Source organism: Wolbachia endosymbiont (group A) of Epistrophe grossularia, assembly GCF_947251435.1.
Lineage (GTDB): Bacteria > Pseudomonadota > Alphaproteobacteria > Rickettsiales > Anaplasmataceae > Wolbachia > Wolbachia pipientis.
In genome coordinates, this window is sequence record NZ_OX366363.1 from 230,685 (window position 1) to 346,027 (window position 115,343).

Genomic DNA, 115,343 nt, shown 5'->3' on the forward strand with positions numbered 1-115,343 from the left:
TTGAGGAGCTGGAAGTTTTGCTACTATTGCTTCCAGTACATCTTTTATTCCAAGTCCAGTTTTTGCTGATATTAAAACTGACTCACTTGCGTCAATACCAATTATTTCCTCAACCTGGAGTTTTACTCCTTCTGGATCTGCAGCAGGAAGATCAACTTTATTGAGCACAACTATTATTTCATGGTTGTTGTCAATAGCTTTATATACATTTGCAAGGGTTTGTGCTTCAACGCCTTGACTGCTATCTACTATTAAAAGTGAACCTTCGCACGCTGCTAAGCTTCGACTCACTTCATATGAAAAATCAACATGACCTGGAGTGTCCATGAGATTTAGGCAATATTGATTACCGTCGTTTGCCGTATAATTGAGTTTTACGGTCTGTGCTTTAATTGTAATGCCACGTTCACGCTCTATATCCATTGAATCGAGTATTTGATTGGTCATTTCTCTTGCTTCAAGGCCGTTACATTCCTCTATTAAACGGTCAGCAAGCGTTGACTTACCGTGGTCTATATGCGCTATTATTGCAAAATTTCTTATGTTGTTCATTTATGGCTATTTTACTTAAGTAGAACCATTTTACATTTTAAGTGTTGTGAGGGCAATCCTTTATTAAGAGACTATTTACTCCTTCAACATAGACAACACTTTTTTCGAGCAGGAAATCACTTTATTAACCATATAGTTTTCATGATTATTATCTATTTTAGGCAACTCATATAGATAATTTACCATCATCCCGGCTGACTGACTAATACCCTTTTCAGAAGTATCCGCCATCCAGTTTAATTGTTTTATTGATGCGCCATTGCTTAAATGAAAATGCGCCACCGGGTCATAAGTATTTCCATTACTATTATTCACTTTTAGTAAATAATATGCACATAGTTTAAGCATGTATTGTTTAGTTTCATTTGTACATTCAACATTAGTTTTTAATTGCTCTGCACTTTCTAAAATTTCTGCACTAGATTGTTTTATATTTAGTTTGCCCAATAAAGTGACATCTTGGTTTAGATTGTTTTTTAGCCATTTCGTAAAGCCAGGTATTGGAGAAAGAGTTGCATATGTTTTTATACTTTTAAACTCCTGTGATAGCTTTTCTACAACCCTTTTGATCAAAAAATTACCAAGGCTGATTCCAGATAACCCTGCTTGAGTGTTTGATATTGAATAGAATATAGCAGTGCTTGCATTACTCGGATCATTTGAAGGTACTGACTCATCTAAAAGGTGTTGAATGCTATCTGCAATCTTATCCACCAATGCAACCTCTACAAAAATTAGAGGTTCGTTTGGTATCTTGTAATGAAAAAAAGCAAAACAGAGACGATCAGAATCTAGTCTGTTTTTTAGGTCGCCCCAAGAGGAAATTTTATGCACAGCTTCATATTTTATAAGTTTTTCTAGCAATGATGCAGGTGAATCCCAAGTGATTTGACGAAGATCGAGTAGATCAACATCAACCCAAGTATAGAGTATATTTTTTAATTCGCTCTCTAGTGGATTCAAGCTTCTATATTGGTTCTTTAGCTTAAGCACATCAGAACGCATATCAACAATAAACTTAAGGCCTTCTGGTAAAGAAATAAATTGCTTCAATATTTTAGAACGTGGTGATTCAAGAATTTTTATTAAATCCTGTTCAAATTTATAGTTTAACTCGGGATCTTGGTTTTTCTTATACTCTCTAATTTTCTCATCTATTTCCGCTTTATTCGGATTAAATTTTTCTGCCAGGGTTTGTAGAAATTTTATTTTACCTTTCTCTGATAAGCTTAAGTACAAGTTACCAAGAGATACAGCGTTTTTACGTGCTGAAACCTCCCCTCCCTTTGGATTTAAGCACTCGTTCATCTTCAAGACTAAACTATCGATATCGCGACTGTTGCTTAAATCAGGACTGATGTTACCAATCCACGATCTTACAGCATCTGCCACTCCACCTAGTATTTTAAAAAAGCTTCTTACCGCCTTTTTGTCTTCAACTTTCACTATATCAGTTTTTACCAATGATTCTTTTGTCATAGATTCCCTTTATTATACATAGCTAATGCAAGTCAGGGTCATACCGCCGCGTTATCCCGCTAACAAGCAGCGGGATGACGGTTGTCGGTAAACCCAAGTTATTTTAGCTACATATAGCTTAAGTTAAAGGAAAATTTTAGCTACATAGCAGGCACTATTACTGAATTATTAATAATTCAGTAATACAATAGACTTCTTGCACTACCTCCCAAGCCACAACTGTCATTCAGTAGAAACAAAAACTTCCTTGACAAACTCCGCCAGCTCCCCTATCATGAAACTGAAGCTATTGTATTTGCTTTCGCCAATCTGCAGATTAAAAGGTAAGGATTACTTAATGTATCGGCGTCTTATGTTCAATTTTTTGCAGTATATAGATACTGTATGTCTTTACAAAACTTCATCTACATCTAGATTTTTATCTAAATAAGCTGAACGCGCTTATAAAGCGTTACAAGACATCAAAAAATGCCAATACTCGACAGAGATAGTAAAAGACTAGCTAACTCGGGGATTCTTTGTCTTTTTTTCTGCTTAGTAAATTTCTTAAACGTTTGCAGCGTAAGTTAGTTGCAATTAAAAGCAGCTGAATTTCGCTTGTCAAGCGTTTAAAACATAAAAAACGCCAATATTTTAAAGCGGATAATAACCACGGGGCTTCTTTTGCCTTTTTTTTCATTTGGTAAATTTCTTAATGTTTGTGGCTGAACGACAACCGTCATCCCGCTACTTGTTAGCGGGATCTCTTGTTAGCGGCTGAGATACCGCGAATGAATCGCGGTATGACGTAGGACTGCTGTCATTCCAGCGCGTGACGCTGGAATCCAGCCTTTCACGCAATCCCATCAAGAACGTTGTATTTTACATAACACTTTTATGCTTACCAACTTAATAAAATTCCTGGATCCCAGTGTCTGGGCACTGGGATGACAGGCTAGCCTGACAACCGTCATCCCTGTAAAGATCAAGTATCCCACTACGTGTTAGCAGCTAAGAGATACCGCGAATGAATCGCGGTATGACGGTCTGCGGCGGTATGACGGTTCGTGGCGGTATGACGGTTAAGCAATTCGTCATCCCGCTGCTTGTTAGCGGCTAAGAGATACCGCGGCGGTATGACGTAGGACTGCTGTCATTCAAGTAGCTGAAACTGGAATGACACGTCATAAAGGAACCAGTGTCAGCTACTTGGATGATACCTTTTTTCTACTTAGTTTGGGTTATGCAAGAAGTCTATTTACTTCTTAACTTGACGCACATGATGTCTTGCAGCATCATCTACTGTCTCTAAATAAATCATTGCTAGACATATACCACTGTGTACTTCTACGGATACCTTATTGCCTAAACTTCGATTAAAGCAAGAATTTTTTCCCGGAAAAGCAAGATTACTAAGGTGCAGTTCCCATTTTAATCCTTTGGTTGATATTTGAGCTCTCGGTATACCAAGTAAAGATATTTTAGTATTTTTTGGCAAAGAAAAAAAATGGGTAATACCTTTTTGTAAAGTGTAACCTACCATGGGAGGTGAAGGTGTGTAAAAGATACTGCCCGTACTTAGAAAAATGTTAATATTCTGTAGTATGTGATCAATTGCTCCTCCAGTAATACCCGTTACTATTGATGGCAATAACTTTACTGTTTTTAAGTGAGCCATTGCTTTAGAAAAGTCGCAATAATCTTGATCAGGTAGATATATCGTATTCAAATTAGCACGTAAATCCAGATTTACGCTATCCAAATCTCCTACTACAAGATCAGGTTTTACGCCAATTGATAGAAGCTTGTTTGCTCCTCCATCTACAGCAATAATAGGTATATCTCGTTTAAAAAACGATGAGCTCGGTATTTTTCCATTTAGCACTACAATAGAACGATATTGTTGTTGTGTACTGCAGTGCAGCACATGATCATGGTGCAGGTTTTGCATCGTAGTAACATTTTTGAATAATTGATATTATGCTAATCACTAATCCAGCAATATTGCTAAGCACCACAAAAATTGAGCTCTGGTAAAGACCATAGCCAATCCAAGACAATGAACAAATAAGATAGTTTACTAACATTAACATCGATACATCACGAGTAACTTTAGTGATATATGCTTTATATACTTGAGGTGATAATCCAATTAGAGATGCAATTAACGCAATGAAGCCGAAGCATTCTTCAATATTTATATACATACATTTTCCTACGCTTGCTTTAACAATATCAGGTTCAAAGGGTTGTACTTTATGTACTCTCAGCTTTTCTAGAGCACCCCTAATGCGTGTAATTTATAACATCATTTAGTCTATTAATCAAGAAATTAATAGTGACTTGCATTTATGAAACCCAATCGGCTTCTATGCTAATTATTATCTAAACTAATCGTCGGTTGTGCATCTTGCTCAGAGATTAGGGCAACCAACAAATTATTTATCAATTGAACCTTTTGCTTGCCATCTAATTGTAAGCTTTTGTTTTTTTCAAAATGAGCTATTACTTCCTCGACAATTCCTATTGCATTTTGCACTATATGCCTTCTTGCCGAAGTGATAGCATGTGCTTGTTGACGCCTTAACATTGCTTGTGCAATCTCGGACGAATACGCCAAATGCGATATTCTTGCTTCTGTAATCTCAATTCCTGCAATATCTAATCTTTGTTGTAACATTGACCGCAATTCATCTGAAATTTTATCAGAATTTTTACGTAAAGATTCCTCATTGCTCTCGCTGTCATACGGATAGTTACTAGCTAATTCTCTTATTACTGAGTCACTTTGTACAAAAACAAATTCGTGATAATTGTTAACATTATAATACGCCTTTGCAGGGCTATTTACTCTCCAAACAATCACTGCTGAAATCTCTATTGGACTTCCATTGGCATCATTCACTTTTATTTTTTCTGTGTTGATATTTTGAAATTTTAGGGAAACTATATATTTGCTTGAAAAGGGAAGCGTTACACATATTCCAGACTTAAAATAAGTTCCAATATAATGACCAAAAAATTCTATCACTCTTGCTTCATTAGGGTCATTAATAAAAAATCCTTGAAGAAAAGTCAAAATTGAAACGGCAGCAACTCCAAGTGCAATTGTGCTGTCATATGCCAAAAAAAGCAGCGATAAAATTAATCCTAGCGCTATTAGTACAGGAAAAGCCCGAATTTGACTCAAATTTCTATCGTTTATCGTATTCTTATCCATATTGTCTTTAAACTTCTTTTTCACTTGAACTCTCTCTGTTGATCGTTTTGTTTATCTTATTTACAAATAGTTTAAACTCTCTTAATTCATGATCAGGCAATTTTACTTCAGTTTTATGTGCTATCGTAAGCGGATCGATGTGTTTGCCGTTATATATAACTTCGTAATGTAAATGGGGTCCTGTTGCAACACCAGTGCTACCAACATAAGCGATGATCTGCCCCTGCTTTACTTTAGAGCCTAACTTTATATCGCCACTAAATCTACTTATATGCGCGTAACAGGTTGAATATTCATTTTTGTGTTTTATTTTGATGTAATTTCCATAGCCACCATTCTTTCCTATATATTCTATCACACCCTCTGCAGCAGCGTATATGGGAGTGCCAAGTTTAGCTGCATAATCCACTCCTTTGTGAAAAGCAATTTTACCGCGAACAGGATGCTTTCTATTGCCAAATTTTGAGGATATGCGATAATCTCCATTTAAAGGATTTGCAAAAATTTCGCCATTTTTTAAGCTTATTCCTTCTTTATTAAAATACCTTTCTTTGCCGTCTTGCGATTTATAATGATATAAACTAATAGCTTTCTTGTTTATTGTCAGTGAAGCATATAAAATTTTTTCTTCAGTCTTCTGATTATTAGGCAATCTCTCAAAAAGAACTTCCAATTTACTCTTCGGCACAATGTCTTTTTTAAAATCAACACCGAAATCTTTATATATGTTGATCAATTTCACCACTGTATTTGGCGCCAACCCTTCCGTGGCAAAAAAGGAAGATTTTATGGTACTGGATATGAATAACAACTTTCTATCACTTTCTGTCGTCAAAGTAGCTTTTTTTTTTCTGATTCCATGCTGGAATGGCTGTGCAAGATCTGTTGATGTTTCAGCGGTATATAACGGTAAGATAAAGAGCAGCATAAATACAATCAGCTTCATCATTTAAACAGCATCAACAAAAGTAAAATTACCTTCCACATACTGTACATCATCATTATCTTCTAATTCTTCAACCAATGCAGATAATTTATCAATCAACTCTTTATCGCTAATTTCAATCAGATCTTTTGGCTGCCATGAAAGACGAGCAAGTTCTGGTTCTCCGAATTTTGCATAAAAGGCATCGCGTACTTTACCAAAATCTTTTATTTCACAAGTTATAACGTGTAATCCTTCTTTGTCATTTTCCTCAACATTCAATACTTCTAATTCGATTCCATGACTGAATAAATCATCAAAATTCACACCCTCTGCTTTATAGACGATTAAGCCTACATGATCGAAAAGGTAACTAACACTTCCTGTTTCTCCTAAATTTCCACCTTTACGAGAAAAGATATAACGTACCTCAGAAGCAGTACGGTTGCGGTTATTAGTCAAGGCATGGACAATGAGTGCAGTGCCAGAAGGCCCATGACCTTCATATTGTATTTCCTCGTAATTTTCTCCAGCAACGTTACCAGTTGCATTTTTTATTGCTGTTTCTATTTTATCTTTTGGTAGATTTTCCTTGCGTGCAGCAAATATAGCAGAGCGAAGGCGCGGGTTGAGTTCGGGATCGGGCAGCCCTTGCTTTGCAGCAACTGTTATTTCTCTAATCATCTTCGTAAATTTTTGAGAGCGCTTTGCATCCTGAGCGCCTTTCCGATGCTTTATATTTGAAAATTGTGAATGACCAGCCATATTCAAATAGTTAAAAACCTAATTATATATCAAAGCATAGAAAAAGCTAAAGCAAATTTTCAAGCCTCCGGCTTGGCATCTTGCAGGTTTTCTGCTAATAACATACTTTCATACTGCTCAGCTTCTAAGTCAAGGCCAATAGCTGAATGGGCTGCTATTAAATAGTTAATAGACTTAGAAAAATATTTAGAATCCTTATAGCTTGCCATATTCTGGAAACGCTTAATTGCTGCTAAATATTCACCACGCCTCAGGTAAAATTTACCGATAGAATACTCTTTTGTTGATATATGTTCTGTGATTAATTTTGCTCTTTCCTTTATCTCGTCTACATATTCGCTGCCTGGAAAGAGATTAATGTACTCAGTGGCTAGCTCTAAAGTTTTATATGCAGTTTGCTGTCCAAGTTGCACTTTATTAATTTGCATGTAATAAGATAATACTCTTAAGTAGTATACATATGGTAAATCTTCACCATTTGAATAAACATATATATAATCATCCATATCACTTGCAGCACTGCTATAGTTACCCATATTATAGTGAGAGACCCCAGATAATAATTTTGCTTTCATTGCCCAATAAGAAAAAGGATACAAATCCTCTATCTTATGAAATGCCCTAATAGCTTGTTTATATTTTTTCTGGTCAAAAAGTTCAACTGCTTCTTCATATAGTTCAGTTTCAGTTTTTTCAAGATCATCCGCATACGATTGTGTAAAGGAGCAAATTAGGAAAATAAAGCACGTGATTAAAGTCTTATACATAAGATTTTTTTCGATCAAAATAAAGTATAGACCTAAATATTACTTAAATAAATAAATTTCTTAGGCAATAGCCGGTCCTTCTTCTTTATAACTACGGTCAGAACTACCTGCATTTCTTGATTCACCTCGTCCTTCCACTTTTGGATCTTTCAGCGTCTTACTGTAGGAATGTATAGTTAAGACCTGTACAGCCATAAAAATTGCAATACCTATCAAGCCTAAAGTAGGTCCAACAGCAGGATTTAAGGACGATGCTAATGCTATTAACATTATCCTTCTTATTAAAAATACAGAAGAACCAGCAAGCGCCAATCCGGCTACAGATATATTGCTAGTTTTCTTGCTAGATTTCTCATCAAGATCAGACTTTTCTGTTTCCTTTTTCTTATTTTTTTCATGCTTATCAATATAAGAAACAAGAGTTGCAAGAAAAGCAATTGCATTGGCAAGAAATAAAATTGCATCCTCTGCTGCTTCAAGTGAAGATGTTTCACCCATTATCATACCTACAATAACCAGTGCAGTTGTTATAGCCTCAATATAGATCAAACACTGACCTATATCAGAAATATTGTGCTCTTTTTCCTTTACTTCCTCTCCATTTTCAATAATCTCCAACTCTCGTTCTTTTTGTGCTATCTTCCTATTATTGTAAATTAAATATAGCGTACAAATAAGAGATAAGACTGTAAAAGGTAATATAGTGTGGCTTAGCGCGCCACTTATCACGCCAAGTAATACCTGATCGCTATATGTTTTTTCCAGTTCAATCGCCATCAGCAATGTAAATGGGACCATTGTTGCCAATGATGCACATTTTCTATATAGCTCTCTTTTTTTTAGTGCTAATAGTTCTTGTTCTAGCCTTTCTCTTTTGACTTCTTTATCAACTGTTGGCCAAAAATCCCAAAAAAACTCTTCTAATGGTTCAAAATCTCTTTTTTTCTTATTCTTTCCTGGAACCTTTTTAGTAGAAGAAAATTTGCCACTAGGTATTTTCATAATATTAACCTAATTAGTTGTAAGTTAATATAATTATACACCTTTTTGCTTTCTGAGTCAATATCACTAAGATATTAACTACTCTTGTCTATTAACTATTTCCTAGGAGATTTAATCAATCTGTTTGATGCCGGCTAGGATATAATTATAGCCTGACCACATAGTTATAATAGCTGCAACCCATAAACAAATCGCACCTGTATATTGAATCATATAATAATCGTTCATTATTAGCGCTACTACAGCAACCATCTGCAAAAATGTTTTAATTTTTCCAGCTTTGCTTACAGGTAGACTAACATTTGTAGCTATCAGAAACTCCCGTAAACCCGAGACTAATATCTCCCGACAGATGATGATAATCGATGGTACTATTGTAAAATCATTTATCTTATGCTTATAAACTAGCATAATTATCGTTGAAACCATTATTAATTTGTCAGCAATTGGATCAAATAGCTTGCCAAACTTTGATTGGACTTTCCACGCACGCGCCAGGTAACCATCAAAAAAATCCGTAATGCACGCAAACACAAAGATTGATATTGTTATCAGGCCTGCATATTTATTTTCTATATAAAAACTTAATATTATTGCTGGTATTGCAAGTGCACGAGAAATTGTAAGCAAATTAGGCACGTTTTTTTTAAGCATGTAATATCATCTTACGTAATAGGTAAACTTATACAGAAGTACAACAGAGTTCACAAGTTAATAGTTTACAATTGAACATTTATAAAAACTCCATATACTTAAAAAATACAAGCTTAAAATATAAGGATGTAATGATGAACGATGATTTAGATAGTACCACAAAACAAGAAGCGCTTAAGTATCACAGCAGAGGTGGTAACCCTGGTAAAATTTCAATCATGCCAACAAAACCTTTATCTACCCAGTATGATTTGTCACTTGCTTATTCCCCTGGTGTTGCAGCTCCGTGCCTTGAAATAGCTAAAAATCCTGAGGTTGTTTATGATTATACAGCAAAAAGCAACTGTGTTGCTGTCATTTCAAATGGCACTGCAGTGCTTGGACTTGGTAATATCGGTCCTCTTGCTGCAAAACCTGTCATGGAAGGCAAAGCTGTTTTATTTAAGCGTTTTGCTGATATTGATGCAGTTGATATAGAAGTTGGTACAGAAAATATAGAAGATTTCATCAATGCAGTAAGGTATCTTGGGCCAAGTTGGGGGGGGATAAATTTAGAAGATATAAGATCTCCCGATTGTTTTATAATAGAGAAACGCCTGAATGAACTGATGGATATTCCAGTGTTCCATGATGACCAGCATGGAACTGCGGTGGTTGTTGCAGCTGGCATAGAAAATGCTCTTGATATTGTTGAAAAGAAATTAGAGGACGTTAAGATCATTATGAATGGTGCTGGAGCAGCCGGTATTGCATGTTTAGAAATACTAAAGTCCATGGGCGCTAAAAATATAGTGCTGTGTGATAAGCAAGGAGTAATATACAAAGGTAGAAACGAGGATATGAATGAGTGGAAGGAAAAGTATGCAATTGATACTTCCGAACGTTCTCTACTTGATACAATAAAAGGCGCTGATGTATTCATCGGACTATCTGCAAAAGATGTGTTAAATGAAGAGATGTTAAAGAGTATGGGCAAAGACCCAATTATTTTTGCTCTTGCCAATCCCGATCCAGAAGTAAGGCCTGAGTTTGCAAAATCTGTGAGGCCAGATGCAATAATTGCAACTGGTAGGTCAGATTACAACAACCAAGTCAACAACGTAATGGGTTTTCCTTATATATTTAGAGGGGCACTTGATGTACATGCAACAACAATAAATGATGAAATGAAAATTGCAGCTGCAGATGCAATAGCAAAGCTTGCCCGTGAGCCAGTACCAGGTGAGATATCTGCAGTCTATGGCGGTCGTAAAATGGGCTATGGACGTGAATATATAATACCTACTCCATTTGACCCAAGATTAATTTCTATAGTAGCTCCTGCTGTTGCAAAAGCCGCAGTTGATTCAGGTGTTGCAAGAAAGGCAATACAAGATTGGAGTAAATATGAAAATCAATTAAAATCTCGTCTTTCTAATGTTCTCAGCACGCTGAATTTACTATCTTCACATATGTAATTTATTGGATAAAGTTAAAAGTGATAAACCAACCCAAACTCTAAGCCATATATGCCAAACCTATTGGTAATGGTTGCAGTTGTTGATTCAACACGTGCAGTTTCATCAACTTTACTTCCTCCACCGGCAGGAATATATCCTTCACCAGCTAGTATCTTTATTCCTGGTATAATATCTTTAAATTGGTTATCAAGGATACCAAAATAGCGTAAACCAGCAAATGCTTGAGTTTGTGCTGTAAGTTGGTGATTGATACCAAGTTTTGCTTGGTAAGCCAAGGCATATCTGGTTTTTCCTAGAAATTTAACCCTAGTTACACCTGCACCAATACCAACATATGGGGTGAATGGCATTTTTGCTATATTAAAATCACGATATACATTGACCATTCCAGCTAAGTTATTAAAACCTTCATTTTTCATCTTAAATGCAGCTCTGAACTCTGCTTCAACACTACAATTTTCTTGAATGTGAATATCAACCTTTCCACTTCTCCAAGATGAATTGCATTCCGCTCCAGTAGACGCATCATTGTGACGACGAAGTTCAATATATCTTGCTTTTTTCTTATCTGAATAATCTTCATCATATAAGTTAGTCTGAGAATATAAGCCTTCAAACTCAACTCTCATATTTTTGAATAAATACCCTATTGCAGCACTACCGGCAAACCCTGGAACATATTTAGGACTGTATCCAGCTTCAATTCGCTCCTTCTTATTAAAACTAAAAACCCCCTCTGTCATATTGTCACCTGCATCTTCTTTTCCTTCTAGAGAACCTATTGCATTGAAGAATGCTCCAAAATAGTTAGCTTTGATGTAAACATTCTCTAAGTTATTTATTTTATCATCGTAAGATAAGCACCTAAATGAAAAAGTTAGCAAAACCAATAGATATGTGAATTTAAATCTTTCGCCCACCACAAAGCCTCCCTGCATAACTTGTCATTCCATTATTATAGTATGCTTCTATTTTTTATGATAGCAACTTTTTATTGCGCTCAATCGTTTTAGATTTATAATGAAAGTATTGTAATTTAAAGCAAATCAATGACTATTGCAATTCACGAATTAGAGAGGATCATCAAACAATCGTTCCCCGACGCTGATATAAAGATTCATGATCTTGCTGGAGATGATGACCATTATCATTTAAAAATAAACTCCAAGTGTTTTCTTGGAAAGACAAAAATAGAACAGCATAAAATGGTATATAAAGCTCTGGAAGGTCAGTCTATACACGCCTTGCAACTGGAAACTAATACTTAAAAATAAGGTGAATTTATGAGCAATTTTGAACAAATAAAAAAAGATATAACAGAAAATGATGTGGTATTGTATATGAAAGGCACTTCTGATTTTCCTCAATGCGGATTCTCTGGACTCGTCGTGTCAATCCTAAAAAAATTGAACGTGAAGTTTAAGTATATTAACGTGTTGGAGAATGATGAAATACGTGAATCTATAAAAAAGTTTTCTGATTGGCCAACAATTCCACAATTATATATAAAGGAAGAGTTTATTGGTGGTTGCGACATCACTCGCGAGATGTACGAAAAAGGCGAACTGCAAAGTTTATTGAAGGAAAAAAAAATTATTGCGGAATAAGTACCAAGAAACCAGTGCCCAGACGCTGGATAACGTAGTATAGCTATGAAAAAGGATCTTATGTCTTAAACCGTATCCGTTCAGGCAATGGCGTCAACTTAAGAGCCTCCATTAGCAAACTCTCCTAAAGACATGATGGCGTTTGGGCTTATCTACCTTATCGCGGCTATACAATCGTCCTGGTCGGATTTTAACTTTAGCGCGTATACTTAAAAAGGGCTTGAAAGTTTTTTGGCGCAATAAGTACCTGATAGAGTTTCTGCCTCATTACACCAAATAAAACTGAAAAATTTAAACGATACTCAGCAATTTGATCTGGATTCCAAGGCCCTTGTGCATCACACATATGAAGCGACAATATATTACACATGACTAAGTTTGCCCAAAATTCTTGTAATACAGCCTCTAAATTTACGCCAGAAAAATTCTCTAATTCTGCACCTATTTTGAGTCGTTTATAGCACTCCTCTATATGCCACCTTAACACATAAGCTTTGCTGATATCTTCCAAAGTAAATTTTACTCGGTCAAAAAGTGAAGTAATCAATACCTCTGTTTCTCCGTTGGCTAATGTCAGCACTATAACTCTTACTTTCTGTCCTTTCATTTTATTTTTTAGCTTTTCATTTTCTAATATAAAATCGAAATCTAATTCTCCAGCGTTCCCATAGCTTGCTATAATTTCTTTTTTGCAAGCGAAAAATAAAATCTACTTCCAAATCATAATGCTGCTGAATGAATTTTACTGAAGGATAACCACGATCATAGATAAATAATAATTTCTTTTGATTTAATGAACGCATTTGAGTGATAACTTCGGGTAATTGCTCTTCCGCCAACGTTTGTTCACCTATATTCCAAGCCGCAAGACGAGCACTACAAATCAGCGAAGTACACAAATCAACAAACAAATTGCCAATGGTGCCTGTTGTTCCATTTGGTTTAAAGCGGCCAAACTCGGATACAATTTCCTCAGAGCTGGGTAATCTCATACCAGAACCATCTGCTGCAATAAGTCTATAGCCTCTCCAACTCAGGTTCATCCTGATAGGCTGTTTGGATGCTTAAATTCTTGAAAGCCTGTATGGCAAATCTTATACCTTGCTTTAGAAAAAGCTTGCTTTGAGGGTACATGTCAATGGCTCCATAAGTTCACATTCTATTCCCAAACTTTTTTTAACTAACTTTAAAATCATAGAAAATACTGTCGAAAAAGGAAGTTTTCTTGTTCGTGTAAAACTCAACACAATGGATTCTCTGAAAAGCTTTCGAGTATATTATATTTTTAATTTGTAGAATAAAATTTTTTCCTTTTTGCATGTTTCACCTAAAAAGGACACATTTTAAACTTCTTTGTTGAAATAAAATAGAAACAAAAGTGCTGTTTCCTGCGGCTTCTGGATAATTTAATGGTAAAAGTTTTAGAGAGAAATTTTATACACTATCGCTGATATTTTTCCTTAAGTTGACGCCATTGTCCGTTCAGGGGAGCGGCAAAATAAGGTAGACAAAGCAAGATAATAATGTTGATGTTAACACTATTGTCAAGTTTACTGGCCTTTCTATTAGTGAGATTGAAGAATTAAGTGTGAGCGGTTACAAATAATTTACCATTTCTTCTGGTTTCACTATCCTTTCAAACTCTTCCTCAGTGAGCAGTTGAAGTTTTGCTGCTGCTTCTTTTAGAGTGATATTTTCTTTATAAGCAAGCTTCGCTATTTTTGCTGCATTGTCGTACCCTATATGCGTATTTAATATAGTGACCAACATCAACGACTGATTCAGTAAATCTTTTATCCTCTCTTCATTTGCTTTAATACCAACTACACATTTTTCTGTAAAATTTAAACTTGCGTCAGCTAAAAGTCTTATAGACTGCAAAACATTGTAAATTATCACTGGCTTAAACACATTCAATTCAAAATGACCGTTTGAACCACTAATGGTTACAGCAACATGATTTCCCATAACTTGAGTGCATACCATAGTCACCGCTTCACACTGAGTTGGATTCACTTTACCTGGCATAATTGAAGAACCAGGCTCATTTTCCGGTAACATTATTTCCCCAATTCCGCATCTTGGACCAGAACCAAGCAACCTTATATCATTTGCAATTTTCATTAAACTGACTGCTACTGTATTGAGTGTTCCACTGAGCTCAACTAAAGCATCATTTGCTGCTAGCGCTTCAAATTTATTGCCTGCTGAAGTAAATGGAAGGTTAGTAATTTCTGCAACTTGGCTTGAAAAATCTTCAGCAAAACCCTTTTTAGTATTGAGTCCCGTGCCAACTGCAGTGCCACCTTGTGCAAGCTCATATATATCACTTAAAGTTGATTTTACTCTCTCTATCCCCTTTTTAATCTGGACTGCATAGCCAGAGAACTCCTGTCCTAGTGTTAGGGGCGTTGCATCTTGCAGATGAGTACGTCCTACTTTTATTATATCTTTAAATTCCTGAACCTTATTATCCAGCACCTTATGCAATTTTTCAAGATTTGGAATAAGCAAGCAGTTTATTTGCTCTGCTGCTGCTATATGCATTGCTGTTGGAAAGGTGTCATTTGACGACTGACCATAATTCACATGATCATTTGGATGTATTGGAGATTTACTACCCAAATTACCACCTAAAATCTCTATTGCACGATTGCTGATCACTTCATTCATATTCATATTAGTCTGCGTTCCGGATCCGGTTTGCCAAACAACAAGCGGAAATTCATTATTAAATTTGCCATCTATTACTTCCCTCGCGGCTGTGCAAATTGCGTCCCCTACCCTATCATCTATAACACCATGTTTCATATTAACACGCGCTGCTGCAAGTTTTACTATTGCTAATGCTTTAATCAGAGGCTCTGGCATTTTTTCTGTGCCAATCTTAAAATTTTCTAAAGAACGCTGAGTCTGCGCTCCCCAGTAATGTTCACTTGGTACTTTTACTTCCCCTAAGCTGTCTGATTCTATTCTCGTCTTTCTATCCATATTTTCCTCCTGGTGTTATGCAAACTGGTTCACTACATAATTTTTTCATGCCTACTTCTTGGTTAATTAAATCATACTAGATCCAAGTAGTCAAGTGTACGAACATTGCAATTTTCAGGTAACTTGCATGGTAAATGTACAACTGTACGAACATTGTCTAGCAGGAGGGTGTCATCCCAGCGCCCCATAAGTGTTGAAAGTAACACAAAAAAGACATAAAGAACTATTATTGCAAGAAAATGGAGGCAATAATGGATCAAATAGAAAGAGTACTAAATTTAATAAAAGATGAGGATTTAGAAAGGCTAGGAAAATTAAGTGAAGTAGATAAATGTAATACTAAATTGTTGGGCAAGATTATATTTAAAGGTCTAATGAAGTTAATATTAATGGGGCAAAAAACAAGCCTAAGAGCGCTAGAAATGGTAATAAACAGGTGTATAATGGATAAGAATAGCGATAAAAGTACAGTAACATACAGTGGTTTGTCAAAAAGGTTAAAAGTTATAAATCCAGAATATTTTAAGGGAGTATATATTGATTTGATGAGCAAGATTAAAAAGCTATTACCCCAAAAAACATCAAATAACTTACATAAGTTTGATTCGACGATCATAAATTTATCGGGATATCTCATAAAAGATGGGCTAAAAATAGGCGGTAAAAGTAACGACAGTCAAGTTAAAGTGAGTGTAGGATTAAAGGATCAATTGCCGACAAGTATAAGATTTTGTAAAGGACAAGAAGAAAGTAGTGAAGATATAGCATTAGTGAGAGCAATTAATGAAGCTAAAGTTGAAAAAGAGGATATTTTATTATTTGATAGAGGAATCAGAAAAGTTGGAACTTTTGCCGAATTTGATGAAAAGGAGTACAAATTTATCACAAGAGTTAAAGTAGGAAGAAAACATGATGTTATAAGCAGGAACAAAGTTATAAGAGAACAAAAATCGGATGGATCAGAGATTTTAGAAGATATAATAGTTAATCTTTATCGTGCACGAGGTAAAGTGGCAGAAAAGCATGATCTACGGCTAATAAAAATCAGAAATAAAATTGGAGATGAAATATGGTTTTTGACAAACTTGTTTGAAATGCCAGCTTATGAAGTAACAGAGCTATATAGGCGCAGATGGGATATAGAAGTGTTCTTTAAATTTATAAAGCAAAATCTTGGATATAAGCACTTTTTAAGCCATACTATGAATGGCATGAAGGTGTATATTTACATGATCGGCTTTGTTATTTCTTGTTTATAAAATCAAAAATAATCTACATGGGTTCAAAATAGCATTACTGCAATTCACATTGGATCTAAATGACTCTTTTATACGTTCGATTGTTTTACTGTCGGGAGGTAATTTACATGCCGTTGATCATCTCATATCACGTTATTTTTGATACTTTCAACACTTATGGGCAGCGCCCCTATGATGTCATCCCAGTGCTTGACACTGGGATGGCTTTGTTGCATCGCTACTTATGAAAGGCTAACTATAGTTAGGATTATAAGCAACCTATTGAAAATCTTGTTTTTTTGCAATCAATCTGATCAAATTTAAGAATAGTAATTTGTTATTTATATTAATAAATTTAATTCTATTGAAAATAGCTAAAGCATTGAAATTCTTGAATTTTAGCCAGATTGGTGAGTGGTAGTGAAATTTCTTTTACTCAAATTTAGGTATTCACTGACCGTTCTTGTTATAAATACCAGAATAATAAGCTACTGATATTCCCTATCTTTTTTATCTTTAATCCATCATAGCTAGCGATGCAACAAAGCCCACTGGGATCCAGAAATTTTATTAAGTTGGTAAGCATAAAAGTAGCCGTTTTATGTTAAAATACAACATTTTGATGATTATGAAAAGGCTGGATCCCAGTGTCTGGGCACTGGGATGACACCATCTGCCACGCAAATTGCCTGCAAATTGCAATGTTCGTACAGTTGTGTGGTAGATGCAAGTAGCTGACACTGGGATTTGTTGTGTTCAACAAAAACAAATGTTCGTACAAATATATTCTAGTTATATGATAAAATAAATGAAATTCACATCTTAAAAGGATCATATACATCGATTTTCTTAGGATTACTCTTTTTCAATTTTTCACTTAATAATCTCAAAATGGGCTGTAAATCATCATTAATTGATAAGCACAGCACTTCTTTATTAAGATAATTAGCTAGGTGATTCTTCTTTTCCAGAATTTCTGCTTCCCTCAATAAGTCGCATTTGTTCAGTACTACAATCTCTTCTTTTTCAACAAGATCACTATTGTAAAGTTCCAATTCATTATGGATACAATTATAAGCCGAAATAACATCATCATGAGTTACATCGATTAAATGAAGTAAAATTTTACACCTTTCTATGTGCTTTAAAAATTTATGTCCGAGCCCAACTCCAAGGTGAGCATCAGTAATTATTCCAGGAATATCTGCTATTACAACTTCGCTATCATCCACTTTTACCATGCCTAAATGAGGTCTTACGGTGGTAAATGGATAATCGCCTACTTTTGTATCGGAATTTGAGCAGCGAGTCAAAAATTTTGATTTACCTGCGTTTGGCATGCCAATAATTCCAACATCTGATAAAACTTTTAGTTTTAATAATACATGTTTTTCTTCGCCAGGCTGACCGTAAGTAAAATGTCTTGGTGCCTTATTAGTAGAAGATTTAAAATTAGTATTTCCAAGTCCACCTTTTCCACCCTGTGCTACTTGAAATTCCATACCAGGCTTGTCAAGGTCTACTATTATCTCTTCACTTTCTTCATCAATTATTTGTGCACCGACTGGAACTTTAAGTATAACGTCTTTCCCTGCTGTGCCAGATCTATCCCTGCCTGCACCATTTTTTCCACTATCTGCTTTAATGTGTCTTCTATAACGAAAATGAAGCAAAGTGTTGAGATTAGCGTCGCTGATGAAAACTATGTTTCCACCCTTTCCTCCATTACCACCATTTGGACCACCAAATTCAACGAACTTTTCTCGACGAAAACTTGCACAGCCATCACCACCGTCACCGGCTTTTAAACACAATTTTACTTCGTCTATAAAACCCATGCTAACCCACGATAATATTTAGCATCCTTTCCTAACGTGCTTTCTATTCTCATTAGCTCATTATACTTCGCGAGTCTATCAGAACGCGATAGCGACCCGGTTTTTATTTGCCCGCAATTTGACGCAACTGCTATATGAGATATTGTTGTGTCTTCTGTTTCACCTGAGCGATGAGAAACAACAGCTTTATAGCCATTTGATTTTGCCATTTCAATAGCAGCAAAAGTTTCTGTTAACGTCCCTATTTGATTTGGCTTGATCAGTACAGCATTTGCCATTTTTTCCTCTATTCCTTTGCATATCAGTTCACAATTTGTAACAAACAAATCATCCCCAACCAATTGAATTTTACTCCCCAATTTTGCAGTAAGTAATTTCCAACCTTCATAGTCGTCTTCACTCATTGCATCTTCTATAGAAATTATTGGATATCTTTCCACAAGATTACAATAATATTCAGTCAACTCTTCTGAAGTAAGATCTCTGTGTTCAAATTTGTAAATTCCATCTTCATAAAAAGTAGATGAAGCAACATCAAGGCCTAGTGCAAAATCACTTTGCGCTGAATAACCTGCTGATTCTATAGCGTATATGATCAAATCAAGTGCTTCTTCAGTACTTTCAATATTTGGTGCAAAACCACCTTCATCCCCTACATTTGTGCTATAACCTTTTTTCTTAAGAATGCTACGTAAGTTGTGGAATACCTCCGCAGATATTCTAATCGCTTCGCTGAAAGTCTCAGCACCGACCGGAAGAATCATGAATTCTTGGAAATCGAGCTTATTGTCTGCATGTACTCCACCATTAATTATGTTAATGAGTGGAACCGGCACAACACTCGTCTGCTTTCCTCCCAAATATCTATATAGCGGCATTTTGAAACTGTTTGCTGCTGCTTTTGCAACTGCAAGAGACACACCCAAAGTTGCATTTGCTCCAAGTTTTGATTTGTTTTTTGTTCCATCTAGTTCAATTAATGCTTTATCAATTGCATTTTGGTCCGCTGCATTCATTCCAATGATTTTATCTGTTATCATTCCATTTACAACTTGAACAGCTTTCAGCACTCCCTTACCACAATACCTTTTCTCATCTTGGTCTCTGAGTTCCAAGGCTTCCAGTTTACCGGTTGAAGCTCCAGAAGGTACAGATGCTCTGCCTACTGCTCCATCACAGAGCCCAATCTCTACCTCAACGGTTGGGTAACCCCTGCTATCTAAAATTTCTCTTGCAAATACGTTATTGATTATCTTATTCATTACATTAAACCTTAACTTCCGCAATAAGTGCTGCAGTTTCCTTTGCCAATTTAGCTATATTACTACCAGCACCAATAAATAATACTATATCACCTGGACTTGTCGAATCACTAATAAAATGTGAAATGAGCAAAGCATCATTCATAATTTTTGTGTTATTAAATCCATTACTGATTAAAGCTTTTTGTATATCATCAATTCCACAACCAGAAATGGGCTTATCTTCTGGAGGATGAACAGGAGTAAGGATGACATAATCAAACATCATGAAAATTCGTATGAATTCATCAAAAAAATTACGAATGCGAGCAAAACGAAGTGGTTCGATAATTCCTATTACTTTTCCTTTAGTAATTGAACGTGCAGCCGTTAAAGTTGCATATATTTCATTTGGATGATGGGCATAATCCTCAATTAACTTAACACCTTTAATATTGGCAATCAAAGAGAATCTTCTTGCTACTCCTTGAAATTCCAAAAGGCCTTTTTTAATATCTGCATCGCTAATTCCGAGCTTTATCGCAACTGATATTGCAGCTAGGGCGTTGCTTACTTTGTGAATTCCAATTGCATTTGATAGTACTATGTTTTTTAAAGGGCTGGATCCCAGTGTCACGCACTGGGATGACATCTCTGTACACTTTCCTTTTGTCATTCCAGCACGTAATGCTGGAATCCAGTTGTTCAACACATCAAATTCTATGCTGTTAGCATGCTGTTTAATGTTGCTGGCTCTTATGCTACCATTCTCAAACCCAAACGTTATAGAATTACCCGCATCATAATCGATGTCTACAGAATCAGGTAAAACTGCAGAACCTGCATTATTCACGAATTGGGAAAATGCATTTTTGATATTATCAAATGTGCCGTAATAATCTATGTGGTCATTGTTGATACTCGTTATAACAGCAATATTTGCAGGAATTTTTAGCATGGTTCCATCAGACTCATCAGCCTCGATCAGAAAAGTGTCACTCTTTCCAAGTTTTGAATTACTCTGATACGAATTTAGTATTCCTCCTACAATTACAGTTGCATCAATATTAGAATGATCAAAAATGGAAGCAATCATAGCTGTTGTTGTTGTCTTTCCGCTTGAACCTGAAACCGCTATCACATATTTACCTTTCATAATTTCAGCAAGTATGTCTGATCTATGCAAAACGGTTTTATTGTTATTTTTTGCCGCAATTAACTCCACATTATCAGATTCTATTGCAGAAGAATGTACAACTATTTGAGCTTGGCTTATATTATTAGCATTGTGACCAATATAAACCTCTATACCTAGCTTTTGTAACTTATTTATATTGTCGTTTGATTGTGCATCACTGCCTTGAACTTTGTAATTGGAATTGTGAAGAATTTCAGCAATAGCGCTCATTCCGATTCCACCTATACCAATAATATGTATTATTCCTTTTTGAGTTTTGTTAATATTTAGCAGTAGATGTTTACTCATTACTAAATTTATTATAGTATAATTTAAAATCCTCATAGTATCGAACCCTCTTACCGAATACAATGATAAAAAACCTAACCTTTCTATGTCTAATATTTGGTTTGATAAGTAGCTGCAGTTTTAGCAACAGGTTTAACTGCACTGCAGGTCATTATAAAATTGGCAGCAGCTACACAATAAATGGTATAACTTATTATCCAAAAAACTGTAAACACTATGAAGAGATAGGGACAGCGTCGTGGTATGGAATAGAAGATCATGGCACGCTTACAGCAAATGGTGAAGTGTTTAACCGTCACTTGATCTCTGCAGCGCATAAGACTTTGCCCCTACCCTGCTTTGTTCTTGTCACTAATTTAGAAAATGGAAGAAAGCTTGTTACAAGGGTTAACGATAGAGGACCATTTATTGAAGGTAGAATAATAGACTTATCAGAAAAAGCAGCTCAAGTCTTAGGATTTCATAAATCTGGGCTTGCAAAAGTAAAAGTCCAATACCTAAGAAAGATGTCAGAACAATTGATACAAAATACTCCTTATTACAGAAAGCAGTATGAAAAAGAAATACAGAAACGTCACCCAAAACAAGACAATGCAGAAAGTAAGGGATATGTTGCATTTTTTAAAAGTGCTCAGGCTGCTAAATCAGCTGCATCAAAGCTTCGCAATCAAGGAATAAAAAATGTTAGATTGCTTTTTAAGAACGATCAATATTGCGTGAAAGTGAGTTATAGGTAGTGGTGAGTGCAGAATTTGAAAGATTTGGTTAATGTAAGGAACGCTGGCTAACTATTGTAAGTTAAAAATGTGATATAAAAAAGATATCAACAATTTATAGCTATACCACCGCGATATCTCTTAGCCGCTAACACGTAGCGGAATGACGAGCTTATCGTCACGCCACCGCTAACCGTCATACCGCGATTTATTCGCGGTATCTCAGCCGGCTAACAAGTAGCGAAATGACAGCAATCCTACGTCATGCCGCCGCTAACCGTCATACCGCGATTCATTCGCGGTATCTCAGCCGCTAACAAGTAACGGGATGACGAGCTTATCGTCATGCCACCGCGAACCGTCATGCCGCGATTCATTCGCGGTATCTCAGCCGCTAACAAGTAGCAGAATGACAGCAATCCTACGTCATACCGTCACGGTATCTCTAGATCCCGCTAACAAGTAGCGGGATACTTGACCTTTACAGGGATGACAGTTGTCGTTTAGCTATAAATGTTAAGAAATTTACCAAATAAAAAAAAAGGCAAAGAAACCCTAGGGTAGCTAGTATTCAAATTCTCCCTTGTCTATTTGACGTCTTTTACTGTCTTAAACACTTTATAAGCGCGTTTCGGCTTGTATAGGTAGAAACCTAAAAGTTTTATAAAGACATGAGGTGCACATAGTGCAAAAAATTAAGCATGATTTACGCCAAATACATTAAGTTTTTTGTCATTAATCCACTGCAGAGATTGCGAAGATAAATAAATAGCTTCAGTTTCATGATAAGAGGGCTGGCGGAGTTTGTCAAGTAAGTTTTTCGTTTCATCCAATGCGCTGCCAAAAGTTTGTTATGCAAGAATGCACTAGCCATTTCTCACAGATTCATTTAAACTTAATCAAGTAGGAGTATTATTAACGCGAAAAGAGTTTAATTAGAGATTTAAGTGATATGGCGCGTGAGGAAGATATAAACCAATTAGTAGAAAATGGATTTGATATTAACTCAAAAGATGCAAGTGGAATCACTCTCTTGCATAAGTTCACAAAAGAAGGCGATTTAGTTGGAGTAAAGTCATTACTAGAGCACGAAGCTGATTTCAATGTCGTAGACAACGAAAATAGAAACCCTCTGCATTACGCCATTATGCATGGACACAAGAAAGTTGCTAAACTTTTTGTTAACCAACTGACAATTAATTCCAAGGATAAAAATGGATTCACTCCACTGCACCTTGCTGCACTACAAGATGACACGGAATTAATAGATTTTTTGATAACAAAAGGCGCAAAAATTAATGAAAAAGATGCCAAAGAGGGCTATACTCCTCTTCATATAGCTTCACTATACGGTTCTAAAAAAAGCGTCCAAATTTTAATTGATAGCGGAGCAAATCTCGAATGTGAAGATAACAATTTTCGTACTCCTTTGTTTTTAACCATTTATCAATGCACCGCACATTATGACAGCAGAGCAGAAATTATAGAATATCTGATAAAGAAAGGTGCAAATATAGAAGCCAAAGATGCAGAAAATAACACTACGCTTTTCCTAGCAGCGTATAACAACAAAATGCAAATAGTAAAACTTATTGCAAAAAAACAGCAAGCAAGTAACGATAAAATTAAACTTAAAGAGTTTTTTTGCACAAAAAACAACCATGGTTTTGATGCGTTAGATTGCGCTATTGAGCATAATAATAGAAAAATGGTAACATTTCTTGTTTCAAAGGGAATAGAAGCAAACGATCAAGATTTTAATGGTAACGCTAGGCTGCATAAAGCTAGCCATAATGGTAACACTAAAACAGTTAAGCTCTTATTGAAGCTTAAGGTAAACGTTAATGCTGTTACTAAATGTAACAGAACTCCCTTGCTACTCGCAGTTAAAAAAGGCCATACACAAATTGTGAAAATGTTATTGGAAGTTAGAGCCAATATGAACATTTGTGAGCAACAAGGTTTTGCACCTCTACATCTTGCTGTTCAAAAGGATTATTTTGATATAGCTCAGTTGTTAACAGAAAAAGGTGCAGACCTTAACATTAAGTGCAATAACGGTCATACCGCAATAGATATGTTCATTAGCAAGGCTCATAGCAAAAAAAACATCGAAGAAAATTACAAAAAATTTTGTAGATTTTTGATGCTTTACCTGAAAGAGCTACATAGTAAACACAAAGCCTGTTGTATACTTTCAACCCTAGCTCTAAGCTTAACAATTATAGGCTTACCATTTATTTTCAAGCCTATTATTAAATACAGAGAAAGAAGTAAAATATATAAAAAAATTAGGGCTATGCTGGTCTACATTTAAGTACAAGAAGAGTATACAAAAAATACATAGCCAAAGCTAATACACGACAATTATCTGCTCGATGAAAATGAGATTAAATACATTTTTAATATTTTTATAGAAATCTATTAGTATAGATTTTGTATGCTGTTCTAATGGCTATTTTTAAATGCTTAATACTCCTCTTCATTATTTCTTGCACACATCTACCTACCAAGCAATATCCTATTAACATAGACAATTATAAGCACGATTATCCGTTGCAACAATATAACACCTCTTTGGAGATTAATGAACCGGCAATACCAGAAATTATGCCTTTACCAATAGAGTTTCCCGATCTCACAATCAGTAATCAGCTTATTTCTATTAATGTTAGTGAAGAAGTATCAGTAAAGGATTTGCTGATTGAGATAGGAAAACTTTCTGACGTTAACTTGGATATGGACCCAAAAATATCAGGTAATATTATTTTAAAGCTAAAAGATAAGGATATAAACGAAGTAATTCAGAGTATAGCAAATAGCGCCAAACTGCGTTACTCAACAAGTAATGGTGTAATTAGAATTGAGCAGGACTTGCCATACGCACAAAATTATTACGTAGACTTCATCAATATTCAACATTCTGCTCAAAGCAGTTTCGTCATTAATAACAATATTACTAACAGTGATGGAAGTAACGTTGATAGGGACTATAACAATGTTATGAAGTCTCAATACAGTAGTGACTTATGGAATTCATTAGAAAAAGGCTTGAATGCAATAATGGATGTTAACGGGGTGGATGATGGCGAATTCCTTTCATCCAACAGAGAAGCTGGTGTTATTATTTTGAATGCTAGAAAAGATATCCACAAAGCTGTTGAAGAATATATTAATAAGGTTAAGAAGTTAGCGTCTTCTCAAGTAATGATAGAGGCAAAAATAGTTGAAGTTGTGCTAGATGACAAATACCTTTCTGGTATGAACTTAAATGACTTACAAGATGGAACTAAGTCTATAATAAATCAAGATAACTCCATTATTAACCTAGCAATGAACTTTGGTGCAAATGATCTAGGAGATTTAGTAAAAAATTTAGACAAATTTGGCACTTCAACTGTAATTTCAAGCCCCAGAGTACATGCTATAAATAATCAGCAAGCGATGATTTCATTTACTAAAAACCATATTTATTTTACCTCCGATATACAAAAAGATACTAGAAACTCTAATCAGACCTTAATTACCAAGATGAATAGCGTCCCAATAGGTGTTGTGCTAATAATCCACCCAAGCATTAACATTGATACTAGTGAAATATTCATGGATATACATCCAACTTTATCAAGAATTAACGGCTACACTAAAGATCCAGATATAGAGTACGTCGCACAGCAGAGTAAAATGAAATTAAATAGCGACATTCCAATTGTTGAAATCAGAGAAATGAACTCTATGTTAAAAATTAAGAGCGGTGAAATTATGGTAATCGGCGGGCTTATAGAACATAGAGAAGATAAGCAAAGCTTATTGCATCAGAAATCAAAAAGGCTAGCGAATAATATTAGAACAGTAGAAACTGTCATTTTTTTAAAAGCAACAATTGTACCAACATTTGGTTTGTTAGATAGAAAAGATAAGAATTTATATATATATTAAATTATCACTAAAAATTAAATATCAAACCAACTTCAATATTGTGAGTAGATATGTCATCTGCAACAGGTATCGGAACGCTAAAGTAACGATAGCCGAGAAAGGTTTTGATTTCTGGGATTATTGAATAATCAACACCAAGTTTTATTTGATAAGCAAACCAAGGAACATTCAGTGGCATTGAATTTTGGGGTGACCCATTAATCCTTTTTAATCTAAAAACTGTTGGTCCTATACCAAGACCGATGTACGGAGCAAATTGTGTATCCTGAACGCTGGGATTATAATAGAAGTTTAACAAAAACGCAAATATACTTGCTGATTTATCAAATACCGGAGGAGAATTACTATCTTCAATATTGGCTATAGAATACGCGGCTTCAAAATCAATTTTACCATTTTCTCCAGCATAGTAACCTAAAGACATGCTGCTAAACCACTGGAAATCAATTTTACCATCAAATTGCTGTATACTTTTAATTTCATCTGCCACTATATTTTTTATTATAAAACCATAATGACTTTCAACTAAAGTTAGGACTCTTTTTCCTATTTCTTGTATACCCTTTACAAATGTTTCTGAATTATCATGGTATACCTTACCACCGTTAGCGCTAACATAAAAATCAAGTTTTTTTGATTTTTCTTTTGTAGGCTCAGCTTGATCTGCAATACGTGACCACATATTTTTCTGATCAGCTACTTGGAGAATAGAAGGTTGTTCAATAGGACTATTTTCAGGTTCTTGATATTTTAAATCCTCTGTTAGTACTTCTTTTTCAGTAACCTCTTTAGAATGCATTACATCTTCATTATTGTCCGTTTCTAGTTTTAAGAGTTGTGTTCCAATAACTTGTTCAACGTGTACATAATTACCGATATAAGTAATAAAAAAATAGACACATGAAATTAAAATCAAAAATAAAGTAATAGATCTTTTAGTTATCACAAATGAACCCATAATTATCATTTATAGTATAACCATCATATCATATATTTCTTTAATGTACAAAAATTAAGAAAGAGTATTTCCAATTAAATAATTATTCTCTACGCCTGTAACATTAACTTTCACAATACTTTTAGCTTGCGCTCTTGATTCAAGCTTTATTAATGCAAAATTTTCTGCTCTACCGACATTATTTTGCTCAACCAGAACACTTTGCTTAGTGTTGATCAAGGATTGACAAAAACTGCTCATAATTTCTTTATTTACTTCTCTTAAATTTTTTACTCGTTCTTTACGCACATTCTCTGGTACTTGTGGCATTCGTGCAGCAGGTGTATTTTTCCGCTCTGAATATGGAAAAGCATGTAGGTAAACTATATTTGTTTTTTTCAGTAAATCAACTGTATCCTGAAACATTTCATCAGTTTCTGTTGGAAATCCAGCAATAATATCAGCGCCAAATGCTATATTAGGCCTCAAGCTCTTCATTTTATGACAAAATTCTATCACTTGTTCTCTGTTGTGACGACGCTTCATTCTCTTTAGTATTAAATTATTACCAGATTGTAGACTCAAATGTAAATGAGGCATAAGTCTTGACTCATTAGCTATTAAATCCATTAATTCGTCGTCAACTTCAGCAACATCGATAGAGGAAAGTCTTAGCCTCTTCAACTCTGGTATATCCTTTAAAACTCTCCTAATCATTGAACCAAGTGATGGCTTACCCAACAAATCTGTACCAAAGTCAGTAATATCAACCCCTGTAAACACTACTTCTTGATATCCATTTTCTACAAAGATCCTGATTTGCTCTATAATACTGTTTATTGGCACAGATCGATTATTCCCTCTTGCCTCAGTAATTGAACAAAATGTGCAGCTATGATTACAACCATTTTGAATTTCAATAAATGCCCTTGACTTATCTTCAAATCCATTAATTAGAACAGGTTCTACTTGGTTATCACTGACCAAGATTTTATCGTCATTTAGTAAGTAATTTTCAGCTTTTAGCTTATCTTGATTACCGAGCACTTTACTTACACCAGGAATGCTACTGTAAACTTCTGGATCCAACTGAACAGCACAACCAACTACGATAATTTCTTTATTTGGATCATTTTTGTAAATCTTACGTATCTTTTGCTTTACCTGACGTTCTGCTTCGTTTGTCACTGCACAGCTATGCACCACAACAACATTTTCTCTCTTTGCTTTTTTTAATGCTTCTTTGATTAACTCGCTCTCGTAAAAATTTAGACGACAACCAAATGTTATCACTTCATTCATGTTAGTATTTTTTGCTTTAATAGACCTAAATTATATCAAATATCCAAGCAAAGTCTCTTGCATGACTATTTTTTTGTAAATAAATGCTATGCAAGCAGCAGACACTGGGATCTCAACGATTTTCACTCAGACACAGTATCACTCCTTTGCTTATTATAGTCTTTTGACCTTTGACCTTTTTAAGATACAATCCGGATTGGATACTGAGTTGGTGAGTATAAAAGTATAGCTTCTACGTCATACCGCTGCGGTATCTCTTAGCCGCTAACAAGTAGCGGGATGACGATTGTCGGTGAATCTAAGTTACCTTAGCTACATTTCTAGCTGTAACTATAAATGTATGGATTTTTTATCGTGCCATGTTATAATTAACGTCTTGCTAAAAATTAAATATTGATGAATGAACTAAGAAAGTTAAGTATTACACAAATGCATGACGGGCTCAAAAAAAAGAGTTTTTCTGCCGTTGAACTCGTAGAGGCGCACATCAGTGCGGTTGAAAATGAGAAATTAAATGCATTTATAACAAAAACCCCAGAGATAGCAATGAAAGCTGCTAAAGCTGCAGATGAACATTTCTCTAGGCAAAAGGATGATTTAATCTCGCCGCTCATGGGTGTACCAGTTGGCATCAAAGATCTATTCTGTACAAAAGGAATAAAAACAACAGCATGCTCAAAAATGCTGGAAAATTTCGTTCCGACTTACGAATCTACGGTGTCTGACTTGCTTTTAAAAAGTGGAGCAGCCATGCTCGGTAAGCTTAATATGGATGAATTTGCTATGGGTTCTGCGAACACAAATAGCTATTTTGGCCCTGTTGAAAATGTGTGGATTAGAAAAAGTGATGGGGAAAAAGTTGTTCCTGGTGGATCATCTGGTGGATCTGCAGCATCGGTTGCTGGATTTTTATGCGCTGGAGCGTTAGGGAGCGACACCGGTGGATCTGTACGCCAACCAGCAGCTTATTGTGGAGTAGTTGGAATAAAGCCAACTTATGGAAGATGCTCGCGTTTTGGTATGATTGCATTTGCGAGTTCTCTGGATCAAGCAGGAGTCATTACTCGTTCTGTCTCTGATTCAGCATTAATGCTGGAAGCAATTTGTGGCTATGATACAAAAGATTCAATATCGAGCGAAAAGCCAGTGCCTAAATTTTCTAGCTTTATAAATGGTGATGTCAAGGGTAAGTGTATTGGTATACCAAAAGAATATAGGATGGATGGAATTTCAGAGGAAATAGTTCATAATTGGGAAAGAGTTGCTTCCTATTTAAAAGAAAATGGCGCTGAAGTTGTTGACATTACTCTGCCACATACTAAATATGCAATACCAGTCTATTATTTAATCTGTTCTGCTGAAACTTCATCCAATCTTGCTTGTTACGATGGTGTGCGTTATGGATTAAGGGTTGATGCTGATACCCTTGAAGAAATGTATTCACTAACAAGAGCAGAAGGTTTTGGTAAAGAGGTGAAAAGAAGAATTTTAATTGGCGCTTATGCGCTTTCTTCAGGTCATTATAATGAATATTACGAAAAAGCGCAGTGCATTAGGGCATTAATCAGAAATGATTTTATAAAAGCGTTTGAAAAAATAGATTACATACTTGTGCCATCTGCTCCAACAGAAGCTTTTGGCTTAAATGAAAAGCCAGATCCGTTAATTATGTGCATCAATGATGTGTTTACTGTGCCGGCAAGTCTGGCAGGATTGCCTGCTATTTCTGTTCCTGTTGGGCTCTCCAATGAGGGTTTACCACTTGCCTTGCAAGTGATTGGAAATTATTATGATGAAGCTGGAATATTAAATGTGGCAAGTGTGATAGAGCAAAATTGCGGCAGAATAATTAGACCTCTTGCATAATCTATTTTTTGATAGTAATTTTTGCATTAAAATTTGCTTACGCTCCTCAACGTACTCTATGGTTCCATTTTTAGATGAATAGCAAAAACAGGGTATATTAATCTGTTTACAAAATTTTCGTGTAACAGTTCACACTTAATTAAACAGACTGAATTCTGTAATTTTGGGATGTTGAAAAATTTACCTCACGTTGTCATTCCAGCGCATAACGCTGAAATCCAGATTTATAGAAACGAAAAAACTTGCTTGACACATTTTGCCAACCCCCTTATTATGATGTGTAGTACAATGATACAAATTAAGAATTCCCCCATCCTATGCTGGTTCTTCGATCTGAAATCCTACTTCTACCTGATCACAACCAATGTTAATTTGTCCTATTAATGCTTTAATAATGCCGCGCTTAGTTTGCCAATCTAGCTGTTCCAGGTTCGATTTTACACTAGAATAAAAATTCTTTATGCTATTTATAATAAGACTTATTCCTTTTTCTACTGCCTTCTGATCAACTACCTTTTTTTTCTCTTCTTCTATCCCTTGTAAGCGTTCTTTCATTTTTCTCATTGTCTGTTTAAATTCTTCCTCGCTTATATATCCTTTCTCTCCTGCATTTTCTTGACTATAATAATCTTCCATTAATTTTTCGATACCTTCTTTTATTTGATTTTCTCTTCTTGCAAACTTTTTCTCTGATGATTCATCATTTTTATTTTCTAATACTCTACGTTGGTATTCCTTTTTTATCATCTCTGGGTTTTTTAGTACATCTTTCACCTTTTCCCATACTGACCTTACCCAGAAAAAGTGGAGAGAAAGAAAGGAGTTTTTTCGGGTAAAATAAAATTTTGGAGGATTAGAAATGGCAAGAGAATATACGGCAGAATTCAAATTGGAAGCTGTTAAGCTGGCAAATGAACAAAGAAAGGCAGGTCAAACAATTACAAAAATAGCAAAGGATTTAGGAATAAAGGGTGGTTTATTAGGAAAATGGATAAAGAAACACAACGAAAAAAAGTCAGCAGCAGATGCATTTCCAGGTAGAGGTAACATGGCTCCTTACGACAAAGAGAGGTTTGATTTACAAAGAGAGTTAGCAAGAGTAACAAGGGAAAGAGACATTTTAAAAAAAGCCCTGGCCAGTCAAAAAGAGTAAAATATTTTTTTATATAGTAACTGCTATAAAGTACAGGAATTATGTAGGATTTTCTGCTAGTGGCTACTATAAGTGGACCACAAGAAAAATAAGCAGTAGAGAATCAGCAAATAAAGAGTTATTAGCAGATATTCAAAAAATATATCAAGCTTCTAAATGTAGATATGGAGCTCCTAAAATTCATGCTGAATTAAAGGCTTTGGGTAAAAGTTGCAACTTAAAAACAGTGCAAAGTATTATGCAGAAAAATGGTATTCAGGCTATATTGAGAAGAAAATTTAAAATTAAGAAACAACAAACGGACAGTAGCTCCCAATATATTAGACCAAAACTTTATTGTCGATCAACCAAATAAAGTATGGGATTACTTATATAAAAACCAAAGAAGGATGGCTATATTTGGCAACAATAATCGATCTATATTCACGCATGGTAGTTAATGAGCAGTTCAATAAATAAACAATAGGTTATGGACTCTTTATTAATGGCCGTTAACAAGCGTAAACCTGCCAAAAATCTACTATTACATAGTGATCAAGGTTCACAATATACTTTGCAAGGTTATCAATATCTCTTATCCATAAAAAACATAGATGAGTCATAAAGGTTGTTGTTACGACAATTCTGTTGTGGAAAGCTTCTTCAGTTCTCTAAAAAGGGAGTTACCAATAGACACCTCTCGGCACTCTAAACAGCATATCAAAACTGCTATATTTGAATATATAGAAATTTTTTATAACAAACAACGTCACTATTAACTATTGCATTCCTGAGCATTTTGATTCATCATTCTCTTTGTGAAAAACATTCCAAACTTTCTCTCCACTTTTTCTGGGTAAGGTCAGTTTCCATTTGGTTCAAACTCGGATACAATTTCCCCAGAGCTGGGTAATCTCATACCAGAACCATCTGCTGCAATAAGTCTATAGCCTCTCCAACTCAGGTTCATCCTGATAGGCTGTTTGGATGCTTAAATTCTTGAAAGCCTGTATGGCAAATCTTATACCTTGCTTTAGAAAAAGCTTGCTTTGAGGGTACATGTCAATGGCTCCATAAGTTCACATTCTATTCCCAAACTTTTTTTAACTAACTTTAAAATCATAGAAAATACTGTCGAAAAAGGAAGTTTTCTTGTTCGTGTAAAACTCAACACAATGGATTTTCTGAAAAGTTTTCGAGTATATTGCATTTTTAATTTGTAAGATAAGATCTTTTCCTTTTTGCATGCCTCACCTAAAAAAGACACATTTTAAACTTTTTTGTTGCAATAAAATAGAAACAAAAGTGCTGTCCCTTGCACTCTTTGGATAATTTAATGATAAAAAATTTGGAGAGAAATTTTATACACTATCGCTGATATTTTTCCTTAAGTTGACGCCATTGCCTGAACGGATACATGACAAATCTATCGTTTATCAAATCGTCGGTAAGCCTAAAGCTATAGCCATTAAGCACGATAAAGAAAATCATTCATAATCGCTATAGCAACTAGTGTAGACACTTGACGTTCCTTGTGATTTGATAAATAGAGGTTTTTATCTGACTTCACAACAAGGGCTTCTGGATGACTTTGAAAGTGAACATTACCATGCTTATCTTCAATAGCCTCTATTACCCCCTCACTGGAAAATGCTGCAACTTTATATCCAAGTGACTCCAATTTTCTTCTATTTTCTGGTGTATTACTTACTGCTCCTGAATGAGCATCTGGAAAATATGTTGAAAACCAACCATTTTCATCAGGTATTAGGAATTTGGCTACTACTTCTGCTAAACGACTATTTGGAACAATCTTTATCTGTTGTAAAGGCACATCTTCCTGCTTTGGATTAAGCGCTGACATTAAATGGGTCTTTTGCTGTCTTTCATAACCCGCTACTTCAATTCCTTTTGCACGCATAATGTCTTGTAACCCACCACATATGCCAAGTAAATGAATTGCAGGATTGTCATCTACTATTTTTACAATTGCTTTAGTAGCAAGATCGTTGTAAAAATCAGCAATGCGAGTTTTTGGCTGATGAAGATCATTTAGAATAAATATTCTATTTATCTTTTGCTCTTTAATGAATCGTGCAACTTCAATTTTTATTCGGTCTAGTGCTAGCGCCAACACTTCATCTTGTTTTGCAAAGATAAGCGACTTTTCTTGGATTCCTGTTAGGTTAATTATTTTATTGTAATCAATGAGTACGGTTTTAACTCCAAAATTATTGAATATCTCATAAATTTGAGATACCTCACGCCCAAATGCTCCTTCCTTTTTCAACAAACCAACAACTATGTCATTATTTACTGTATTTTCTGCCGTCAAGACAGTTGACGCTGGTTCTTCTTTTCTGGTTACATGTTGAGATGCCGGTTTTTCACTAACGCCAGCATAAGTAATATTGCTTAATAATAGAACTATAATTAATAAGATATTAAATATTCTGCTATAATATCTATACATATAGTTTACCCTCTCAACACTTATATCAATATCATAACATATTATAGAACGTTTTACAACAAAAAGGTAAATTTGGTAAGAAAGAGAAGGTGGCCTGAGCAGGAATCGAACCAGCGACACAAGGATTTTCAGTCCTTTGCTCTACCAACTGAGCTATCAGGCCAACTGTATACTTTTATTTTTAGATAAAAAATGTTATTATGTCTATCAAAAGTTTTTAAAGTAGTTTATAAAAATAAAGGATGAACATTAATGACAAAATAGGAATCTACCCTGGCACATTTGACCCTATAACTTTTGGGCATATTGACATAATCAAAAGAGCGTGTAAACTAGTCGATAAATTAATAATAGGAGTTGCAGAAAACGTTAATAAGCATACTGCCTTTGACACAAAGCTACGCACAAGCATGGCTGAAAATGAAATCAAAGGACTAGGAATTGATGCAGATGTTATATCTTTTAATGGGTTGCTAGTGAAGTTTGCCAAAGAGCAGAATGCTTCTGTTATTATTAGAGGATTAAGAGCAGTGTCGGATTTTGATTACGAGTTTCAAATGAGTTGGGTAAATTATAAACTTCTTCCTGAAATCGAAACCATATTTCTTCCCGCTTCTGAAGATACTCAATTTATCTCATCAAGCTTTGTAAAGGAAATAGCAAGATTAGGAGAAGATGTTAGCAAATTTGTATCAAAAGGTGTTCAAAACGAATTGATTAACCTGAATAGGATAAAAAATGGAGAATAGTGCTTGTTGTTTTTTATTTCTGAATGGGTATATTCAATATATAAAATGTTATAAGCTAAAGGAGCAGCATGTCAAAAGTGAGGGTTAATAATAGAAAAGTTTGTTGTCATGGTGATGAGAATGATGAGGGTTCCGGCCATCCATTAATATATTTAGATATGGGAGAAGAAGAGGAAATAGCCTGCCCTTATTGTGAAAAGACGTTTGTCCATGACTGCACTGTAGAAGCGGTTGGGGAGCTGACTAGGGATGAGCTCTAATGGCACTTCTGCAGACTTAGCTTATGTAAATAGCAATAAGAGGGGCAGTAAAAATGAAACTGTCCATACGGTCGAGCACTCCCCCATGGCCAGGTATCATATTTCCACTATCTTTAACACCGTAAGCTCTTTTAACAAGCGACTCAGTGAAATCGCCAAGTTGCGCTAGAATAGCAATTGCAAGGCCAATGATTGGAGAATAAAAAATTGAAAATAGACCAAAAAATATTGATCCAAAAATTGTGCACACTACTCCAGCTAAAATCGCACCAAGAAGTCCTGTCCAAGTTTTTCCAGGGCTAAGAATTGGGCAAATTTTAGCTCCACCAAAATTCTTGCCAAATAGGTAGGCAGTAACGTCAATTCCCCAAATGGTTAAGACGAACCATACTAATGCGTATTTTCCCTGTGGTAGATTATATAAATATATTAATGAGGCGCTTGGTAGTGCAATCAATAATAATGCAAAAACGTATAAAATTTTATTTCCTTGGGTTAGATTATACCATTCAAAAGAAGATAAAACTGCTATTGAAAAAATCAATAGGTAAAACGATAAATCACTAAAATATGTAGCAAAGGAAAATATGAATAATATTACTATTGAGGACAACATTCTAATTATAAAATTATTATCTACCATATTTTTTCTCTCTTTTTGTATAATCTTCTAATGCTTTACTCAAATCTTGACAAGAAAAATCAGGCCATAAAGTATCACAAAAATACAATTCAGCATAAGCTGCTTGCCATAATAAAAAGTTGCTTAACCTTTTTTCGCCGCCAGTGCGAATTAATAAATCCAATTTTGGCAAATCTTTAGTATACAGAAATTTTTCAAATTCCTCTTCTGATACATAAGCAATATTTTCTTTTATAATATTGCTTATAGCTTGTGTAATTTCTTGCTTTGCTCCGTAACTGACTGCCACAGTGAGTAATAAACCATCGTTCTTATGTGTCATTTCTTCTGCTTTTTTAATTTGATCCAATATTTTACTGGATAACAGACTTAAATTGCCAATAAAATTCAACTTAATGTTACAGTTGCAAATGAAATTGACTTTATCTTCATTAGTTAAAACGGAGTAAAATAAATCAAATAGACAGTCAATTTCGTTTTTGGGTCTAAGCCAATTCTCCATAGAGAATGCATACAAAGTTAAGTAGGGTATGGTTAGGTCCGTACAATACTTGGCAATATCGTATGCAACTTCACTGCCCTTTTTATAACCATCAATTTTTACTCTTCCTTGATTGTTTGCCCATCTACCATTACCATCCATAATAATTGCTAAATGTTTCGGTAAAGATTCTTGATTCAACATTTAAATTTAACCTAATTTTGACTTGAGTGAAATTTTTTGGATTTCAATGGACACCTGGAAGGTGTCAGCTACTTGCATGACAGGAAGAGAGTTACTGTAGTGACACCAATAGTTGATACTTGAATGCAAAATTGGTGTCATCCCGGTGCTCCGACACTGGGATCCAGGAAATTTGATTTCAAACAAGTGCATCAGATAGTTGTATAGTAAAGACTGGATTCCAGTGTCAAGCACTGGAATGACATCATTTGCTATGTAAGCTTTCTCCATATCATTTAGTGATTCAGTATATCCTTTTCTTTGATGGACAATTCACCATCAATTTTTTTTATATTATTATCAGTAATATTTTGTATTTCCTTTTTAGCACCATGAAAATCATCTTCTGAGATTTCTTTATTTTCCTTCATTTTTTCTGTTTCTTCCATAATATCTCTACGTATATTTCTAATGGCAATCCGTGCATTTTCAGCAAACTGATGCAATAATTTCACTAATTTTTCACGGGTTTCTTGTGTTAAGTCCGGAAGAGCTATACGTATGGTATTGCCCTCAACAACAGGATTTAAATTCAAGTTGGCATTTAATATAGCATTTTTCACTTCACCGACAACATTAATATCCCAAATTTTAATTGATAGAGTTTTGTTATCTATAACCGAAACACCTGCAACCTGATTTAACTTTTGATGTCCACCATAGATATTTACAACTATACCATCAAGCAACGATGCGCTAGCTCTACCAGTGCGTACGCCTTTAATATCATCATGAAAGGACTGAATAGTTTTTAGCATTCTTTCTTTTGTTTTAGCTTTTATTTCATTTAACATAAATTACCTAATGTTTACAATCTGAAACTATAGTATAAGTACCTTGACCCTTAATAATATTGACTATTTTTTCTCCCTTCAAAGAAAAAACTATAATTGGAATAGAATTCTCACGAGCAAGTGAAATTGCTGATGCATCCATAACTTTTAAATCACGAGTCAATAAATCCGTGTAAGAAAGCCTATCATACATTACAGCATCCTCATTTTTTTTCGGATCAGCGGAGTATACACCATTTACTTGCGTACCCTTTAGAATAACATCACAATTCATTTCAACAGCACGTAAGGCTGCAGCTGTATCTGTAGTAAAAAATGGGTTGCCTGTGCCTGCTGCAAAAATTACCACTCTACCTTTTTCTAAATGACGAATAGCTTTCCTTCTTATGTAAGGTTCACATACAGTGGCCATGGGTATTGCAGATAATACCCTAGAAGCTATTAAATTTTTTTCTAAAAAGTTTTGTAAAATTAAAGCATTGATTATAGTTGCAAGCATTCCAATATAATCACTACTTGCTCTTTCACAGCCACTTAAAGACGCAGATGTGCCACGAAAGATATTACCACCACCAACAACAATACATACCTGAACTCCAAGCCTGTTAATATCAGCTATATCTTTGCACAATTGGCTTATTATTCCCATATCATAGCCAAAAGACTGTGACCCCATTAAAGCTTCACCAGAAATTTTAAATAACACTCTGGAATATTTTATTTCGCTTTTTTCATTTATTGAGGGAAACATTTTTTACCATTTAGTTTGCACCACCCAAAACAAGTAACTTGTAATTAGATAATTTAATAGCACTCATCTCGCTTGATTTTATAAAATCAGAAACCTTCATTTTATCATCCTTTATGAACTTTTGTTCTAGTAAAACAACTTCTTCATAGTACTTAGCCATTCGTCCATCTACTATTTTTTTTGCTACTTCTTCAGGTTTATTTAAGCTCCTCACTTGCTCTTCAATTATAGAACGTTCGTTGTTCAACTTCATTTGATCTAAATCATCTATAGACAAAGCTTCAGGCTTCATAGCAACTACATGCATAGCTATTTGTTTCCCAATCTCTTGTAGCTTCGCCTTATCACCAGATGATTGCAATGCAATTAAAGCACCAATCTTACCTAAGCCACACACATCACCATGTACGTAGCCAGCAATAACTCCATCCTTAGCTTCTAAGTAACAAAGCTTGCTTAACTCTAGCTTCTCACCAAGAACTGACGTACCATTCATAATAGCTTCCTGCACTGTGCCAATGCTTTCATACTTGGCATTTTTTAACTCATCAACGCTAGTACAGCGTTCTTGATGAGCAATTGATGCTAAATTTAAAACTAACTCTATAAATTTCTCATTCCTTGCGACAAAATCGGTTTCGCAATTGAGTTCAATCAATACACCACAATTTTCAGTCAAACACATAGCAACGAGCCCATCTGAAGCTACTCTATCAGATTTTTTGTCAGCTTTAGCAAGACCTATTGTACGTAACTTATCAACGGCTTTCTTAATGTCACCATCACATTCTTCTAATGCTTTTTTACAGTCACTTAAGCCAAGCCCTGTTCTATCACGTAATTCTCTTATATCATCTGGATTCATCTTCATTTGTTACTACCTCCCTTTCTTCTTCTTTGTAAACTTTACTACGTCTCCTTTTAGTTTGCACAATAACATCTTCTTTTTCTTGAATAAACTCATCACCCCTTATATCATCAATCTTAACTCCAGATTTTGCTAGACTAGACTCTATTCCAGCTAATATAGAGTCGGTAACTAATTTACAATAGAGCTCTATTGATTTTCTTGAGTCATCATTTCCAGGTATTAGATAAGTAATACCATCTGGATCAGAATTAGTATCAAGTATTGCAACTATTGGAATTCCTAACTTCTTAGCCTCCTTAACCGCTATATGCTCTTTATTAGTATCAATGATGAATAAGATATCAGGAATTGCTCCCATTTCTCTAATACCGCCAAGCGCCTTATCAAGCTTTTGCTTTTTCTTTTCAATGTTTCCCAATTCTTTCTTTGTTAAAATGCTATCCTCGTCATTTAATATTTTCTCATATTGCATCAAGGTTTTTATCGAAGAAGAAACAGTGCCCCAATTAGTAAGCATACCACCAAGCCAACGATGATTCACATAATATTGACCACAACGAATCGCTTCACTTGCAATAATATCAAAAGCTTGAAACTTTGTACCAACAAATAGAATGCGACCACCTTGAAATGCAACGTCATATAAAGCCTTCATGGCCACCTGTAGCAATGGTAGTGTTTTTCGCAAATCAATTATATGTATACGATTTTCTTGATGCACTCCATATATGTATGGAGCCATTTTTGCGTTCCAGCGACTAATTTTGTGACCAAAATGTACACCAGATTCAGCTAAATCACGCACAGTGACTTTAGGCAAATTTGTCATATATCATTCCTCCAAATAGTTTATCTTCCATGGCATAACCCTAATGGGACTACTTGTACAAGCCATGTGTGAAATTAAATTATTTACATAGTAATAGAAAAGACAGCAAAGCGCAAACAAAAAATATTGACAAAGGGCAACATGTTTATTAGCTTTAAAGTTGAAGCCCGAAAACGCTAAAAAGAAATTAGGGGGGTGTAGCTCAGTTGGTTAGAGCGCATGCCTGTCACGCATGAGGTCGTGAGTTCAAGTCTCATCACTCCCGCCATATTAGTTTTAGCATAACTTAGAATTCGCAGTATTATTGCCGGTATTGAGAAACGCCTTCACCAAACTTGACATGGCATGGTATTGTAATTAATACTTAAATAGGTTTGTTTTTATCATTAACAATTAGGATTAAATATGCTCATTTCTGAAGTTTTTGCAGCAGATGCAACTAGCAATACATCAAGTATCGGCGCATCTTTTGCTAGTTTTACTCCATTGATTTTAATATTTGTGGTATTTTATTTTCTCATTATTCGCCCGCAACAAAAAAAACTAAAAGAACATAGAAAGATGATAGATCAAATAAAACGTGGTGATACAGTCATTACTTCTGGTGGAATAATAGGTGAAGTTAACAAGGTTGATGGAGCAAATGCACAATTTATAATAGAAATAGCACCAAAAGTTGAGATAAAAGTTCTAAAGTCCGCTATATCTGAGGTTTTAAGCAAAGAAACTCAAAAAGTAGCAGCTAAACCAATTAAAAAGGTAAAATCGAAAGAATGATAAAAAGAATATAAATCAACCAGTAATAAAGGCAAAAATGCTTAACATGTTTAGAAAAAAGTTTGTTTGGTGATCCATTTGTGTGCGGAATATTTGGTGTAGTAAGTAGCGGTGATTCAGTAATACCAACCTTACTAACTGGGTTACAAAAATTGGAATATAGGGGATATGATTCCTCAGGTATAGCAATCATAAATAACGAAGGTAAGATAGAAGTCAAAAAATCAGAAGGTAAAGTCGAAAGGTTATGTGAAGTTGTTGATGACAGCAAGATGTCTCACAGTACAGTTGGTATAGCACATACTCGCTGGGCTACACATGGAGTCCCAGGCCTTAAAAATGCTCACCCCATTCGTACAAATAACGTTGTTGTTGCTCATAACGGCATAATTGAGAATTACAATCTGCTAAAAAAGGGCCTAGAAGAAAGGGGCATGTCATTCCATACTGACACTGACACAGAGATCATACCAAACATGCTAACCTTATATCTCGATGAAGGATTGTCGCCAGTTGATTCTCTATTTAAGTGTTTAAACAACTTACATGGCTCATTTGCCTTGGTCTTATTATTTGCAGAATATCCAGACGCCTTATTTGTTGCGAAGAGAAATTTGCCTTTAGCAATAGGCTATAACTGTAACACAGTGTTTGCTGCATCTGACTCTAATGCTTTAAGTGCATTTGTGGAAAAAATATCGCATTTGGAAGATGATGACATTGCAGTGATAAAATCTAGTGGAGTTAGTATATACAACAATGGTACACAAGTTAAACGCAGTATAGAAAATAGTAGTCCAAGTGATTTTCTAATTAGCAAAAATGGTTACCCTAGCTTCATGTTAAAAGAGATTTTTGAGCAACCGCGTGCATTAAACAAAACAATAAATCAATTTTACAAGCAATATAAAGAGGTAATATTTGCTAACAAAAAATTGTTTTCTGAGCTGAGTTACATTACTATAGTTGGATGCGGGTCATCTTATTTTGCTGGGCTAATAGCAAAGTATTGGCTGGAAAATGTCGCTCAAGTTCGAGTATATCTAGAAATCTCATCAGAATTTAGGTATAGCAACGTCAAGCTGGAAGAAGGCAGCATTGGGTTATTTATCTCTCAATCTGGCGAAACTGCAGATACCATAGAAGCGCTGCGTTATGCGAAATCACAGAAGCAAACAATCATAAGTATAACTAATACATTTAGCAGCAGCATTGAAAAGATCTCAGATATTGTGTTACATACTCTTGCTGGGCAAGAAATTGGTGTTGCTTCAACAAAAACCTTTTCTGCGCAACTTGCAACTTTAGCATGCTTTGCCGTGGAGCTTGGAAAAATAAAAGGTATACTGGGTGGAGAGAGAATAAAACAGCTAAGCAGTGCTATCAATTCTATTCCCGAGTATGTTGAGCACGTTTTGAATGTGATGAAAATACAACATATATCGGGCAGTATATTAGAACACAATAACGTTATTTTAATCGGCAGAGGAAGTTCATACGGAGTTGCAATGGAAGGCGCATTGAAAATAAAAGAGCTTTCATATATCAATACAACTGGTATTGCAGCGGGAGAAATGAAGCATGGTTCTATTGCTTTAATAGACTCTACTGTGCTTGTTATAGCAATTATCCCTTATGATGATTTATTCTTTAAAACGCTATCTAATATACAAGAGATTATTGCAAGAAAAGGCAAAGTAATTGCCTTCAGTGATAAACAAGGAGCGCCATTCCTAAGGGGAGTTTGCGCAGATGTGGTGCAACTTCCAGACACTGATAATTTTATCTCTCCAATCATCTACAGTGTTGCTATGCAATTCCTTGCTTACTTTACTACAGCAAAAAAAGGGTTAGATGCAGATTGTCCAAGAAATTTAGCTAAGTCTGTCACGGTTGAGTAGTCCATTTAAAGTTAAAGCTAAACTTCTAATTAAGGTAACCAGACTGCATTCTGTGATTTTTAGCAAAACACGATACACAATCGTCATTCCGCTACTAATTAGCGGAATCTATGCCGAGATACCGCGAATGAATCGCGGTATGACGGTTAAGTAATGCGTCATTCCGCTACCTGTTAGCGCCGCGGCGGCATAGCTATCTTCAAAAATATGGTTGAATAATTGTTAATAATAGTGTATAATTATTAATATTTTTAAGCACTTTGGCTATGGCTTTATCTAAGTTTCTCGACCCTAAGCTGGATTTAACCTTCAAAAAAATATTTGGCACTGAAAAAAATAAGAATATTCTCATACATTTTTTGAATGACATTTTAGGGTTTACTGAGATAAATACTATACAAGAAGTGGAATTCCTCAGTACTATAATGGATCCTGAAATTGCATCTGATAAACAAAGTATAGTTGATGTTCTTTGCAGGGATTCTAGTGGGGCCAGGTATGTGATTGAAATGCAGCTTACTCGCGATAAAGGCTTCGAAAAACGAGCTCAATTATATGCTGCTAAGGCTTACTCAAGGCAAGCTGATAAATCTGGTAAGTACATTGATTTAAAGAAGGTTTTCTTTATTGCTATCTCTAATTGTAATTTATTTCCTGATAAGCTTGATTATATATCCAGCCACACTATAAGAGATGAGAAAACCAATGAGCATGACTTAAAAGATTTTCAATTTGTATTTATTGAACTACCTAAATTTCCTAAGAATAAGGAAGAACAGCTAGAAAGCATAGTGGATCGTTGGTTATTTTTCTTCAAATATGCAGATGAAACTACGGAAGAAGACTTAAGGAAAATAGCAGAAAAAGCACCAATAATAAAGTTAGCCTACGATGAATTAGACAGGTTTAGCTGGAATGAAAAAGATTTAGTAGCTTATGAAGAAAGAATAATGGATCTACGGAAAGAAGAAGCCATTCTTGAATACAGACTTGACCTTGCTACTGAAAAAGGCATCCAAATTGGCGAAGAAAGAGGCATCAAAATCGGTAAAGAGGAAGGGAAAATTGAAGGGAAAATTGAAGGAAAAATCGAAGGAAAAATCGAAGGAAAAATCGAAGGAAAAATCGAAGTCGCAAAAGCAATGCTGGCTAACAATGTTGATGTCAACACTATTGTCAAATTTACTGGCCTTTCTATTAGTGAGATTGAAGAATTAAGTGTGAACGGTTACTAATTAAGAACTTTAATTATCAATCATAAATCACTGAATTTCGCTAGTAAATTTGTTGCCATTGTCCATATTGCACAATTGTATATAAGATATAGTATAACAATAGTGTCCGTTCAGCTAATACCAATTCCCACTGCACAATAAACGGATAGATAACAATGGAAAAAAAGCCATACTATTGCCTTTCTTTCTCACTCCACAATTAAATAACTCTACAATATCGCTTATTTGATTCACTAATAATGAGAATTGGTATAACTTTGCTATTTTTCTCTCTAGATTCTTGCAAAGTTCTACAAGATTAACCACATTACCTCACGGTTTCTCTATGATTATTTTTTTAGATTACTTGTTTACCTTATTTGCCGTTCTCCTGAACGAATATACATAAGCTATAAAAACTATCTAATAGCTACCCAAAACCCTTATTTCCCACTCAAGTTCAACATTAAATTTATCCTTTACTGCATCTTTTACTTTGTTGCCAAGGTTTTCCAAGTCAGATGCAGTTGCATTATCGTAATTGAGCAAGAAGTTACAATGTTTCTTAGAGATTCTAGCTCCACCAATATTTAACCCTAGGCAGCCAGATTTATCAATTAACTCCCATGCTCGGTAGTTTTTTGGATTTTTGAATATGCACCCAGCAGTTTTTCCTCTTATTGGCTGGCTTTTATTTTTCCTCTCAATAACTTCCTTTAACCTTTGCAGTATAAGCTCATACTCTGAGTTTACTCCTTTAAACTCAGCTTCAACAAAAATCCAATTTCCTTTTAGGCTATGTCCACGGTAAAAATACCCCATTTCTTCGCTGGAGAACTCATATAGGTTTCTATCCTCTAGATTCACTGCTTTTATGGATTGTACAACACTTGCGATATCACTACCATATGCACCTGCATTCATTTCTATTCCGCCACCAACTGTTCCTGGAATTCCAACTAGAAACTCCAACCCACTAATCTGCTGATTTCCCGCAAAGTGAGCAAGGTTGCTGAGCAGCACAGCTCCCCCAACTACAATAGAGTTGTTACCCTTACTTTTAATATATGCAAACTCCTTACCTAATTTTACTGTTATTCCTCGAATGCCACTATCTCGCACTATTATGTTGGATGTTGCACCAATAACGCTAACTGGCAGTTCAGTATTTTTAATCAAGTATGTTAAATCTTCAATATCACATGGTTTAAATAATACATCAGCTCGTCCACCAACATTTAACCACGTCGCTTTAGACATTAAGACATCATAACGATAGATTCCACGTACTTTAGGTAAGCTTATAAGCATTTTGATTTCAACTCTAATCCTGCATCCATACCCATTTTCTCCGCATCTTCTATAAATGAAGTGCGCTCAGTGAAGTATATATTTTTTCCACTTGCTAACATACAACGAAGGTGTAGCATATTTTCGCTCACATATTCAGCCAAAGCTGCAAGTGGTGTAAAACATGAACCATTCACTGTCTTCATAAAACTGCGCTCTGATTTCACTCCTATAAAAGACATATTATTATTAATTTTCTCTAAAAGATCGATAATTTTTACATCATTCCTTCTACATTGAATACAAACCGCCCCCTGCCCCACTGCACTTAACATAACTTTTGGTGGCAATACCTCTGTAATCAAGTGATGTTTTTCTAATCTTATGAGTCCTGCTTCAGCTAGAATTATTCCATCAAAACTTTGATTTTGCAATCTGGTTGTTACATTTCCACGTAGCGGTACTATATTTAAATCTGGTCTAACATTTAACAACTGAACTTTTCTTCTTATTGAAGAAGTGGCAATAGTAGCCTGCTGTGGCAAAGACTCAAGGCTATTGTGTTTATGAGAAATAAACGCATCGCATGAACTTAGCCTTTCTAAAACACAAGGAATTGTTAAACCCCCTGAGAAAAACGCAGGCATATCTTTTAGCGAATGAACTGCCATGTCTATATTATTTTCGAGCAATTCAGTCTCAATTTCTTTAATGAATAATCCTTTGCCTCCTATTTCAGCAAGATTTGCGTTTGCATACTTATCTCCAGAAGTTTTTATTTTAATAATTTCAATAGATAAGTTAGGAAAAGAATCCAGCAACTTTTGTTTTGCTTCCAAAGCCTGGGCAACTGCAAGCTTGCTTCCTCTGGTGCCTATTTTGACTAGCATGTGTACGATTGTTTGTCTGATGTCATTCAAGTAGCTAACTACTTGGATCCAGTTTATATAAACCTTTGCATTTATTGTACTTTAACTTAAAACCAAAAGCAACTTTGACTTTACAAAATAATAACCTTTTATATGCATAAATAAGCTTACTGGATTCTAGTACTTGCATGACAAGGTATAAACCTTATCGTCATACCACCGCGAACCGTCATACCGTCACGGTATCTCTAGATCCCGCTAACAAGCAGCGGGATGACGATTGTCGTTTAGCTATAAATATTAAAAAATTTACCAAGCGAAAAAAAAGGCAAAAGAAGCCCCGTGGTGGTTAGCTATTCACTATGTACTAAAATATCGGCGTTTTTTTTATTCTAAAACGCTTGATTAAGAGCGATTTAGCTGCTTTTAACTTGCAACTAACCTACACCGCAAGTGTTTAAGAAATTTACTAAGCAGGAAAAAAGGCAAAGAAACCCCGTAGTAGCTAGCATTCAAATTCTCCCTTGTCAATTTGACGTTTTTTGCTGTCTTAAACGCTTTGTAAGCGCGTTTCGGCTTATATAGGTAAAAACCTAAAAATTTTTAAAGACATGCGATGCACGTAGTGCGAAAAATTAAACATGAGACGCCAAATACCCTAAGTTTTTTGTCATTAACCTGCACAGATTGCGAAGATAAATAAATAGCTTCAGTTTCATGATAGGGGGGATGGCAAAGCTTGTCAAGGAATTTTTATGGCCTAGCGTCACGTGCTGGAATGACATTTGGGAATATGTTATCCGTTTGTCACTTCTAAATGATAAGAGCCTCAATGAATTTATTAGTTTATTACATGTCTCTTTTCATGTATAAATCTATAGAAAGTTTTATACGGAAGTTGTTTTATGAGCAAAATTATAGAAATCAGAGCACCAAAAACTCTTGGTGGTGAATCAGTTACGGAAGGTATAGTAAAAATAAAGAAAAATATTGGCGAGGCAGTAAAAGTAGATGATCTGATTTTTGAAATTGAGACTGATAAAACAGCACTCGAATTAACTGCAGAAGCTTCAGGGCAAATAACTGAATTTCTTATAAAAGAAGATGATGTAATAAGTCCTGATCAATTGTTAGCGAAGCTTTCCGTGGGAGAAGTAAAAGAGGAAGCGAAAAAAGAAGATAAAAGCGAAAGTTCTGCCAAAAAAGATGCTCCATCAGCTCGCAAAATTATGGAAGAAAATGCAATTAATGCAGAAAGTGTCAAAGGAACTGGCATGGGAGGCAGAATAACAAAAGCAGATGTGATAGGCCATATGAACAAAGCAGAACAGCCTGCAATAAAACAATATGAATTGCCAAAAAGTGTAGTAAATGGAGAGCAAAGAGAGGAACGAGTAAAAATGAGCAAAATAAGGCAAGTAATTGCCGCTCGTTTGAAAGCATCGCAAAATACTGCTGCAATACTGACCACGTTCAATGAAATTGACATGAAAAATGTCATGGATCTAAGAGCAAAATATAAGGATGCCTTTGAAAAAAAATATGGAATAAAACTTGGTTTCATGTCGTTTTTTATAAAGGCAGCAGTGCAAGCACTGAAAGAGATCCCTGAAATTAACGCTGAAATCTCAGGCGATGAAATCATATATAAACATTACTATGACATAGGTGTTGCTGTTGGCACTGACAAAGGCCTTGTTGTACCTGTTATTCGGAGTGCTGATCAGATGTCATTTGCAGAAATTGAGTTGACTTTAGTTGCTCTTGGCAAAAAAGCTCGCGAAGGTAAATTACAAGTATCAGAAATGGAAGGTGCAACATTCACTATCTCAAACGGCGGAGTATACGGTTCGCTTCTTTCTACTCCGATAATAAACCCTCCGCAATCTGGAATACTTGGAATGCATTCAATACAAAACAGGCCAGTTGCTGTTGGTAATGCAGTAGAAATCAGACCTATGATGTACATTGCTCTCTCTTACGATCACAGAATAGTTGACGGCAAAGGAGCAGTAACTTTCCTCGTTAAAATAAAAAATTATATAGAAGATCCAAATAGATTAGTTTTGGAAGTGTAGCTCAAATGAATTGTTGTTAATCCAGTATTGCTAAAAACCTAAATGTCATCTAGTTCTGCCAGCAGTTTAGCAACTTCCGGATGATCAGGGCCATAATGTTTCTCAAAAATAGGCAAGGCCTGTTCAAGCAATTCCTCTTGTTTCTTGTGATCGCCCAAAGCGCCATAGGCAATACCAAGATTTGCCAGTAGTTTGGCAACTTGAACATGACCAGAGCCATAATGTTTCTCAAAAATAGGTAAAGCTCGTTCAAACAACTCTTTTGCTTTCTGATGATCGCCAAAAGTGCCATAAACGATACCGAGGGTTGCCAGTAATTTAACAACTTCAAAATGGTCGAGGCCGTAATGTTTCTTTCGAATTGCTAGAGCCTGTTCAAGCAACTCTTTTGCTCTCCGAGGGTTACCTAAATCCCCATGGGCAATGCCGAGGTTTGCCAGTACTACAGCAACCATAAAATGATGGGAGCCATAATGTTTCTCAAAAATAGGTAAAGCTCGTTCAAACAACTCTTTTGCTTTCTGAAGATCACTCAGAGCCCCATAAACAATGCCGAGGTTTGTAAGTGTTTCAGCAACTTCAAAATGATCAGTTCCATAACGTTTTTCTTTAGCTGCTAAAACCAGTTCAAGCAACTCTTTTGCCTTCTGAGAATCGCCTAAATCTCTGTAAGCAATACCAAGGTTTGTAAGTGTTTCAGCAACTTCAGAATGGTCAGGTTTATAATGCTTCTCTTTAATTGCTAAAGCCCGTTCAAGCAACTCCTTTTTTTTCTTGCGATCACCTAAATCTCCATAAGCGTTACCTAAGTTTTCCAGTATTGTAGCAACTTGAAAATGATCAGAGCCATGTTGCTAAAGCCTGTTCGAGCAACTTTTTTGCTTTCTGAGGATTACCTAACTTCCCATAAGCGATACCGAGATTTTCCAGTAGTTTAGCAACTTCAGAATGGTCAGGTTTATAATGCTTCTCTTTAATTGCTAAAGCCCGTTCAAGCAACTCCTTTTTTTTCTTGCGATCACCTAAATCTCCATAAGCGTTACCTAAGTTTTCCAGTATTGTAGCAACTTGAAAATGATCAGAGCCATAATGTTTCTTGTCAATCGCTAAAGCCCGTTCAAGCAACTCTTTTGTTTTCTGAGGATTGCCTAAATCCCCATGGGCAATACCGAGGTTTTCTAGTGTTCCAGCAACTGTACAATGATCAGGTCCATAGAGTTTCTCTTTAATTGCTAAAGCCCATTCAGACAACTCCTTTCGTCTTTTAGGATTACCTAAATCAGAATATCCATTATCCATCCACGTTAACAAATCTACAAGATAATCCTTTTCTATTGCTTGTTTTTCATCTATGTGTGATAAGAACGCTTCTAAATGTGGTAACAACTGTCGTTTCTTAGCATAATCTTCTAATTTGTCACTGCCATAAGGGAAGCTTTCTTCCAGTAACTCAAAAGTCTTTTTCACAACTTTGTTTTTGCCTTGTTTTTCTAACTCTATCCTTATTACTTGCTGTACTAACCTGTGAATATTGACTAAATTTTGCTCTTCTCCTGAGTTGATCATTGAATATTGCTTAAGTAGTTGGATAGCATCACCTAACTTTTCTTCATTGCGTTCTACCCCTAAAAACATTTTTGCAGGAATATTGTCAGAGGCAATATAGGCGATAATATCTAAAATTTCTTTGGCTTGCTGACCATACTCTGGGGTATCTTTGATTTTATCAATAGTAATTCTCCAGGTTATAAAAGTTGTCTTGGTGTAGCTATTGTCGCTGTCTTTAGGAAACTTGAAATCAAGTAATTTTTCTGCTTCCTCTTTATACCTTTTTAAATAATCACTGATTTCAAACTTCAAGCCTACATTCTTTAATGCTATATCCCTTTCTTTTATGTATACAACTGCCTGCTGCAGAGCTAAAGGAAAATGCTGTAATGTTTCTGCTAGATTCTCTATTTCATTTTCTTGTGATTCATCTTTTATACCTAGTGCTTTTCTAATGAAGTCCATTGATTCTGGTTTAGTAAATGCACCCAACGTTAATGGTTTTATATCTCCCCATTTCTGATTACGAGAGGTAATCAAAACACTAGGTTTATTATCATCAGATAATAAAAAGTGGGACGGTAAAAATTGACTAATACCAGCATCTTGACCTTCACTTCTATACTCTTCTGCGTTATCAAAAACAAAAAGACTTTTTCTCTTTGCGAAAAAAACGTATATATCTCTTACAATAGATTCAATATCCCTATCTTTTGTAGGAATGCCTAAAAGACCTTTAGCTAATCTGAGAAAAGACTGCACCATGGTTTCATGGGTTTCAGCTTTTATCCATATAATATTGTTGTCATAATCTTTACTGTGTTTTTCAATATATTTTTTGGCCAGCTCAGTTTTACCTATTCCTCCCAACCCACTGATAGAAACCAGTTGCGATATTACTGTGGCTACACCTTGACTCTCTTGTATTGACTCATGCAGTTTTTCTAGCTCTGTTTTTCTTCCAGTAAACGATCCTACCGGGTTTCTTACCTCAAATCGAAAGCCTCCTAAGATTTCTTCTTTCATCTTGCGAAAGAATTCTCTTCCGTCTTCATGTGTAAGAAAACGTCTCCCTTTTTCTTTCAGCCAATCTAGCATTTTTTCTTGGAAGCGAGCATAAACATTTTTTCTGTCAATATCATTAAATTGCTCGCCCAGCTCATTCTTAATGATCTCTGCTAGTTTTATCTCGTTAGGCTGATTTACTGCAAATACTAACTTATCAAAAAATTCTTTTATATTGTCTTCCAACCTACCTTCATTCATCATTCGTCCAAATTCACGTTGCCACGTCTGATTTCTTTCCAATTTCCTTTTTGAGTTCTGATCTGGCTTGTTTTGGAGTTTTTTTATCTCCTCTTCTAATTCTTCCATCGCTTCTTCTACAGCACTTTCAAATGCTGGTTGCACTACTGAAATCATGTTATTGTGAATATAAGAGAACTTATATCTAGTGCCACCATCTTTAAAAAAGACATCACTAGTGTCGATTACTTCAACTAAAATTTCTATTTCCTCGTTTGGTCCTAAAGTTTTTACCCTCAACTTCTTCACTGTGTTTCGTGCTGTGCTTTGATCCAGATCAAAATCGATATTAGTACAGATAATAAAATCTTTCAGGTTACCATCTGCAAAATCTTGATTATTTTTGATCTTTAGGTAAGAAACAAAATACTTTGCTAATCCAAACTCACCACTTTTATCTTTTGTAAGTAAGTTCCCTACTCCAATTTTCTTGTTATCTTCATCTTGTGTGTGTTTAGCCTGCAAAAAACGGTATACTTTCTTACTACCTTGGGTACATTCAAATACTAAATCATCGAACTTTCTGGCCTCTTCTATTTCTGTACCTAAGCGAAAAGAGTGCTGATAGAGCACTCCTCGATGCAAAAATAGCATCAATACCTTTAGCTGGTAGATATTACCGTGCATAACTAGTTACCTCATACAGGCTGCTATAAATTTGTTTGATCTAGAATTAAAGATTACCAAACACCTAAAATAATGCAATAGAGTCTTTATGTGTTGATAGAAAGGCCTTCGAGGGTAGGAATTGCCTGGCAAACTCTTAATTCTTGATTTAAAAAAGACTTTCCAAAGACTCCCCGAATCTAATATGTAATTGCTGTAGGCTGCATTTAGTAATATAATCTCATATTAAATAAGACTTTACTTAAGTTTATGCTAGATTCTCCGCTAATTTTGACAGCCATTCTTATATTTTTCATTTTTACGTTGTCATTCTTTTTTATAAGAAAGATATTTGGGTCAACAAACAAGAAGATAATAAAATCCTTTAGGAAAATTGTTCAGCAAATAAATGCATTAGAAACAGAAATGCAGAGCTTATCTGATGAGGAGCTTGCTGGTAAAACTCAAGAATTCAAACGAGAATTGAAAAATGGGAAAACGTTAAATGATCTTCTCGTACCTGCATTTGCAGTTGTGCGTGAAGCCTCTCGAAGGTTTCTTAACATGAGGCACTTTGATGTTCAACTGATTGGTGGAATGGTGCTCCACAATGGCATGATATCAGAAATGAAAACAGGAGAGGGAAAGACACTCGTTGCAACTTTAGCAGCATATCTAAATTCCTTAGAAGGGAAAGGCGTACACGTCGTAACTGTTAACGACTACCTTGCAAAACGAGACACAGAGTGGATGAGCAAATTATATAATTCTCTTGGGGTTTCTGTTGCGTTTATTACGAATAACTTGACAGACGAAGAGAGGAAAGAGGCTTACAGTGCAGATATCGTGTATTCCACAAATAACGAGCTTGCCTTTGATTACCTGCGAGACAATATGAAATTTTCTCAAGAAGACATGGTTCAGAGAGGCTTTCACTACGGAATAGTTGATGAAGTGGACTCAATACTCATTGATGAAGCTCGCACTCCGCTTATTATTTCTGGCCCGGTTGAGGAAAACAATCAGATATATAAGCATATCAATAAAATAGTAACCAAATTAGTTGACTATGATTATGAAGTAGATGAAAAAGGTAGAACGGTATTCTTGACTGAAGATGGTATTTCACGAGTGGAGGAACTACTTAGGTCATACAATCTCATTCCTGAAAATTCCTCGCTCTATGATACTGACAGCATGATAATGACTCATTATATAGACCAGGCATTGCGCGCGCATAAGCTGTTCACTGCTGACAAGGATTATATAGTGAAAGATGGAAAGGTAGTGATTATTGATGAATTTACTGGGCGTATGATGGAGGGCAGGAGATATTCCGATGGTCTTCATCAGGCACTTGAAGCGAAGGAGAATCTTGAAATTCAGCATGAAAACCAAACTTTAGCATCGGTCACATTTCAGAATTACTTTCGTATGTACAATAAACTTTCCGGAATGACGGGAACAGCAGCAACAGAGGCAGAAGAGTTTCGTGATATATACAGATTAAATGTAGTAAAAATTCCAACCAATGTACCTGTAAAAAGAGTTGATATTGATGATGAAATTTACGGTACAGAAAAGGAAAAATTTAATGCTGTGTTGAAGTTTATAGAAGAATGCCACAAGCGCCTTCAACCGGTACTTGTTGGCACGGTGAGCATCGAAAACTCTGAGAAGCTTTCTGCGCTTTTGCAAAGCCATTCTCTTAAGCATTCAGTATTGAATGCTCGTTATCATGAACAAGAGGCGTACATAATAGCGCAAGCTGGGGTGCCAGGTAGTATCACTATAGCAACTAACATGGCAGGGCGTGGAACTGATATTCAACTCGGTGGAAATGCTGAAATGATCGCAAAGGTAGAGCTAAAGAAGATAAAAAATGCTGATGAAAAAGAAAAAAAATACCAAGAAATAGTCAAAAGAGTAAAAAAAGATAAGGAAATTGCTATAAAAGCTGGTGGTTTATGCGTGGTTGGAACCGAAAGACATGAAAGCAGGAGAATAGATGATCAATTACGCGGCCGTTCTGGCCGTCAGGGTGATCCTGGACTTTCTAAGTTCTTTTTATCACTTGAAGATGACCTAATGAGAATATTTGGTTCTGATAGAATGAGAAGCTTTTTACAAAAAGTAGGGTTAAAGAATAACGAAGCTATTCATCATCCATGGATCAATAAGGCACTTGAGAAGGCGCAAAAGAAAGTTGAAGCTAGAAACTATGATGTGCGGAAGTCTTTGCTTAAGTTTGATGACGTAATCAACAACCAACGTAAAGTTATTTTTAAGCAGAGAAACAATATCTTAGGCAATGAAATCAATGATTTGTTTGAAGTATATAGCGAAGTAAATGAGAGCGTAGTAGAAGGTATAATCCAAAGTGGCTATTACGAAGATTATGTTGAAGATATAGCCAAAGAATTCCATACAAGGTATGGAATAACGCTTGATAAAGAAGATTTAGCAAAGTTTTTGAATAAACAAGAAGCTTTGAATTATATAAATGATAAGATACAAGAATTTTTTACTGAGAAAGAAAAATATTTCAACAGTCAGCACACTACAGATTTGTGGAATACGATCGTGAAGCAAATGATGATAATGACACTTGATCATTTATGGAGGGAACACCTTTCAGTTCTAGAGAGCCTAAGACAAAGCATAAGCTTACGTGCCATGGGGCAGAAAGATCCACTGAATGAATTTAAACGCGAAGCTTTCTTGATGTTTGAGTCAATGCTTGAAAAATGGAAGGAACTCACCATTCATCGCTTAGCACACTTTAAGTTGGCAGACAACCAAGAGATAGGCAATAGGTTACATTCTGCGAGAAATAGCAGACTTCCCAAAGTCTCAAGAAACGACAAATGTCCTTGCAACTCCGGAAAGAAATACAAACACTGCCATGGTGCGGTTACTGTGGTGAATTAGGAGCTGTAGTCTGTCCACCTATGTTACTGCATCTAACCTCACTTAGCTTACTGTTTAATGAATGCTCTGATGACTTATATGCAACCCCATAGGAAATTCCACCAACGATCAGTGCAGATGCCACAGTAATTCCAACTATTGCTAGTGCAGGTAATGCAGTAGCATAAATGAGTGCTAATGGAGCAACAATGGCAGCTAATATACCTACAGTAATTCCTGCTGTTATAGCTTTAGGTCTATGAATAAATGATGGATCTGCACCATAATTTAGCAGAAGTTTCGCTACTTTTGGATGTTGATAATTTAGTCTTGGATGTTCACCATGAGTGTAATAAACAGCATAATATAAAGGAGTTCTTCCGTCTTTATCTTGTGCATTAACGTCTGCTCCCTCTTCTAGCAAAACTTCTACTACTTGTGTGTATCCATTCTCAGCAGCATAATGTAAAGGACTTCTTCCATATCTGTCCACTACATTAACATCTGCCTCTTTTTTTATAAGATGTTTTACTACTTCTATATGACCACTATAAGCAGCATAATGCAAAGGAGTCCCTTTATCTTCATTTTGTGCATTAACGTCTGCTCCTTCTTCTAGCAAAACTTCTACTACTTGTGCATGCCCATGCTGAGCAGAATAATGTAAGGAGGTTTTTTCCCATTCATCTTGTACATTAACATTAGCTCCGTTTTTTGTTAAGTATCTTACTACTTTTTCATAGCCATTTTCAGCTGCTATAAGTAATAAATTGCACTTGAGCACTATAAACGTGTAATTTATATCAAATTCGTTTTTTTTCCACTCATCATATATAAGTTGATTTTCCTGCTGCAGCTTATCTTTAATTCTATCAATTAAATTTTCCTTACTCAGATCTGGACTACTGTTGACTTCTTGTAGTATTAACCTTAATGTCATTTCCTTCTCCAAGATATAAAATTTTATTATGGCATATGGAGTGGATTATGTCAATGAAAAACTAAGAAACTGGTTCTTCTTTTTTTCTATAGCTTTAGGTTTACCTACAATTTGAAAAACAACAAATTCGTCATTCCGCTACTCGTTAGCGCCTCGGCGGTATGATGTAGGGAAACCTTTCTTGGGTTAGCTATAAAGTTAAAATTCGACCAGGGCAGCCGCAATAAGGTAGCAAACGCCATCATGTCTTTAGGAGAGTTTGCTAATGAAGGCTCTTAAGTTGACGCCATTGCCTGAACGGACAATGGCGTCAACTTAAGGAAAAATATCAGCGATAGTGTATAAAATTTCTCTCTAAAACTTTTACCATTAAATTATCCAGAAGCCGCAGGAAACAGCACTTTTGTTTCTATTTTATTTCAACAAAGAAGTTTAAAATGTGTCCTTTTTAGGTGAAACATGCAAAAAGGAAAAAATTTTATTCTACAAATTAAAAATATAATATACTCGAAAGCTTTTCAGAGAATCCATTGTGTTGAGTTTTACACGAACAAGAAAACTTCCTTTTTCGACAGTATTTTCTATGATTTTAAAGTTAGTTAAAAAAAGTTTGGGAATAGAATGTGAACTTATGGAGCCATTGACATGTACCCTCAAAGCAAGCTTTTTCTAAAGCAAGGTATAAGATTTGCCATACAGGCTTTCAAGAATTTAAGCATCCAAACAGCCTATCAGGATGAACCTGAGTTGGAGAGGCTATAGACTTATTGCAGCAGATGGTTCTGGTATGAGATTACCCAGCTCTGAGGAAATTGTATCCGAGTTTGGCCGCTTTAAACCAAATGGAACAACAGGCACCATTGGCAATTTGTTTGTTGATTTGTGTACTTCGCTGATTTGTAGTGCTCGTCTTGCGGCTTGGAATATAGGTGAACAAACGTTGGCGGAAGAGCAATTACCCGAAGTTATCACTCAAATGCGTTCATTAAATCAAAAGAAATTATTATTTATCTATGATCGTGGTTATCCTTCAGTAAAATTCATTCAGCAGCATTATGATTTGGAAGTAGATTTTATTTTTCGCTTGCAAAAAAGAAATTATAGCAAGCTATGGGAACGCTGGAGAATTAGATTTCGATTTTATATTAGAAAATGAAAAGCTAAAAAATAAAATGAAAGGACAGAAAGTAAGAGTTATAGTGCTGACATTAGCCAACGGAGAAACAGAGGTATTGATTACTTCACTTTTTGACCGAGTAAAATTTACTTTGGAAGATATCAGCAAAGCTTATGTGTTAAGGTGGCATATAGAGGAGTGCTATAAACGACTCAAAATAGGTGCAGAATTAGAGAATTTTTCTGGCGTAAATTTAGAGGCTGTATTACAAGAATTTTGGGCAAACTTAGTCATGTGTAATATATTGTCGCTTCATATGTGTGATGCACAAGGGCCTTGGAATCCAGATCAAATTGCTGAGTATCGTTTAAATTTTTCAGTTTTATTTGGTGTAATGAGGCAGAAACTCTATCAGGTACTTATTGCGCCAAAAAACTTTCAAGCCCTTTTTAAGTATACGCGCTAAAGTTAAAATCCGACCAGGACGATTGTATAGCCGCGATAAGGTAGATAAGCCCAAACGCCATCATGTCTTTAGGAGAGTTTGCTAATGGAGGCTCTTAAGTTGACGCCATTGCCTGAACGGATACGCCAATTTTTATGTTCATTTGTAACCGTTTATTATTTTACACCCCAGTCTTTTTCAAATATTGCTAGCCCTTGGTCAGTAAGTGGGTGATTAATTAATTGTCTAAGTACTTTTGCTGGCACAGTAATTGAATCAGCACCAAGCCTTGCAGCTTCTATTACATGCGCTGGGCTTCTCACTGATGCAACAAGAACTTTAGTATCAAAACCGTAATTAGAATATATAGTACATATATCTTCTATTAGCGATAAGCCATCATAGCTTATATCATCAAGGCGACCAACAAAGGGGGAAATAAAACAAGCACCGACCTTAGCGGCAAGCAGTGCTTGTCCAGGAGAAAAACATAATGTGATGTTAACAGGTATTTTATGCTCTGTCCATAACTTTTTACAAGAAATTAATCCTTCATGTATAAGAGGTAATTTGATCACAACATTATCAGCAATTTTTGCTAAATTCAGACCTTCTGTGATCATCTCTTCATGGCTATCTGCAACAACTTCAACACTAACAGGCCCTTTTATAATAGAGCATATTTCACGCACTAAATCCTCGTATTTATCTTTACGCCCGGACTTTGCTATTAAAGAAGGATTAGTTGTTATGCCGTCAATGAACTCCTTTAGTTCTTTAATTTCATTTAAATCAACGCTATCAAGAAAAATTTCCATATTAATCTCCTATAAAAAAAATACCCTTGCAAAATCTTGTCATCCTACCGCTTGACTTACAACCGTATGAACTTCCTGCGTTGTAAACATCAAACGGCCGATAACACAACTGTACAAATATTGAGACATAAGAGTAATTTGTACCAAGAAAAAAGATGTCATCCCAGTGCCCAGACCCCTTAGACAATGTACCATCTTTTGATTTTGTCCATTCTGGGCGGGGTTTTCAAGTTCTTTGATCTTAAATACTACATCTACTTTATCAAGATCAATGTTGACTTCTTTTACTAATGTCCTAATAAGACTACGTTTGGCTTGCCAATCTAGGTCCGATTTAACACTAGAATAAAAGCCCTTTATGCTATTTGTAATAAGATTCATTTTCTGCCGTATTCCCTTTTACCTTTTTCTTCTCTCCTTTAATCTCTTTTAAACGTTCCTTCATTTTTTTTATTGCCTGCTTAAAGTCTTCCTTACTTATAGTTAGTGCATACTTTGTTGCCGTAAAAACTTCTGGTACCCAAACAATTGTAATAAGTATACACAATCTTTGTCAACTATTTTCGGCACTGGTATATAAATCCAATTCTCTTCATCTGTACTATAAATAGAGTGACCTTACCCAGAAAAAGTGGAGAGAAAGAAAGGAGTTTTTTCGGGTAAAATAAAATTTTGGAGGATTAGAAATGGTAAGAGAATATACAGCAGAATTCAAATTGGAAGCTGTTAAACTGGCAAATGAACAAAGAAAGGTAGGTCAACCAGTTGCAAAAGTAGCAAGAGATCTAGGAATAAGGGATAGTGTATTAGGAAAATGGATGAAGAAATATAACGAAAAAAAGTCAGCGGCAAATGCATTTCCAGATGTAGCACCTTATGACAAAGAGAGATTTGATTTACAGAAAGAGTTAGCAAAAGTAACAAGAGAAAGAGACATTTTAAAAAAAGCCCTGGCCAGTCAAAAAGAGTAAAATATTTTTTTATATAGTAACTGCTATAAAGTACAGGAATTATGTAGGATTTTCTGCTAGTGGCTACTATAAGTGGACCACAAGAAAAATAAGCAGTAGAGAATCAGCAAATAAAGAGCTACTCGAAGCTATTCAAAAAATATATCAAGTTTCTAAATGTAGATATGGAGCTCCTAAAATTCATGCTGAATTGAAGGCTTTGGGTAAAAGTTGCAATTTGAAAACGGTGCAAAGTATTATGCAGAAAAATGACATCAGGGCTATACTGAGAAGAAAGTTTAAAATTAAAAAACAACAAACAGATAATAGAGCTGTAGCTCCCAATATACTAGATCAAAACTTTATTGTTGATCAACCAAATAAAGTATGGGATTACTTACATCAAAACCAAGGAGGGATGGCTATATTTGGCAGCAATAATTCTCACGTATGGTAGTTAATGAGTAGTGCAATAAATAAACAATTGGTTATGAACTCTTTATTAATGGCCATTAATAGGCGTAAACCTGTTAAAAATCTACTGCTGCACAGTGACCAAGGTTCACAATATACTGCGCAAGGGTATCAATATCTCTTAGCTGTAAAGAATATAGATGAGTAATAAAGGCTGTTGTTACGACAATTCTGTTGTGGAAAGCTTCTTCAGTTCTCTAAAAAGGGAGTTACCAATAGACACCTCTCGGCACTCTAAACAGCATATCAAAACTGCTATATTTGAATATATAGAAATTTTTTATAACAAACAACGTCACTATTAACTATTGCATTCCTGAGCATTTTGATTCATCATTCTCTTTGTGAAAAACATTCCAAACTTTCTCTCCACTTTTTCTGGGTAAGGTCAGATACTATAAACTATAAAAAAATTTCTCCGATAGTTCATATAGCAAGTAAATTCACAAAATGAAGACTATTATTTTTATTACAGGTGTATCTACGGTTGGAAAATCAAGTTTGGCTCATATATTAGGTTCAAAGCTTTTTATGCCTAGAAACTTTGCAATTCCACTAACTATAGCTAACCCAAGAAAGGTTTCCCTACGTCATACCGCCGCGGTATCTCAGCATAGATTCCGCTAACGAGTAGCGGAATGACGAATTTGTTGTTTTTCAAATTGTAGGTAAACCTAAGCCACTTTAGCTATACTTGTAGAGAAAAAAGAATAGATGATGATCCTAAATATTTAATAAATTTGACTACTGAGGAATTTCAAAAATCTCAATTTTTTATTAATTGTGATATGGTACATTCTATCTTCATATAGCTTTCCTCTTCATACCTCAACTAATGAAATCAGAAGCATCAACTCCCTTTTGCAAGCAAGCAGCAATAACAGTGTTCATCATTAGAAATGCAATGGTCATTGGGCCAACGCCCCCGGGTACTGGGGTCATAGCTTTGGCTTTCCATTTTATTCCCTCAAAGTCAACATCACCTACAAGCTTTCCTACGTTAACGCTATTTATGCCAACATCGATCACTATTGCACCTTTCTTTATCCAGTCTGCTTGAACAAAATTTGGCTTTCCGACTGCTGCAACTACTATATCCGCTTTAGAGCAATATTCAGCTAAATCCTTGCTTTGTGAATGCAAGATGGTGACAGTGCAGTTTTCTTGCAATAGCAGGTAAAACATTGGCTTGCCCACGATATTTGACCTACCAATTACCACTGCGTTTTTACCGGAAAGGTTCTCTTCAATTGACTTAATTAAATGCAAAGAACCTTTAGGAGTGCAAGGTATAAGGCAGTTTTTTTCACCTTTAACTAATTTGCCAACGTTTTCATCATGAAAGCCATCTACATCTTTTTCAACACTTACTGTGTTAATTACTCTGCTTGCACTAATATGATTTGGTAAAGGCAATTGCACTAAAATGCCATGCACAGATGGATCTTCATTTAATTCATTGATTTTTTCAATTAATTCATCTTCTGAAATATTATCAGGCAAAACAATGGTCTCAGAACTTATGCCTATTGATTCTGCTTTTTTCTGTTTGTTGCGAACATAAACCTGACTTGCTGGATTGCTGCCCACGAGAATTACTTTCAGGCAAGGAAAAATGTTATACTCTCTCTTTAAAATATCAATTTTTTGTGATAGCCTCTCACATAGGTCGTTTGCTATTTTTTTACCATCAATAATAATTGTCACTTCCTTGCCACTCCTTAAAGTCGGGTAATTTGATATCAAATAAATCCAATACTTTGCCAACAGAATGATTAATAATATCATCCAACGATTTCGGTTTAATATAAAAAGCAGGCACTGGTGGAGCAATAATTGCTCCCATCTCCGTTAATTTTAACATATTTTGTAAATGCCCAAGATGCAGTGGTGACTCTCGCACCATAAGAACTAACTTTCTTCTTTCTTTTAGCGTTACATCTGCAGTCCTTGTCAATAGATTGGAAGTAACACCTGATGCGATTTCAGACATTGTCTTCATAGAGCATGGTGCTACAATCATCCCTGAGGTTTTAAATGAGCCACTTGCTATTTTTTCTCCAATCTTTTCTTCAGAATAGTAAAAATCTGCAAGCGATGTAATATCTTCAAGTTTTTCTTTAATCTCGTGAGCTAAAGTTATTTTCCCAGCACGACTTATCACTAAATGAGTTTCATAATCGACGTCTTTCAACGCTTCTAAAATACGCACACCGTAAATAGAACCAGATGCTCCACTTATTCCAATTACAATTCTGCTATTCACTTAACTCTTCTTCGTAGCTCATTCCCAATGCACGTTTATAGGTATCAAGCAATATTTCTTGTTCCTCTCTGTCATCATCATCCATCTTCCTCAGCCTAATAATTTGTTTCATCACTTTTATATCCCAACCTTCATCTGCGGCTTTTGCATATACATCACGAATGTGATCTTGCACATCCCTCTTTTCTTGTTCAAGTTTTTCGATTCTCTCTATGTAACCCTTCAACTCTTCAGCCGTTATTTTTACTGTATCTTCCATGAAACTCCACTAATTAATTGCTGCCACTAATATTACCAGTTTTTACTTGCACTTCAACAACAGTAATAATATTTTTATCTTTTTTTAAAATCTTAAAGCGAAAACCATACATGGAAAACTCCTCGCCTTCGTCAGGAATGCGCTCTATTTCATTTACAATCATACCTGCTAGAGTTGTAGCTTCTTCATCAGGGAGATTCCAGTATAACTGCCTGTTAATGTCCCTAATAGTAGATTTTCCTTCTATGTGATACATATTATCAGATATTTTCTTTATAAAATTCTCCGTAATCAAATCATGTTCATCCGAAATTTCTCCAACTATTTCTTCCAGTATATCCTCAAGAGTTACAATTCCCTGCAGTGCTCCATACTCATCAATAACAAATGCAAGGTGTTTCCTGTTCTTACGGAAGTTGTGAAGTTGCACGCTGAGCGGTGTACTTTCTGGTATGAACCAAGGCCTTGACATAACTTGGGTAATGTCAACTTCTTCCGCTTTATTATTCTTTTCACGCAAAGCATTTATTAGAGCTTTCACGTGAATTACACCTACAATGTTATCTGGTTCCTTCTGCCATAAAGGTACTCTACTGTGACTGCTGGTTAAAATCTCTCTTATTAACTCTTCTTTATTCCGATCTATATCAAGAGAAAATAGGTTTCTTCTATGGGTCATAATTTGTGATATCTCTGTCTCAGCCAAATCAAGTATGCTGCTTAGCATATCTAAATCCTGTTGCAACATAGTTCCTTCACTGCGGTGAAGAGTAATCATATTACGCATTGCATCCGCTGCAGATATCACTTCCTTATCTTTATGCAGCCCACATAATTTTAGGATGAGGTTAACAATAAATTGAATACCTAGTGTCAATGGAGAAAAAATCTTTACAAAAAACAATACAAAATAAGCAGAAAATGATGCAAATTTTTCAGGATTTTGAATAGCATAAGTTTTTGGTAGAACTTCGCAGAACAATAAAATACAAAATGTCATTATAATTGTTGATAGGAGAATGCCCTCATTTCCAAAAAGATTGATAAATATTGCTGTAAATAAAGCAGAGCAAGTAATATTAATAATTGTATTGCCGAGCAATACCGTTCCTATTGTCAATTCTTTCCTATTTAATAAGCGATCTATTACCCTGGCTTTTTTGTTACCGTCTAGCTTTAGCTTATTAACTCGAGAACGGCTAATTGAGGTTAAGCCTATTTCTGCTCCTGAGAACAAAAACGATAAAACTAACAAAACAAAAATTGCTGATGATACTAAGACCAATAACCAATCCATTAAAGTACGATGTTATTGTGATAAAAAATAAAATTAATTTTACATGTTATGAGAGGCATTTGCAAGCCTGAATTTATATTGCCGAATTTTATATACCTTTAATCTTAAAAAACAAATCATAAAGCATATTACACGCTGCGTTCACATGCTCATCCTCAATGATAAGTGGTGGGGTTACCCTTACTACTTTGTTGTTTAAAACCCTAGTTATTATTAAACCTTTATCAAGAGATCGACTAATAATTTTATCAGCTACAGGAGTTGCTAGTTCTATTCCCATTAGTAACCCTTCTCCACGAACTTCTAAAATCATCTCAGGAAATTCTTTAGCTAAAAGCAACAGCTTTTCTTTTAAATCTTTACTAATTTTTTTAACATGATCAAAAAAGCCTTCTTTTAGCATTATATCGAGCACTGCATTACCAACAGTCATGGCAAGTGGATTGCCACCATAGGTTGATCCATGAGTTCCTGGAGTGATTGCTTCTGCTATATAATCTTTCACTAAACATGCAGCTAAAGGAAAACCGTTACCCATAGCTTTTGCACAGGTTAGCATATCAGGTTCAATGCCGACATTTTGATAATGAAATAAAGAACCGATGCGTCCATATCCGCACTGCACTTCATCAAAGCACAAAATTATTCCTTGAGCTTTTGTTATTTCCCTTACTTTTTGAAGATATTCTACGTCTAGTGGATATACTCCACCTTCGCTTTGTATGGGCTCTAAAAATACAGCAGCTATTTCATTGTTGATTTTTTCTTCTAATGCTTTAATGTCATTTCTTGGCACTTTATCAAAACCAGAAAGGAGCGGAGCAAAACCTTCGCGTGATTTTTCATTGCCTCCAGCAGAAATTGCAGCAATACTGCGGCCATGAAAGCCTCCTTCAATTGTAATAATACGATTACGTTTTGCTTGCCCTTTTGAATAAAAGTAACGACGAATAAACTTAATTGCAGCTTCTGTTGCTTCAAGCCCACTTGAGCAGAAAAAAACTTTATCTGCAAAAGTAAGGGTTGTTAAACGCTCGGCAAGCCTTTCTTGCTCGGGAATAGTGAAAATGTTAGAGCAGTGCCATAATGAGCTCGATTGCTCTTTCAGCTTATCTGTAATGTATGGATGACAATGCCCTAAAGAAGTTGTAGAAATACCTGCAGCAAAATCTAAATATTTTTTACCATCTTTATCAAAAAGATATGCCCCTTCTCCCCTGACTATAGGAGTGTCAAGTCTATTATACGCATTAACAACATGATCCATTTTATAAGTATTGTGGTATTATCTATACTATACCTGAAATGAATCCATTAACACAAAGCTTTTCCTTTAACCTCTTATGCTACTTCAACTAAAAATTTGGCTAATGCAAACCTTTTTTGTCATTCTATAGCTAAAGTGACTTGGTTTTACCAACACTTATTAGCCATTGTAAAAGTTTTTGTTTCTATTGAATGATAGTTGTAGCCTATGCAAGAAGTTTATTGACTTTGAGCGCACTTTAGCCTATACAATTTTAATATCTTAAACTACTGGACATGCCCGATCTAAAGACAATGATGTTAAATTTTGGACCTCAGCACCCAGCTGCACATGGAGTGTTGCGTCTTGTTTTAGAGATGGATGGTGAAGTGATCGAGAGGGCAGATCCCCATATTGGGCTTTTGCACCGCGGTACTGAAAAATTAATAGAACATAAAACGTATCTTCAAGCTTTGCCTTATTTTGATCGCCTTGATTACGTATCACCAATGTCACAAGAGCATGCATATTCACTTTGTGTGGAGAAATTGTTGCAATGTGAAGTGCCAATTAGGGCAAAGTATTTACGTGTCTTGTTTTGTGAACTGACGAGAATACTAAATCATTTACTGAACGTTTCTTCTCAAGCACTTGATGTTGGAGCAATGACCCCTCTTTTATGGCTCTTTGAAGAAAGAGAAAAAATACTGGAATTTTACGAAAGAGCTTCAGGTGCAAGGTTTCACGCAGCTTACATCAGGCCAGGTGGAATTGCAGCAGATGTTCCAGAAGATTTGATTGAGGATATTGCAAAGTTTATAGAGCAATTTCCAAAATATATAGACGATGTTGATGAACTTTTAACAGAAAATAGGATATGGAAGCAACGCACTGTAGGAATTAGTGAAATATCAATTAAACAGGCACTTGATTGGGGCTTTAGTGGCCCAATGTTGCGCGCTGCTGGGCTTGCTTGGGATTTGCGAAAAAGCCAGCCATATGAGATATATGATCAACTAGATTTTGATATACCGATCGGCCAAAATGGCGACTGTTATGACCGTTATCTAGTTAGAATGGCAGAGATTAGGCAATCTATCAGTTTGGTGAAGCAGTGCATAGAGAAAATGCCTGAAGGGCAAATAAAAACTGAAGATAGAAAAATTTCTCCACCGTCAAGAGCAGAGATGAAAAAATCTATGGAAGCTCTGATTCACCATTTTAAGCTCTATTCAGAAGGATATCACGTACCAGAAGGTGAGGCTTACGCAGTTGTTGAGGCACCAAAAGGTGAGTTTGGAGTGTATATAGTTTCAGATGGTACCAATAGACCTTATAGGTGCCGAATAAGAGCACCTGGCTTTGCGCATTTACAAGCCTTAGACTTTATGGCAAAAGGACACATGCTTGCTGACGTTGCAGCAATTATTGGCTCACTCGATATAGTTTTTGGTGAGATTGATAGGTAATCATTGGTACCCGTTCAGGCAATGGCGTCATGCAAGTAGCTGACACATAACTGTACGAACATTTGTTTGCAAAGGCAGTATGTTAAGTGTTATAGCCGATTTTGCCTCAAACACAAAGGCAGTGCCTTGACTACTTGGATCCAGAAAAATTGATTGTGTACTATACAACATTTTTGATCAAAAGCGTAACCGTTCACTGTTAGACTGCATTCTGTGATTTTTAGCAAAACATGATCTTTCATTTGAGCTTCCTTCAATTTAAAATAAATACAGAAAATTGCTGCCTATAGCTAAACTGACTTAGATTTACCAACAATCGTCATCCCGCTACTTGTTAGCGGCTAAGAGATACCGCGGCGGCATAGCTATCTTCAAAAATATGGTTGAATAATTGTGTGTATAATTATTAATATTTTTAAACACTTTGGCTATGGCTTTATCTAAGTTTCTCGACCCTAAGCTGGATTTAACCTTCAAAAAAATATGTAGGGTCAAGAACTGGCGCGCCTACTTTAGGGTTTGGTGGCTGATCCATTGTTTTCACAATAGGCCTCAATCCAAATTCCCATGTTAACGTTTCCAGCTCCCGCCTCGTCAAACGCAGCATCCGCACTACGCTTTCCTAGCAGATTCTTTACCAAAGTTTATAACATATTGTGCTGGTGATGCTTTCGGTTTGTAATACCTTATTCTGTAGTCTGAATATAGACCCAGCGTTTTGTATATCCATTCGCTACTCCACTTCTTCCAACCAAACCCTCTCTTCACTTTCAGCTAATAAGTGATTTTCTATTTCACCTTCCAAACTTGCCTCCAGCAGCTTTTTTATAAATGGTGTAAATGCTCCATCCCTTCCTGTTAATGGTCTGCCTTCCCTTATTGATGACAGTATATTTGCTTCCAGTTCTTTGTAATCTACCAAACCGGTAGTTCTGTTTACTACTTTCTGACTCATTGTCAAACCTCCATTTTTTTTATATCAATTTATTACTTTTTTTTTGGTTTGACACACTTTTTTGAACCATACGCGTCAAGTTAAGAGATTGTGAGCAAATTTAGAGAGGTTAAAGTGGATACTCTAGCCCTTCTACGTTTGTCTTTTAATGAAAATCGCGACCAAGTTATAGTGAGTTTTTTAAGAAATGCTTTTAAACTATTAATTTTGGTTAATACTAAAAATAACTCTCTAACCCGCCTTTTTAGCTCAATAAATGCCTTTGTTAAGCTAAGTTCTGTATTCTTTTTCACTTCTGTGCAACCAACTATGCCGTGAAATATAAGAATTGCGCACAATTTAGCATATAGTTCACATAATACTCTGCATGGCTTTCCTTTTAGCTTATCAAGCCTGATATGGCTTTTATACAATTTAAATAATAACTCAATTTGCCACCTTACTCTGTAAATCGTTAATACTTGCTCAGCACTAATTTTATTTTCTGGAACATTAGTTATAAATATTGACCAGTTCAACAATTTTTGATTTCTTTTAGAGGATGTATATCCCTGCGATCTTGCTAATCTATTAGCTTTCCTTCTTCTGGCCATAGACTGTTCTTCAGTTAGTTTCTGACATATAATTCTTACTCTAATTTTTGCTTCTTTTCCTAACAATACCTCGTTTTCTAAAAATCTCTAAACATTCTAATAATTCCATTTTTTGATTTGTTTCTACATCATATACGTTGGTATCGACGACTTATGAAATAAGCTCCTATTTCATTGATTTGTTTAAAAGAACTTGGCACAAAATAACCGAGATCAGATATTAGCAAATCATTGCTTGATATATTACTTAAATGTTTCCTATATCCCTGGTCTGATCTTATTCCCTCCGTTAAATTAAGTTGGTCTATTATCTGATTCATGTAATCGAAAACTAATTGTAACTTTATTCCAGACTTAGTATTGCTTTCATAGCCACTGTAGCTAGTACCATAACCTTTATACATCTCTTCCATACTGTTAGGTAGAGTAATATAGCTACTGTCCAATAATTTAACACTATTAAATTGCTGTAAGATTTTGCAATCAACTTGCAAGATATTTTTAAAGAGAATCACAGATTCATTATACATCCTTTTCATAAATTCCACTGCTTCTTCAGTAAATCTAAAATCCAAACCTTGTTTTGTTATATCTATCGAGTCCTCGTTTAGTAATTGACACATTGTTTCTACGCTACAATTATCAACTCCTATATTACCCAAGACCATGGCTTTTACGAATGATGAACCTTTTAGCTTTCTCTTTCTTTTTATAAACCTTGTTGTAATTGAGATTTTCTCTGCTTTTTCATTAAAAAATTCTTTGAGCTTTTTTGATAAGCAAGTTATTTTATTCATTGGTTCTCTCACTAAAAGTATATCTGGGAGAACTTATACCTTATTATTCTATCTCTTTCATACCTTTATTTCCTTAACTTGACGCGTATGGGTACATCAACAGGCTCGGCTACTAATATGTTAACATTGCTACACACAAAGCGTTTTAAACTTATATTTTTTTCTAGATAATTTTTCATATCCTGCGATAATTTTTCCTTTAATTCTTCATATGCTCCTGACAGCAACATCTCTAATTCCTTAAAAAACTCAATCTCTATATCACCCGCCACAAGAATCATTAGCAGATGTTTTACTAACTCTCTATCATTTGATTTGATTGCCTGATAAAGTGCTTTTCTCTATTCTCTTCCAAATCATACAGTTCTGATGAATCACTAAGGCTAAATAAATAGTTTGTAGCTTCTCCAGAAGCATAGGCAATATTAATTTCTCTTAATGGATGACCATCATTAAACTTTTCTAGTAACTTACTATCAGTAGTTTCTTCTATCGCAACAGCCACTTTACTCAATTTCTTTAGCTGGTCTATACCTTCTCTTGAATCTCTAGGTGTATTTTTAACTTCATTTAGCACCTTGCTATAAAGACTTTGCTTTTCCTCACTACTTAATAATGTACAATGCTCCTTCAGTTGTTCAGAAGTTTTAGATAGAAGTTGTATTAACATATCCTGCCTACGTTTTGTTGAAAATGCTCACGCTATATTATAGAATTTTTAATTGAAAATCATGCAAAAATTTATATTGCCATGGTCTTCAATTTATGTCTCTTTTTTAGTGGTTTCTGAATCTCATGATTCCTATATTTCAGCTTTTTAGTTTCCTTTCTGGCAAGCTTATCCGCCTCCTCGTTTGCCAGTGTACATTACTACTTTTTTTGTATTCATACTTACTCAGATATAACTTCAATTGTAAAATTTTCCACTAAAAATTATTGAATACTATTTTTGAGTTATTTATAACAAGGGTGTGGGAGGTTAATCTCACGGTGTTAGGTAATTGAGTTTTTACGCTCGTATTTTTATTAGGCTCCCACACCAAAAAGCGTATCTTTGATGTCTCCTACAGCTCCAAATTCATGACATCCATTTGCTGGCCTTTTTAGGCACTTTACAGAAGGGTTGATAAAAGATGTATAAAAGGACATTTAAGGTGCGTAGTAGCATTCTAGGGTCATCTATGGGAGACATTTTTTTCATCAACACTCTTGAATCTTACCTAAAAATAAAAACGTTGAATATTTCTTCAGAATTGTGTATAATTATTAATGCTTTTTAGGTACTCTTATTATGGCTCTTTCTAAGTTCCTCGATCCAAAAAATGATGTCGCCTTTCGCCGTATCTTTGGTACTGAAAAGAATAAAGATATCCTCATTCACTTCCTCAATGATATTCTGGGTTTTACTGGCAAAAATGCAATACAGGATATAGAGTTTTTAAGTACTATTCAAGACCCTGATATTGCCTCTAAAAAGCAAAGTATTGTTGATGTCCTCTGTAGAGATTCTTCAGGTATTCAGTACGTTTGCGAGATGCAGGTCGCTAAAACAAAAGGATTTGAAAAACGTGCCCAATACTATGCTGCTAAAGCTTACTCAAGGCAAGCTGATAAAGGTGATCAATACCAAGACCTTAAGGAAATTATCTTTATTGCTATAGCAGATTGTATACTGTTTCCGGACAAGTCTGAGTATAAATCAAAGCATACTATTCGGGATGAAGATACTAATGAACACGATCTAAAAGATTTTTACTTCATATTTATTGAATTGCCAAAATTTCCAAAAACCAAAGAGGATCAGCTTTCAAATATAGTTGAAAAATGGATCTACTTCTTTAAATATGCAGATGAGACTAGTGAAGAAGAGCTGGAAAAAATAATAGGTAGTGATGTAATAATTAAAAAGGCCTATGAAGAGCTAAATAGATTTAACTGGTCAGAAAAAGAATTTATTGCCTATGAACAGGAAATAAAACGTATTCTTGATGAACAGGCTGTCCTCGCTCAAAAACTTGATGATGCTACTGAAAAAGGCATCCTTATCGGACATGAAAAAGGCAGAAAAGCAGAGAAAATTGAGGTCGCAAAGAATCTACTAAAAGCAGGTGTTTCTATTGATATTATAGCTCAAACTACTGGTCTTACAGTTAACGAAGTCAAAGACTTAAGCTAATTCTATCTTTGGGTGTGATGAACATCTTTGTACTAGATGAAAACCCAGCAATTGCGGCGCAAATGTTATGTGATAAGCATATAGTAAAAATGCCATTAGAAACTGCTCAATTATTAAGTAATGTTTTTTCAATAGCATTAAAAGCGCCAAATCCTTTTGTCAGTACCACAGATCAGAATATAGCAGTTCCATATAAACTCACTCACAGCAATCATCCTTGTTCTTTATGGGCTAGGCAATCGAAAGGGAACTTTTGTTGGTTGATAGAGTACGGAAGAGAATTATGTAAAGAGTACACTTGGCGATACAAAAGGAAGCATAAATCAGAGGAAATAATAAATTGGTGTGATAGTAATAAGGATTTACTCATTTTTCGATCAACTGATATGCAAGCTTTTATACAAGCACTGCCGGATCAGTATAAATGCAGCAGTGCTGTGGAAGCTTATAGGAGATATTATCTCAAGGAAAAGATGAGATTTGCTAAGTGGGAAAATGGCAGAGAAGCACCAGATTGGATAATCTGCTACACAATACCACAGCTAATACAGCTCATAAATAGAGAAGCCATCCTAATCGGACATGAAAAAGGCAGAGAAGAGGGTGAACAACAGGCTAAAATAGCAGTGGCTAAAAATTCACTTAAGGCCGGTGTCTCTATTGATGTTATCGCTCAAATTACCGGCCTTTCGATAGATGAAATTCAGAAGTTAAGAAATTAATATTTCACCTCAGTCTTAAATCTCTAACTTTGTTTATCTCCGTAAGAGGCATATTAACTATTTACCTCCTACACATCCCAGTCTTATTACCACTAATTTTCACTTCATCCATCTTAGTATCAGGATCTCCAAATTCTTCACTCTGCTGCATAGCTCTTATAATCATGTCCTCATCTATGTTATTTAACCTCATCGATTGCTCTCTTGGTGACAAAAGGTTTTCATGAATTGGTTGCTTATGTTGTGTTTTGTTAAACAGACCAGCAGCTAAAATGCCTAATATTATTGTGTTATTTACTAGAGCAGCGTTTACTTCCGGTACACCTAAAGCTGGAGATTCCGTAGAACCCTTAATCTTTGATTCAAGATTTAGTGAAGGTAATGCTCTTGTTATATTAGGAGCTAAAGCCTGATTATCAGAATTAGTTGAGAAAGGTGGTTCTATGTGGGATTGATCCATAGAGCGACGGCGGCGAACGAGTTCTGCGCACCACCCCGGAGACCAAAATTTATCCCAACCGTTGCAATTTCTTCTGCGAAGAGGGCGAGTAGTAGTGGGAGGAGTAGTAGTGGGCATTAACGGCCTTAAAAAGCCTGCCACTTGTGATTTGCCATCTTGATTTGCTACATCTAAAGGGTTTTTACCATCCTTATTTTTAGCTCCAATGTTAGCCCCCTTCTCTACAAGCGTTTTAACTGCATCTAATTTACCTGCGCTAGCAGCATAATGTAGTGATGTCCAACCATTTCCAGTGGCAACATCGTTAACATTTATACCCTTACTGATGAAGAACTCTATAACATTTTCATGACCTGACACAGCAGCAACGTGGATAGGTTTTCTGCGATTGGTATGACAGACAGCATTAATGTTAGCTCCGTTATCAACTAGAAACCTAGCATTTTCTAATTGACCTCCCCATGCAGCATAGTGCAAAGGTGTACAATCGTTTATGTCCTTGGCTTCAATATTAGCACCTTTACCAATGATGAGCTCAACTCCCTTACCAAAATAAGCAGCGTGATGTAAAGGTGTTCCTTGATCTTCGTCTTGAACGTTAACATTAGCACCTCTATTAAGAAGAAGTTGGAGTGTATCCAATCTACTTGCACGAGAGGCTACACCTAAAGGCGTTTCATTTTTTGCACCTCTAGCTTCAATATTAGCCCCCTTCTCTATAAGAAATTCAACTATCTCTAAATGACCTTCTCCAGTAGCCCTGTGCAAAGATGTGTAACCATCACTATCTCTAGCTTCAATGTTAGCCCCCTTCTCTATAAGAAATTTAACTATCTCTAAATGACCTCCTTCAGCAGCCCTATGCAAAGATGTGTAACCATCGCTATCTCTAGCTTCAATATTAGCCTCTTTCTCAAGAAGTTCTTTAACTTCACTAAGGCGTCCTACTCTTGCAGCACTAATTAATAAATCATCATTGTTTAAAGTCATTTGTCCCTCCAAATTTACAAAAACTTACCTAACTCAACTAAGCAATTACACCATAGCAAGCTACTCTTACCCTGAGCTTTTTTCTTTCCTCAAGCAACACAGAAAAAACCATCTTCCCTCAAATAAGAATTCTGGAATGCCTTCACATAACATAGCTCGCTAACAAACGTAAAACTACCTTAGCTATTACACACTTACATACCATAAAAATTTAATGTATTTCAGGAATAGTACTCCATCTTTAAAACTTGTCAACCCCTAATTTAAATTTTTTTTGAAATAATTTTTGATGGAAGTCTTTAATAAGTTATTGTTAATTTAACAACATATATTATTAATAACTTAAATAATATAACCACTTTCAGCAACCCAAAACAACGTGCGTGAGAAATGTTTTTTTTGGAATCAGTTGGTCTACCAAGTGTACCATACGAACTTTTTAATATAGTGATTTTGCTATACGCTAAAACTACCCATATTAGCCCATTTCATCAATATCTACATACGAACTGTTTTGCCTAAGTTTATGGAAACAATTTAAATCTTCTATTTTTATAACCTTATTTTTACGCGGCTTGTTCTTACAAATATACGATCTATTTTCTTTTTAAACAAAGTAAACATTTAAAATTTTTATGATGCTGAGAAATTAAGGTATTGTCTGTAAATTCCAATAGAATTTTTGTATCTGCTCAATATAGAAAATGTTTTTCATAAAGTTTTTATCCTTGGTAATTATAGGTAGCTATTTAATTCTAACTTTTATATAATACCATAAATATTTTTATATGGAGAGTGCAATGCCAAGAACGACAGAACGTCATGCTACAGTACTTAATAAGTTACAAAGTGTTATTGAACATATAGATTCCAAAACTGCTGCTGAAAGGCGTTTAGCTATTGAAAGATGGGTGAAAACTTACATTAGACAGGTAGAATACCTAGAAGATGATAAGCTACAATTCTTGTACAAAATGTTTCGTGATGAGAGTTGTTGGTCAGATACAAAATTAAATAATGCAATCTTAGGACAGAAGCTCACTGAAGAAAAGATAGAAGCAATAGATAACCCATTCTGTAGGTATAACATGGCTTGCAGGTATTGTGTAGTAGATAAAATTCATCCGCTCTTTCAAGAGCAATTTGAGTCTTATAAAGGTAGAGTTTCTCCTGATGCAGTAGACATGGAGGGTAATCCTGTGAATGACAAGTACATAAGAAATGATTTGCTAGACTCCATGGAAAGTTATGATCCTGTGTTCAGCTTTTGGATTGATAGAGAGTCTGAAGAATTAAAATTAAAAGAATACAGTAATATAGGTGGCTTCAGAAAAGCTGTAGATTTTAAATGGAGTCAGGGAGTGGAATATTTCTATAATCTCTTGAGTGAGCAACAGAGAAAAGAGGAAGTTACTAATGCAGTTATAACCTTATCCTCTATTCAATCTAACTTTAATCGTGCTACTGTTTTGGATTTTTGTTTGCATAAAATGGATGACTCAACAAAACGTGAGCTGTTAGTTAAATTATCAGAAAAAGATCAGGGAGTATATTCGCTTCTTAATGGGTTAATCAAGTGGAGTTTTCTTGATACAGTCCAAGATATGATAAAGCGCTTGTGCTATGAAGAAGTTTCGGTGCCTACAGATAAAATACTTTCAGGTCGTGATTATGGACTCCTACTTTCCTCTCTTTCAAATGTGATATTGGAAAATCCTGAGTTAAGTGCTCAAGCTAGGTCAACCATTATGGGTATTTGGAGGTGCAATCGCTTTAGTGAGCATAAAAAGCTAGTTCTTTTTTCCGATGATAAAGCTCTAGTTACACCTGTATTCGCTGCATTCATTACAGATTGGAATAGAAATAAAGCTGGAGGTGATGTTGGAATAAAAGATCAGATATTAGAAATTTTACGGTTTGCAGAAGAGAATTGTTCATCAGAAGATCTTGCAAGTTTTAAAGATTACGTAGTTAATGACTTAAAAATGGTTAGTATGCCTGGTATGGTAAGGAATATTTCCTATAGTAAGCTAATGGGGGAGTTGTTTTATGAAGTAAGTGTTTCTAGTGATCTCCGTACCGAACTAGCATCTCCTGGTGTTAGTGGTTTGTCTAGTCATAGTAAGTAGAGGTGTTTTATGCATAACAATGGTGAAAATATAGGGTTAGTTAGAAGTTTGCTAGATGGAGAATATCAGAAATTTGAAGAAAGGTTCGAGTCTTTTTTAGATCAATGTCCATCTTTTCTGCATTCAGTTGGTAAGGATCGCTTTTTCCCTGCATTCTTTTTCGGTATGTTTGCTACTGCATTTGATTCTGATATTGCAAAGGACAGTGAAAGAATTTTCTTTCGTTTTGACAATGATCCAGATAACCCTAGAAAAGGAAATTTAAAGGTTGCTATTTTAACTGAAGACAGAAACGGCAGGCAAATAGTAAGGTGCTACACTATTGCTGACAGGACAAACAGCATTGGTTCAAGATTCAGTGAAGAAGAGAAACAGTGGGTAGAACGTAAACTGCAGGGGGATGGTACTAAAAGAAGAAAACTAGAATTAGAATGGGAAGAGTATAAAATATTTGTATGGGCAGAAAATCTAGGAGAAGACGAAAAAGAGGAAGCAATAAGATGTAAGCAATTTTCTGAAGATGAAGCATTTACTCAAGATTCAGCATCTCTGTGCGATGGTTTTGAAGAGGTTGTCAGAACTATGCAGCAAGGTAACTTATCAAATTTGTTAGGAAGATTGGCAAGTAATAACGCAGATTATGTTTTTGCTACCATTAGGAACGTTTTCAATTACATAATTGACATCTACAATAGATATAATCATGTACTAGATTTCAATGGCAAGGAGTCAGACTATCATGGCTTTCTGTCAGGGTTTTTGATGAACTTTAGGTATCGCCACACGGCTGGCATTTATCTTGAGTTATTTGTAGGAGGTGGATATACAGATATTACTTTCCTTATACGTGGAGTGGATAGGCTAAGGGATTCTGTTCCTATTATAATCGAGCTCAAAGCTGGAGGAGAGAGTGCTGATCAAGCATTGGAACAAGCTGAAAATTACGTCATAAGATGTCCTGTCTCATCTATATCAATTCATACTTCATCAGGTAGTGCTGTCTGTGTTGGATTAAATTTTGATTTAGATGAGGATCAGCGTTTGCGGCTTAGCACTCAAGACTTTCTGGATAAAGGGTCTTCTTTATTGGAAAGGCTATTTAATGGTTCTGTAGACGAGATTAGAGAGAACGTTAGAAATTATTTATTATATCCATCTTTTGGTGTACCTGCCGTACCTGACGTAAGAGGTACTAATAGCAGAGTGTTTTCCTATACGACTGGATTTGCATTTGCAAGTACTGCATTTGCGAAAAAAAGGATTATGGTAGCAGGAGGAAATTGGGTAGATGTAACTAAATACCTGTTCAATTACCACGATAACGATAAAATGCTAGGCCCGCAAGGAAGGGTTGCACAAGTAAATGTTCGGGACCGTGCCTTAACTATGGTTTTACGGGCATTATGGCAAGGAGAAGAAAGAATTATTGTGCTTGATGTTCGTCATGCGTTAGCTCACCAATTTCCCATACAAGGTCTAGACTTGTCACGTTGGCCAGATGCTAGAGTATATGAAGTAGCATGCACGTTGAATCCAAGGAGAAGAGATGAGGATGATCTTGGTTTAGCAGTTGATGTGACACCATTTCAATCACCTGCCGATTATCTACAGAGTAAGGGCAATCAGTCTTTTCAAGGTGAGCTTTTAACAATAGGTGGTGTTAGTAATATACACAGCACTGCAAATGTTATGATGAATACAGGCTGGCAAGATATCAATAGGCATAAGGCATTATTTCAAGCAATTTCCAAAGTGTTATTTACGTTAAAGTGGGTAGTGAATAGAAATAATGCCCGAGAGGTTGGGTTTCATTCTGTGTTGCATGGATTGTTTTATACTTGTGATAATCCAGCTAGGATAATTATAGAGTTCCAGTTGGGAGGAGGAGAGAAGATAGATTTGGTGTTATTAAGGTCTGCAGAAAGTAGAGGTGGTGTTCATCCAATTGCGAAAGAGCTGAAGTTTGCTGATGATTACGAACTACAGAGTAAAATACAAGAGGCAAATAATCAGTTAAATAGTTATTTGCAATGTAGAGGATATAAGCGTATTACCGATGGAGACACAGTAGTTTTATCGTATGCCATATGGAATGATCGTGCGCAGAGGCCAGATACTCTTATATCAGTTAAGGATGTTCTTCGTATAAAGGACAACTTAGGACACAGTTCTGCAGATGATCTTCCTGGCAGATGAGGGTTATTGAGAATTTACATATAAAATTAAGTATATAATAGATTATACTGGTAAAATGTATATGATAGCAGGCTCAAAGTCATATGAAGCTACGGTAGGAGAATACAACTCTCTAAAAAATATGAAAAATTATACTTGTATTGACTCTTAATTTATGCTAATTATTGCACATGATGTATTTATAGATTGAGGGAGTGTGGTGTTAGGGTATATCTCAAAGGATGGGCAGGTCTGTGCAAGTGATGGGTTAGCTACTGAAGGACAGCATACGGAGCGTTTTGGTCAGCACACTCTTGAAGGAAGCACATCATCGTTAAGTAAAGAACAAACTGATGACTGGAATGAGTCCATTGTTGAAGATAAAAATACTGTTGTTGAAAGTTATTTTATTCCAGAAAACTCAATTTTAATGAATTTAGCAAACCTGTTAACTGAGAGCGAAAAAGTTTCAATTAAGGTTAGAGATTTGTATGTTACAATTCCAGATGACCACAAGGCTGTTCCTCCGAGAGGAATTGTTAGTATTATTGAGGTATTAAAGAATCTCTCTAACAATAGCGGGTTAAGCATTAATTTTCCTCATACTGATGTTCGGAGTATTATTCTAATTTCTAAAAAGTCTAACCTAGAGTTCAGGCTTTCTTTCTCTAGTCATGATATCTATGAACTTTATCTGCGCATGATTGATAAAGAAAGCCTAGAAATATTATCTAAAGAAATAAGTCTAATTACAGCTAGTCCTTTTGATGGTCTACCTACTATTAAAATGCCAGCTTTAGCACAAAAAAGCGGTAAAGATAATCCCAGTAGCTCAATGGATGATAATCTAACTCCCCTCAGTGAGGTTGATACTAGGCTTCAAAGTGATGAACAAGGTTTACAGCCAGAAATTTTATCTACTAGTCTAACAGGAACTAGCACGAATAAGGGACGAGAGCAAGATTATCTTAATGATAGTGAAATAGTTGTGGCTAGTAATATGGCTCTCAATACTTCGGGTATTGATGGTATATTAGACATCAACCCATTTGCTAACTTGGATGAGGATCGGATTAATACAAGTACTCCGACTAAACAGATCAGCTTATGTGAGCCGTCTTCCATAAGTGAATATCTAGTTAATGAGAGCGAACTTAGTGACAGGATGAATTTAAAGGGTGCAAGTAGAATGGCTGAACTTATTAGACTGATAGCTGGCGTATTCATTGATATGAGAGGAATAATAGAAGAACTAAGTATTCCCTTGTTAGGTCAAAAGATAAAAGATATAAGAGAATATTTAAAAGATTTTCTTTCTGTAGTAGAGGAACTGATCAACGAACGTAGCAAAAATCGCCTACAAGATAAGTCTGAAGAAAATCACGAAGCTTGCTTACAACAAATTTATGATTTAAAATCAAAATTGAAAATAGAAGAAAGAATTAATTCTTCTATAGATCAGAAAAATCAACAATTAACCGAAAAAAAACTCCAGCTTGCAAAAGATAATCAGGATTTTCTTGGTAAATGTAAAGAGCTGGGTAATCTTCTGTGTGACAAACACAAAGAGCTAGAGGAGCAATGTAGTACTCAGCAAAGTCTAAAGGAACGTCTAGGTACGTTGCTTGCAGAGAATAAGCATTTGAAGGAAGAAATAGACGGTATGAACAAGTTTTACAAACACCTTCCAGAACGAACTGAGGAAAAAAGTGGTGCTACAAAAATAGGAAAAATAAGCAAATCGAGAGAAGTTACTCAATCGAATAACGGGTATCATAAGGAAGTCAAAATTGAACAAGAGTTGAGACAAAAGATAGATGAAATGCAGAGAAAAATAGGTGAATTGCTGTCAGAAAATAGTATGTTACTAGAGGAATTAAGGTCAAAATGTGAACAAGTAGGGGATGCTGTAGAAAGCTTAAGTACCGAGATCTCAAGTTTTCGCTCTGAACAAAATTTGTATAATGAGCTTGAGGCTGTTAAACGAAGAGAAGAGCTCGATAACTCAGACCAAGCTGAAATGTACTTAAAGAATGGTGATCTAGTTAATGTGACACAAGGTTATAGTAAAAAGGCTGATAACCCAACTAAACTTACTGAACAGTTTAAAGCAGTAAAGTCTCAACTCTTGATGGCAAGCACTTATAGTAGAAAGCAGATGACCTATGCTTCTGTTTCTCTTGTGTTGTCTGGGGCGTTTTCTGTTGGTGCAAGTTTAACGATGTTTAATTTAGCAATATGTATTTCGCTTACCGTGGCTGCGTTAACTTTTCTTGCAGTATGGTGTTACTGTTCTTATAAGGCAAGTACAGCGCTTAGTAATATTGAAGTTGATCAAATCGGAAATTGTGTTAATCTACGGCTTCAGGAACTCAGGTAGCCTAAGTTGGGAAGGGTTAAGTTTTGAGTTAATGGAGAGGTTCTTCTAAATCATTGGTGTTTGTGTTTTTTAGGAATGCTCTCTTGCGTTGGATTGGAAGGATTGTTCTACCTTTTCAAGCTTTGTGCTCGGCTCTAGAGCACCGTACAACGCGAGGCTTATGCATGCCAATCCAGAAATTATTCCAACTACTGCTATAGTATGCATTTTCATAATATGTGATACGACACCACTTACCAGTAGCACTGCCCCAACAAAAACACAAGGGTTAAATGATGATAACCTCTCGTATAGTGTGTGTGCTTCGAATTCCCCTCCCCATTTAAATGCTATCGATAACATATCTTTATATAAACGTTCAATTTCCGAAAAACCAAGATCTGTTGGCAAAGAACGTTTATCTTGAAATTTTCCTCCATTGCATATAGCTAGCAACTCTAAATCTTTCTTCTTACTGTCCCTTTCTCTATAATTTTCCGCCTTTCCTGCTATCTCATTCAACATTTCCTGCTCTACTTCAATAAAAAGAGATACATGCACATTGTCCACTATATAATGCAGACCTCCTTCCACTCCATCACCCAGATTGTTTTGTTCATTTGACTCACTTAAGATCACTTCATTAGCTCTACTAATAACTCTACAATTTACTGACTCATAATCCATTCTTCCTCTATAATCATCAATATCAACACATTTCATGTAGGACAATAACGATTCTTTTACTCCAAAACTAGTTGGTAAAATCTTAAGGTAATCATTCACTAATTTATTTATTACTCTTCTAACTGCTTCTTTATTAAAGGAAGTACCTAGCTTACTCTTTGCACTATTGATTTTCCCTTCCATGTATGGAGAATTGCTCTTTACTATCTCTTCACGTAGTATATGCTTACTATTCCTTCCTGCTTCACAAAGAACTTCCTGCAGTAATTGGTCATACCAATTATCAAAAAAAGTCTTGTTCTTTATTTTGAGTAATAGAGGTTCATTGTCTTTTACTGTATTACGTGCTTTTTCTCTTTTGCTATTATACTGTAAGTTTATTTTTTGACTTCTATATACGAGTACTTATCTTCCATTCCTTTTGCTCTTAATAGTATGCTCTCTAAGCTTTTTACCTCTTCACGAGAAATATAGTTATGATAAATTTCAATTACTTTTTGTAAGTTAAAAGTACACAAACTTGATACATCTGTTTCCTGAACATAACTTTTTAAATCAGAGAACTATTATTAGTTAGAGATTTTAAATTATTACTTGACAATGGCAAAAGTGCTTTTTGGCGTAATCTATCCTCATTACCGCTTATTTGTTTTTCTATATCCCTTCTTATTTTGTCTGCAAAAATCTCTTTTTCTGCTTTTTGATATTCAGTTAGCACGTTAAGCAGAGCACTATATGCTTGATACTTTGCTTGTGCAATAACTGTTCTAGTAAGAAAAAAGCTAGAACAATATAATGATAACCCAATTGGTGCCCTTGTACCAATTAGTGCCTGCAGTAGTTTTAGATCTCCCGCTCTAATTATTTTTTCTACTTGTTCCTCAAATGGCTTATCAAAAAAACTTGGCATACAACCCCTCTAATTATAAGTTAAGCATACCTTAATTACCGTGAGATTACAAGTTAACATTCTTATATAATTTTCATATCCCCTCTTTTTGCTTTGCACAATTAATATAACACCGATTTGTAAAACTTCTTCATCTGCTCACTCCACAGAATTGGTATTTCTCTCAAATCAAACAACTTCAAATTTCTCGGTTGTCTTCCATTTACTATGTCTTCTTTTATCTTTGGAGCTAAATAATTTAACCTTAAAATTTGCTGTATACGTCTTGTACCTATATTAATTTTGGCACTCAGCTCTTTCACACTTTCGTATTTTCCTTCTTCCAGTTGCCGTTTCCATAGGTGGGCTCTCACCACTGCTTTCAGTAGCGCATTATTTGTTTTTCCTTCTGGCTCTACTACTGTGCATTTGTTTCCTTTCTTCTTTATTGGTATAAACTTTTCCTCTGATTCAGAACTCACTTCTATTCCATCTTCCTTAACCATTACTCCCTTTATTAACTTTTTCACTACTTCTTTTTGCTTTCCAAAACTTAAATTTTTCCATTTTTCTTCGGTCTTTTCTCCCCGTTTTTCATATAGCTGCTCTGTCTTTCTCATCACTTCTTTTTCCACCTCTCCCGCTACTATAGTTCTGTTTATTGATTCACAACCTTTTCCCCTTAAATGGTTATTGCACACGTAATATCGGTACCTTTTATTTTCTTTTTTTGCATACGTTAGTGTCATATTTACACCACAGCTCTTGCACTTAATTATTCCCTTTAGCAACGCTTCCTCGTATTTCGCCTTTCTATATGGTTGATTCTTTATCAATTCCTACGCTTTTTGCCATTTTTCCTCTTTTATTATTGCTTCATGCTTTCCCTCATACTCTTTCTCATAATGCCGTATTTTTCCCATATATATTGGATTTGTTATTATTCTTCTCACTGTCGCTTTTTTAAAGATATCTGATTTTGTTCTGTAACCTTGACTATTTAGCTCCCTTGCCAATTCTGCCATTGATTTTAGCTCCAAATATCTTTCAAATATGTGCCCTACTATTTTCGCTTCTTTTTCATTTATTATTAATTCTTTATCTTTTACATCATATCCAAGCGGTAAAGTTCCACCCATCCATAACCCCTGCTCCTTTGATGTTGCTATTTTATTTTTTACTCTTTCTACAATCATTTCTCTTTCTAGTTGTGCTGCTCCTGACAATACCGTTTGTACAAATTTTCCCATTGGCGTATTATTATCAAATATTTGTGTTACTGCTACAAAATTTACTCGGTGCCTTCTAAAAAATGACGTTACTTCTATGCTGTCTTTTGTTTCTCTTGATAGCCTATCTAGCGTATATACTACTACACAATCTACTTCTCCTGTTTTTACATCTTCAAATAATTCCTTTATTGCTGGTCTTTCTAAATTTTTCCCTGAATATCCACCATCATCGTACCTTTTTACCAATGCTACCCATCCTTCTCGGCTTTTTATATATTTTTCACACGCTACACGTTGCGCATCAAGACTATTAAATTTTTGTTCTAGACCATCTTCATTTGACTTCCTAGTATATATCGCACATCTTACCTCTTTCAGCATCCTTTCTCCTTATCTCTCATTCCAAATAGAAGCGGCCCATTGTAACTCATTCCCATTATTTTTCCGGCTACTGCTGACAATGACGTGTAAAACTCTTCTCTGTAGATTAAACCCTTATCTGTTACCATTACCGCATGCGTCTCTTCTCCTCTCTCTAATATTAGCTCTGTTCCTGCTACTGGAAGTTTGTCACTACTTATTCTTTTTCCCTTCTCTAGCCGATCTGCCAGATACTCCAGTCTTTTTGCTCCTTTTCTTGACATTTCTCCATACGCTTTTTCCTGCATTCTATAAGCTAATCTTGGTATCAGATATTTCTTTGAGTATCTAGGCGCTTCTTTCCCAAATACCTTCTTCCACGTTTTTCTCAGCTCATCCAAAGGTTTTCTCTCTAAATTCATTACTTTCTTTTCTATTTCTTCCTCCATGTTTTCAGCCTCTCATAAATAACTTTTCAATTTTGTCCGTTTCTTTCTTCAATACTTCAGTTACTTCTTTACTATTTTTCGCATAATCTATTGCCGTCATCCCACATTCATCCTCTTGCTCTATTTCTCCTCCTGCCTCCACTAACTCTTCCACTATTTCTTTTTCACCTACCATACATCCTAGATGCAGCGGTGTGCATTTATTTTCATATTCTTCCGCATTTACGTCTGCTCCTGATTTTATCAATTCTCTCACGATTTCTAGACGTTTCTCCGTTACCGCTAGGTGCAGTGCTGTATATCCTCCTACATCTGTTGCATTTACATTCACTCCTTTTTCAACTAATACCCTCACTGTTTTTGCGTTTATTGCATAATGCAGAGCTGTTCTTCCATTCTCGTCTCTTTCATAAATATTTTTAAACGAGTTCTCTAATAGTGACTCCTCTTTTTTACCGAGCTTTACCATAACTTACCTCCACCTTTCTTTAAAATTAAGTCCCTTTTTTAAGCCTTTCTTACTACTACATTTTCTGCCTCATCTATCATTTCATTCACTTGGCTGATTATCTTGCTTGCTAAATTTTGACATTCTTTCTTTATTAGCGATTTGTCTCTCTTCCTTATTTCTCCTATCTCTATTATTTTTAGCTCCGGCATGTAGCTTCCATTCAACATGTCTGCTATTTCTCCCACTAGCCCCTCTATTCCATAGCACGTCAGTTCTCTACTTTTTGTTATTCCTCCTTTTTCTCTCAGAAATTTACTCGCCTTTTCACTCTCTTTGCTATCACATAGACGATACTTTTCACTTTCCCAGATGTAATACATTGGCGTTGCGCCGTACTTATTCAGTTGATTAACTTCAGCTCCAGCCTTTACCAGCTCTTTTATTATTTCAACTCCTGCTCCTCCTATTTTGCACGCAGAGTGCAGTGGCGTACATCCAGTGACATATTGAGTGGCATTTACTTCTGCTCCCGATCTTAGCAGCACTTTTATATTTTCTAAGCTTTTCGCAAATACTGCACAGTGTAGTGGTGTATAACCATTTTTATCTCTTGCATTGATCTCTGCTCCTTTATTTATTAATAACCTTACTGTTTTGTAATCAGAGATTTCTACTGCTTGGTGTAATATCGTTTCTCCTTCTTCATTTCTTTTATTAATATCTTTAAATCCGTTACTTGATACTTCTTTAAAAAACTTACTCTTGCTAAAACTCATTTCATACCTCACAAAATTAGCTTTTCTAGCGCCAGATAAATTTCTTATGTTTACCTGCTGCTATTCAAGTCATGTCCTTTTTAGCATGAGAAAGCAAGTCTTTTTCTTTTTATTTCATACACTTTTACCTATTATTAATATAATATATGAGTATCTAAATATAAGTACTTAACTTATTAGAGATATTATTCGACTATCTTTCCAACTTCTGTGCAAATGTCGATGTTCATGCCACTTCAGTACTCCCGGGTAAAATACTAAAATGTGCTTTTCTAATTCGTGTATTGAGTCTTTTTGCTCTGAATCCAAATCATTTTTATAGTAAACGTTGTGTTCTGCTAAAACATATTTTCTGACCTTCTGATCTGTATAATTTTCTACTTTATAGTTGTGAGTAACGCTAAACCTTTCTAAAATTGGTTTGTGTTTTAAATTCCAACGTTGCCATGAAAGTTTATCGTTTCCCAATACAAATTTATTTCCTTCTTCTTCTATGCTACCAACCGGAAAGCACGCATTTGTTTCTCCTAAGTTCCAACTGTCCGATAATACTATCTGCGCTTTAGCAAATTTAATCGATGGTAATAAGCTTTGAGTTAGAGGATACAGGGCTTTTAAGTTATACCACTGATGACTTCTTTCATAGACGCCTTTGTAATCTTTTGTATGAGGCTCTGTTTCTCCAAGTACTGCTACATCTAATCGATATATGTCATTACTAAATGTTTGTTCATAATGGTTGCGTAGATAACTCTCTATAACCTTAATTGACGTAACACTAAACCTGAAGAAATTTACTCTTCCAAACGATAACACCGGTCCATCTTTTTCTATTTTTACCCCTGAATAGTCAGAAAGAAGATCTCCAAATAAACTCTCATCCAATATAAATCTTTGCGCATTATAATAATCGTTAAAAATCCTCATCAATCTGGATCTTACAGGCAGTGATAGTTTTGCCAGCTCTACTACTGCATCTACGAAGAAGTCATTTGGTACCTCTTTTATCCCTACTTGCAACTCAAAAAAGTGTTTACCGGGTGGTTCTTCGATGATTGTAATGTCTTCTATATTTGCCCACTTGAGTGCTATTTTAAGTGATTTAGGTGTTCCTCGCAGTCTTTGAAATTTTACTCCTTCTACTATGGCTCTTCTTTTATCTTTTACCCAGAGTAGTATTTCTTCTAAACCATATTCTTCTATTATCCACGGCAATGTTTCTTCTTCCAATCTAAACTTAAATCCCCTGATACAGCTTGGATCTACTTTATAATCTATCGCATCTACTAGCGCTTTTTCCTGTTTTGTTGCATTTGGTGGCAGTAACATTAATTCAACTCAATCTTTAAATTTCGCAAATTTGCACATTCATTTCCTAGCACTACAACATCTTCTTTTGGCTCGATTAATTCCACATTTTCTACACCCTCTACAAATAGATTTGCTATTATCCATGATCTTGTCACACTCCATCCCAGCCTTCTATTTGCTTCAAACTTCTTAATGAACTGCTTCTTGATTTCCTCCTTCGATATCACAGGACTTATGCTCATTCTGCTGTGAATATCTATTTCCGTAATATTGCAACCAACTACTGTTACTGTATCTGTTAAAACCCTTATATCATCTCTAGTAACCTGCTTTTTTACAATTTCTAGTAGCTCTTCTGACAATATGCCAGTTGTGGATAATTGTGTTGATAAGATTGAAATTTGTACTTTTCCTGGTATAGGTGATTCTACTAATGCATCTTTTACTCTACTATCTGCCGACAGTGCATGATACCTATAATACTCCCTGCTTCCACACGTGCTTGAGCCTACTATCTTTGCTTTAATTCTTTTTCTAAATCGTTCATCATCTTCTTCTTTTTGCCTCTCCACTCCATAAAACTCAGCTAAATTATCAAGATCTTCTCCCGTTGCAAATTTTAGTAAATTACCCTTTACAGCTTCGTTTATCCTTTGTCTGAGTAACAACTCTCTCCATGCTGCTACTTCTAATACCTTCATTGCTGGATCCGATTCTACTAATCCTGAAAAGGTTTCATCTCTACGGACTAACTCTTCTTTCATTCTCGAAAAGATTTCTTCATAACTCAGCTTTTCTACAATATTTAGCTGCTTCATCTTTAAACTACAATTTCATCAAAATGAATGTTTTTCCCGCTTGGTAAGTATAATCCTTCTAGATCAAGCGTTACTTTTCCTTCTTTCACCTCTGTCATTTTTACTTTTTCTAGCTTAAATCTTTCCTCCCACCTTTGTAGAGCTTCTGCTACTGCTGAATAGATTTCCAAAGTTAAATCTCTATTTATTGGCTTATCTACTAATTCAAATAGTCTTGACCCATAATCTCTCCTCATTACTCTACTGTTAATAGGAGTGGTCAGTATATCAATTATTGATTGTTTCAGATGTTCTATTCCTTCTAATTCTTTTCCTGTTTTGGAGTCCATCCCTTTCATTTTTAGCCTGCAAACACGTTTTCACTGCCTTTTATTACTTTAAACCCACATGAAACTATATCTCCTACTCTTCCCGCTCCAAACCCATTTGCAAACACTGTTTTTGATCCTTGAACCATTACTTCTCCTTCACTAAAACTTTCTCCTTGTCTGCACATTGGCTTACCATTTACAAAAACATTGTTACTACCACTAATGCAAAAATGCGGTGTTACTTCTACACAATAATCTCCTACTCGTACAACCGATTTATTCATTTAATTAAGGTTTATTCTATCTGCTTTCAGTTTTATTTCGCTCTTCGTCATCTCTATGCTCGATTCCCCAGCTTTCAGTGTTATTTTGTCTACTACTTCAATCTCTAAATGATGCTTCTCTTTATCATATAACAATCTTGTTCCATCCTGAAACTTCACACTATTTATTTCTTTTTTATTCTCTGGTGCAGCATACTTTTGTTGATATATTCCAGCTAGTACTACTCCTAATGATAACTCTCCCAATGGTGACAATATTACTACCTGTTCATTTATGCTTGGTGGTAGCCAGCTTCTTTCCTCTCCTGCTCTAGAAGTTATCCATGGAAGAAAATCTGTTAAAAGTTCTCCTATCTTCACTCTTACTTTTGCTTTCTCATAATCTACTTCTTTTACAACTCCTATTCGTACAATGTTTGCTAACTTTCTTTGCAGCTCTGAAATAGCAAAATTACTCTCTAACATTTTCTTCTATTATAATCGTATGTGGCTTAATCTTATTTTCTGTCCATATCGATTTACCTAAATGAAGCTGATGACTCCAATCAACCATCCACACCAAATATGCATCTAATTCGGGTCTAAATCCGTCAATTTCTGCAGAGATAAATTCTCCTGGTGAAACATTTTTTATATTCCATGTATTTTTGTTTACAACTTTTGCCACCTCAGCAGCTAATGTTCTGACAATAATAGCTGCATTTTCTATTGTGCTATCAATCACAATTCGTGCTTCAAATCTTGCTTTCAGTGCTAATTCTTCTGTTCCTGGATCTTTTCCCGATTCTAAACTCACAAGCTCTACAAATAACGCTGGCGCTAATAATTCTTTCCTTATCGATGGATAAATTTCACAAGTTTGAATTGCTGGTATTTCTTTCTTCAGCGTAGTGCAGATTGCGTTATGCAAATCTTTAAAATTCATATATTTCTTGTAATATCACGTTCAAAGAACTTTTCAAACACTTCCTCAACCTCATAATTAACAAGATTCCCTATTATCCTTGAAGCCTCAGGTTCGAGTGACAATTTAACTTCCTTTATTGGCAATGCTGCTCTTCCTTCACGTTTAAACATACCGCTATTTCCTTTTGGCATAACTGCTGCAAATCCTCCTATAAACTCATGCTTTCCTACTTTCGATCCTCTTCTTGTTTTTTGTATTTTGCCAATTGTCGATGCTCTAATGTCGTAGAGATTTGCTCTAATTAACACTTCTAATCTGCTTGTTTTTGCTTTAAAAATTCTTAATCTCTTTCTTATCAAACTTAATTTTATCTTCTTTTCCTCACTGATTTCCTTAGCTGCTTGCGCTTTTAACCATAGTGCTGTTCTATTTAGTGCTTTTATAGCTGCCAGTTTTACTTTCTGCTCTTTTTCGTCAATATTGTAGACTATTTCATTAATATTGTTACTAATTTTAATATCAAACATTTTCTATTGCCTCAATTTTCCATATTTCACTCGAAGAATCTTTTAACGGTGGTTCAAAAATCTTGTAGAACCTTTTTTCAATCTTGATATAATCACCAATGCTAAAGGAAGTAACGTCCTGATCACGTATTTCTATAGAAGCAATTTGCTGAGTTAATGCTCCATCTGCACCTAGAGAGTACGTAGTCTCAGGACGTTTAATTAGCACTTTTATTCTACGAATGCCCTCCTTATTTTTATTACAATATGTGGCTTCCACTCCTAAATGCTCAAAACAATCTTCCAATAATTTTCCTATATTCATCAACTAGAACTAATTTTTACCAAAACTCCCGGACGATGGCACATTGGCAATGGATTCGACTGCGTATGTAAATCAGTTCCTCTATCAAATCTTCTTGGCTCTTGTTTTGCATAGAGTGGCTGTCCAAGAGTATTCACTGTTTCATTAAAATCTGCTGGTGCAAAATATGTTGTAAATGTGCTCGCTGTTCCTACTGGAAAACAGTTTCCACTTTCTCTTTCTATAAACCTTCTTACATTTCCCTCAGGATCAGTTGCTTGCCCTCTATATTCCTCAAATGTTATTCCGCAAAATGTAAATCCTGATCTCATGTCGTTCCTTAGCGCTGCTCCTTCTTGCCATCTCTCATATGCCTCTTTCACCTTACTATGGGAAGTTAATGCATCAAAAAACTCAGGGCTTACCAGTGCATGAATTCCCGTCATATATTCACCACTTAGATTATCTTCTATATGCCGGAGTACTTCCAGACACTTACGTTTTACATCTGTTGTTGCTGTTCCAAGGGCAAAATTTACTACTTTTGGTGTTATTTCAAATTCGTTATACAGATTTAGTAATTCTGACCCGTCAGCATCAAGAATAATTCCCTTCAGCGCTCCCATTCGTAAATGCTCTAATGTTATTGCGTGTTTGTTTCTCATTAGCTGTAAATGGTCAGTTATTACGTCTGCCAGCGCTTTCAGTTCACTTTCTGATCCAAATGCCCTTATTCCTTGTACTTCTTCTGGCAGTACTACATCATCATGCGGAATATGTGGAATCGTAAATGTTCTTACCTTTCTTTTTCCTCTTTTTCCTACTGTTGCTGGTGCTCCTGGTAACTGCGTTGGTAGTAAACTTAATACTCCATTTTGCTCCTCTATAGTAATATGTCTAAATCTTACTGACCTACTTGGAAACAAATTTAAATTTTCAACTCGTCCATAATTTATCGGCAATATATTTATCGCATTTGTTAGTGCCGTCATGCTAAATGCTGTATTTGTAAATGGATTTTGCATTCTTTTTCCCCCTTATTAATTTAAGTTACACTCCCTTGCGGACAATGATCCCTCGTCCTTCAAGTTGCTTTATTGCTGCAGCTTTTTGCTCTTCAGTGATACCTGTTGGCCACACAATTGCATGATCTGCTAGCATTGCTATACGTGTAATGATTACTGCTTTGGCATTTTCTGTCGCATTTACATCACTTACTATCGCACCTATTGCTGTTTGTGTACCATCTGTTGCAGTTGGATTTATTATCTTAATCATGTTATCCTTATCACTACCAACAACTGTACCAAGTTTAAGATTTTGTCCCTTGGCTACAGTTATTTGGTCTCTTGAATATAGACTTGATGCCTCATACTTTAATAAGTCACCTAGATTATTTTGTTCGATTATACAACTCATAAAATTTCCTCATTTATTTTCCCCTTTAGTTTTACCGCCATGTTTGTAATTGTTGTACGCGGCGGTTATAAGAAAACTTAAATACTTGATTGCGCTCGAGTTTTAGCTACTTGTATCATCAAATCTTCTGATGAATTTTGTGGTAAAGCGCTGAAAATCTCAGCTTTTGCTGTTCGCTCTGCAAGTAACTCCATTAAAACTTCCCTTGCTTGCTCAACACTTACGCTTTGCTCAATAAATTCTCCTATCTTTTCTGGCATCTTTGATATATTACATAATCTTATTATCTCTAAAATTTCTCTACGACAGTTCTCGTAGCCTTCCTCATTAGTTGTCATACTAACACTCCTATGATTATTGATAAATTCAAAAAATGTTGTAACTCCATCTGCAAGACCTATTTCTACTGCTTTCTCGCCAAAATATAGACCTGCTTCTGTTGATCGAATCTTTTCAATTGAAAGACCTCTGTTCCTTGCTATTAGCTGCAAAAACATTTCATATAGTCGGTCTACTTCTTTTTGTAAGCTTCCCAGACTTTCAGACGTCATTGGCTCATGTGGGTTTAAATCATTCTTTCGACTACCAGCAAAGATTGTGGTGTACTTAATACCTTGCTTTTCATCAAATCTACTTTGATCTATATGACTTGCTATTACTCCTATACTCCCAACTCCTGAAGTGCGGGTGAGAAAAATCTTTTCAGCGCTAGAAGCTATAGCATATGCAGCAGAATATGCATCATCATTTGCTATTGCTATTATCCTCTTTTTTCCTCTTGCACTATAGATAAAATCAGCTAGGTCAAAGACACCGTTTACTTCCCCTCCTGGACTGTCTATGTCAAGTAGAATCGTCTCTATGCTTTTATCTTCTAAAGCACTCTCTATCTCTTCATGAATATTTTCATACGAAGTCATGTCTAAAATATGATCAAAAGCTTCTGTTTTTTTTGTCAAAACTCCATAAATACGTATTATTGCTATTCCTTTTGGGTTTATATGAAAATGCTTTAAATTCTTAAAGATAGGTTGTTTGCTGTTATATAATGATAGTAGTTCAAAGCTTCTTCTCTCTACCATTATTGGTTTATTTATCCACATCACCTTCCTCCCCTTATTGTATTTTATGGCACATTAACGTCACAATCGAAACAAAGTCCAAAAGAATTAGCACGCTTTTGATCTTCTGCTATTTCTTGGTCAATTTCTTCTACATTGTAACCCATTTCTGATACTACCTCTGCTCGACTTTTGAAGCCATTCCTTACTGCCATTTGCTGTGCTTGCTGGTCTTTAAGCGGATCCACCCAATCAAATCCCTGTGGTATCCATTTTACTTCTTCTTTCGCTGCTTTTACTACTTTTTCATCTATACTCAGTTCTCCACAAAGTACTGCTAACTCTAGCCATCTATTCCAAATAGGTCTACAAAACTGGAACACTATCACGTTATGCTGCAACATTGAACACCTTCTGCGAAACTCTATCAGCCCTGCTCGAATGGATGAATAATTAACGCCGGTTAAATCTCCTGTTAGTTGCTCGTATGTTATTCCTGTTCCTATTGCTATTGCCCTCAGTTGCTGTCTTATAAACGCTTCATAACTTCCTCCAACATCTGACGGTTCTGAAAATTTTATGTCTTCTCCTGGGTCTAAAAGCTGCATTGTTCCTGGCTCTAAACCTGATAATGCTACTCCTTGCTCATTCGCTTCGCCTTCTCCTAAAATATTTGCCTCAGGATCAAGTCTTGTAATAAACCCTGCAAACATTGCTGCTGTCTTTTTTCTCACTAATTCTGCATCATCGTATTGATCAAGCTCATAAAGTTTCAGAAGTATACTCGAAAGCCAAGGCTCCCCTCTAATTTGCCCAGGTCTTAGTGGTCTATAGATATGTAAAACATCGTTTGCTGGTACTCTCACTGACTCTCCAAACGAACCTTCTCCTGGATGTTCTCTAAATAAGTAATATGCCTCTCTTTGCCCAAGCTTGTTAAACTCAATCCCGTTTCTTATTACATTACCATTTCCTAAAGTTTGATTTGTTTTATTATCTAAATGTTCAGACTCAAGTACTTGCAGTTGTAATGGCACAGAAAATCTATCTTCCAGCTTTCTCGTTCTTAAACGTACAAAACATTCTCCTCCCTCTATCATACTTCTGCATACTAGAGCTTGTAATCCATAAAAATCACTTATTCCACAGCTATCTGCTTCATCTGTCCATCTTAGCCATAATTCTTGCACCTTCTTTCGAAATTCTCCATCTCTTGCCTTTGATTGTGGTTTTATTCCTGTTCCAATCGAGTTACTTACTATTGTATCAATTATATTTGCTGCATATGGATTTTTTCTTACCATATCACGTGATCTACTACGCAAAGTTTCAAGGCTTTGAGAGAGTAAATTGTTTATACTTCCTGTTTCCCCCTGCCAATACATTACTCTTCTTCCTGAGCCTGCTGCATCCCAAGCAGAACTTTTGATTTTTGGCTTACTAAATAGTTGTTTGAAATTTTTCAGCATCATACTAACCAAAATTCTCTTAATTCTTTCAAAGTTCCGTTAAATTTATTTCTGTCACATTTTCCGATTCCTTCTACTTCATGTGGCTCTGGATTTGTTTTACCGTCAGTATATTGCCATAAAATCCAATCATTCCAGCCTTTTGGTAATGTGAGCTCTTTTCTCCAGCTTGCTATCCATAATGGACATTTTGTCAAAGTTGGCGTGGCAAAATCCTTAAGAAAATAGCTACTGCCATAAATTAGGGGTAATCTTCCTGTTACTTCTTCAACTCTCTTTATAAATTCCTCAGCTTGCTTAACTGCAATATTTTTGCCACTTTTGTTTTCTTCAATATCCAGCGCAAGTATGGTATTTTTGCTTTCGCCTACCGTTTTTAGAAAATGATCAGCTTGATTCTTGCCGTTTCCTTCTGTGCCAAAATGATATGCTCCCCAGAGTAATCCTTCTTCTTCAGCTTTCTTTCTTCTCTTCGCATACTTTGAATCCACATATTTTAGCCCTTGTGTTGCCTTGTGAATTACTCCAACTATACCATTCTCTTTGTCTAGCTTAAAATTCACATTTTCTTGCCAATGTGACAAATCTATTATTCCATTTACTGGACTCTCTCTATTCTCCCATAGTTTTATAAAAGTTTTTAATTGCTCTAAAAATTCAGAATATTCCTCTTTTACAACTTTTCTCAGAAAATTTTCCCTCATATAACTCCTTTATTTGTTGCAAAAATAATCTTTCGTTTAGGCTTCATTCCAGCAATCTTTAGTTCACCTTTGATGCGTTGTCTGAGGCTGAGCAAATCATTTATCTGAACTTCAGCATATCTCACCACATGGTCACCATATGCAATTGATACCACTCTTTCGCCACTCTGAAGCTTCTTTATTGCTTGTTCAACTTGAATTAGATAATCTTCGTTATACATTTACTACTCGCTGATCCATTTGCTTTTCACTATTTTCTTTGATTTTTTACTTTCTGGTTTTTCACTTAAACTATTCCATTTACTCTCTGGCCATCTATCTATTCCCAGTGCTATCGATGCTGCTCTTGCATAAATCCTACAGTCTAATACTTCATTTCTTTCTCTTACCTTTTGCCACTCTTGTTTGGTATAACCTTTTACTACTTTGCTGACTAATTGCTCTGCCGTTAGCTGCTTAAAATATTCAGGTGCATACTCGGGAAAATGACAGTATCCTGCTGGAGCTTCTTCACCGTCCTTTAAAACATTAAGTAATTGAAAAAGTTCTGACTTTAAAATCGATACTCCCACTGGCCAGAGCTTTATTCCTCTTTTTAGCTTTTGACCACCAACTGTTATATCTACTCTACTTGGGCTGCTAAGTGGTACTAGAGCTTTATTTACACCTTTCACTGCCATTACTCTTCCAGAGCCTTGATGACCTCTTACCCAATTGTATACTTCTTGTGTCGCATACCCAGCATCAACCGCCATCATACTTATCATGTATTCAAGACCATTTTCACCGATAAAATGATGATTTAAGAGCTCAGAGAGTTTTCCCCATACTTCTCCTCTTCCAGTATCACCTTCAAATACTCGGTATTCTATTGACCAACTTTCGCGGCTTTTTCCCCATGCTACAACTTCTACTTCTAAACGATCTTTTTGGACATCTACTCCTGCAGTAAGCACCACTTCTCTCCTAGGTACTGTGCCTACGGGAAAAAATTCTCTCCTGTTAAATAATTGCTTCCAATCTGGTACTTCTCCTTTGTCTACCCAGGTTTCTCCAAGCGTAGTATTTATCCATACTTTTAGTAATTGTTCACTTTCTTTTGCATGAAGAAAATCTTCTACTGCTTGAGTCCAGCTATACCAGCCTACTGGACTATAAAGACTTGAAAGATGAAATCCTTTTTTCTCACCTTTTACTCTATTAGTAGGTCTCCATTCTCCACGCTCAAGCATCTCTGTCTTTTGATGATTTTCTATTTTGCCGCTACATTCAGTGCAGACATAATGTGCTGTTCTTGAGTCGTTGTTTTCCCATTTAATTTGTGACCATTTTAGAACTTGATAGTAATTACAATACGGACATGGTACAAAAAAGTACTGCTTATCTGTTGCTTCAAATTCTTTCTCAATTCTGCTTATTCCATGAATCGTTGGTGTTGATACTAAAAAAATCTTTCGCCGTGCAAATGTATTAGTTCGAGCAATACTGAGCAGCACTGGATCTCCTTCACCACCTGAATCTCCTGGATAGGCGTCTATTTCATCAAGAAAGAGATATTTTACTGGCATAGACCTCAGTCCTACACTGCTGTTTGCTCCAGTTATTACTACTATTCCACCTGGAAATTCCTTACTTTGTACAGTATTGCCTGAGTCTCTTGACCTTGGGTCTTTTACTTTACTCTTTAAACATGGCGTACTCTCTATTAACGGCGCAAATCTTCCTTTTGACCAACGCTTTCCCATTTCAACTGTTGGCTGCACAACTAACATTGGACCAGGAGTCTGATCTATAATATAGCCTATCCAATTGTTACCAGCTTCTGTTCCTCCAATCTGCGCTCCTTTCATGAATACTACTTTTTCTGCTGGTGAGGACGGAGAAAGTGAATCCATGATTTCTTTTAAATAAGGAGTTCTTTCTGTTCTCCATTTACCTGGCTCTGATGCTGCAGTTGGCGCTAAAACTCGATACTCATTTGCCCACTCTGATACTTTAAGCTCTGGATCTGGTTTTAAACCTTCAGAGAAAGATGTGGCGTATATCATTGTCTGCATCTACTCATAATTGGTTCTATCTCAACATCATTAACAGTAGAACTACACTCTTCCAATTCCATAAACATCTTTTTCTGAAATTCCTTTTCTATATATCTTTTGCTCATCTCACTTATCATTAGTGCTATAATAAGCGCAAATATCCCTGTTGTTGTTGCAAAAATGATTGCACTGCTTATTGTTGTTGCTGTTAAACCTATATATGCTGCCATTGCTACTGCGCTAACTGTAATACAGATGCAGATAATATTATTATGTTTTTTCATCCTTTTATCTGCTATTTCTCTCTGTGCTATATATTTATTATGAAGGGTTGGAAAATTAATAACGGTATCTCTGCAGAGCAATGCACCATTTTTTTCAGTAAATAAAACTTTAAGTAACTCTAAATTGTTTGATTTAATTGCTAAATGTAAAACAGGTGTATAATTTGCTCCTTTTTTCAGCAATAACTTTACTACATGTAAATGCCCTTTTTCCGCAGCAAGGTAAACCGGTGATAAACCTTTATTATTTACAATATCAATATCGATTTCTTCTTTTAAGATAGACTCTACAAGCTCAATTTCTCCTCTTTGTGCAGCTAAATGTAGTAGACTATTCTTTTCAGAACCGTATTTATTACTCATCAAAGCCTTCTTTATCTCAGGTTTAGCGTAATCAAATGGTGTCTTACCATTATCATCCCTGATTAAAGGATCTATATCCTCTCGAGTTAGTAAAACCTCTATTGTTTTAAGTCTTTCAGCGTAATGTAGTGGCGTTTTATTTTCGTAGTCTTGCAAATTTACTTGAGCATTAGGCTCCTTTATTAAGCATTTGAGAATATCAAGACACAAATCTCTTTCATCGTAATTAGTATTACTTACAGCTATATGAACAGGCGACAATTTCATTGAGTTTTGTCCCATGCGTGCACTATTTACATCTGCTCCAAGTTTCAGCAGTAACTTTACTATCTCTAACTTTTTGTTATTAACTGCATAGTGCATTGGTGTCTGATTTCGTGCATCAAAGACATCTATTTCAGCATTTCCTTCTTCCACTAAAATTTTGACAATATTCTCATGTCCTATTCCTGATGCTAGATGTAATGGTGTATGATGCAGAGCATTTCGTACATTAACGTCAATACCTTTTCTGATCAAATATCTCACTGCATTAACTTCACCTATCATTGCAGCTAAATGAAGTAAGCTATCTTGTTCTGATCCGTATTTGTGATTGATTAATGCTTGTAATATTTCTGCTTTTTTACCTTCTTTGGCATAATCTAAGGAGGTTTTGCCTTCATTGTCCTCAACAAAAGGATTAATGTTCTTCTTCGTGAGTAATAAATCCACCATGCTTAACTCGTCAAACTCTATAGCGCAATGTAGTGGTGTCTTTCCATTTAATCCTCTGACATTAACATCTAATCCAGGTTGATTGATGAGACATTTTATTAACTCCAAACTTAAGTTATCAGCCATTTTATATTCAAAATCTTTTTTATATTTGAAATTTAGTATTAGATAATTCTTGTAATGAGTTTGTAATCTCTTCGGTTAGCGTCTTATGAATCTTTTCAGTGTCGCTCAGTGATGCAAGCAGTGCTGAAACTCTATTTGGAATATTAAGCAAATTATTACTGACAACTCTTGCTACATTAAATGCATCGCGCTTTACTTCCTCTACTGCTACAAGTTCACCAATCCCAGCCTTAGCTTTCGCCTCAAGCAGTTTACCACGTTCCATCTCATTTTTTATTCGCGTTTTTAGCAACATTGTAGAAAGGTTATTTGTATTTTCGTTTTCTGGATTTTTCCTCCTAAGTGGCTGACTTGGATCTCTTATTGCTGCCACCGCTTCATTTGCTTGTTCTCTACTGATCAAACCATCCTCCAACTCAACTATTCCTTTCTTTACTAGATAATAGACATATTGCTTTGATACTCCTATCTCTCTTGCCCATTCCGTTTGTGTGATCTTTTCCACTTTTTTTGCTTCTTTTTTACAAATTTTCTTCTTGAATCTCTGAAAAGGTTTTGCCAGTACCGGCTAAAATGGCATCTCTTCCGGTATATATTTGCCAACGTTTTATAGTTACATCTACAAATTTTGAATCTAGCTCTATTGTCCTACAAATTCTTCCTGTTCTCTCGCATGCAATCAGTGTACTTCCAGAGCCGCTAAATGGATCAAGTACGATATCTCCTGATCTACTGCTATTAACTATTGCTCTTTCCATTAGCTCTACTGGCTTCATTGTTGGATGTAGTGTATTGTGCGTTGGCTTATCATAAAACCACAGATCACTTTGATTTCTTCCTCCATGCCACTCACGTTTATTGCCGCTTTTCCATCCATAGAGCATTGCTTCGTATTGTCTTTGATAATCTGATCTGCCTAGCGTAAAGTGATTCTTTGCCCAAATGATAAATGTTGACCATTTTCCTCCTGCCTCTTCAAATGCTTTTTGCAACGTTGAAAACTCTGATGATGATATGCAAATGTAAATTGCACCTTTCGTATATGCTAAAATATGGGAACAGATATCGTAGAGAAAAAGTTCGTACTTTTCACCTTGATTATCGTTTAATATTTTTTTATCTTGGCTACCACCATAATCAACATTATATGGAGGATCACAAACAGTAATGTCTGCCATTTTATCATCTAACAGCGCTTTATATGATTCAACTACAGAGCTATCACCACAGTAGATTCGATGACCACCTAAAATCCATAGATCACCTGGTTTTGTTATTTCCACTTTTTTGTCATCACCAGCTAAATCAGAAAATTTTTCCCCTTGTTCTTCCCTTCCATCAAGATTATCAAGAAAGCGCTGAACTTTTTCTAATTCAAATCCTGTCATTTTAAGATCAAACTGTAAATCTTCTAATTCTTGAATTTCCACCTTTAAAAGATCATCGTCCCACTTTGCCCAATTAGCTGATTGATTTGCAAGCAGTCGAAAAGCTTTGGTTTGTGGTTCATTTAAATTATCACTTAAGACCACTGGTATACTTTCCATACCAAGTTTTCTTGCTGCTTTAAGTCTTAAATGACCATCAACCACAGTTCCATCGCTTTTTGCAACTATTGGTATACGAAAGCCAAATTCCCGAATAGAAGCACACATTCTGTTGACCACATCGTCATTTTTACGTGGGTTACGCTCATATTCAACTAGGTTTCGAGTAGGATAGTAGTGGATTGCTAAATTCATATCTTAATAATTAAAAAGTTAATATTCAAAATATATCTGACGCTAGAGAAGGCCTGGGGTCTGACCCACCAAATCCGCCATTCTAGCTGAAAGGACCCACTTTTTATGGGTTTTTTGTCTTATTAATATCTTTACTAATATAGAACATTAATGCCAAAGCATCGGCCTCATTATCATCTCTAGGTAAAAAACCTTTTCTCTTTACAGCTTCAATAACTTCACTCTTACTTGCATTGCCTTTGCCTGTTATAAAGCGTTTTATAGTTTTAACATTAACACCTTGGTATGGCACATGATGCTCTTCACACCAAGCAGTCAGAACGGCATAAAAACCACCATAACAATGCGCTGCATCTGTTCCTAAATGTCTTCTTACTTCCTCAAAATACACTGCAGTGAACTTATGTTCTAAAGAGTTAAGCCAATTACGGAAACTCAAAAAGCACATGCCACCTCCACTGAAACGACTACCATGAAAGCTTTTGCTTCCACTTTCAATTACTCCATCTGTCAGAATTGCCCAGCCGGTTTGCTTGCCGAGATCTAGCGTTAAGATTGACGTACAAAAACTCCTTTGTGTAATTAAAGTTCAATGCCCTGTATAATATATATGTACGATGACTCGCAAATTCGTCCGCAATTTTGAAAAAAAATTAAAAAAATTTTCATATCCTGCCATTTGAGTTTTTTTCATCTTTACTTATCTTAATAACTATTTTACATAACTTATATTACGCCAATATTTATATTATTATATTATCATATATTATATTTTACCTGTATTTAAATATATATATAATATATATAAGACTTCAGTAATCCGCAAACCCTCTTTACTGGCCGATTTTAGCCACTTAACTTTAGAAACGGCTTTTAGGAATAGAACATAAAAAAGACAATATTATCAATAACTTAACGATCACTGCTTTCTGAAATACTAATTAGTAACTCAGAAATTAGGTATGAAATTGGTAGTTTTTTACCTATGAAAAAGTAGCTTCAGTAGTGTATCAAAACGTTTAAATCTTATTTTAATTTTTAAAGATTTTATTCTTTTAGATAAAAAAATTATTACTACTTTTTTATAATAAATTAGTCATACAAAGTCTTGGTAAAAATCTCTATTCATGAAACTTTTGGAGTTTTTATGAAGAATTCTTATCAAGGAATCGATTCTACAATTGTTAAACATGTGAGATTTCAAGCTTCGCGCCTTAAATCCAAAAGCTGTTTTATTAACGAAAGTCTCGAAGATATAGAACAAGAGCTTTTTTGTCAGGTTTGGCAATATCTTAACCAGCACGATGAGAAAAGAAGTAGTTTTAGTACTTTCGTTGCTAGATTAGCTAATTATTGTGCTCGCAATATGTTACGCAATCAGTTATGTCTAAAACGTAATATAACTTTTGATGATATAAACGACGATATTCCAGATCATAGGAACTCGGAAATCGAAGCGATAATTCGCACTGATATAAATAATATAATTTCAACTTTGTCTGAAAAAGATAGTAATTTATGTCAATTACTTAAGGTATTTACTATTACTGAAGTTTCTGTAATAACCAAAATACCAAAGACAACTATCTATCGCACACTAGAACGAATACGCAATAAATTCTCAGTTTTAGAGAAGTTATAAGCTCTCGATTATATTTGCTCAAAATTTTTTTTTTGCAAATTGCGGACGAATTGCCTAGGTCATCGTACATATATATTTAGGTACTGGGAGAAAAATGAAAATAATGAACAGCAATGAACGGCTAAAAGTTCAAACAGGTATAAAAATGGTCATCTTTGGTCCTTATGGTATAGGTAAAACTAGTCTCTTAAAGACCATAAATGAACCAACACTTTGTCTTGATTTTGAGGCAGGTTTACTTGCTGTTCAAGATTGGCAAGGGGATTCTGTAAGTATTCGTACTTGGAATGAGGCAAGAGATATTGCATGTCTCATAGGTGGTCCTAATCCTGCGTTAAAATCTGACTCAGCATATAGCCAAAGACACTATGAGCATGTATCCAGTAAATACAAAGAGCTTTCTTCAGAGTTTCTCAAGTATCGATGTATTTTTATCGATAGTATTACAGTAGCCTCGCGTTTATGTCTTTTATGGTCAAAAATGCAACCTGAAGCTTTTTCTGAAAGATCAGGAAAACAAGATATGAGAGCTGCTTACGGGTTACTTGCTCAAGAAATGATGGCTTGGCTCAATCAGTTTCAACATATTCCAAATAAAGACATCATTATAGTTGGAACTCTTGGGCAATACCTTGATGATTTCAATCGCTCGACTTGGCTACCTCAATGTGAAGGTGCTAAAACCGCAAGTGAAATTCCTGGCATTGTTGATGAAGTAATTAGCATGGTTGGAATCAAGAAAGATGATGGTACAGAAATTCGTTCATTTGTCTGTCAGACGATTAATTCTTGGGGATATCCTGCTAAAGATCGAAGTGGTTGCCTTAATATGGTTGAAGAACCGCATCTAGAAAAACTTCTTACAAAAATTAAAACTAAAGCTTTTGCAATTCAACCTGTCACGCCCAACATATAGGAGGTTATTATATGCTACAAAACTTTTTAACTATTGGTCAAAAAATTCCTTTTTTCAGTGTGAAAGAATACTTGGACGATCGATCGCCAATACCAGAGGATATAATCTCACCAAGAATTCTAACTAAAAGAGGTTTGTTAGTATTTGGTGGCCCTCCTAAGATTGGCAAAAGCGACTTTTTGATCTCTTGGCTTGTTTACATGGCTGCTGGTAGATCATTTCTCGGTATGACACCAAATAGACCTTTGAAAATCTTCTACATGCAAACTGAAATTGAATATGAATATATGAAAGAACGTTTGCAACAACTTGATAATGAACTTTTGAATGTAGCTGCTAACAACTTAATCATTACGCCAAAAGTGCACTTATCATTTAATCATGATGAAATAAGTGAAATTAAGGAGATTGTAAATGAACGCTTTAAACCTGATGTTTTGGCCATAGATCCATTACGTAACATCTTTAGCAGTGAATATGGAAATGAAAATGATAATAGTGCTATGCTGTTCTTTCTGCAAAAGACTCTTGAGAAGCTACGCAGTGCTGTCAATCCAGATGCTTGTATTGTACTCACTCATCATACAAAAAAATTATCGAAAAAGATGCTCGAAGAAGATCCATTTCAAGGCCTAAGTGGTGCTGGATCTTTACGTGGATTTTACAGTACTGGTATGGTGATGTTTGCTCATGATGAAGAAAGCAGTGCACGCCAGATAGTATTTGAGCTTCGCAATGGTGAACGCGTGCCAAACAAACTTGTCGATAAGATAAATGGTCATTGGCAGCTAATGGAATAGCTAACTTTCACTTTAAAGTCAACTTATAGGAGAGCGTATGCTACAAGATTTTTTAACTGATTTTAATAATGCAAAACTGCAGAGCAGTTTAATACCGAAAGGTACAATAGTCAAGGTAAAAATGGCAATAAAGCCTGGAGGTTATGAAAATTGGTTCACTAAAAACTACACTACTGGCAGCATCTATTTAAACACTGAATTTACTGTCACTGAAGGTCCATATGCAAAACGCAAGATTTTTCAGATTATAGGTATCAAAAATGGCAAAGCAGAAGGTGAAGAAGACATCTGGGGAGAATCTGGACGTTCTATGCTGCGTAGTATTTTGGAATCATCCAGAAATATTCATGCAAATGACACTTCAGAGAAAGCAGTTACTGCTAGAAAAATCAACTCTATAGCTGATTTCAACGATTTAGAGTTTACAGCGAAAGTAGGCGTTGAAACTAATAATACGTATGGAGATAGGAATAGGATTACTACAGTTATTACTCCAGAATTACAAAAAAGTTTTCAAGATGATTGGTTACCATTTTGAAGTATGACGAAGGAAAGTTGTGGGCTGCTGTTATTACTAGAGCTATTCAGGATGCAGCAGGAAAAAACCCTAAACTTAAAAAAGAGGCTTGTCAATGGATTCGCTCACGATCTTTTGAAACTGTTTGTGAGCTGGCTAATCTTGACTTTAAACGTCTAAAAAATATGTTGAACAAATTTGGAATAAACAAGGAGAATTTTATGGATTTTTCATCTAAAAATGCTTTGAAAATAAAATCATTATTAATTAATAACATCAAAGATTGTTTATCTTATTTGTTACCTGAAGGCAAATCTTACCAAGATAAATTCTATATTGGCAGTAGAAATGGAAATAAGATAATAGTTGAAATGGAAGGAGAAAATGCAGGAAATTGGTACAACCTGATCGAAGAAAAGAAAGGAAATATAATAGACCTTTGGACTTTAGTTAAAGGTAATATAGATTCTGCTGAAACATGGTTGAACAGTAAAGATGAAAGAAGTTCCATATTACAAGAAAAACAAAACGAAGGAAAAGCATTTTCTGTAAACCATTACTTAAATGACAAATCACCAATGCCACAAGATATAATAGGCCCAAGAATTTTGACACCAGGTGGTCTTTTGGTCATAGGTGGTACTCCAAAGATTGGCAAAAGTCATTTTCTTCTTTCTCTATTAGTACATCTGGCAGCAGGAAGATCATTTCTTGGCATGAAGCCTACAAGACCGCTAAAAATATTCTATCTACAAAACGAAATGGAATATGATTACATTAGAGAACGTATACAACAACTCAACAAACTTCCTCATTTAGCAACAGAAAACTTAATTGTGACGAACAAGATGAATTTGACCTTAAATGAAGAAGGTATAGAAAAAATAAAAAATATGGTAGAGGAAAAGTTTGATTTAGTTGTGATTGATTCTCCTTATAATTCCGTTAACTATGGTCTGCAGCATGCAATAGAAAAACTACGTTCCAAGATTAATCCTATGGCTGGAATAATCATCACAAATCACACCAAAAAAGTACCTACCTCTATATTGGAAAAGAATCCATTTCAAGCTCTCGTTGGTGCTAACGCTTTAAGAAGTTTTTATACATCTGGAATAGTAATATTTCAACCCAATAAACGTACAAATATCTTGCAAGTAGTATATGAACTTAGAAACGGTAGATCTATACCAACAAAATTCATCAACAAGATTAATGGATGTTGGAAATCTGCTAACGTTATAGCTAGAACATAAAAATTCTTCAGGTAGGTATGGATATTTATTGTTCACAAAGAAATGGACATTATAAATTATTAGGGAAGAAAGAACAGTTAAGAACTCAACTCCTATCAAATATAAGGTCATGTCTTTCTTATTTACTGCCAAGAGGAACTTTTCGTGGTGATAAGTTCTATGTAGGTGATCTACAAGGCAATAAAGGACAAAGTATGATAGTAGAGTTAACTGGCAGTAAAGCAGGATTATGGCACGATTTTTCTACCGAAGAAGGAGGAGATATTTTTGATCTTTGGGCTGCTGTTACTGGAAAAAATCAATTTACTGACACGATAGAAGATATTGCTAAGTGGATTGGTTGTTCGGAAAAAAATAACACTCTGGGGCAACCAACGGCATCATGGAACTATTACGATGAAAGTGATCAAGTGATTGTTACAGTTTATCGTTATAACACTGATTCAGGAAAAAGATATCTTCCTTTTGATGTAAAAAGGTCTAGTTTTACTCTACCAGAGACCAGGCCTTTATATAATATTCCAGGTATCATGAAATCTGATAAGGTGATTTTAGTTGAAGGTGAAAAGTGTGCAGATGCTCTGATAGAGCAAGGTATGACTGCCACAACTGCAATGTTAGGAGCAAATGCACCAATAGAAAAAACAGACTGGTCACCACTTAAGGGCAAGCATGTTATTATTTGGCCAGACAATGATGAACCAGGTAAACAATATGCTGAGAAAGTTGTGAAAAAGCTTACTTTTCTTGGTGTTTTATCACTTACTCTTCTTGAAATACCGGAGAATAAACCAAAGGGATGGGATTCAGCTGATGGTATAGAAGAAAAGATGAATATTCCTGAATTCATTGAAAATAACTTGAAAAAAATCATCGTTAAGCAATTGCTTAATATTCAAGAATGGAGCGTAGAACGTTTTATAGGTCCAGTACCGGAGCAAAAGTTTCTTGTTGAAGGGTTATTTCCTTTAGGAGTGACATCTATTCTAGCTGCAATGGGAGATACTGGTAAAGGTATGCTTCTACTTGATTTAGCACTGAAAGTTGCGAGTAGAAAAGATCAGCCATGTGGTTTTGGCCCACTTGTTACTGAGCATGGATCTGTGGTAATATTCTCTGCAGAAGATGATATGAGTGAAATACATCGTCGTTTAGAGCGTCTTGATTCGCAATGCGAGAGATTAAAATATAAGGATAGGCTCTTTATTGTACCATTACCAAATGTTAGTGGATCACTTACAATCATAAAGAGTGTTTCAGGTAAAGTTATAGAGACTTCTCCTGAATTTGAATTGATAACAAAACAACTTAATAAAATAAAAAACTTAAAATTAATCGTATTTGATCCACTTGCATCATTTGTGCACGCTGATTTAAATACTGACCCAGCCGTAGGCGATTATTTGATGTCTTTATTATCTGATTTAGCAGGTAGCACTGGAGCATCAATAATTACTGCTCATCATATGAGAAAGCCAAAAAGTGAAAAACCTATATCGACTGTTGAGCAAGCACGTGATGCCATTAGAGGTACATCTGCTCTTGTTAATGGTGTTAGGTGTTCATACGCTTTTTGGTCTGTGGAAGATGCAGCTAAACCGACAATTTTTAAATCAATAGGAGAATCTGTAAGACAGAACGCATTATTTTATGGAGCAATTGTTAAAGCAAACGGTTTGGCTGATCGCACTTTACGCACTTATTTAAGAAATGAAGAAACAGGATTGTTAGAGGACATAACTGAAAGATTAAGAATAAAAAATATGAACGAAAAAGATTCAAAGCAGCATCTTATAACTGCAATTACACGAGCAGCAATTTCTGGACATCCATTTACCCATACAGGAAGTACAGGAGTGTATAAACAGCGGCATAGACTACCTGAGGAGTTTCACAGTATAGGAAGAGATAGAATGGAGCGTATAGTTCAAGAGCTGTTACAAACACGGAAGCTGGTTAAGGGAATGGCTAATGGTTCAAAAGAAGATAAATGGCTTGACATTCCTAGCGGACCATTTGCTCGCGGCATTGGAAAGTTTAGCTGTGGAGCTGAGCTATTCTCCTAAAAAATTTTTCTGATATAAAAAAATATTTTGATTTTTGCGGACGAATTTTGAACTCACCGTACATATATAATATAGGGGGCTTAATTAAAAATGTCAATACTCACACAGTCAGGAAGAGCAGCAATAGCAGCCAGCATCAAAAAGCAATCTATCCATCTTGCTTGGGGAACAGGTGATTCAAGTTGGGAAAGTAGCCACAAAGTAGAAAAAACTTTCGTTAAGGGTGAAATAAAATTTGATCATCAACCTATTTTTGATCGTCAACCTATTAAAGATGTGAAGGTTTTTACAGGGCAAACAACTTATCAGCCAAGTATTGACTATACAGTTAATGGCAGTACTGGTGTAATAAAACTTACGGAAAATAGCTCTATTCCAGTAAGTGATAAAGTTACTGTAGAGTATAGTGAAAGCACACCACCAGAGCTGATAACTTCTGAAAAGCTGCTCAATGAACTTGGCAGACGTACTGCAGACGAAGTGCTATTCTGCACAGGTGATGAAAACGGTGAACTTATAACTCCATCTGGAAGGTTTAGGCCCTCAAATGTACCAACTAATAATCTCTATCTCAAATTTACTTTCGATTTCACAAACGCAGCAAATCAAGTTATACGGGAATTAGGGGTTATGGTTGGTACTAAAGTAAAAGAAGAATTACCTATAGGACAGAGGTATTTTGAACCACAAGATATAGAAGACCCAGGGATCTTATTAGTTTTAGAACACACTGTACCACTTATCAGAACATCTGCAACTCGGGAAACTTTTTCATTTGTTGTAACCTTTTAGAATAAAATGACTTTAAACGCCTATTATAACCGCTTTAATCCTGACAAAGAGTACGAAAAAAGTTTGTTCCTTGCAGGAAGAGGTCTACAGTCTGCAGAATTAAATGAGACTCAGGAGTATGCTCTTTCTAAGCTTAAAGGCATAGGTGATGCAATATTTCGTGATGGTGATGTTATAACGGGAAGCAATTGTATTATAGATGCAAAAACTGGTAAAGCTACACTTGAGGGAGGAAAAATCTATCTGCGCGGTGCAGTTAGAAAAGTTGAAAAAGAAGAATTTGTTATTCCACTGAGTACCACAGTTCGCATAGGTGTTTATTATGTAGAATCTACGATTACAGAACTTGAGGATGAAAACCTTCGTGATCCTGCTATTGGTACAAGAAACTATCAGGAAGTAGGAGCTGCAAGGCTTAAAGTTTCCACCATTTGGGGTTATCAAGCAGAAGGTCTTTCTCCACGTTTTTCTGAAGGAGAATTTTATCCAATTTATAACATTGAAAATGGAGTATTAATAGAACATTCACCGCCACCACAAGCAAACATAGTAACTACAGCTCTTGCTCGTTATGATAAAGAAGCAAATGGATCTTACGTAGTAAACGGTCTAGAAGTAATTTGTTTGCAGAGAGAAGAAGGGGACGAAAAGGGGAAAAAAATATTTGTGATTAATGAGGGCAAAGCTCATGTTGATGGCTATGAGATTGAACTTCCTCACAGTATTCGTGTTTCTTTTGATGAAGATCCGGATATAAAATCAGTTGAATCAGAACCACATACTTTTCAGCCAAATAGCCAAAGAGTAATGGAACTGAAGGTGAATGATTTTCCAATAAGTGAAATTAAAAAAGTAGATATAACTGTTCAAAAAACCATTACCATTACTCATGGTTCATATTCAGGAGCTGTTGATCCAATACCTGACTCTGCAGTGCTTGAGATTATTCAAGTTAAACAAGGCAATGTTATTTATGAAAATAGTATAGATTACAAATTAAACGCAGGAAACGTTGATTGGTCATTACCAGGTAAAGAACCAGCTCCTGGAAGTAGTTACCTGATAACTTACCGCTATCGCACTCATGTAAGTCCTGAAGATATAAGTGAACAGGGATGCAAAGTAAAAGGAGCAGTTGATAACAGCTTGGTTCTGATTGATTACACCTGGAAAATGCCCCGCTATGATTTAATTACTATCGATAGCAAAGGAGTGGTAAGAAGAATAAAAGGAATTTCTCACCCTTGGCGACCATCAATGCCTAGAGCGCCTAGTGGACAACTTTTGCTCTGCTACATTCATCAGACGTGGAAAAAAGGCGAAGGGGTAAAAATAGTGAATAATGCTATTCATGCTGTACCGATGAATGAGCTTGAAGCAATGAAAAAAGGAATAAATGATCTTTATGCACTTGTTGCACAGGAGCGTTTACGCAATGATGCAAATTCAAGAGAACCTACTACCAAAAAAGGAGTATTTGTTGACCCATTCTTTGATGATGATATGCGTGATCAAGGAATTTCACAATCTGCAGCAATAGTAAATAGGGAGCTGATATTGCCGATAAACGTAGAAATCATTGATATTGAAAGAGGTAGAGAACCTTATCTTTTACCTTATAAACTTGAACCGGTACTGGAGCAGCTTTTACAGACTAAAGGAGAAAAGATTAATCCATATCAAGCTTTTGATCCAGTCCCGGCACAAATTACTCTAAATAAAAACATTGACCACTGGACAGAGGTTACCACTAATTGGAAAAGTCCAGTAACCAGAGTATTTAATGTTAAAGAAACAACAGAATTGCTGTCAAGTACTTCATACGAAGCTGAATTTATGAGAGAAGCAGTACAAGATTTTGAAATTGAAGGTTTTGAGCTAGGTGAAAGGCTTAAAGAAGTAAAATTTGACGGCATCATTATCCAACCTATGTAAAAATAAAAAGAAAAAAAGTGGAAAATCAAGGACAAATAAGTGGAAAAATAAAAATCCCAGCAAATATTCCAGCAGGTACTAAATTAGTACAGTTTTACGGGGATAAAGGAAGCTATGGAGAAGCAACTTATACTGGTAAAAAAACTATTACCATAGAAGAAAGAAGAAGAGTGATCGCAGCAAGAAGAGTTGATCCTTTAGCGCAAACATTTACACTAAATGAAAGTAGGCACATAGGGGGTCTAGACTTATGGTTCACAAATAGCGGCAAAAAACGTGTTGTTGTGCAGATTAGAGAAACAGCAGTGGGAATGCCCTCGCAGACTGTTATTGCTGAAAGCTATATTGAGCCGAAAGATATAAAAGTAGATGGCACAGCAACACGTATAGAATGGTCGCCAGTGTTTTGCCATGCAGGAGAGGAGTATGCAATAGTGCTACTCACTGATGATGCAGATACTGCAGTAAAAATAGCAGAACTTGGCAAATATGATGCAGTAAATAGCCGTTGGGTAACAAGTCAGCCATATCAAGTAGGAGTATTACTGTTATCAAGCAATGCAAGTACCTGGACTCCACATCAAAATTTAGATTTAACGTTTCGACTACTAGCTGCAAAATTTAGTGAAGTTTCTCATGTTGTCGATCTGGGCAAAGTTACTGTAAATAATGTATCAGATTTAATTGTTTTGACGAACGTCGAAAAAGTAGCATTTGATACCAATGTAGAATTTATCTTAACAGATGAAGAGGGAAGAGAAAACTTTTTGTCTGATAACTTGCCGCTCGCGCTGCGTGAAAGACTATCTGGAGAGTTAACAGTAAAGGCAAATTTAAAAGGGTCAAAAGAAAAAAGTCCAGTGCTATATCCAGGGTTACAGCTAGTTCTAGGTAATCTTTCAGAGTCTGGAGATTATGTTACAAGAAGCATTACAGCAGGAGCTAACACTAAGATCACCATAACGTATGATGCGCTAATACCTGGCACTGCAGATGTAAAAGCATATGTGCAAAAAAATGTGGATTGGCAATTAGTAAATTTAACATCAGGAAAACCAATTGGAGAAAATTGGGTAGAGAGAGTCCACATACTGACAAACTTTAATGGCAATGAGACAAGGATAAAATTGGTTTTAAGTGGAACGGTTATTTATCGGCCAAAGGTAAAAAACTTGCGGGTTGTTATAACGTAAGAAAATGCCAAATGATGAAACGAGGCGCGGATATCCTTTGCCACACCCAGAGAATATTGCGGTAGAAGATGTAGTACGTATTCGCAAAGCTATAGAAAAAATAGATGAAGATATGAGTGAGAGAGAAAATGAACTTAAGAGTAATTTTGAACGATTTAGATTTGAAACTTTTTTGAATTTTTGGAAATGAAGGAAGCAATAGAAGCATTACACCAAAGGATAAAGGATTTAGCAGCAAACAGCACACCTGATCAACTGGCATATCTTGCAAAATCGCTGGAGTTGATAGCAGATAAAAAAGCTATTGCTGACATTGTGCAGATGACTGAGGTAAAAGAGATAATTGATGCACTACAAAAGAGGCTTAAGGATTTAGCAGAAAACAGTACACCAGATCAATTAGCATATCTTGCTAAGGCATTGGAATCAATAGTCGACAAAAGTGCAGTTTCTGAAATTGTACAGATGACTGATGGTAAGCTAAAAGAACTTCTTGATAGTGCAAAAAAACACTTAACTGATCTGGATAATAAAAAAGCTAGTTCTTTAGCAGTGATCTCTGAATCAGAGAAGCAGTTATTAAAGAGAATTGATGAAAAAGGAACAACAAATTTATCGCTACTTGATACGAGAAAGAATGCCAATATTGCAGCAATAAATAGCATTAGTAATAGTCATAAAGATGGTCTTAAAGGTTTAGTAGAAGATTTTCGTGCTGTTACCACTGGCTCATCAATTATTAGAGAAATAGAAACTCGTGATAACCAATTAAAAACATCCCTTACAAACGAGATAAAAACTAGAGATGATGAGCTGAAAGTGTCGCTTACACAAGAAATAAGAAAGCGCAATATGGTTGAACCATGGTCATTACCTTTCTTATTTGGTGTACTTGGAAGAAAAAATAATTACTTTGGCCACGGAACTTTTACGACAGAGCTTGGAAAGTGGAGTAGTGATATAACAAAAACTGACTATATGTTACAACTACTAGCAGGTAGCCATACATACGATACAGATTACGTTAGTTTTTATCGGCCAAGACAACTAAGTTTTATAGAGGGAAGTAAAGGAACATTTATCTACGGAGAGTTATGCACAAAAAGTTTTTCGGGTAGTTATGATGAGATATACTATTACCCATATGCTGCACTTGGAGTAGTATTTATAAAAAATACAACGAATGTGAACATAAATAAAACAATAGAATTTGTTGGATCATCATACTCTAGTACGGAGTATGGGGGTGCAGGACTATTTGTGGGAACACCAGATAATACCAATTCTAATAAATCAAGAATTTCAAGAATAATATGGAAAAATGTTTACCAATACACGAGTTCTGATAGCAAATTAGCTGGATCTGGTAATGTGGAGATTCCAGCAGGAAAAACAGTTGCAATATTACTTTACACATCATCTTACCTATGTTCCAGAACACAAGTCAGTCAAGGTATGCTTGCATCAAATTATGTATACAACTATGGTCAATTTATTCAGTGGGGAATATATAACATACGTAGCAATTTTCTAACCACGGGGCTTGAAGTAGATGTAGAAAGAACGCTAAAAGCTTGGCAATGTCCTGGGTTATCTAGCACACATAAAATTTGGCAGTGAATAAAATAGAGAGAAAAACTGTGAGCATTTACATACGTTTTGAAAATCACAAACAAGTAGAAACAACAACGCTTGAAAGCAAGCCAACTGGAAATGATTGGTACGAAGCGCCAAAGAATTTTGATTGGCAAAAAAGCTATTGTTTAACAGAAGGAGGAGAAATTGCTCAGCGGAGTCAAGAGGATATGGAGGTGGAATTACTTGAAAATGCGAAACTTTCTGCACTTGATAGTGTGCGTTTTTATTTTAATAACTATACTAACGAATACGCTGGAAATTCTCACCAAAAAGCTAAATCTTATGAGATTCAAGCGGAAGCCGCAAAAAGCATTCTAGCAGCACCAGAATCTATAGATGAAAAGGATAAAGAAATTATAGAACCTTTAGCAAAAGTCCGTGGTATTACGGTTATTGAAATGGCAGGAATAATTGAGGAAAAAGTGAAAAAAGCAGTAAAAGCAATAATTAAATGTGAAGAATTGACGGATATAGCTGAAAGGAAATCGGTGAAGCTAAAAATAAAGAAGAACTGCAAACTTTGCTAGATGATTGTAAACAAAAAATGCAAGAAAGTTAAATTCTTTTCAAAAATCAGCGTACAAGAAAAAAAATGACAGAACAATTTTTACATGGCGTAAATGTTATTGAGGTAACCTCAGGGGCAAGAACAGTACGTACAGCTAAATCATCAGTGATAGGTGTAATTGGTACTGCACCTGAAGCTGATGAGCAAAAGTTTCCGCTAAATAAACCAGTGTTAATTGCAGGAAGCTTAAAAGAAGCAGCAAGACTTGGAAAGAGTGGCAGTTTACCTTCTGCAACAAACGGAATATTTTCCCAGATTGGTGCAACAGTAGTAGTTATTCGAGTTAAAGAAAGTGAAAACAGCGATTCAAAGCTCAAAGAAAGTGAAACTATCCAAAATATAATTGGCGGTGTTGATAAAGAGACTGGAGAGTATCAAGGGATAGAGGCATTCCTCAGTAGTGAAAGCATAGTTCATATTGCTCCAAGAATATTAATTGCACCTCAGTTTACTCATCAGTTACCTGAAATAGATGGAGTAAATCCAGTAGTGAGTGCTTTAATTTCCATAGCAGAAAAATTAAGAGCAATTATTGTTGCAGATGGACCAAATACTAATGATGAAGAAGCAATAAAATGGAGAAAAAGTGTAGGCAGCTCAAGAGTTTACGTAGTTGACCCTTGGGTTAAGGTATTTATTGAAGGAAAAGAAGGAACCTTGCCAGCAAGCCCATTTGTAGCTGGTTTAATAGCAAAAGTAGATAGCGAACAAGGATTTTGGCACTCACCTTCAAATAAAGAGATAAATGGTATTGTTGGAACAAGCAGGCCTATTGATTTTACGCTCGGTAATACAAATTGTAGAGCAAACCATTTAAATGAAAATGAAGTAACAACGATAATTCATCAAAATGGCTATAGGCTTTGGGGAAATAGAACATGTTCAAACGATTCGAAATGGGCTTTTCTATCAGTAAGGCGCACTGCAGATTTAATTAACGATAGTTTACTTCGAGCTCATCTCTGGGCAGTTGATCGCAATATCACAAAAACTTATATAGATGATGTGATTGAGGGGGTGAATTCATATTTGGCCAATTTAAAAGCCCAAGGAGCGATTATCAGCGGAAAATGTTACGCAACTTCAGAATTAAACACACCAGCAAACATCGCAAGCGGAAAAGTATACTTTGACTTTGAGTTTACACCACCATATCCGGCTGAGCAAATAATATTCAGATCCCATCTTGTAAATAATAGTGTAATAAGTTAGGAGAAAGCGAAGTGTTACCCAAAATACTGAGAAATTTTAACGTATTTGTAGATGGTCGTGGTTATGCAGGAAAAATAGATGAAATAACCTTGCCAAAACTTACCATAAAAACAGATGAATATAGAGCTGGTGGTATGGATATTCCAATAAATATTGACATGGGAATGGAAAAGCTTGAAGCAGATTTCACTTTTTCTGAATACGATACAGAACTCTTTAGGCTATTTGGTCTAATAAATGGGAATTCAGTTTCTTTGACACTCAGAGGTGGAATGCAAGGGAGTGGTAGTAATGATATTGAAGCAGTAATAATCAATTTAAGAGGCATTTTTAAAGAGTTTGATTTTGGTAACTGGAAACCTGCTGAAAAAGCAACGCTGAAGTGTACTGTAGCTGCTCATTACTATAAACTTACTATAGGTGGTAATGAGTTAATAGAAATCGATGCTGAAAATATGATTAGAAAGATAAATGGTGTTGATCAGATGGCACTACTTCAAACGGTGCTTGGAATATGAAGATTTTTAGAATTCTATTTTTTAGATGTTGATCAAATAGTTACAACATTTTACAAGATTTTATTTTTTATAGGAGAATTTTATGCAAACTATAACACTAAACAACCCAATAACAGTTGATGGTATTTCTGTCTCAGAACTTACCGTTAGACGTCCAAAAGTTAGAGATTATCTAGCTATTGAGAGACTTAATGGTAGTGATCTAAGTAAGGAAGTAACTTTGACTGCCAATTTGACATCAGTTGCAAAAGAAGCGATTGAAGAGTTAGATATTGCTGATTATGTGAAAGTGCAAGAGGTATTAAAGGATTTTTTTTCACCAGTTATTCAAAGGACTTGAGGTCAGAAGTATTAATGTTCAGCTCTGTTGTAGGGGGCGGGGTTGAGCAAATACTTGAAATGGAAATTAATGAATTTATCCTATGGAATGAAGCAGCGAGGAAGGTACAATGTCAACGTTATCTATAAAAATTGGAGCAGTCCTAGATGGCAGTTTCAGTACTGTAATAAAAGGAAGTAGCAGTCAACTTACTCATCTTGGTGAGAATATAAGAAAGCTTGACTTATCTTTAAAATCAGTATCAAAGTTTAAGCAGTTAGGTCATGATGTTTTGACTAGCAAGAGGTCATGGAAAGGCTTTGAAGATCAAGTAAAATCTTTAGCTAAACAAATGAAGGCAATAGAGAAACCGAGCAAAACTTTAAAAGCAGAATTTGACAAGGCCAAAACCTCTGCAATAAAAGCAAAAGAAGCATATTTGAAAAAGAGAGATGCTTTGCATTCATTTAATGAAGAAGTAAGAAAAAGTGGAAGAAATATTAAGTCATTAGTAAGCGACCAATATAAACTTGGCTCGTCCATTGAAGCGCTGAAAGGCAAGTATGGTAAGCTTGGATCTGCAATACGTAGTCACCAAAGTTTTTTAGCAAGCAAAGCACATTTTAAGTCAAAAATTATAGAGACTATTGGGCTTGGACTAACGCTTGCAGCGCCAGTTAAAGTTGCTATTGATTTTGAAAGTGCTATGGCTGATGTTACAAAAGTAGTTGATTTTAAAAAGGGAACGAATGAAGCAACTAAATTTGCCAAAGGGTTAAAGGAAATGTCAAGAACAATACCATTATCAGCCGCAGAATTAGCACAAATAGCTGCAAGCGGTGGACAGCTTGGTATCAAGAAAGAAGACCTTTTTAATTTTACAGAAACAGTGGCAAAAATGTCTACAGCATTTGATATGTCTGCAGAACAAGCAGGAGATTCTATAGCTAAACTTTCTAACGTTTATGGAATTAATGTTAGTGAAATGGAACACGTTGGTAATGTGATCAACCACTTGTCAGATAACACTGCTGCTAAAGCAAAAGATATGGTTGAAGCTCTAGCAATAGTTGGTGGTACTGCAAAGCAGTTTGGATTAAAGTTTGAACAAACAAGTAGCTTAGTAAATGCTTTCATTAGTTTGGGCAAACAACCAGCAAAAGCTGCAACTGCTATAAATGCACTACTTTCAAAACTTCAAACTGCTGAAGGTCAAGGAAAAGAATTTAAGGAAGCACTAGAAGAAATGGGCATAGCCGCAGAAGAAATGGTACAAAGGATAAGTGAAAATGGGGAAAAAGCACTACTTTACTTTTTTCAAACTCTAAAGAAAATGGATAATCAGGAACGTTCTACAATCCTTATGAAACTTTTTGGTCAGGAATATCAAGATGATATTGCATTATTAGCTGGAAGTTTTAATAAGTATGAGGATGCAATAAAGTTATTGGCTAATACAGAAAAGTATGGAAGCTCTCTGCAAAAAGAATTCAAAAATCGTGCAGACACTACAGCCAATAAATTAAGACTCCTTCGAAATGCAATAGCTGAAGTTGGTATGAACCTGGGCTCGGTGATGCTGCCTACTTTAAAATTTATAGCTGAATTTTTACAAGAAAAAACTAGGAGCATAGCCTTATTTGCAGAAAAATATCCAACCTTAACTACAGCAATCATGGGAACTATAGCAGCTTTAATAAGTTTGAAAATCTTAGTAGTGGGCTTAGGTTATGGGTTTACTTTTTTAGCAAGTACAGTTCTCGGTTTAAGAGCAAAAATAATTGCAACATTTTCATTTTTATCAGCTACAGTTTTTCCTGCAGTAATAACAGGACTAAGAGCAGTAACACTCGCTGTAATGAGTAACCCGATTGGATTTTTAATAGCAAGTCTTGTTACTGGTGCAGCTCTTGTTGTGACTAACTGGCAAAAGGTGAAAGACTTTTTTTCTAGCTTTTTGGAATACATAAAATCACTCATTAAACCTATAGGAGAAGCCTTTTCATGGATGAAAAATACAGTTAGTAGCATATTTGGAAAAGTGTCAAAAAATAGTCCAGTAAAGGAATTTGAAAAGAGAAAAACTGTTATTTCGTTAGTTGATGGAGAAGCTAGCAATGTACTTTCTAAAAATAGTGTTTTTAATAATGGGAATCCTTTATCAAATAATAATGTGATGAAAGAAATTTCTAAAAATAGCTGGAATAATGTTAAAATTAAACATGCTATCGCAGAAAAGAAATCTGTAGTAGATGAGAAAAATCTAAAAGAGTACGTAAAAAGCAAATATGAAAATAAAACTTTTAACCAAACTCAACATAATTATTTCAACATAAGTGTACAAGCAGCACCAAATCAAGATGTTCGTAGCCTTGCTGATGAAGTAATAAAAAGGATAAGAGAAAAATCACGTGATGTTCTGTTTGATACCATAGAC

Annotated in this window: 104 protein-coding genes, 2 tRNA genes, 9 pseudogenes and 1 riboswitch (2 of these 116 cut by a window edge); of the genes and pseudogenes, 41 read left to right on the plus strand and 74 right to left on the minus strand. The window is 35.5% G+C overall.

The genetic code is table 11. The annotated features are described in order from the left end of the window. The 10 genes from lepA to pgsA all read right to left on the minus strand — a co-directional run. Window positions 1-552, minus strand: the start of a protein-coding gene (gene lepA / locus OPR28_RS01045) for a translation elongation factor 4 (protein ID WP_265023313.1). Its footprint begins 1,245 nt before the window's first position; only the first 552 of its 1,797 coding nucleotides appear in the window; the start codon lies at window positions 550-552; its stop codon lies off the left edge, out of view. A gap of 75 nt (window positions 553-627) precedes the next feature. Next, the gene (locus tag OPR28_RS01050) at window positions 628-2,031 is read right to left on the minus strand and encodes a malonyl-CoA decarboxylase (RefSeq protein ID WP_265023314.1); all 1,404 of its coding nucleotides are present in this window, start codon (window positions 2,029-2,031) and stop codon (window positions 628-630) included. 1,237 nt (window positions 2,032-3,268) lie between these two features. Beyond that, window positions 3,269-3,961: a thiamine diphosphokinase gene (locus OPR28_RS01055; protein ID WP_010962623.1), complete on the minus strand. Its 693-nt coding sequence runs from the start codon at window positions 3,959-3,961 to the stop codon at window positions 3,269-3,271. After that, window positions 3,942-4,217 (minus strand): SemiSWEET family sugar transporter, encoded by a 276-nt coding sequence (locus OPR28_RS01060; protein WP_006280002.1) that lies wholly within the window; start codon window positions 4,215-4,217, stop codon window positions 3,942-3,944. The genes OPR28_RS01055 and OPR28_RS01060 overlap by 20 nt, the downstream gene beginning before the upstream one ends. Beyond that, window positions 4,206-4,308: riboswitch (TPP riboswitch) on the minus strand. Its footprint overlaps the gene before it by 12 nt. 76 nt (window positions 4,309-4,384) lie before the next feature. Next, window positions 4,385-5,230, minus strand: a complete 846-nt coding sequence (locus tag OPR28_RS01065) for an SPFH domain-containing protein (RefSeq protein WP_012673112.1) — start codon at window positions 5,228-5,230, stop codon at window positions 4,385-4,387. Between the two features lie 7 nt (window positions 5,231-5,237). Beyond that, window positions 5,238-6,176, minus strand: coding sequence for a M23 family metallopeptidase (locus OPR28_RS01070; protein ID WP_265023748.1), 939 nt, complete (start codon window positions 6,174-6,176; stop codon window positions 5,238-5,240). Between the two features lie 3 nt (window positions 6,177-6,179). Beyond that, entirely contained in the window at window positions 6,180-6,920 is a 741-nt protein-coding gene (locus OPR28_RS01075) for a YebC/PmpR family DNA-binding transcriptional regulator (protein WP_265023749.1), read from the minus strand. A 59-nt stretch (window positions 6,921-6,979) separates the two neighbouring features. Beyond that, window positions 6,980-7,687, minus strand: coding sequence for an outer membrane protein assembly factor BamD (locus tag OPR28_RS01080; protein WP_253303695.1), 708 nt, complete (start codon window positions 7,685-7,687; stop codon window positions 6,980-6,982). Window positions 7,688-7,747: 60 nt separating this feature from the next. Continuing rightward, on the minus strand, window positions 7,748-8,689 hold the full coding sequence (locus tag OPR28_RS01085; protein ID WP_265023315.1) for a hypothetical protein: 942 nt from the start codon (window positions 8,687-8,689) through the stop codon (window positions 7,748-7,750). A 111-nt stretch (window positions 8,690-8,800) separates the two neighbouring features. Continuing rightward, window positions 8,801-9,343: a CDP-diacylglycerol--glycerol-3-phosphate 3-phosphatidyltransferase gene (pgsA, locus tag OPR28_RS01090; protein WP_265023316.1), complete on the minus strand. Its 543-nt coding sequence runs from the start codon at window positions 9,341-9,343 to the stop codon at window positions 8,801-8,803. A gap of 134 nt (window positions 9,344-9,477) precedes the next feature. On the opposite strand from pgsA, the gene OPR28_RS01095 reads away from it, so the two are divergent. Then, window positions 9,478-10,800, plus strand: a complete 1,323-nt coding sequence (locus OPR28_RS01095) for a malic enzyme-like NAD(P)-binding protein (RefSeq protein WP_077188090.1) — start codon at window positions 9,478-9,480, stop codon at window positions 10,798-10,800. Between the two features lie 14 nt (window positions 10,801-10,814). Here OPR28_RS01095 and OPR28_RS01100 read toward each other — a convergent pair whose 3' ends face one another. Next, on the minus strand, window positions 10,815-11,723 hold the full coding sequence (locus OPR28_RS01100; protein ID WP_265023317.1) for a P44/Msp2 family outer membrane protein: 909 nt from the start codon (window positions 11,721-11,723) through the stop codon (window positions 10,815-10,817). Window positions 11,724-11,852: 129 nt separating this feature from the next. On the opposite strand from OPR28_RS01100, the gene OPR28_RS01105 reads away from it, so the two are divergent. Beyond that, window positions 11,853-12,071 (plus strand): BolA/IbaG family iron-sulfur metabolism protein, encoded by a 219-nt coding sequence (locus tag OPR28_RS01105; protein WP_006280012.1) that lies wholly within the window; start codon window positions 11,853-11,855, stop codon window positions 12,069-12,071. Between the two features lie 15 nt (window positions 12,072-12,086). Continuing rightward, window positions 12,087-12,410, plus strand: coding sequence for a Grx4 family monothiol glutaredoxin (grxD, locus tag OPR28_RS01110; protein ID WP_006280013.1), 324 nt, complete (start codon window positions 12,087-12,089; stop codon window positions 12,408-12,410). Window positions 12,411-12,521: 111 nt separating this feature from the next. On the opposite strand, the pseudogene OPR28_RS01115 reads toward grxD, so the two are convergent. Further along, window positions 12,522-13,730: pseudogene (locus OPR28_RS01115) on the minus strand (IS4 family transposase). A gap of 276 nt (window positions 13,731-14,006) precedes the next feature. Continuing rightward, on the minus strand, window positions 14,007-15,401 hold the full coding sequence (fumC, locus tag OPR28_RS01120) for a class II fumarate hydratase (protein WP_265021313.1): 1,395 nt from the start codon (window positions 15,399-15,401) through the stop codon (window positions 14,007-14,009). A gap of 251 nt (window positions 15,402-15,652) precedes the next feature. Between fumC and OPR28_RS01125 the strand changes: the two genes are divergently transcribed. After that, window positions 15,653-16,660 (plus strand): IS4 family transposase, encoded by a 1,008-nt coding sequence (locus OPR28_RS01125; RefSeq protein WP_265023318.1) that lies wholly within the window; start codon window positions 15,653-15,655, stop codon window positions 16,658-16,660. Between the two features lie 583 nt (window positions 16,661-17,243). Here the strand turns inward: OPR28_RS01125 and OPR28_RS07015 are convergent. The 4 genes from OPR28_RS07015 to murC are packed head-to-tail and all read right to left on the minus strand — an operon-like array spanning window position 17,244 to window position 21,240. Continuing rightward, window positions 17,244-17,402, minus strand: a complete 159-nt coding sequence (locus OPR28_RS07015) for a hypothetical protein (protein WP_237357337.1) — start codon at window positions 17,400-17,402, stop codon at window positions 17,244-17,246. Window positions 17,403-17,454: 52 nt separating this feature from the next. Beyond that, window positions 17,455-18,477, minus strand: coding sequence for an Obg family GTPase CgtA (gene cgtA / locus OPR28_RS01135; RefSeq protein WP_265023319.1), 1,023 nt, complete (start codon window positions 18,475-18,477; stop codon window positions 17,455-17,457). Continuing rightward, complete coding sequence (gene eno / locus OPR28_RS01140; protein ID WP_265023320.1) at window positions 18,465-19,739, minus strand: phosphopyruvate hydratase; 1,275 nt, start codon at window positions 19,737-19,739, stop codon at window positions 18,465-18,467. Before eno ends, cgtA begins: the two co-directional genes overlap by 13 nt. Before the next feature lie 4 nt (window positions 19,740-19,743). After that, the gene (gene murC / locus OPR28_RS01145; protein ID WP_265023321.1) at window positions 19,744-21,240 is read right to left on the minus strand and encodes a UDP-N-acetylmuramate--L-alanine ligase; all 1,497 of its coding nucleotides are present in this window, start codon (window positions 21,238-21,240) and stop codon (window positions 19,744-19,746) included. A 26-nt stretch (window positions 21,241-21,266) separates the two neighbouring features. Between murC and OPR28_RS01150 the strand changes: the two genes are divergently transcribed. The 3 genes from OPR28_RS01150 to OPR28_RS01160 all read left to right on the plus strand — a co-directional run bounded on the left by OPR28_RS01150 (window position 21,267) and on the right by OPR28_RS01160 (window position 25,859). Next, window positions 21,267-21,941, plus strand: coding sequence for a septal ring lytic transglycosylase RlpA family protein (locus tag OPR28_RS01150; RefSeq protein ID WP_320157037.1), 675 nt, complete (start codon window positions 21,267-21,269; stop codon window positions 21,939-21,941). Window positions 21,942-22,872: 931 nt separating this feature from the next. Further along, window positions 22,873-24,237 (plus strand): ankyrin repeat domain-containing protein, encoded by a 1,365-nt coding sequence (locus tag OPR28_RS01155; RefSeq protein ID WP_065095203.1) that lies wholly within the window; start codon window positions 22,873-22,875, stop codon window positions 24,235-24,237. A gap of 134 nt (window positions 24,238-24,371) precedes the next feature. Next, a complete protein-coding gene (locus tag OPR28_RS01160) occupies window positions 24,372-25,859 on the plus strand; it encodes a type II secretion system protein GspD (protein WP_015588942.1) in 1,488 nt (495 codons plus the stop codon). A gap of 7 nt (window positions 25,860-25,866) precedes the next feature. Here OPR28_RS01160 and OPR28_RS01165 read toward each other — a convergent pair whose 3' ends face one another. Both OPR28_RS01165 and mtaB read right to left on the minus strand, forming a co-directional pair. Continuing rightward, entirely contained in the window at window positions 25,867-26,805 is a 939-nt protein-coding gene (locus tag OPR28_RS01165; RefSeq protein WP_265023322.1) for a P44/Msp2 family outer membrane protein, read from the minus strand. Between the two features lie 66 nt (window positions 26,806-26,871). Then, window positions 26,872-28,098, minus strand: a complete 1,227-nt coding sequence (gene mtaB / locus OPR28_RS01170; RefSeq protein WP_077188084.1) for a tRNA (N(6)-L-threonylcarbamoyladenosine(37)-C(2))-methylthiotransferase MtaB — start codon at window positions 28,096-28,098, stop codon at window positions 26,872-26,874. Window positions 28,099-28,494: 396 nt separating this feature from the next. On the opposite strand from mtaB, the gene gatA reads away from it, so the two are divergent. Continuing rightward, window positions 28,495-29,964, plus strand: a complete 1,470-nt coding sequence (gene gatA / locus OPR28_RS01175; RefSeq protein ID WP_264705071.1) for an Asp-tRNA(Asn)/Glu-tRNA(Gln) amidotransferase subunit GatA — start codon at window positions 28,495-28,497, stop codon at window positions 29,962-29,964. 315 nt (window positions 29,965-30,279) lie between these two features. On the opposite strand, the gene OPR28_RS01180 is transcribed toward gatA, so the two are convergent. Beyond that, complete coding sequence (locus OPR28_RS01180) at window positions 30,280-30,738, minus strand: hypothetical protein (protein ID WP_265023323.1); 459 nt, start codon at window positions 30,736-30,738, stop codon at window positions 30,280-30,282. 85 nt (window positions 30,739-30,823) lie between these two features. On the opposite strand from OPR28_RS01180, the pseudogene OPR28_RS07080 reads away from it, so the two are divergent. After that, window positions 30,824-31,918 (plus strand): annotated as a pseudogene (locus tag OPR28_RS07080) (IS3 family transposase). 46 nt (window positions 31,919-31,964) lie between these two features. Here OPR28_RS07080 and OPR28_RS01195 read toward each other — a convergent pair. The 3 genes and pseudogenes from OPR28_RS01195 to OPR28_RS01205 form a co-directional block, all read right to left on the minus strand. Continuing rightward, window positions 31,965-32,343, minus strand: a pseudogene (locus OPR28_RS01195) (IS4-like element ISWosp8 family transposase); the annotation flags it as partial. A gap of 221 nt (window positions 32,344-32,564) precedes the next feature. Further along, a complete protein-coding gene (locus OPR28_RS01200; RefSeq protein WP_253303203.1) occupies window positions 32,565-33,569 on the minus strand; it encodes a gamma-glutamyl-gamma-aminobutyrate hydrolase family protein in 1,005 nt (334 codons plus the stop codon). A gap of 90 nt (window positions 33,570-33,659) precedes the next feature. Then, window positions 33,660-33,732, minus strand: a tRNA-Phe gene (locus OPR28_RS01205). Between the two features lie 79 nt (window positions 33,733-33,811). On the opposite strand from OPR28_RS01205, the gene coaD reads away from it, so the two are divergent. Next, window positions 33,812-34,318 (plus strand): pantetheine-phosphate adenylyltransferase, encoded by a 507-nt coding sequence (gene coaD / locus OPR28_RS01210; RefSeq protein ID WP_015589048.1) that lies wholly within the window; start codon window positions 33,812-33,814, stop codon window positions 34,316-34,318. Between the two features lie 68 nt (window positions 34,319-34,386). Then, window positions 34,387-34,578, plus strand: a complete 192-nt coding sequence (locus tag OPR28_RS01215; RefSeq protein ID WP_006279326.1) for a zinc-finger domain-containing protein — start codon at window positions 34,387-34,389, stop codon at window positions 34,576-34,578. Window positions 34,579-34,594: 16 nt separating this feature from the next. Here OPR28_RS01215 and OPR28_RS01220 read toward each other — a convergent pair whose 3' ends face one another. From OPR28_RS01220 to rpsB, 7 genes are read right to left on the minus strand one after another with little or no spacing between them, the layout of a single operon-like run. Beyond that, complete coding sequence (locus tag OPR28_RS01220; RefSeq protein WP_015589049.1) at window positions 34,595-35,221, minus strand: phosphatidate cytidylyltransferase; 627 nt, start codon at window positions 35,219-35,221, stop codon at window positions 34,595-34,597. Next, a complete protein-coding gene (uppS, locus tag OPR28_RS01225; RefSeq protein WP_253303205.1) occupies window positions 35,211-35,906 on the minus strand; it encodes a polyprenyl diphosphate synthase in 696 nt (231 codons plus the stop codon). Before uppS ends, OPR28_RS01220 begins: the two co-directional genes overlap by 11 nt. A gap of 6 nt (window positions 35,907-35,912) precedes the next feature. Then, window positions 35,913-36,176 carry a hypothetical protein gene (locus OPR28_RS07020; RefSeq protein ID WP_039964055.1) on the minus strand — a complete coding sequence of 88 codons (264 nt, stop codon included), beginning with the start codon at window positions 36,174-36,176 and terminating at the stop codon, window positions 35,913-35,915. A 5-nt stretch (window positions 36,177-36,181) separates the two neighbouring features. After that, complete coding sequence (gene frr, locus OPR28_RS01235; protein ID WP_007549203.1) at window positions 36,182-36,739, minus strand: ribosome recycling factor; 558 nt, start codon at window positions 36,737-36,739, stop codon at window positions 36,182-36,184. A 7-nt stretch (window positions 36,740-36,746) separates the two neighbouring features. Next, window positions 36,747-37,490, minus strand: a complete 744-nt coding sequence (gene pyrH, locus OPR28_RS01240; RefSeq protein ID WP_007549204.1) for a UMP kinase — start codon at window positions 37,488-37,490, stop codon at window positions 36,747-36,749. Between the two features lie 10 nt (window positions 37,491-37,500). Next, window positions 37,501-38,361 (minus strand): translation elongation factor Ts, encoded by an 861-nt coding sequence (gene tsf, locus OPR28_RS01245; protein WP_265023325.1) that lies wholly within the window; start codon window positions 38,359-38,361, stop codon window positions 37,501-37,503. Then, the gene (rpsB, locus tag OPR28_RS01250; RefSeq protein ID WP_265023326.1) at window positions 38,342-39,190 is read right to left on the minus strand and encodes a 30S ribosomal protein S2; all 849 of its coding nucleotides are present in this window, start codon (window positions 39,188-39,190) and stop codon (window positions 38,342-38,344) included. Before rpsB ends, tsf begins: the two co-directional genes overlap by 20 nt. Before the next feature lie 191 nt (window positions 39,191-39,381). Between rpsB and OPR28_RS01255 the strand changes: the two genes are divergently transcribed. The 4 genes from OPR28_RS01255 (at window position 39,382) to OPR28_RS01270 (ending at window position 43,103) form a co-directional block, all read left to right on the plus strand. Continuing rightward, a tRNA-Asp gene (locus OPR28_RS01255) sits at window positions 39,382-39,458 on the plus strand. Between the two features lie 137 nt (window positions 39,459-39,595). Further along, window positions 39,596-39,967: a preprotein translocase subunit YajC gene (gene yajC / locus OPR28_RS01260; RefSeq protein WP_155968557.1), complete on the plus strand. Its 372-nt coding sequence runs from the start codon at window positions 39,596-39,598 to the stop codon at window positions 39,965-39,967. Window positions 39,968-40,047: 80 nt separating this feature from the next. After that, window positions 40,048-41,868: a glutamine--fructose-6-phosphate transaminase (isomerizing) gene (gene glmS, locus OPR28_RS01265; protein ID WP_265023750.1), complete on the plus strand. Its 1,821-nt coding sequence runs from the start codon at window positions 40,048-40,050 to the stop codon at window positions 41,866-41,868. 266 nt (window positions 41,869-42,134) lie between these two features. After that, on the plus strand, window positions 42,135-43,103 hold the full coding sequence (locus OPR28_RS01270) for an Rpn family recombination-promoting nuclease/putative transposase (RefSeq protein ID WP_265023327.1): 969 nt from the start codon (window positions 42,135-42,137) through the stop codon (window positions 43,101-43,103). Between the two features lie 402 nt (window positions 43,104-43,505). On the opposite strand, the gene murB is transcribed toward OPR28_RS01270, so the two are convergent. Both murB and hemC read right to left on the minus strand, forming a co-directional pair. Next, window positions 43,506-44,393 carry a UDP-N-acetylmuramate dehydrogenase gene (gene murB / locus OPR28_RS01275; protein WP_265023328.1) on the minus strand — a complete coding sequence of 296 codons (888 nt, stop codon included), beginning with the start codon at window positions 44,391-44,393 and terminating at the stop codon, window positions 43,506-43,508. Next, window positions 44,384-45,262: a hydroxymethylbilane synthase gene (gene hemC / locus OPR28_RS01280; protein ID WP_265023329.1), complete on the minus strand. Its 879-nt coding sequence runs from the start codon at window positions 45,260-45,262 to the stop codon at window positions 44,384-44,386. The genes murB and hemC overlap by 10 nt, the downstream gene beginning before the upstream one ends. Window positions 45,263-46,146: 884 nt before the next feature. Here hemC and odhB point away from each other — a divergent pair. After that, on the plus strand, window positions 46,147-47,319 hold the full coding sequence (gene odhB, locus OPR28_RS01285) for a 2-oxoglutarate dehydrogenase complex dihydrolipoyllysine-residue succinyltransferase (protein WP_265023330.1): 1,173 nt from the start codon (window positions 46,147-46,149) through the stop codon (window positions 47,317-47,319). A 38-nt stretch (window positions 47,320-47,357) separates the two neighbouring features. On the opposite strand, the gene OPR28_RS01290 is transcribed toward odhB, so the two are convergent. Together OPR28_RS01290 and OPR28_RS01295 are read right to left on the minus strand one after the other, a co-directional pair. Then, window positions 47,358-48,140, minus strand: coding sequence for a tetratricopeptide repeat protein (locus OPR28_RS01290; RefSeq protein ID WP_320157048.1), 783 nt, complete (start codon window positions 48,138-48,140; stop codon window positions 47,358-47,360). Between the two features lie 19 nt (window positions 48,141-48,159). Next, window positions 48,160-50,799: a tetratricopeptide repeat protein gene (locus tag OPR28_RS01295; RefSeq protein WP_265023331.1), complete on the minus strand. Its 2,640-nt coding sequence runs from the start codon at window positions 50,797-50,799 to the stop codon at window positions 48,160-48,162. A gap of 249 nt (window positions 50,800-51,048) precedes the next feature. On the opposite strand from OPR28_RS01295, the gene secA reads away from it, so the two are divergent. Next, window positions 51,049-53,709 carry a preprotein translocase subunit SecA gene (gene secA, locus OPR28_RS01300; RefSeq protein WP_265023332.1) on the plus strand — a complete coding sequence of 887 codons (2,661 nt, stop codon included), beginning with the start codon at window positions 51,049-51,051 and terminating at the stop codon, window positions 53,707-53,709. On the opposite strand, the gene OPR28_RS01305 is transcribed toward secA, so the two are convergent. Next, window positions 53,693-54,628 (minus strand): ankyrin repeat domain-containing protein, encoded by a 936-nt coding sequence (locus OPR28_RS01305; RefSeq protein ID WP_265023333.1) that lies wholly within the window; start codon window positions 54,626-54,628, stop codon window positions 53,693-53,695. The genes secA and OPR28_RS01305 overlap by 17 nt on opposite strands. 459 nt (window positions 54,629-55,087) lie before the next feature. Between OPR28_RS01305 and OPR28_RS01310 the strand changes: the two are divergent. Next, window positions 55,088-56,296 (plus strand): annotated as a pseudogene (locus OPR28_RS01310) (IS4 family transposase). Window positions 56,297-56,366: 70 nt separating this feature from the next. On the opposite strand, the gene fsa reads toward OPR28_RS01310, so the two are convergent. The 3 genes from fsa to OPR28_RS01325 are packed head-to-tail and all read right to left on the minus strand — an operon-like array spanning window position 56,367 to window position 57,555. After that, on the minus strand, window positions 56,367-57,008 hold the full coding sequence (gene fsa, locus OPR28_RS01315; RefSeq protein WP_155968460.1) for a fructose-6-phosphate aldolase: 642 nt from the start codon (window positions 57,006-57,008) through the stop codon (window positions 56,367-56,369). 39 nt (window positions 57,009-57,047) lie between these two features. After that, on the minus strand, window positions 57,048-57,389 hold the full coding sequence (locus OPR28_RS01320) for a hypothetical protein (protein WP_065095098.1): 342 nt from the start codon (window positions 57,387-57,389) through the stop codon (window positions 57,048-57,050). Beyond that, window positions 57,370-57,555 carry a hypothetical protein gene (locus OPR28_RS01325; RefSeq protein WP_006280029.1) on the minus strand — a complete coding sequence of 62 codons (186 nt, stop codon included), beginning with the start codon at window positions 57,553-57,555 and terminating at the stop codon, window positions 57,370-57,372. Before OPR28_RS01325 ends, OPR28_RS01320 begins: the two co-directional genes overlap by 20 nt. Before the next feature lie 139 nt (window positions 57,556-57,694). Between OPR28_RS01325 and OPR28_RS07085 the strand changes: the two are divergent. Next, window positions 57,695-58,780 (plus strand): annotated as a pseudogene (locus OPR28_RS07085) (IS3 family transposase). 480 nt (window positions 58,781-59,260) lie between these two features. Here OPR28_RS07085 and folD read toward each other — a convergent pair. The 5 genes from folD to OPR28_RS01370 form a co-directional block, all read right to left on the minus strand. Further along, window positions 59,261-60,139 carry a bifunctional methylenetetrahydrofolate dehydrogenase/methenyltetrahydrofolate cyclohydrolase FolD gene (gene folD / locus OPR28_RS01350; protein ID WP_265023334.1) on the minus strand — a complete coding sequence of 293 codons (879 nt, stop codon included), beginning with the start codon at window positions 60,137-60,139 and terminating at the stop codon, window positions 59,261-59,263. After that, window positions 60,123-60,698 (minus strand): UbiX family flavin prenyltransferase, encoded by a 576-nt coding sequence (locus OPR28_RS01355; protein WP_038249916.1) that lies wholly within the window; start codon window positions 60,696-60,698, stop codon window positions 60,123-60,125. Before OPR28_RS01355 ends, folD begins: the two co-directional genes overlap by 17 nt. Continuing rightward, the gene (locus OPR28_RS01360) at window positions 60,691-60,957 is read right to left on the minus strand and encodes a DUF2312 domain-containing protein (RefSeq protein ID WP_010082293.1); all 267 of its coding nucleotides are present in this window, start codon (window positions 60,955-60,957) and stop codon (window positions 60,691-60,693) included. Before OPR28_RS01360 ends, OPR28_RS01355 begins: the two co-directional genes overlap by 8 nt. A 13-nt stretch (window positions 60,958-60,970) precedes the next feature. Beyond that, complete coding sequence (locus OPR28_RS01365; RefSeq protein WP_007549013.1) at window positions 60,971-62,254, minus strand: HlyC/CorC family transporter; 1,284 nt, start codon at window positions 62,252-62,254, stop codon at window positions 60,971-60,973. Between the two features lie 88 nt (window positions 62,255-62,342). Beyond that, complete coding sequence (locus tag OPR28_RS01370) at window positions 62,343-63,521, minus strand: aspartate aminotransferase family protein (protein WP_038249924.1); 1,179 nt, start codon at window positions 63,519-63,521, stop codon at window positions 62,343-62,345. A gap of 275 nt (window positions 63,522-63,796) precedes the next feature. On the opposite strand from OPR28_RS01370, the gene OPR28_RS01375 reads away from it, so the two are divergent. Beyond that, window positions 63,797-64,969, plus strand: a complete 1,173-nt coding sequence (locus OPR28_RS01375) for an NADH-quinone oxidoreductase subunit D (RefSeq protein ID WP_010962676.1) — start codon at window positions 63,797-63,799, stop codon at window positions 64,967-64,969. Between the two features lie 27 nt (window positions 64,970-64,996). Here the strand turns inward: OPR28_RS01375 and OPR28_RS01380 are convergent, their stop codons facing one another. The 5 genes and pseudogenes from OPR28_RS01380 to OPR28_RS01400 form a co-directional block, all read right to left on the minus strand. Beyond that, window positions 64,997-65,140: a hypothetical protein gene (locus tag OPR28_RS01380; protein WP_153296793.1), complete on the minus strand. Its 144-nt coding sequence runs from the start codon at window positions 65,138-65,140 to the stop codon at window positions 64,997-64,999. Window positions 65,141-65,729: 589 nt separating this feature from the next. Next, window positions 65,730-65,924, minus strand: a pseudogene (locus tag OPR28_RS01385) (IS256 family transposase); the annotation flags it as partial. Window positions 65,925-66,004: 80 nt separating this feature from the next. Continuing rightward, a pseudogene (locus tag OPR28_RS01390) lies at window positions 66,005-67,314 on the minus strand (IS4 family transposase). Window positions 67,315-67,379: 65 nt separating this feature from the next. Continuing rightward, the gene (locus OPR28_RS01395; RefSeq protein WP_265023335.1) at window positions 67,380-67,595 is read right to left on the minus strand and encodes a hypothetical protein; all 216 of its coding nucleotides are present in this window, start codon (window positions 67,593-67,595) and stop codon (window positions 67,380-67,382) included. Window positions 67,596-67,609: 14 nt separating this feature from the next. Further along, the gene (locus tag OPR28_RS01400; RefSeq protein WP_265023336.1) at window positions 67,610-67,984 is read right to left on the minus strand and encodes a hypothetical protein; all 375 of its coding nucleotides are present in this window, start codon (window positions 67,982-67,984) and stop codon (window positions 67,610-67,612) included. A gap of 621 nt (window positions 67,985-68,605) precedes the next feature. On the opposite strand from OPR28_RS01400, the gene OPR28_RS01405 reads away from it, so the two are divergent. Both OPR28_RS01405 and OPR28_RS01410 read left to right on the plus strand, forming a co-directional pair. After that, a complete protein-coding gene (locus tag OPR28_RS01405; protein WP_265023337.1) occupies window positions 68,606-69,490 on the plus strand; it encodes an Rpn family recombination-promoting nuclease/putative transposase in 885 nt (294 codons plus the stop codon). A 17-nt stretch (window positions 69,491-69,507) separates the two neighbouring features. Further along, window positions 69,508-70,212 carry a pyrimidine dimer DNA glycosylase/endonuclease V gene (locus OPR28_RS01410; protein WP_265023338.1) on the plus strand — a complete coding sequence of 235 codons (705 nt, stop codon included), beginning with the start codon at window positions 69,508-69,510 and terminating at the stop codon, window positions 70,210-70,212. Between the two features lie 61 nt (window positions 70,213-70,273). Here OPR28_RS01410 and OPR28_RS01415 read toward each other — a convergent pair whose 3' ends face one another. After that, the gene (locus tag OPR28_RS01415) at window positions 70,274-71,662 is read right to left on the minus strand and encodes an ankyrin repeat domain-containing protein (protein WP_265023339.1); all 1,389 of its coding nucleotides are present in this window, start codon (window positions 71,660-71,662) and stop codon (window positions 70,274-70,276) included. A gap of 788 nt (window positions 71,663-72,450) precedes the next feature. Here OPR28_RS01415 and OPR28_RS01420 point away from each other — a divergent pair. The 3 genes from OPR28_RS01420 (at window position 72,451) to OPR28_RS01430 (ending at window position 78,346) form a co-directional block, all read left to right on the plus strand. After that, window positions 72,451-73,791, plus strand: a complete 1,341-nt coding sequence (locus OPR28_RS01420) for a hypothetical protein (RefSeq protein WP_265023340.1) — start codon at window positions 72,451-72,453, stop codon at window positions 73,789-73,791. A gap of 9 nt (window positions 73,792-73,800) precedes the next feature. Then, the gene (locus OPR28_RS01425) at window positions 73,801-75,987 is read left to right on the plus strand and encodes a hypothetical protein (RefSeq protein WP_265023341.1); all 2,187 of its coding nucleotides are present in this window, start codon (window positions 73,801-73,803) and stop codon (window positions 75,985-75,987) included. Between the two features lie 199 nt (window positions 75,988-76,186). Then, window positions 76,187-78,346 (plus strand): TomO hydrophobic C-terminal domain-containing protein, encoded by a 2,160-nt coding sequence (locus OPR28_RS01430; protein WP_265023342.1) that lies wholly within the window; start codon window positions 76,187-76,189, stop codon window positions 78,344-78,346. Window positions 78,347-78,415: 69 nt separating this feature from the next. On the opposite strand, the gene OPR28_RS01435 is transcribed toward OPR28_RS01430, so the two are convergent. The 25 genes and pseudogenes from OPR28_RS01435 to OPR28_RS01555 all read right to left on the minus strand — a co-directional run bounded on the left by OPR28_RS01435 (window position 78,416) and on the right by OPR28_RS01555 (window position 98,090). Next, window positions 78,416-79,195 (minus strand): hypothetical protein, encoded by a 780-nt coding sequence (locus tag OPR28_RS01435; protein WP_265023343.1) that lies wholly within the window; start codon window positions 79,193-79,195, stop codon window positions 78,416-78,418. A gap of 367 nt (window positions 79,196-79,562) precedes the next feature. After that, window positions 79,563-79,922: a hypothetical protein gene (locus tag OPR28_RS01440; protein WP_265023344.1), complete on the minus strand. Its 360-nt coding sequence runs from the start codon at window positions 79,920-79,922 to the stop codon at window positions 79,563-79,565. 101 nt (window positions 79,923-80,023) lie between these two features. Then, window positions 80,024-81,514: pseudogene (locus OPR28_RS01445) on the minus strand (recombinase family protein). Then, window positions 81,508-81,942 carry a DUF2924 domain-containing protein gene (locus OPR28_RS01450; RefSeq protein ID WP_265023345.1) on the minus strand — a complete coding sequence of 145 codons (435 nt, stop codon included), beginning with the start codon at window positions 81,940-81,942 and terminating at the stop codon, window positions 81,508-81,510. The pseudogene OPR28_RS01445 and the gene OPR28_RS01450 overlap by 7 nt, the downstream one beginning before the upstream one ends. A 4-nt stretch (window positions 81,943-81,946) precedes the next feature. Continuing rightward, window positions 81,947-82,411, minus strand: a complete 465-nt coding sequence (locus tag OPR28_RS01455; protein WP_265023346.1) for an ankyrin repeat domain-containing protein — start codon at window positions 82,409-82,411, stop codon at window positions 81,947-81,949. Between the two features lie 38 nt (window positions 82,412-82,449). Then, window positions 82,450-83,169: an ankyrin repeat domain-containing protein gene (locus tag OPR28_RS01460; RefSeq protein WP_265023347.1), complete on the minus strand. Its 720-nt coding sequence runs from the start codon at window positions 83,167-83,169 to the stop codon at window positions 82,450-82,452. A 168-nt stretch (window positions 83,170-83,337) separates the two neighbouring features. After that, a complete protein-coding gene (locus OPR28_RS01465) occupies window positions 83,338-84,498 on the minus strand; it encodes a phage tail protein (RefSeq protein WP_265023348.1) in 1,161 nt (386 codons plus the stop codon). Then, entirely contained in the window at window positions 84,498-85,298 is an 801-nt protein-coding gene (locus OPR28_RS01470) for a baseplate assembly protein (protein ID WP_265023349.1), read from the minus strand. The genes OPR28_RS01465 and OPR28_RS01470 overlap by 1 nt, the downstream gene beginning before the upstream one ends. A 2-nt stretch (window positions 85,299-85,300) precedes the next feature. Beyond that, window positions 85,301-85,636, minus strand: a complete 336-nt coding sequence (locus tag OPR28_RS01475) for a GPW/gp25 family protein (RefSeq protein ID WP_213863527.1) — start codon at window positions 85,634-85,636, stop codon at window positions 85,301-85,303. Window positions 85,637-85,638: 2 nt separating this feature from the next. Beyond that, a complete protein-coding gene (locus OPR28_RS01480) occupies window positions 85,639-85,893 on the minus strand; it encodes a PAAR domain-containing protein (RefSeq protein WP_213863528.1) in 255 nt (84 codons plus the stop codon). Then, a complete protein-coding gene (locus OPR28_RS01485) occupies window positions 85,894-86,358 on the minus strand; it encodes a phage baseplate assembly protein V (protein ID WP_208571542.1) in 465 nt (154 codons plus the stop codon). Further along, window positions 86,345-86,818, minus strand: a complete 474-nt coding sequence (locus OPR28_RS01490; RefSeq protein WP_138265010.1) for a hypothetical protein — start codon at window positions 86,816-86,818, stop codon at window positions 86,345-86,347. Before OPR28_RS01490 ends, OPR28_RS01485 begins: the two co-directional genes overlap by 14 nt. Beyond that, on the minus strand, window positions 86,815-87,327 hold the full coding sequence (locus OPR28_RS01495; protein WP_213863530.1) for a phage tail protein: 513 nt from the start codon (window positions 87,325-87,327) through the stop codon (window positions 86,815-86,817). The genes OPR28_RS01490 and OPR28_RS01495 overlap by 4 nt, the downstream gene beginning before the upstream one ends. Further along, window positions 87,320-87,631: a head-tail joining protein gene (locus OPR28_RS01500; RefSeq protein ID WP_141457308.1), complete on the minus strand. Its 312-nt coding sequence runs from the start codon at window positions 87,629-87,631 to the stop codon at window positions 87,320-87,322. Before OPR28_RS01500 ends, OPR28_RS01495 begins: the two co-directional genes overlap by 8 nt. Next, complete coding sequence (locus OPR28_RS01505) at window positions 87,631-88,635, minus strand: major capsid protein (RefSeq protein ID WP_265023350.1); 1,005 nt, start codon at window positions 88,633-88,635, stop codon at window positions 87,631-87,633. Before OPR28_RS01505 ends, OPR28_RS01500 begins: the two co-directional genes overlap by 1 nt. A gap of 25 nt (window positions 88,636-88,660) precedes the next feature. Beyond that, a complete protein-coding gene (locus OPR28_RS01510) occupies window positions 88,661-89,029 on the minus strand; it encodes a head decoration protein (RefSeq protein ID WP_077188124.1) in 369 nt (122 codons plus the stop codon). A gap of 77 nt (window positions 89,030-89,106) precedes the next feature. Further along, window positions 89,107-90,132 (minus strand): S49 family peptidase, encoded by a 1,026-nt coding sequence (locus tag OPR28_RS01515; RefSeq protein WP_265023351.1) that lies wholly within the window; start codon window positions 90,130-90,132, stop codon window positions 89,107-89,109. Between the two features lie 23 nt (window positions 90,133-90,155). Beyond that, entirely contained in the window at window positions 90,156-91,562 is a 1,407-nt protein-coding gene (locus OPR28_RS01520) for a phage portal protein (RefSeq protein ID WP_265023352.1), read from the minus strand. Further along, a complete protein-coding gene (locus OPR28_RS01525; RefSeq protein WP_265023353.1) occupies window positions 91,559-92,263 on the minus strand; it encodes a glycoside hydrolase family 25 protein in 705 nt (234 codons plus the stop codon). Before OPR28_RS01525 ends, OPR28_RS01520 begins: the two co-directional genes overlap by 4 nt. Further along, entirely contained in the window at window positions 92,260-92,484 is a 225-nt protein-coding gene (locus tag OPR28_RS01530; RefSeq protein ID WP_114517459.1) for a gpW family head-tail joining protein, read from the minus strand. Before OPR28_RS01530 ends, OPR28_RS01525 begins: the two co-directional genes overlap by 4 nt. A 3-nt stretch (window positions 92,485-92,487) precedes the next feature. Beyond that, complete coding sequence (locus OPR28_RS01535; RefSeq protein WP_265023354.1) at window positions 92,488-94,311, minus strand: phage terminase large subunit family protein; 1,824 nt, start codon at window positions 94,309-94,311, stop codon at window positions 92,488-92,490. Next, the gene (locus OPR28_RS01540) at window positions 94,308-95,792 is read right to left on the minus strand and encodes an ankyrin repeat domain-containing protein (RefSeq protein WP_264707515.1); all 1,485 of its coding nucleotides are present in this window, start codon (window positions 95,790-95,792) and stop codon (window positions 94,308-94,310) included. Before OPR28_RS01540 ends, OPR28_RS01535 begins: the two co-directional genes overlap by 4 nt. Before the next feature lie 19 nt (window positions 95,793-95,811). After that, complete coding sequence (locus OPR28_RS01545) at window positions 95,812-96,297, minus strand: hypothetical protein (RefSeq protein ID WP_265023355.1); 486 nt, start codon at window positions 96,295-96,297, stop codon at window positions 95,812-95,814. A 16-nt stretch (window positions 96,298-96,313) separates the two neighbouring features. Further along, window positions 96,314-97,534, minus strand: coding sequence for a DNA modification methylase (locus OPR28_RS01550; protein ID WP_265023356.1), 1,221 nt, complete (start codon window positions 97,532-97,534; stop codon window positions 96,314-96,316). Between the two features lie 103 nt (window positions 97,535-97,637). Next, window positions 97,638-98,090, minus strand: a complete 453-nt coding sequence (locus OPR28_RS01555; RefSeq protein WP_265023752.1) for a crossover junction endodeoxyribonuclease RuvC — start codon at window positions 98,088-98,090, stop codon at window positions 97,638-97,640. A 591-nt stretch (window positions 98,091-98,681) separates the two neighbouring features. On the opposite strand from OPR28_RS01555, the gene OPR28_RS01560 reads away from it, so the two are divergent. The 16 genes and pseudogenes from OPR28_RS01560 to OPR28_RS01635 form a co-directional block, all read left to right on the plus strand. Next, complete coding sequence (locus OPR28_RS01560; protein WP_010962699.1) at window positions 98,682-99,176, plus strand: sigma-70 family RNA polymerase sigma factor; 495 nt, start codon at window positions 98,682-98,684, stop codon at window positions 99,174-99,176. A gap of 94 nt (window positions 99,177-99,270) precedes the next feature. After that, on the plus strand, window positions 99,271-100,092 hold the full coding sequence (locus OPR28_RS01565; protein ID WP_265023357.1) for an ATP-binding protein: 822 nt from the start codon (window positions 99,271-99,273) through the stop codon (window positions 100,090-100,092). 11 nt (window positions 100,093-100,103) lie between these two features. Further along, the gene (locus OPR28_RS01570; protein ID WP_264686980.1) at window positions 100,104-100,892 is read left to right on the plus strand and encodes an AAA family ATPase; all 789 of its coding nucleotides are present in this window, start codon (window positions 100,104-100,106) and stop codon (window positions 100,890-100,892) included. 37 nt (window positions 100,893-100,929) lie between these two features. Next, complete coding sequence (locus OPR28_RS01575) at window positions 100,930-101,430, plus strand: hypothetical protein (protein ID WP_182364992.1); 501 nt, start codon at window positions 100,930-100,932, stop codon at window positions 101,428-101,430. After that, window positions 101,415-102,665: an AAA family ATPase gene (locus OPR28_RS01580; protein WP_264378233.1), complete on the plus strand. Its 1,251-nt coding sequence runs from the start codon at window positions 101,415-101,417 to the stop codon at window positions 102,663-102,665. The genes OPR28_RS01575 and OPR28_RS01580 overlap by 16 nt, the downstream gene beginning before the upstream one ends. A 17-nt stretch (window positions 102,666-102,682) precedes the next feature. Beyond that, window positions 102,683-104,731 carry an AAA family ATPase gene (locus OPR28_RS01585; protein WP_265023358.1) on the plus strand — a complete coding sequence of 683 codons (2,049 nt, stop codon included), beginning with the start codon at window positions 102,683-102,685 and terminating at the stop codon, window positions 104,729-104,731. A gap of 90 nt (window positions 104,732-104,821) precedes the next feature. Beyond that, window positions 104,822-105,523, plus strand: a complete 702-nt coding sequence (locus OPR28_RS01590) for a hypothetical protein (RefSeq protein WP_265023359.1) — start codon at window positions 104,822-104,824, stop codon at window positions 105,521-105,523. A gap of 6 nt (window positions 105,524-105,529) precedes the next feature. Next, entirely contained in the window at window positions 105,530-107,458 is a 1,929-nt protein-coding gene (locus OPR28_RS01595) for a DUF4815 domain-containing protein (protein WP_265023360.1), read from the plus strand. Between the two features lie 17 nt (window positions 107,459-107,475). Continuing rightward, on the plus strand, window positions 107,476-108,651 hold the full coding sequence (locus tag OPR28_RS01600) for a hypothetical protein (RefSeq protein ID WP_265023361.1): 1,176 nt from the start codon (window positions 107,476-107,478) through the stop codon (window positions 108,649-108,651). Between the two features lie 4 nt (window positions 108,652-108,655). Beyond that, entirely contained in the window at window positions 108,656-108,841 is a 186-nt protein-coding gene (locus tag OPR28_RS01605) for a hypothetical protein (protein ID WP_265023362.1), read from the plus strand. Next, window positions 108,838-110,271 (plus strand): hypothetical protein, encoded by a 1,434-nt coding sequence (locus OPR28_RS01610; protein ID WP_265023363.1) that lies wholly within the window; start codon window positions 108,838-108,840, stop codon window positions 110,269-110,271. The genes OPR28_RS01605 and OPR28_RS01610 overlap by 4 nt, the downstream gene beginning before the upstream one ends. Window positions 110,272-110,291: 20 nt before the next feature. Then, window positions 110,292-110,848 (plus strand): annotated as a pseudogene (locus OPR28_RS01615) (hypothetical protein). A 33-nt stretch (window positions 110,849-110,881) separates the two neighbouring features. Further along, entirely contained in the window at window positions 110,882-112,069 is a 1,188-nt protein-coding gene (locus tag OPR28_RS01620) for a phage tail sheath subtilisin-like domain-containing protein (protein WP_265023364.1), read from the plus strand. Window positions 112,070-112,080: 11 nt separating this feature from the next. Then, window positions 112,081-112,587: a phage major tail tube protein gene (locus OPR28_RS01625; RefSeq protein WP_265017574.1), complete on the plus strand. Its 507-nt coding sequence runs from the start codon at window positions 112,081-112,083 to the stop codon at window positions 112,585-112,587. A gap of 82 nt (window positions 112,588-112,669) precedes the next feature. After that, entirely contained in the window at window positions 112,670-112,927 is a 258-nt protein-coding gene (locus OPR28_RS01630) for a phage tail assembly protein (RefSeq protein WP_250777628.1), read from the plus strand. 109 nt (window positions 112,928-113,036) lie between these two features. Further along, on the plus strand, window positions 113,037-115,343 hold the 5' portion of the coding sequence (locus OPR28_RS01635; protein ID WP_265023365.1) for a phage tail tape measure protein. It continues 12 nt past the right edge of the window; only the first 2,307 of its 2,319 coding nucleotides appear in the window; it begins with the start codon at window positions 113,037-113,039; its stop codon lies off the right edge, out of view.

Bases quoted from the DNA above. Each gene is read 5' to 3' on its own strand.
- OPR28_RS01270 (WP_265023327.1), top strand. From the start codon at position 42,135: ATGGCTTTATCTAAGTTTCTCGACCCTAAGCTGGATTTAACCTTCAAA.
- OPR28_RS01125 (WP_265023318.1), top strand. From the start codon at position 15,653: ATGGATCAAATAGAAAGAGTACTAAATTTAATAAAAGATGAGGATTTA.
- OPR28_RS01520 (WP_265023352.1), bottom strand. From the start codon at position 91,562: ATGATGCTGAAAAATTTCAAACAACTATTTAGTAAGCCAAAAATCAAA.
- OPR28_RS01395 (WP_265023335.1), bottom strand. From the start codon at position 67,595: ATGATTCTTGTGGCGGGTGATATAGAGATTGAGTTTTTTAAGGAATTA.
- yajC (WP_155968557.1), top strand. From the start codon at position 39,596: ATGCTCATTTCTGAAGTTTTTGCAGCAGATGCAACTAGCAATACATCA.
- OPR28_RS01530 (WP_114517459.1), bottom strand. From the start codon at position 92,484: ATGTATAACGAAGATTATCTAATTCAAGTTGAACAAGCAATAAAGAAG.
- OPR28_RS01085 (WP_265023315.1), bottom strand. From the start codon at position 8,689: ATGAAAATACCTAGTGGCAAATTTTCTTCTACTAAAAAGGTTCCAGGA.
- OPR28_RS01540 (WP_264707515.1), bottom strand. From the start codon at position 95,792: ATGGCTGATAACTTAAGTTTGGAGTTAATAAAATGTCTCATCAATCAA.
- OPR28_RS01480 (WP_213863528.1), bottom strand. From the start codon at position 85,893: ATGAATAAATCGGTTGTACGAGTAGGAGATTATTGTGTAGAAGTAACA.
- OPR28_RS01425 (WP_265023341.1), top strand. From the start codon at position 73,801: ATGCATAACAATGGTGAAAATATAGGGTTAGTTAGAAGTTTGCTAGAT.
- OPR28_RS01585 (WP_265023358.1), top strand. From the start codon at position 102,683: ATGGATATTTATTGTTCACAAAGAAATGGACATTATAAATTATTAGGG.
- OPR28_RS01370 (WP_038249924.1), bottom strand. From the start codon at position 63,521: ATGGATCATGTTGTTAATGCGTATAATAGACTTGACACTCCTATAGTC.
- OPR28_RS01495 (WP_213863530.1), bottom strand. From the start codon at position 87,327: ATGTTTGATATTAAAATTAGTAACAATATTAATGAAATAGTCTACAAT.
- OPR28_RS01055 (WP_010962623.1), bottom strand. From the start codon at position 3,961: ATGCAAAACCTGCACCATGATCATGTGCTGCACTGCAGTACACAACAA.
- cgtA (WP_265023319.1), bottom strand. From the start codon at position 18,477: ATGGGTTTTATAGACGAAGTAAAATTGTGTTTAAAAGCCGGTGACGGT.
- OPR28_RS01460 (WP_265023347.1), bottom strand. From the start codon at position 83,169: ATGAGTTTTAGCAAGAGTAAGTTTTTTAAAGAAGTATCAAGTAACGGA.
- OPR28_RS01220 (WP_015589049.1), bottom strand. From the start codon at position 35,221: ATGGTAGATAATAATTTTATAATTAGAATGTTGTCCTCAATAGTAATA.
- OPR28_RS01160 (WP_015588942.1), top strand. From the start codon at position 24,372: ATGGCTATTTTTAAATGCTTAATACTCCTCTTCATTATTTCTTGCACA.
- OPR28_RS01320 (WP_065095098.1), bottom strand. From the start codon at position 57,389: ATGAATCTTATTACAAATAGCATAAAGGGCTTTTATTCTAGTGTTAAA.
- OPR28_RS01525 (WP_265023353.1), bottom strand. From the start codon at position 92,263: ATGAGGGAAAATTTTCTGAGAAAAGTTGTAAAAGAGGAATATTCTGAA.
- OPR28_RS01070 (WP_265023748.1), bottom strand. From the start codon at position 6,176: ATGAAGCTGATTGTATTTATGCTGCTCTTTATCTTACCGTTATATACC.
- secA (WP_265023332.1), top strand. From the start codon at position 51,049: ATGCTAGATTCTCCGCTAATTTTGACAGCCATTCTTATATTTTTCATT.
- OPR28_RS01295 (WP_265023331.1), bottom strand. From the start codon at position 50,799: ATGCACGGTAATATCTACCAGCTAAAGGTATTGATGCTATTTTTGCAT.
- OPR28_RS01420 (WP_265023340.1), top strand. From the start codon at position 72,451: ATGGAGAGTGCAATGCCAAGAACGACAGAACGTCATGCTACAGTACTT.
- OPR28_RS01490 (WP_138265010.1), bottom strand. From the start codon at position 86,818: ATGAATTTTAAAGATTTGCATAACGCAATCTGCACTACGCTGAAGAAA.
- OPR28_RS01455 (WP_265023346.1), bottom strand. From the start codon at position 82,411: ATGGTAAAGCTCGGTAAAAAAGAGGAGTCACTATTAGAGAACTCGTTT.
- pgsA (WP_265023316.1), bottom strand. From the start codon at position 9,343: ATGCTTAAAAAAAACGTGCCTAATTTGCTTACAATTTCTCGTGCACTT.
- OPR28_RS01060 (WP_006280002.1), bottom strand. From the start codon at position 4,217: ATGTATATAAATATTGAAGAATGCTTCGGCTTCATTGCGTTAATTGCA.
- uppS (WP_253303205.1), bottom strand. From the start codon at position 35,906: ATGTTGAATCAAGAATCTTTACCGAAACATTTAGCAATTATTATGGAT.
- OPR28_RS01215 (WP_006279326.1), top strand. From the start codon at position 34,387: ATGTCAAAAGTGAGGGTTAATAATAGAAAAGTTTGTTGTCATGGTGAT.
- frr (WP_007549203.1), bottom strand. From the start codon at position 36,739: ATGTTAAATGAAATAAAAGCTAAAACAAAAGAAAGAATGCTAAAAACT.
- pyrH (WP_007549204.1), bottom strand. From the start codon at position 37,490: ATGTTTCCCTCAATAAATGAAAAAAGCGAAATAAAATATTCCAGAGTG.
- rpsB (WP_265023326.1), bottom strand. From the start codon at position 39,190: ATGACAAATTTGCCTAAAGTCACTGTGCGTGATTTAGCTGAATCTGGT.
- tsf (WP_265023325.1), bottom strand. From the start codon at position 38,361: ATGAAGATGAATCCAGATGATATAAGAGAATTACGTGATAGAACAGGG.
- coaD (WP_015589048.1), top strand. From the start codon at position 33,812: ATGAACATTAATGACAAAATAGGAATCTACCCTGGCACATTTGACCCT.
- OPR28_RS01065 (WP_012673112.1), bottom strand. From the start codon at position 5,230: ATGGATAAGAATACGATAAACGATAGAAATTTGAGTCAAATTCGGGCT.
- OPR28_RS01510 (WP_077188124.1), bottom strand. From the start codon at position 89,029: ATGAGTTGTATAATCGAACAAAATAATCTAGGTGACTTATTAAAGTAT.
- OPR28_RS01605 (WP_265023362.1), top strand. From the start codon at position 108,656: ATGCCAAATGATGAAACGAGGCGCGGATATCCTTTGCCACACCCAGAG.
- OPR28_RS01415 (WP_265023339.1), bottom strand. From the start codon at position 71,662: ATGACTTTAAACAATGATGATTTATTAATTAGTGCTGCAAGAGTAGGA.
- OPR28_RS01620 (WP_265023364.1), top strand. From the start codon at position 110,882: ATGACAGAACAATTTTTACATGGCGTAAATGTTATTGAGGTAACCTCA.
- murB (WP_265023328.1), bottom strand. From the start codon at position 44,393: ATGCTTATAAGCTTACCTAAAGTACGTGGAATCTATCGTTATGATGTC.
- odhB (WP_265023330.1), top strand. From the start codon at position 46,147: ATGAGCAAAATTATAGAAATCAGAGCACCAAAAACTCTTGGTGGTGAA.
- OPR28_RS01050 (WP_265023314.1), bottom strand. From the start codon at position 2,031: ATGACAAAAGAATCATTGGTAAAAACTGATATAGTGAAAGTTGAAGAC.
- OPR28_RS01505 (WP_265023350.1), bottom strand. From the start codon at position 88,635: ATGCAAAATCCATTTACAAATACAGCATTTAGCATGACGGCACTAACA.
- OPR28_RS01500 (WP_141457308.1), bottom strand. From the start codon at position 87,631: ATGAATATAGGAAAATTATTGGAAGATTGTTTTGAGCATTTAGGAGTG.
- OPR28_RS01515 (WP_265023351.1), bottom strand. From the start codon at position 90,132: ATGTGGATAAATAAACCAATAATGGTAGAGAGAAGAAGCTTTGAACTA.
- OPR28_RS01485 (WP_208571542.1), bottom strand. From the start codon at position 86,358: ATGTTAGAGAGTAATTTTGCTATTTCAGAGCTGCAAAGAAAGTTAGCA.
- OPR28_RS01470 (WP_265023349.1), bottom strand. From the start codon at position 85,298: ATGAAGCAGCTAAATATTGTAGAAAAGCTGAGTTATGAAGAAATCTTT.
- OPR28_RS01560 (WP_010962699.1), top strand. From the start codon at position 98,682: ATGAAGAATTCTTATCAAGGAATCGATTCTACAATTGTTAAACATGTG.
- OPR28_RS01200 (WP_253303203.1), bottom strand. From the start codon at position 33,569: ATGTATAGATATTATAGCAGAATATTTAATATCTTATTAATTATAGTT.
- OPR28_RS01550 (WP_265023356.1), bottom strand. From the start codon at position 97,534: ATGAATTTAGCAATCCACTACTATCCTACTCGAAACCTAGTTGAATAT.
- OPR28_RS01365 (WP_007549013.1), bottom strand. From the start codon at position 62,254: ATGGATTGGTTATTGGTCTTAGTATCATCAGCAATTTTTGTTTTGTTA.
- mtaB (WP_077188084.1), bottom strand. From the start codon at position 28,098: ATGAATGAAGTGATAACATTTGGTTGTCGTCTAAATTTTTACGAGAGC.
- OPR28_RS01360 (WP_010082293.1), bottom strand. From the start codon at position 60,957: ATGGAAGATACAGTAAAAATAACGGCTGAAGAGTTGAAGGGTTACATA.
- OPR28_RS01595 (WP_265023360.1), top strand. From the start codon at position 105,530: ATGACTTTAAACGCCTATTATAACCGCTTTAATCCTGACAAAGAGTAC.
- fsa (WP_155968460.1), bottom strand. From the start codon at position 57,008: ATGGAAATTTTTCTTGATAGCGTTGATTTAAATGAAATTAAAGAACTA.
- OPR28_RS01405 (WP_265023337.1), top strand. From the start codon at position 68,606: ATGGCTCTTTCTAAGTTCCTCGATCCAAAAAATGATGTCGCCTTTCGC.
- OPR28_RS01610 (WP_265023363.1), top strand. From the start codon at position 108,838: ATGAAGGAAGCAATAGAAGCATTACACCAAAGGATAAAGGATTTAGCA.
- OPR28_RS01075 (WP_265023749.1), bottom strand. From the start codon at position 6,920: ATGGCTGGTCATTCACAATTTTCAAATATAAAGCATCGGAAAGGCGCT.
- OPR28_RS01410 (WP_265023338.1), top strand. From the start codon at position 69,508: ATGAACATCTTTGTACTAGATGAAAACCCAGCAATTGCGGCGCAAATG.
- OPR28_RS01380 (WP_153296793.1), bottom strand. From the start codon at position 65,140: ATGTTGTATAGTACACAATCAATTTTTCTGGATCCAAGTAGTCAAGGC.
- OPR28_RS01565 (WP_265023357.1), top strand. From the start codon at position 99,271: ATGAAAATAATGAACAGCAATGAACGGCTAAAAGTTCAAACAGGTATA.
- OPR28_RS01590 (WP_265023359.1), top strand. From the start codon at position 104,822: ATGTCAATACTCACACAGTCAGGAAGAGCAGCAATAGCAGCCAGCATC.
- OPR28_RS01095 (WP_077188090.1), top strand. From the start codon at position 9,478: ATGAACGATGATTTAGATAGTACCACAAAACAAGAAGCGCTTAAGTAT.
- OPR28_RS01535 (WP_265023354.1), bottom strand. From the start codon at position 94,311: ATGATATACGCCACATCTTTCTCTGAAGGTTTAAAACCAGATCCAGAG.
- OPR28_RS01375 (WP_010962676.1), top strand. From the start codon at position 63,797: ATGCCCGATCTAAAGACAATGATGTTAAATTTTGGACCTCAGCACCCA.
- OPR28_RS01570 (WP_264686980.1), top strand. From the start codon at position 100,104: ATGCTACAAAACTTTTTAACTATTGGTCAAAAAATTCCTTTTTTCAGT.
- OPR28_RS01450 (WP_265023345.1), bottom strand. From the start codon at position 81,942: ATGGAGGAAGAAATAGAAAAGAAAGTAATGAATTTAGAGAGAAAACCT.
- OPR28_RS01575 (WP_182364992.1), top strand. From the start codon at position 100,930: ATGCTACAAGATTTTTTAACTGATTTTAATAATGCAAAACTGCAGAGC.
- OPR28_RS01305 (WP_265023333.1), bottom strand. From the start codon at position 54,628: ATGACATTAAGGTTAATACTACAAGAAGTCAACAGTAGTCCAGATCTG.
- murC (WP_265023321.1), bottom strand. From the start codon at position 21,240: ATGAGGATTTTAAATTATACTATAATAAATTTAGTAATGAGTAAACAT.
- OPR28_RS01080 (WP_253303695.1), bottom strand. From the start codon at position 7,687: ATGTATAAGACTTTAATCACGTGCTTTATTTTCCTAATTTGCTCCTTT.
- OPR28_RS01435 (WP_265023343.1), bottom strand. From the start codon at position 79,195: ATGGAAGGGAAAATCAATAGTGCAAAGAGTAAGCTAGGTACTTCCTTT.
- OPR28_RS01440 (WP_265023344.1), bottom strand. From the start codon at position 79,922: ATGCCAAGTTTTTTTGATAAGCCATTTGAGGAACAAGTAGAAAAAATA.
- hemC (WP_265023329.1), bottom strand. From the start codon at position 45,262: ATGCTAGTCAAAATAGGCACCAGAGGAAGCAAGCTTGCAGTTGCCCAG.
- OPR28_RS01475 (WP_213863527.1), bottom strand. From the start codon at position 85,636: ATGAAAGGGATGGACTCCAAAACAGGAAAAGAATTAGAAGGAATAGAA.
- OPR28_RS01400 (WP_265023336.1), bottom strand. From the start codon at position 67,984: ATGTTAATACAACTTCTATCTAAAACTTCTGAACAACTGAAGGAGCAT.
- OPR28_RS01630 (WP_250777628.1), top strand. From the start codon at position 112,670: ATGCAAACTATAACACTAAACAACCCAATAACAGTTGATGGTATTTCT.
- OPR28_RS01465 (WP_265023348.1), bottom strand. From the start codon at position 84,498: ATGTTACTGCCACCAAATGCAACAAAACAGGAAAAAGCGCTAGTAGAT.
- eno (WP_265023320.1), bottom strand. From the start codon at position 19,739: ATGAATAAGATAATCAATAACGTATTTGCAAGAGAAATTTTAGATAGC.
- grxD (WP_006280013.1), top strand. From the start codon at position 12,087: ATGAGCAATTTTGAACAAATAAAAAAAGATATAACAGAAAATGATGTG.
- fumC (WP_265021313.1), bottom strand. From the start codon at position 15,401: ATGGATAGAAAGACGAGAATAGAATCAGACAGCTTAGGGGAAGTAAAA.
- OPR28_RS01105 (WP_006280012.1), top strand. From the start codon at position 11,853: ATGACTATTGCAATTCACGAATTAGAGAGGATCATCAAACAATCGTTC.
- OPR28_RS07020 (WP_039964055.1), bottom strand. From the start codon at position 36,176: ATGGAGAAAGCTTACATAGCAAATGATGTCATTCCAGTGCTTGACACT.
- OPR28_RS01155 (WP_065095203.1), top strand. From the start codon at position 22,873: ATGGCGCGTGAGGAAGATATAAACCAATTAGTAGAAAATGGATTTGAT.
- gatA (WP_264705071.1), top strand. From the start codon at position 28,495: ATGAATGAACTAAGAAAGTTAAGTATTACACAAATGCATGACGGGCTC.
- OPR28_RS01150 (WP_320157037.1), top strand. From the start codon at position 21,267: ATGATAAAAAACCTAACCTTTCTATGTCTAATATTTGGTTTGATAAGT.